Genomic DNA, 88,232 nt, shown 5'->3' with positions numbered 1-88,232 from the left:
CCAGCTGCGTCATCTAAGTACTACCAATTATTTCCTTATTTCAACCACCCTGTTTTCATCGCTCCGCTGGCTGCTTCATCTAAGTAATACCAATTAGTTCCTTCTTTCAACCAACCTGTTTTCATCGCTCCGCTGGCTGCTTCATCTAGGTAATACCAATTAGTTCCTTCTTTCAACCAACCTGTTTTCATCGCTCCGCCAGCTGCTTCATCTAAGTAATACCAATTAGTTCCTTCTTTCAACCAACCTGTTTTTTTACTACCATTTTCATAATAAAACCATTCACCATTTTCTAATTTCCATCCAGCTTGTTGAGTAGAATCTTGCGTTATGTTATTTGATGTTTCTGCTAAACTAGCAATCGGTTGGAAACCGAAGCCCAGAACCATAGCTAAAGAAAGTGCTGTAATTTGTTTTTTCATAAATTCATTCCTTTTTCCTAAATTTGACCATTGACTAAATCGTCATACTATGTATAAGTATAATTGTTTCTAAGATAAGAATAAGAGTAGTAACAAAAATGTAATAAAAATAAAACAGAATGAAATCCAGATGCAAACTTATTGCATACTGGACTTGCTTCTGTTTTATTCCTGCTATCTTCTACCTCTTTTACTAGCTTATAAAACAGGGTTTTTCTATTTATAATTTCTTACTCATCAATACCACCAACACAATAATCCCCACAAACATCGCCACTAAACATCCAATCAGTTTATAAAAACCTCTCTTTGTCAGCGTATTATCTTTCGTAATATCTTTGCGAACGAAGAAATACATGAATAGCATTAAAATAATACTTATACCAAACGCATAAAGAAATTGCATTTTTTCTCCTTCCTATATGTAAGACCTATAATTCATTATTTTCCACTTAATATCTTTTAGATAAAACAACAAACGAAATAAAAACCGTACTAATTGTTAAAGCAGCTAACATATTAAGTAATTCTCCAGCTGTCAATATAATGATTTCTAAATGTAACCCAATTGAAAAAATAATGAAATATATCAATAATGCAAAGAAAGAATAAAACATCCCTTTTTGACGGATTAACTTCATCCTTTCGTCTTTCTCTTTAAATTGTGGGTGAAGATAACTTAAACAAAAGCACATAATCATCATCGATGCTAATGTATAAGTCGGAGTTGGCGGCGCAGAATGTGTCATAATCCCTGCCAATACCATGAATCCACTCATAATTTAAAAAAACATTCCAATAATCAAAAAGTACTTCTGTGAATAATTCATTAATATTCCCCCTTCTCTATCATTCCCGTTCTTTCCCTTCATAAATAAATACATTCTCAATGGTTGTCTGAAATACTTTCGCAATTTCGAATGCTAAAGGAAGTGATGGATCATATTTTCCTTTTTCAATTGAAATAATCGTCTGTCTAGAAACACCAAGTTTTTCGGCTAACTTCTCTTGAGACAGTCCCAATTTTTTTCTGTATTCTACCATTTTGTTTTCCAAGGAAAATCCCCCCTCCTCCTTGAACAGAGTATAAATGTAAAGCAACCTTTACGTCAAGTATCCTTTACATTATTTACATAACTTTTCCAATTCTTCTTACTCCCGCCTTTTCTTTTTGATCACGACTATTGTCATAACTAAAATGGAATCCTATAGAGAGCGAACATCACGATATGTTCCATCCCTAACATATAGTTAACTTTATTTGTATAGATGGTTTTCATTATATTTATCCCTCTGTAATGAGAAAAATTAATATTGTTATCTGCACTTTATCTTTTTAAAATATTACATTTTTTCTCCTATACGAATGAAGCTGGCTACCCTTTTTAAGCTATTTTCTGCTATATTTGCAAAAACTAACGATTTATGAACCATTTTCAAATCATAATCATCACTTACAAGCAAATTTTTCTTTTTTCCTTTCAATATTTAACACTATTGAAATAAAGTTAACAATAAATTCATAATTTTTTATTTTTTATACTATATCCTGTTATATTGTTGTATAATATTCTTGAAAGCGCTTATTATTTTAATATACATAAATCAAACCATATTTTAACGAAACATTCTTACAATTCATTTTATATTTTCATATGGAAGATTTCGTTCCAAGTGCGGATGTACCAGATGAAATCACCTATTTTTTCCTTAAAATTACTTTATAACATGAAAGATTAACTTGGGTGATAAGTAATTGTGAATGTTTTTTTACAAAACGGATAAGTAATAATGTTTGGTATTATGTAAATTATCGTAATAACATAAGAGTAAAGATAACATTTACATTCATTACTGGTTGATCAATTATGAAAAGAGCAAAATGCATTCTTTCGCATTATGAAAGAAGGATTACATGCATTGGGAGGTTTAAACAAATGACGAGGAAGAATACAACGACAAACCCTTGGGCCAAATTCCATGGTCCGAACCTTGGCTATGTTATTGAACAGTATGATCGTTACGTGACAGGAGAAGGTTCTGTTGATCCGGAATTACAAGAGCTTTTTGAAACTTTTGGAGCTCCTCCATTCCAAGCAGATGTCGTAACAGGGGACAACATGGAAACAAATTTTTCTCCTCAAAACACAGGAAACATTGAAAAAATTCTTAAAGTCGTTCAACTTGTTGAGCATATCCGTTCATTCGGTCATACATCGGCTCATATTAATCCAATGGAAGAGCCTGCTGATGGACAATCTCTCATCGAGAAAGCAATGAATGAATTGAGCGATGCAGATTTGAAAGCGATTCCAGCTAAAACAGTATGGGCAGATGCACCAAATGATGTTCACACAGCTTTTGATGTAATTAATAGATTAAAAGATGTTTACACAAAATCTTTAGCCTATGAATTCTCGCATATACAAGATAGTGAAGAACGCACGTGGTTGCATCAAATGGTGGAATCAAATTCCCTGCGTCAACCATTAACAAATAAAAAACGAACTGCTCTCTTAAAACGCTTAACAGCTGTTGAAGGTTTCGAGCAATTTTTGCATAAAACATTCGTTGGCCAAAAACGTTTCTCCATCGAAGGCGTTGATATGCTTGTACCTGTACTAGATGAAATTATTTTAGAAGGTGCTAAAGGCGGCGTAAACGATGTCATGATTGGTATGGCTCACCGCGGTCGTCTAAGCGTACTCGCTCATGTATTAGAAAAACCATATAGTCACATGTTCGCAGAATTCAAACATGCAACTATTGAATCTGATAAATCACAAGATGTAATAAATAGTAGTGTCGGCTGGACTGGCGATGTGAAATACCATTTAGGTAGAGAACAAGTTGTCGGATCTGAAGAAGCTAGCACACGCGTTACATTAGCAAATAACCCAAGTCACCTTGAGTTTGTTAACCCAGTTGTTGAAGGTTATGCACGTGCTGCTCAAGAAGATCGTAAACAAGCTGGTTATCCTGAACAAGACGTTTCAAAATCATTCGTAATTTTAGTTCATGGTGATGCTGCATTCCCTGGGCAAGGTATTGTATCTGAAACATTGAACTTAAGCAGATTGAATGCATACCAAACTGGTGGAACAATTCATGTTATCGCGAATAACGCAATCGGCTTTACGACTGATAGCTATGATTCTCGTTCTACGAAATATTCAAGTGATCTTGCGAAAGGATTCGATATTCCAATCGTTCACGTGAATGCTGATGATCCTGAAGCTTGTCTTGCTGCTGCTAACCTTGCAATTCAATATCGTATGCTGTTCAAAAAAGACTTCTTAATCGATTTAATCGGTTACCGTCGTTACGGTCATAACGAAATGGATGATCCAGCAGTTACGCAACCACAAGTTTATAAAAAAATTAAAAACCATCCAACTGTAAGAGCTTTATATGCAAGCCAATTAGAAGCTGCAGGCGTTCTAAATGCAGATGAGGTTGAAACAATTACTCAGTTTATACAAGAAGAGTTAAAAGCTGAATATGCACAAGTACCACCAGCAGATACAAGTGACGTAGCAATTCACGTTAAAGTTCCAGACGTTGTTGCGAAAGGAATTCAGCCGATTGATACTGGTCTTCCACTTGAAACACTTCGCGCAATTAACGAAGGGCTTTTAACTTGGCCAGAAGGCTTTAACGTATATCCGAAAGTGAAGAAGATTCTTGAGCGCCGTAAAGATGCTCTTGAAGAGAACGGTAAAATTGAATGGGCACTTGCTGAATCTTTAGCATTCGCTTCTATTTTACAAGAAGGTACGCCAATTCGTTTAACTGGTCAAGACTCACAGCGTGGTACGTTCGCACACCGTCATATCGTACTGCATGATACAGAAACAAACGAAACATATTCACCATTACATCGCCTGCCGAATATACGCGCATCGTTCTCTGTTCATAACAGTCCGTTATCAGAAGCTGCTGTTGTCGGCTATGAATACGGTTATAATGTATTCGCTCCAGAAACTTTAGTTATGTGGGAAGCGCAATACGGTGATTTCTCAAATACTGCGCAAGCATTATTTGATCAATATGTTTCATCAGGAAGAGCAAAATGGGGACAAAAATCAGGTCTAGTTCTTCTTTTACCTCATGGTTATGAAGGTCAAGGACCAGAGCACTCTAGTGCACGTCCAGAGCGCTTCTTACAACTAGCTGCAGAAAATAACTGGACTGTTGCAAACTTAACAAGCGCGGCACAATACTTCCATATCTTGCGCCGTCAAGCATCAATCCTTGGTACAGAAGCTGTTCGTCCATTAGTAATCATGACACCAAAAAGCTTATTGCGTCACCCACTTACAGCTTCATCAGGTAGCCAGTTAAGTGAAGGACGTTTCCAACCTGCGTTAGAGCAAGAAAACCTTGGCATAAAACCAAACAAAGTAAAACGTCTTGTCTTAACAACTGGTAAAATGGCAATTGATTTAGCGGCAGAGATTGAATCCGGAAAACATGAGTACAATTTAGATGAAGTTCATATTGTTCGTATTGAGCAATTGTACCCATTCCCTGCTGAAAAAGTTCAATCTATTATGAAACGCTTTAAAAACTTAGAAGAAATTATTTGGGTACAAGAAGAACCAAGAAACATGGGTGCATGGCATTACATGGCTCCAATTCTGTTTGAACTTGCTGGCGATAAATTAAAAACAGGCTACATTGGACGCCCAGACCGTTCAAGTCCTTCAGGTGGCGATCCACATGCACACCGAGCAGAACAAGAACTTATCGTTGCACACGCATTAGATACAAAGTATAACTTTCGTCAAGATAAACAAGAAATAGAAGTTTATAGCAACTAAAAACGAAAGTGATTTGCTCTAGCTCATGCGGGCAGAGTTCCTTACACCCGAGAACGTAAAGAATTTCTGCCCAATCAAGCTGGAAACTTTGAGATTACCGAAGAAAAAAAAGACAAAACACACACCGTTAGGCAAATAAGGGGAGGACATTTAAAATGATCGAAATTAAAGTACCTGAGCTTGCAGAATCTATTTCAGAAGGAACTATCTCACAATGGCTTATCAATGTAGGCGACAAAGTTGAGAAAGGTGGCAGCGTTGTTGAGCTTGAAACGGATAAAGTCAATGTTGAAATCATTGCAGAAGATTCAGGTATTGTATCACAACTACTAGGAGAACCTGGAGATACAGTTGAAGTTGGCGACATCATTGCAATTTTAGATGCAAACGGCGCTGCAGTAAGTACACCTGCTCCAGCAGCAGCTCCAGAACAACCAAAACAAGAAGTTACTGAAGCACCAAAAGCTGAGGCTCCAAAAACAGCTTTACAAGGTCTTCCAAATACAGATCGCCCTATCGCATCACCTGCTGCTAGAAAAATGGCACGTGAATTAGGAATCGACTTAAATGAAGTACGCAGCACTGATCCACTTGGCCGTGTAAGACCACACGATGTACAAGCACATGCTGCTGCACCAAAAGCAGAGCCAAAACAAGAAAAAACAAGTCCAAAAACAGCTGCAAAAACTGAATTTGAAAAACCAGTTGAGCGCGTAAAAATGTCCCGCCGCCGTCAAACAATTGCAAAACGTCTTGTAGAAGTTCAGCAAACATCTGCAATGTTAACAACATTTAACGAAGTTGATATGACTGCAATCATGGAATTACGTAAAGAACGTAAAGATTCATTCGAGAAAAAACATGATGTTCGTCTTGGCTTTATGTCATTCTTCACAAAAGCAGTTGTTGCAGCGTTAAAACAATTCCCATTGTTAAATGCTGAAATCCAAGGTGACGAGCTTATCATTAAAAAATTCTATGATATCGGAATCGCTGTAGCAGCTCCAGATGGATTAGTTGTTCCAGTTGTACGCGATGCAAATCAATTGAACTTTGCTGAAATCGAAAGCGAAATTCGTGAACTAGGTAAAAAAGCACGCGATAACAAACTTACATTAAAAGAACTACAAGGTGGTACATTTACAATTACAAACGGTGGTGTGTTCGGCTCCCTTATGTCAACACCAATCTTAAACAGCCCACAAGTAGGTATTCTTGGAATGCATAAAATTCAAGTAAGACCAGTTGCAATCGATGCAGAACGTATGGAAAACCGTCCGATGATGTACATTGCTCTATCTTACGACCACCGCATCGTCGATGGTAAAGAAGCAGTTAGCTTCCTTGTTGCTGTTAAAGAAATGCTTGAAGATCCAAAATCATTATTATTAGAAGGTTGATAGACTTTCTAAATCATACTGGCTACATGAAAGAATCGATTGATTCTCTCATGTAGCTTTTTTTATATAAATTAAAAACCGGACATAAACCCTTTCTTTTTAGGGGGAAGAGAGCATCCAGCCATGCATAGAAGCGATCAGATCCCCTTCCTGCCCCATGTCAACAAATGAAAACAAGTAGCGCTCCCCTTTTCTTCTTCGTAGCAGCGACTTATATATTGAAAAATCAAAATGAGTTTATATATTACACGGATACGCTAAAATACTAATAATCTTTTAGAACTCATAAAGGACAACTCACAATACATACACTGATAACGTATGTCTAGAACAAATTTACTGATAAGGAGGAACACAATGAGTACTCTCACAGCTTCCACAAAGCTAAAAATGAACAAGGATACCTTTTTCCTCCCCGACTCAAACGGGGGTGTCTATTTTCGAAACAACTCCAGTTCATTCCGAATGCAAGGTAATGGTATCTATGAATGGATTGAAAAATTAATGCCTATGTTTAATGGAGAACATACTTTGGAAGAACTAACAAGCGGACTCCCCCTCCCTTATCAAAATAGAGTTTTTGAACTTGGAGAACTTTTGCACGAAAATGGTTTTGTACGTGATGTAAGTCAAGATTCCCCTCACCAGTTAGAGGATGCCTTACTTGAGAGATACGCATCGCAAATCGATTTTTTAGAGACTTCCTCTCATTCAGGTGCCTTGAAATTTCAAATGTATCGACAAGCGAAGGTCTTAGCAATTGGATCTGGCTCTATTTTCACTTCATTAGTTTATTCTTTACTTGAATCTGGTTTACCTGAGTTTCACTGTCTTATTACCGACTCTACCGCAACAAATCGCTCTCGATTAATTGAGATTGTACAAAAAGCCCATGATGCTGATCAAAATGTACTTGTTCAAGAAATAGATACAACGATAGATCGTTCCTTGCAGGAAATTTTTCAACATTTTGATTGGATTCTATATGTATCTCAAAATGGAAATATTGAAAAATTAAGAGCGATCCACGCGATTTGTAGAGAAGAAAAGAAAAACTTTCTTCCTGCTTTATGCTTGGAGCAAGTAGGCTTAGCTGGTCCTGTCATTACTACAGAATCTGAAGAATGCTGGGAATCTGCATGGCGACGCGTACATGAGACTGCCCTTCAAAAAGATCAACTATTAGAGCCTTTCTCTCCAATCGCTGGGGCTATGTTAGCAAACATTATCGTTTTTGAGTTATTCAAAAATATTACAGGCGCTTCAAATAGAGAGCAAAATAAACAATTCTTTTTACTAAATTTTGAAACGCTAGAAGGCAACTGGCACACTTTCATCAAACACCCACTTATAACAACCAAAAACTTTACAATAGAAACGATACAAGACATTGATGAAACTCTCAAAAGACATTCAAACCAAAGCCCTTCGAATGAACTTTTTCGCTTTTTTGACCAATTAACCTCAAACAAATCTGGAATTTTTCACATATGGGATGAACAAGACCTAAAACAATTACCGTTATCTCAGTGCTATGCTCAAGTTCCGAATCCATTATCAGAAGGACCTACTACGCTCCTGCCTACCATAATTTGCGGCGGATTGACTCATGATGAAGCACGCCGCGAAGCAGGTCTAACCGGAATTGAAACATATGTAACTCAAATGGTTCATTTCCTTATTCCTGAACAAGATGGATTCATTGGAATTGGGGCTGGGGAAACAATGTTAGAGGGAGTGTACCGTGCACTACAAAATCATTTAACACACACATTACAAACGAGGCAGTTGACCAAAACAGAAGAAATTACACAACTACAATTAACAGAGATTCACGACAAACACTGCCAATTTTATTTACGTGCACTCTCCACGATACATGGGGAACCAATGGTAGGAATTGGTGAAGAGGTGCTAGGTTTTCCTGTGGTTTGGATCGGTGTACACAACCAGTGGTACGGTAGTACTGACTTAAATATAACATTAGCACTAAGAAATGCATTACAACAAGCACTACTTCATGTCCAAAATCAAGAAGTTCCCTATAAATCCAATATATTATTGGACTCCTCTATCCTTTTACACAGTGCAGAATCGTTTAGGGTTGAAATACAAAAAGAAGAAGAAATGCCACAATTAGAATCCTTGCAATTAGCCTTACAAAATTTAAAAGAGCATAAACTTCATCCCTTCGTCCTCGACCTAGCAATTGAACCCTTTTTAAAAGAAGGATTAGGCGGTGTAGTTGGTGTGGTAATCAAAGAGGAGGTAGAATGATGAATCGAAAAATATTAATCATAGGAGATGGCATACTAGCAGACTATGTAAATCAACAATTATCCGCTCACTATCCAATTATTCATCAACATACATTTGAAGAAAAACTCCCAGAAAATATCTATCTTGCTCTCGTATTACACGATGGTTCTCCTCCCTCTATACATCATGAAGCTGAAGAAACATTTCGCTCCGCTAACATTCCATGGCTTCGGGGCTTTACTTCATTTGGTGAGGGTATCATTGGTCCTTATGTTAGACCCGATAAGGCAGGGTGCTCCCATTGTGCTGATGCACGGCGTTTCATAGCTGGCTTTGACCAAAAAGAAATGTGGGAGCTACAGCGGAAATATTCCTTAAAAACAGATGATGCCATACAGCGAGATGTATGTGCAACGCAAACTGGGTTACTACAAATGTGTCAGCTTATTCATGCTGAAACAGAGAAGATAGTAACAAAAGGGCATACCTCTTTAGCTGAAGAACTAATTTTACTTAACATGCAAACCTTTCAATGTTCACGTCATTCATTTCTTCCTGATCCTCTATGCCCAATGTGTAGCACATTACCTGATGACACTGCAACGGATGCCTACATTTCACTCCAGTCAAGTTTTAAAACTGGCAATGAAAGTTATCGTTGTCGTTCTATTGAAGATTTAAATACATTTTTGACTAAAGATTATTTAGATTATCGGACTGGACTTTTAAATGGAAAAATGCAGCATTCCTTATTACCATTTGCTGATGTTATTGTAAATATGCCGTTACTTTTAGGGAATGAAGGAGTTGCGGGCCGAACACATTCATTCAGGGCTAGTGAAGCAACTGCTATCTTAGAAGGATTAGAACGATACTGTGGAATGACCCCTCGCGGGAAACGGACAAATGTTCATGGTAGCTACCGAGAGTTAGAAGATACAGCCATCAATCCTCTCACAATCGGTGTACATACAGATGAACATTATAAAAAAACAGATTTCCCATTTAAACCGTTTGATCCTGATTATCCTCAAGACTGGGTATGGGGTTATTCTTTATCACAAAATCGTCCCATCTTAGTTCCGGAATCGATTGCATATTATAGCCTAGGACACAGGGACGCTTTTGTTTATGAAACTTCAAACGGCTGTGCAATTGGAGGCAGTTTAGAAGAAGCGATTTTCCATGGCATTTTAGAAATAGTCGAACGCGATGCTTTCTTGCTAACTTGGTATGCACAATTACCACTTCTCCGCCTTGATCTAGCTTCTGCGGACGACGTGGAACTACAATTGATGATTGAACGAATGCGCACGATTACAGGCTATGATTTACATGTTTTTGATGCAACGATGGAGCATGGTATTCCAAGTATATGGGCAATTGCAAAAAATACAAAACAAGATGGAATGAATCTCGTCTGTGCAGGTGGTGCCCACATGGAACCACTGCGAGCTGTTAAAAATGCTATCCATGAATTAGCAGGTATGTTACTTACAATGGATGAAAAATTTGAAGCAAGTAAACAAAAATACGAACAATGTTTACGTGATCCCTATCTTGTCACCCAAATGGATGATCATAGTATGGTATATGGTTTACCAGAAGCCGAAGAACGCCTTCAATTTTTATTGAATGACAATCGGTCTGTACAAACATTTCAACAAATGAATCAGTTAAGATCTATCGATAGGGATCTAACTTCGGACCTTCGCCATCTTTTAGATCGACTACATCACTCAGGTCTTGAAGTCATCGTCATTGACCAAACTGTTCCTCTCATACGAAAGAACGGATTATATTGTGTGAAAGTACTAATTCCTGGTATGTTGCCAATGACATTTGGACATCAACTTACTCGCACAACAGGACTACAAAGAGTACTTACCGTACCACTGGAACTTGGATATACCAATGAGCCACTTACATTTGAACAACTTAATCCACATCCTCATCCGTTTCCATAAGTCACAATAAGGAGGTAGATTGATGCAACTAGAAACATTTCTACACAATTTGCATTTTTCCATTGATGAAATCATGCCCCAAGACAAGGAAATTAACTGGGCTGATGCCCCCCTTCCCTATAAACTATACCGTAATCTACCTGTCATCCCTCTTTCTCTAGAGGTACCGCTAACATTGCGAGATCAAAATCTGTCTAAAGAACCCACTCTCGAGCAAATCGGACATTGTCTCTGGTATACATTTGGCCTAACTCAATTGTGCCAGCCTTCCCTCGGCTTAGAAGAACAAAATACAACAAATATATACCGAAGATTTATTCCTTCTGGAGGAGCTCTATATCCAAATGAATTATATTTGTATTTAAAAATGAATCATTGTCCACAGGGAATCTATCATTATGACGCAGCACATCATCGTCTCGTATTACTGCGTGAAGGAAATTTTGACTCTTATCTCACGGAGGCACTTGGAAATCGCTGCAATCTATCTGCTTGCTTCGGCACCGCCTTTGTATCAACAATGTTTTGGAAAAATTTCTTTAAATATAATAACTTTTCCTACCGTCTCCAAGGTCTAGATACTGGTGTCCTCATCGGCCAATTACTAGAAGTCTCTAAACAATTCGGCTATACATCTGGTGTATATTTTCAATTTCTTGATAGAGCCATTAATCATTTACTCGGACTATCGGAGCAAGAAGAAAGTGTGTATGCAGTTATCCCATTATCTAACCACCCTGCAGAAGAATGGTTTCATCCAAATAATACAGGCGCAAACGTTACTTCTTATGAACTCTCACAGCAGCTTCCCGTTTTAGAGCATGAACACTTTGTTCGCTCAAAGAACTTTACTGATCACCCTCTAATAACAACAATGAATGCAGCATCTATGCTAGATTCAACTGAACAATTTCGAACTGTGACAGAAGAGGCAACTGTTCCACATCACACACAAACTTTGACACTCCCCAGAGTAGAGCGATTATCATACGATTTCGCAACAGCTTGTCAAAAACGTTATTCACCTGATTTAGATTTTGTCTTAAGGAAAATAAGCGATACGCAACTAGCTACTTTACTTCAAGAAACAACTCTTTCCTTTCCTTATCAAAATGATTTAGACGGAACACATATAAAGACAAAATCACGTGTCTCACTATACGGATGCTTTTATAACGTAGACGGTTTGCCAAATGGTGCCTATTCCTACGACAGTAAGGCTCATACATTAGAAAAAATTCAATTAGGAGATCTCCGCTATCCTTTACAATCCGGTATGACAATGGACAATGTAAATCTCTTTCAAGTACCACTCTGTTTACATGTAATAGGAAATAAAGATTATTTAAAAAACGATTTAGGTTATAGAGGATATCGAATTCAACAAATGGAAGCTGGAATGCTCGTCCAAAAACTCGTCTTAGCAGCCTCAGCTATGGATATGGGAGGTCACCCGCTCTTAGGATTTGATGCAAACTTATGTGACAAACTGTATGAAACTGATACAAAAAGAAAAACGACCCTTATTCAAATTCCAGTTGGTCCCTATCGCCATCGCACTTGGTTAAAAGGATATTTGCATAGCTAAAAACACGCCCTGCGCTCAGTACACTGTGCTAGCAAAGGGCGTGTTTTTGAAGGGATTTTATATAAATCCATTTTGATTTTTCAACATGTAAATTGCTGCTACGAAGAACAAAAGGTACCTTACACTCGCTTTCTCCCTCTGTTTTCACTTGGCATAGGGCAGGAAAAGGATTTGACCGCTTCTATGCATGGTTGGATGCTCTCTCCTACCTAAAAAGAAGGGGTTTTGTCGTTTTTAATTTGGATTTATATAAGACCTGCTTTCACTACTAAATTACTTTAAAGATACTCTTAATCTGTCTTGCAAACAACCAATTCTTCGTTCCGCAGTTATCATTTAAACTATCTAGCATAATAGAATTCCCATTAGAGAACTTCAACTCTAATGTTGTATTTTTATCATTTGTTTTTAGGCTTATATCTGTAATATTCTCATACTTTAATTTTTCAACTTTAATATACTCTTCTTGCACCTGACCAATGACAACATGATCTTGGAAAAAGAAGAACACTTCCGCTTTTTTTCCAAAGCAAAATACATTTTTCGGGTAAATTAATGTAGCGTTATCAATCGCAATGCATAGTTCCTTTATTTCTTGGACAATTTCTCCAAAGTCCTCCTCATGTCTTGCGTTTGACTCTGCAATCCACTCTTCTACTGTTCTCATATTTATTGCCATTTCTTATCCTCCATCATCATTCATTACTAGCTTGTTTCTATCGTATTTTTATGTATGTAAAAAATAAATACTATATGAAAATATAATAGATACGTACTACATTTTTCAAGGACAAATATGATTTTATATATCTTTTTATAATTCTGTGTTTTCAAAATAAAAAAATAGCACTTCTATAAGAAGTACTATTCCGCTCGCCGCGCTGCTTGTTGAACTGGATCCCAAACACTGTTATATGGCGGTGCATAACTTAAATCGACATCTTCTAAATCATGAATGCTCATTTTATGAAAGAGCGCCATTGCAATAACATCGATTCGTTTATCCACGCCTTCTTCTCCGATCACTTGTCCGCCTAATAGTTGTTTTGTATCAGAACGATACACTAATTTCACATAAAGCGGCGTTGCATTTGGATAATAGCCAGCCATACTGGTTGCATCTACTTTCACCGTTTTATATGGTATTTTCAATCCGCTTGCTTCTTTTTCACTTAAACCCGTTCTCGCTAAAGTGAGTCCCATAAATTTAATAATGCTCGTACCGAGAGTGCCTTTAAATGCTCTTCGTTTATCAACCATATTCAATCCTGCAAGACGCCCTTGCTTATTTGCAGTTGTACCGATTGGAATATGATCATGCGTTTCTTTTATGATGTGATAATGCGTTGCACAATCTCCTGCTGCATAGATATCTTCCACATTCGTTTGCATATAAGCATTTACTTCTATAGCCCCTTTTTTGTTCGTGCGAATCGCTGTTCCGTTAACAAACTCTGTGTTTGGCTGCACGCCAACTGATACTAGAACGAGATCCGTTTTATACGTTCCTTTATCCGTTTCAACAAATTCAACTTTCTCTTTCCCCTTAAATGCTTTTACATTTTCATTTGTTAAAATTTCAATATTATATTTTGCTGCTTCTTCATGTATATATGCTGCCATATCGGCATCATATATTGTGCCAATATGTTCATTTCGCTCAATCATTCGCACCTTTTTCCCAAGCTCTACAAATGTTTCAGCCATTTCAAGACCAATTGCCCCGCCGCCAATAATGGTTACTTGCTCAACACTCTGTTCCTGTAACGTCTCCAATATTCTATGGGCATCCGGAATTGTTTTTAAAAGATGAACACCTTGCAGGTTGTTTCCTTCCCAGTCCGGCATAACAGGTCTAACTCCTGTCGCAATTAGTAAGCGATCATATTTATATTGAAATGCCTCGTTTTCACTTATATGTATACCATGCACAATTTTGTTTTCAGTATCAATTTTCGTTACTTCATGGTGTGTTTTCGCATCAATTCCATACTTATCACGAAATATGCTAATGTCTCGTGCAATTAATTTTTCAGTAGAAGTAATCACACCGCTAATAACGTACGGAAGTCCACACTGCGCATATGAATATATTTCACCTTTTTCTAACGTTACAACTTTTGCTTCTTTATCATTTCTAATAATTTGCATAGCCGCACTCATGCCAGCTGCATCTCCGCCAATGATTACATAGTTCACCAAATCACTCCTTTGTACAGTCTCTATCGTTTACATTCTCCAGATTCACTGTAAATAAATCCTTTTTTCTATAAGTAGCTTATACAAAGTATATGTTTTCTCCCTTTTGTTTATAAATGAAACCACTTCGTCCAAATATAATAACGCATACCTTTGTATATACATTTTGATTTTCCAACATATAAGTCGCGGCTATACATACAAAAAGAGCCTTGCACTCATTTTCTCCCTTTGTTTTCATATAGCATGGGGCTCAAAAAGGACCTGACCACTTCTATGCTTGGCCGGACGCTCTCTCCCTCCTAAAAAGAAAGGTTTTCTGTCAGTTTTTCAATTTATATTCATATATTTTTGATTTCCAACATACAGATCGCGGCTATACATACAAAAAGAGCCTTGCACTCATTTTCTCCCTTTGTTTTCACTTGGCATGAAGCTCAAAAAGGCTCTGACCGCTTCTTTGCTTGGCCGGATCCCCTCTCACACCTAAAAAGAATGGTTTTCTATCAGTTTTTCAATTTGTATTCATATATTTTTAAACATCCTTTGAACACTATAGGTAAAGTGTCGTGTCTCATAAACCTAATTATTAATATGCTATAACAATCGCAATGGAAAGTAGGTGAACAGAATCAATGTGCAGTAATTTTCTTATCTCTACTCCTGCTGAACCCAAAGTTGTCCAACCACTGGAACAAGAATTCAGTATTAGTGCAACACTTTACGGTGCACAGGCTTGGTCGGCTGATAGCGATACCTTTTTTCAAGAAATTTGGAAATCCACCCTGTTTGCATCCACCTCTCAGCCTGACGATGCTGTCTATCCACTTGGTATTCTAAAGATTATCAACCTCTCTTACGACACAATAACAGTTGTAACATCAAAAAAATTAAACAGTAGACTGGAGATTACAGTTCCACCGAACTCGGAAGCCATACTTTCTTCCAGTTCTTTAGCCGATGTCCAGGCTAGTACAACTGGCAGAGCAAGCAGAGTCAACTTTCTCTTTCATATCTTTTTCTCTCGCGAACCAGTTAGAACTTCCCTCATGCCATTACAAAAATAACAAAAAGGTAATCTTGCCTTTAAATTCTTCTATATTTTTCAACCGGAATAATGTAATCATTACCATGACACATAAAAGGATTTGTTACATGAAATGCAAACACATAAAGTGAAACTTTAATCAGTGGGGATTTTCTTCATCCCCCACTGATTATTAGCCCTCACCAATCGGGCTTTTACGGGCAGTTGGTCCCCACCTATCTTCCTCGTTTCTCTCTAAATCTTGAGGTGGGGGTCTTACTGCCCGTTAATGCGGGATAAATAAAAAAGGTACAACCATTATCGTTGATGTACCTTTCATTTCTACAACATAAAAAATAATAATGCCTACTCCTTTGACTTTATAAGCTCAGCATTATACGTCTCCACATCATTCAACTCTCCTGTATAATACGGATTTTCACGATACCACGACTGCTTTAAAAAGTATGATTGCATATCTTTCGTTTGAAAAACATGCCCATGCCGAGCATATATTTCATTTCTCGCGATCCGCAATTGTTCTTTTGTTAGGGACTGCAGCTCTACACTTGTTAACTTACGAATATGACTATCAGGAAAGAAAAATCCGTTATATACATATTTTGTTGTCACAGTTGATGGAGAAGAAGATGTTTCTTGTTTTTCAGGCTTCTTCTGAAACGAAAGTGTATAATATTGACTTGTCGATATATTTTCCACCTTTGTTTGTTCTTTTCCATTTGCACCTTCTTTTTCTAAATAAATAGAGACGCTTCCATCTGTAGCTACTGGTCCCCACTTAAATTCTTCCCCCACCAATGTCGTAATCGGTTTCTGGTTCGCATATAATGTTGCTCCCGCTACATTTGTTTGAATGGTAATGTAGTGACCTTTTAACGATAAGTCAACTGTTACATTATTTTGATTTTGTTTCATAAGTACAACCTTTTCTTCACGCGCTAGCTTCACATAATCATTTTTAAACTCTGATTGAAACGTTTGAATACCTGGGAAAAATGGTCCATATTGCTTTTCAAACATTTTATCAGTTGTCTTATCTAACTCTTTTTCATTTATTTTTAACAACGCATCTTTTTCATTCGTAAGGAGCGTTGCATAATAGGTTTTTGCTTTCAATTTATATCGATCAAATAGAAAGAGGTATTTTCCATCCTTCGTTAATACAAAATCTACTTTTTCTACATCATTTTGCTTCTTCTTTTGCTGTTGTATAGAAGCTTTTAAATCATTAACATAGGACGGATATTCTTTTATATACGAAAACAACGGTCTTACACTCTCTTTATCTACTACAAATTGTGGGTCATCTGTTGTAACAATATCAATGAATTTTTCCGTATCTCTGTCTTGTAAAATCGTAACCATTCTATCAATTTGTGCTTCTGCAGAATAATACTTTGTTCCATACAGGTATGCTTCGCCAAAACAAACAATAAAAAGAATGACAACCCCAATCCATATTTTCTTCCCCTTGCTTATTTCCTTTCGTATCTGTGGTTCCTTTTCGTTCCCTAATCGCTGGTGCTCATCTCTTCTAGCCCCACACTTTTGACAAAATTGCACGCCATTCTCTAACTGTGCACCGCACTTTACACAAACATTCATCCATTCATCCACCTTTTCATTAGAAGTTTGTTAAACCTCCAGTTAAGGTATCAAGTATTGTTTTTATATAGGACCAAAGCACAATCCAACTCGCAATGGAAATGAAAATATATGCGATAATAAGTGTATACACCGGATCTAATCCACCACGGTCTAACTTTAATATGGAAACAATTGTGCAAATCGTCATCCCTGTTACAGCGAACCCTAAAAATAGTGGAGATAGGAAGCCTAACAAAAAGCTAAATAACAATGCAAGAATAAGTATAGTGACAACCGGTGTTGAAATTGTTCCCCATACCCCTAATGCTTCTAAAAAAGAAAAAGATGATTTCATGAGCTTTCCACTTACAAAAATTATACCCCCAACAAATAGAAATAAAATTAATAAAAATAAAAAGACCTTAGCTGATTCCCCGAAAAAAGAAGGCTGTTCTTCAGGTACAAATCCGGCCCTACTTATAATTCCAGTTGCAATTGATGCCGTTGCACTCATCAGCCGGTAAAACATACAAGCAAAAAGGAAACAAATAAGAACAAGACTTGTAATCCCATTCCTTACTTCAATATGACCACTTTTCATAATTGCTGTTGGAGCTTTTAATGCATTCTTAAAAAACTGAAAGTAATCACTTGCAAATTGCTTCGCTTGCTCTACCTTTTCATTCGAACGGTTTGCCTGTACAGGTGCTGGTTGGGACAACTGCTGTTCTCCCTGTTCTGCATGATGCTCTACGGCTTGCTCCATAAGTGAATGTCCACAATTACCACAGAATTTCGCTTCACTTGCATGCTCAGTTTTACACTTTGGACACATCATCCTATCATCTCCCTCGCATGTATCTTCTAAGCCGTTACAGATTCAATATATGTACGAGGGGAGGAAACATGACTACAAGAAAAAGTTATATATTCTATAATTTCCCACTATCTATATTCTGATAATCTGCTAACAAAATGATATTATATAAAGTGACACTTTAATTAGTAGGGGGCTTACTACTCACATATAGTGGGATAAAACAAATAGATTGGACGAAAATTATGGAGCTAGTATACTCACTTTTTCATATATTCATTACGAGTTTGATACAATTATTTTCTTTAATCGGTATTATCATTTTGGTTGGTTTTTTACTAGGGTATTTAGAATCACTAACAAGGACATATTGGACGAGAGCTTTTGGTAGAAGAGGTTTCCTTTTATCAGCTTGGATTGGTGTTCCTATTCATGAATTGGGACATGCTATTATGTGTATCGTATTCCGTCACCAAATCGTATCGATTCAGCTATTCCCAACCAATACAAGTAACGGTTATTTAGGTTATGTAAGACACCAATATAATCAAAGAAGTATATATCAACGAATAGGGAATTTCTTCATCGGAATTGCTCCTATTTTTTCAGGAATGATTACATTAGTAATCTCTATGTATTATTTCGTACCACAGTCTTATTCCTTATTTATAAATGCTCTTAAAACAAATGCTCAAGCTGCTTCTATCAATATCGACACGCTGCAAAATATTTTCTTATCATCCATGCTTTTATTAAAAAGCCTTTTTACAGTTAGCAACTTATTTAATCCTTTGTTTTGGCTTTTTCTTTTCATCGCAATTTGTATCTCTACACATATTGCCTTGAGCAAACCAGATATAGAGGGCTCATTAGATGGAATCATCACTATGTTCATTCTCCTATTTCTGTTTAATAGCATAGCAAAGCTTTTTCATTATGATAGTAATCAGCTAATAGGAAATGTAGTGAAATACAATACGTACTTACTCGCTTTCTCTAGCATAGCCATACTATTTTCATGTATCGCTGTATTCATCAGCTTTATTTGCTCCAAAATTAAAACAGCTAGTTCGAAATGAACTAGCTGTTTTAATTAATTCTTCGTCTTATAATTGCAATGCTCCACAGGAACACGTGCATGCCCCTCTTCATTCGTACACCAAGACTGCGACTGAAACGCAAGAAAAATGCCAACCCATTGCTGCTTTTTCTCAAAATGGATGAATAGGCCACCATCTTGCCATGTGCCATCATCCCCTTGCCACTTCTCCACATTTCCTTGATTCATATGAATATCATGTATCCCATTACCAGGTTTAAAATGAAAATATCGATCAGGTGTATCATTTTCTGGACCCCATCGTTCTCCAAATGCATAAATAATTGCCTTTTCCTCTATCGCTCGTTTCATATAATGTTCTATTTTTTCATTTAAATCATTGTCAGCTCCCGATTTTTCTGGCGGCAAAGGAATCATCTGTTTTGATTCAAATAAATTTCCCCGCACATAATCTAAAGCCACCTTTGGTTCATTATTTTTCACTTCTGTAAAACCAAAAGGTAATGTCGGTAAAATCGTAATAGCTTCTGATTTAATATTTTCACTTGCAAAATATAATACTTCTGATGGATAGCTCTGCGATTTCACATTAATTGCAATCCGGTAATCTACTCCCGATTCATCTTGCAAATGAACTTGATAATGAGGTGTTTTCCCTTTTCCAATCATAGATTGTAGTGCGATACCTTTTAAAACGCCGTAGTTTTTTAAGGGCATGGGATCATCTCCTCTTCATGTAATAGAAACACTTGTTCTTTTATAAATTATCCACTAACAAACGAAAATCCTCCTAAAGCAGAAGATTTTATTGCCATACATACCAACCTGCAACTTCCACCACCACAATTAACACCGCTCCAAAAATCATAAGCGTTGTCTTTTTTAGTAGTTCATTCTCTCGAAACGGGATATTACATAGATAGGCCCCAAGCGTAATCCGTGACGGACAAGCAATTGTCGCTACGGATGATGCTGTATTTTGCAAAGTCGTAACATATTGCCACGGAAGTCCTACATTCTGCGCCGTTTGCATTTGTAGTTTAATAAACATCGCATTTGATCCTGCGTTACTTCCCGTTAAAAAACCACCAATTGCACCGATGAACGGGGTAACGAAGACAAATAACATTCCAAATGTTTGCCCTGCTGCGTCCGCTAACAATGTATGCATACCAGCTGCACCCATTAATTCTGAAATGGCAATAAACATTGTCGTTGTAATCGCAAACGGAATCCATTGTTTGATCGTTTGCGATAAAGATTGTTTTATAATAGTGGAAGGTATACGGAAGAACACGATGGTAAATAAACATGTAACCCCAAGCCAAAATCCAGGTGAATATAGTAACGCTAGTTTGTAAGAGTACGCTGGTAAATCAACGACAGCATAAGATTGCAGCATATTATGTAACGACGGAATGAGACGAGAAAGTAAAATACAAACTGTTAAAAATAAATAAGGGCTTATAATTTTCACGATAGAAACTTCTCGCTGCGTCGTGGCAGCATGCTCCGATAAAAACGCCTTCCCTTGCCTCGCTGTCATTTTAATGATAAGAAAACCAAATGTAATTGTTACGATGGAACTTAAAATCCCGGCTAATTCCACACTTACATATGCATTAGAAAGATAGATTGATATAGAAAATAAGAAAAAAAAACCGAACCCTTCCTTCCATTTTCCCTTCACCGCTTGCCAACCACCAACTACATACAAAGAAAGGTAAACAAAGTACGCAAAAAAAGGAATACTGAGTAATGCTGTACTAGATCCTAAGTTCACTAATGGCATGCTGATGAGCTGCGATCCAATAATCGTTCCCGTTGCCATCGCTCCCCAGGAACTCGCCAATAAACCGATAAACGATAATAAAACTGCTTGGAACGGTTTATAACCAAGCGAAAGAAAAATAGGAGCTGCCACCATAAAACCAATTCCAAACCCGCTCACTGATTCGATAAGTGGACAAATTCCAAAGCACATTAAGAGCATTTGTAATAATCGATCATGTGTAACTTGTTCGATAAAACGTGCAACTTGATCGATATACCCCATTTTGTTCATGAGGTGAAATAAAAGAATACCAAAAAACAGAACATACCCTACAATAAAACAAATTAACCCGCCCTTAATTGTTGCATGCATAACCTCTCCCATTTGCAGTCGAAACATTGGTGTTAGTAAAACGATTCCAGTACATACAACATAAGAAATCAGCGAGGCTTTCAGCGATGTTTGTTTAAAAATAAATAAACAAATGAAAATCATCATAATTGGAATAAGGGCTAACCATACAGCCATACCATCATCTCGTTTCTTATAAGATACAATTGTAACTATTATATAATAGATGTCAGAATATTCAATTCATTTTATACAGTTTTCCACTATTCTTTATCAAGTGAATTATTGAAAAAATGCTACACTACAAGAAAATTACGTTTTAAAAGGAGCGATAACGATGAACAAAGAACAATTTTGGCAGCTTATTTCAGAAATGAATACAAAAGACGAAACGAGTGAATGGCTAGTGGAACAATTAGCTACAAAGTCTGCGAGCGAAATTACAGACTTTGAAATTCATTTCCAAACCGCTCTCAAAGAATCTTATACATCTTCTCTATGGGCAGCTGCGTATATTATTTTTGGCGGATGTTCTGATGATTTATTTGATTATTTTAGAGGGTGGCTCATCGCATGTGGACAAGAAATGTTTGAAGCCGCTATGCAAAATCCTGAAAATCTAGCAAACTTAATTCCTGCTTATTATGAAGAGGAAGAAATTATTCCTGAATGTGAAGAAATACTATCTGTTGCCCTTGAAGCTTTTTCTTTACAAGAAACGGGAGATACAGAATGGGACGACAATATTTGGGATACATTTGATTCCTTATTACATGAAAAGGGACATGATTCATCTATGCCTGAAATTGAGTTCGATTGGGAAGAAGACGATGAAGAAGGATTAGCAAAACGTTTTCCAACACTTTGGGAACGTTTTGGTGAAAATCCTTTATTATATTAACTGAATAAATTCAAAATACTCGTATATGAAATGGTATAATTTACATAATGAATTCCATTTTATAAAGTGAAACTTTAATCAGTGGGGGTTTTTTGTCTAAAAAAAAAAGAAGATTTTCAAAGAGGCTGAGCATAAATCAAATTTTGACTTATCTCTCAGCCTTATACTGTCTTTATGCTTATTGTGCCACGGCCTGTTTGTTTTTTTTCATAGTTCTCATGGATTCGGCTACTTTAACCATCATGGAACATTCTACTCTCTTACGGAAGATGTCACAGCTAAAATCGTAGATTCCATTGATGGAGCCGGTTGCGTGCAGCGCGTTAGCAGGGCAACCGCCACTGCAGTAAAGTTTTGCCCAGCAGTCCTGACATTCTGGCTTCGAATAGCAGTTGCTCTCTTTAAATTGACATTGCATCTCTTGTTTTGTAATCCCATCCCAGATGTTTCCCATACTGTATTCTTTATCCCCGATGAACTGGTGGCAAGGAAAAATCTCGCCCCATGGTGTGACAGCGAAATATTCGGTTCCTGAGCCGCAGCCAGAAATTCTCTTTTGGATGCAAGGGCCTTCTGAGAGGTCAAGCATGTAATGGTAGAAAGTGAATCCATTACCTTCTTCCTCACGCTTTAGCATTTCCTTGGCGAGAATTTCGTACTGGTTATAAATATCTGGAAGGTCCTTTTCGGTGAGTGCATATGGTTCCCGTGGATTACAGATGACCGGTTCCATCGAGAGCTTGTCAAAACCAAGATCTGCGATATGAAAAATGTCATTGGTGAAGTCAACGTTGTTATGAGTATAGGTTCCACGCACATAGTATTCTTTATCTCCACGGCTTTTGACGAATTCTTGGAACTTCGGAACGATATAATCATAGCTCCCCTTTCCAGTTACCGTTTTACGAAGGTGATCGTGGACTTCTTTTCTTCCATCAAGACTCAATACGACATTGTACATTTCTTTATTCAAAAAATCAGTGATTTCATCGTTTAGTAACATGCCATTTGTAGTAAAGGTGAAGCGAAACGTTTTTTTGTACTCTTTTTCTTTACTTCTTGCGTAAGCGACAATCTGTTTTACAACTTTCCAGGCCATGAGCGGCTCTCCCCCGAAGAAATCGATGTCGAGGTTTCGGTGATGACCGGAGTTTTCCAATAGGTAATCGATAGCTCTTTTGCCAACCTCATAACTCATAATCGCTCTGCTTCCATTGTATTTTCCTTGGCTGGCGAAGCAGTATTCGCATGATAAGTTACATGTATGTGCAACATTGAGGCAGAGGGCCTTTACATAAGTTTGGCGGTTTCTTAAATCAATTGAGAGACTCTTATATTCATCCTCAGTAAAGAGTTCCCCATCATTTTTTAGCTCTTCGATATCTGCAATGGTTTCTCGAATGTCCTTCTCAGAGATATCGGAATCATATACGTATTTTTCTAGCATCATTGTTATGATTTCTTCTGCAGCAGTAGTCTCATAAAGCGCGATGATTTCATAAGCGAGGTCGTCGACAACATGTACTGATCCACTGTAGGTATCGAGTACGATGTTGTATCCGTTTAATTTATATTGATGAATCATATTTAATAATCAAACTCCTTTTATCTATAAAGTAAAACTTCCGTTAATGGGGCTTTTACTTCTTGTTCATGCGGGATAAAAATGGCCGCCCATCTGGGAAGCAGTTGGGCGGTACGTTTCTCATTTTCTATCTGTTCATTATGTTTTCACACTTTTGATTTGCAACTCCGCAAGATGTCTTGCAAGCTGATTGGCAAGATGTTTGACATGCACCACAACCACCATGTTTTACTGTATCTGTCAGTTTACGGGTACTTAGTGTTACGATTCTTTTCATGACGTATAACTCCTTTTAAAAATATTTTTAAGAAACAAACTCAATATTTGTGAATGTTTTTACATTTAAAACTACAATTTGTGAAATATTTCACATTAATTCCAGTAATAATTTTAACAACACCTTTGGTTTACGTCAATCATTCTTGATATTTTCATGTCAGTTGGGGAATCAACTGCCCGTAAAAGCCAATTCGCTCAGCTAATAATTAGTGGGAGATGAAGAATCCACCACTAATGTGCAAGGTCTTAATGGCTTGAAACTTGCTCATATAATATAGAGGCACCTTAACAGGTAGCCTCTTCTTCTTATTTCACTGCAGCAATCAGTTCACAAATTTCCTCTTCTTTTTCTGTTTCTAAAAGCTCAATTACCTTACTTCCCACAACCACTCCATCACATAACGTAATCATTTCCTCAATTTGCTCAGTCGTTGAGATTCCAAATCCAGCAACTACTGGAAGATGTACATGTGCTTTTACTTTTTCTAAGTAGCTATGAATTTCTCGCTTAAAGTCACGTCTAACCCCAGTGACCCCCGCTACCGTTACCGCATAAACAAACCCTTGTGACTCCCTCGTAATCTTTTCAATTCGTTCGATTGGACTCGTTACTGTTACAAGCGGAATAAGTGCGATATGCGCATCACGAAGGAGCGGTGCGATAATATCTTGTTCTTCATATGGCAAGTCTGGAACAATAATTCCATCTACACCAGCTTCAAGACAACTTCCGATAAAACGTTCTTTACCAAATGCTAAAATAGGATTCAAGTATGTCATAAGTACGAATGGAATATTTACTTCTTGTCTGACTTCCGCTAGTGCCTGAAAGATTCCTCCGAGCATTGTTCCACTATCTAATGCTCGTTTTCCTGCCCTTTGAATTGTAGGTCCATCTGCAACTGGATCTGAAAATGGGATGCCAATTTCAACGATGCTCGCTCCTGCTTCATCTAGAAAACGAATTTGCTCCTTTAACTTCTCTAGACCTCCATCTCCTCCCATTACATAAGGAATAAATGCTTTTTTTCCATTTTGAAACGCTGCTGTAATTCTTTCTACTCCCATTTTCTACACCTCTTCCATATAACGTTTTATACTTTCAACATCTTTATCACCGCGGCCCGATAAACAAATGACAAGTCCTTCATCTTGCTTCATTGTAGGCGCAAGTTTTAATGCATACGCCACTGCGTGTGAACTTTCTAATGCCGGGATAATTCCTTCTTTTTTCGTTAGTAACTGGAATGCCGCTAGCGCTTCGTCATCTGTAATTGAGTTGTAAGAGACACGGCCAATATCTTTTAGCAGACTATGTTCTGGCCCAACTCCAGGATAATCGAGCCCTGCTGAAATGGAGTGCGCCTCTTGAATTTGCCCTTCTTCATTTTGAAGGAGATACATCATCGAACCATGAAGGACGCCAACGCTTCCTTTTGTTAATGTTGCTGCGTGCTTTTCTGTATGAATCCCTTTGCCTGCTGCTTCTACGCCGTAAAGGGCAACTTCTTCATCATGTACAAACGGATAAAACATGCCCATCGCATTACTTCCACCGCCGATACAAGCAACAACTGCTTCTGGTAAATTCCCTTCTAGCGCTTCATATTGTCTCTTCGTTTCTTTCCCGATTATACTTTGGAAATCACGTACAATTTGCGGGAATGGATGCGGTCCAAGAACAGATCCCATAATATAGTGCGTATCATGTACATGTGCAACCCAGTAACGAAGCGCCTCGTTTACTGCATCTTTTAATGTTCCACTACCTGCTGCGACACTTTCCACTTTCGCTCCTAATAGTTCCATTCTGAAGACGTTTAACTTTTGACGTTTTACATCCTCTTCTCCCATAAAAATGACGCACTCTAAACCGAGTAAGGCGCATACCGTCGCCGTTGCAACCCCGTGCTGTCCAGCTCCTGTTTCAGCTACAACCTTTTTCTTACCCATTCTCACTGCAAGAAGCGCTTGCCCAATTGTATTGTTAATTTTATGAGATCCTGTATGATTTAAATCTTCACGCTTTAAATAAATCTTTGCCCCGCCGCAATACTTTGTCAGATTCTCAGCAAAATAAAGTGGTGTTTCTCTTCCAACATACGTTTGTAAATAATGCTCTAATTCTTGTTGAAATGCTTCATCTTGCATCGCTTCTTTATACGCTTCTTCTAATTCTAAAACAGATTGCATAAGTGTTTCTGGAACGTAACGTCCTCCGTATATACCGTAGTGACCTTTTTCATCTGGATATGCATATTGCATGTTTAACACTCCTTCGCTTTTCTAATAAATTGTTTTATTTTCTCGCTATCTTTCTTGCCATCCGTTTCTACTCCGCTGCTGACATCTACCATATACGGCTTTACAGTTTCAATCGCTTCTTTAATGTTTTCAATGTGTAATCCACCAGCTAAAATACACTTTTTACGAATTTCATTTGGCATATCATCTAGCAACTTCCATGAAAATATTTTGCCATTTCCACCATGAAACTTTTCTTTCGGGCTATCAAATAAGAGAAAATCAGCTTTATAATTTGTTGCTTGTTTTATATCTTCGCTCAAATGTACACCAATCGCTTTTATAGACGGAATATTCAATCTTCTGATATGATGATTTCCTTCATCCCCATGCAGTTGTACCTGTGTTAAACCACAATCATTTACAATTTTCTGAATGACCTCTACCGATTCATTTACAAAAACACCAACTTTCATTACATCAGCTGGAAGCTCATCAATAATCTGTTTTGCTCTTTCAGGTGTAATTTCCCTTTTGCTTTTCGCAAATACAAATCCAATAGCATCTGCGCCGTATTCACACGCTTTCTTTGCTGTTTCTACATCGGTAATGCCGCAAATCTTTACTTTCACGTTGTCACCTTCAGTGATTGAAAGAAGTCTCCTACAGAAGGTGCAGTCATCAGCGCTTCCCCTACAAGAATTCCTTTTGCACCTGCCCGCTTCACACGTACGATATCTTCTTCCGTATGAATACCACTCTCACTAATCCAAAGCATATTTTCTTCATTCAATCGTTTCCCTAGATTTTCTGTCGTACTCAAATCCACTTCAAATGTTTTCAAATTCCGATTGTTTATTCCAATCACATGAGGATTTAATGCTAGTGCTACCTCTAATTCTGTCTCATTGTGAACTTCTACAATTGCCTCTAATCCTACTTTTTGCACGTATGCATATAACTCTCGTAGTTTTTCTTCTGATAGTGCAGCAACGATAAGTAAAATGAGATCCGCTCCAGCTTCATATGCCCGATCAATTTGAATTGTATCGATAATAAAATCTTTACATAGAAGCGGAATATTACTATTTGCTCGTGCTGTTTCTAAATCGTGAAAAGATCCTTTAAAAAATTGATCGTCCGTTAAAACAGAAACAGCTCCGGCGCCACACTCTTCATACATTTTCACTTGTTTCGGTACATCTACATGTAAATTTATATCACCTTTAGATGGAGAAGCTCGCTTCACTTCAGCAATCACTGTAAATTTCTGCAATGCTTCTACAAGAGAGTGTGACTTCCGTTGTTTCTTCACCGGCGTATATGTTTTATACAACGCTTCTACCTCTTTTTTCTTCTGCTGAACAATCTTTTCTAAAATGGTTTCCATTTAATTCACCCTCTCTAATCTTTTATTACTTGCACTAATTAATAGATTCAATTTCGATAACGCTTTTCCAGAATCAATACTTTGAGCTGCAATATGAATGCCTTCTTCAATTGTCCCTGCTTTTCCATTTGCAAAAAGTGCAAGACCTGCATTGAGTAGAACCGTATCACGGTATACACTCTTTTTCCCCTCTAGTACTTGCAGTGTAATATTCGCATTTTCTTTTGCATTTCCACCTCGGATTTCTTCATTGCTCACACGAGAAAATCCATATTCTTCTGGAATAATACTCTCTTCTATAATTTTGTTATCCTTTAAAATCACTACATGATTTTCCCCTTGCAGAGATGCTTCATCTAAAAATCCGCTCCCATTTACAACAAGCGCTTGTTTTCTACCAAGCTTTTGCAATACCTCTGCTACCGGCATTAGCATATCTCGTTTGTATATACCAACAAACTGCGTTTCTAAATCAATCGGATTTGTAAGAGGACCAATTAGATTAAAAATGGTCGGTACATTTAGCTCTTTTCTTATTTTCATAATGCGTTTAAGTGCTGGATGCATCGCTGGTGCAAATAGAAATGCGATACCAACCTTTTCTAATAAGTAGTCAATTTCTCTTGGCGTACATGCAATATTGACACCAAGTTCTTCTAATAAATCCGCACTCCCTGTTTTACTAGAAACCGCGCGATTCCCATGTTTCGCCACCTTCACACCAGCCCCGGCAAGTACGAAAGCAGATGTTGTACTAATGTTGAATGTTTGTGCGCCATCTCCGCCCGTTCCGCAATTATCCATTGCTCCTTTTATATGACTTGCAAATGGTAATGCCTTTTCCCGAAGAGCACGAACGAGGCCATATATTTCATCGGCTGTTTCACCCTTTGCCTTTAACAATGCTAAAAAAGCAGCAATTTCACTTTCTAATATATCTTCACTTAAGAGCACAAGGCCTGCTTCATACATTTCCTGTTCCGTTAAATTCTGTCCTTCTACTAATTTTCGAAGATAACTGTTCATACTCGCTCCTCCTCTTTCACCCTGGATAAAAATGCACGTATTAATTTTCCGCCCTCTTCTGTCGCAATGGATTCTGGGTGAAACTGAAGTCCAAAGAGTGGATAATAATTATGTCGAACTGCCATGATTTCCCCATCATCCATCGCTGTCGCTAATACATCGAAACACTTTGGAATCGTCTGCTTCGCCGCCACGAGTGAATGATAACGCATCGCAGTTAACGGTTGCGCGACATATGAAAATATCGATGTGCCATTATGCTTTACACGTGATGTTTTCCCATGTTTTATATGCTCTGCCCTTACAATTTCACCGCCAAATGCAGAAACAATCGCTTGGTGCCCAAGGCAAATGCCAAGGATCGGAATTTGTTTATAAAAATGTTGAATCACCTGGGTGCAAATCCCTGCGTCCTCTGGTTTTCCGGGCCCTGGCGAAAGAATAATTGCTTTTGGTTTCATTTCTTCAAGTTCTTGAATCGTCACTTTATCATTTCGCAGTACAACAATCTCTTCCTCATATTCCCCTAACAATTGATACAAGTTATAAGTGAATGAATCATAGTTATCGATGAGTACAATCATTTCATTACCTCCAAAAGCGCCTTTGCTTTATTTAACGTCTCCTCATATTCAGCAATTGGATTTGAATCATAGACAATACCGGCTCCAGCCTGCACATATGCTTTTTGGTCCTTTACAACCATTGTGCGAATCGCAAGCGCCATATCAAGGTTTCCAGAAAAAGCTATATATCCTACCGCTCCGGCATATACATTTCTTTTTTCCGTTTCTAATCCATTTATAATTTTCATCGCTCTAATTTTCGGTGCCCCGGATACAGTGCCAGCCGGCAAACAATAAGCTAATGCGTCAAAACAATCCATTTGTTTTCGCAATGTTCCGTAAACTTCAGATACAATATGCATAACATGCGAGTATTTCTCTACTTTCATATACTTATCGAGCGCAACAGAACCAACTTCGCTCACTCGCCCGATATCATTTCGCCCTAAATCTACAAGCATCATATGTTCTGCACGCTCTTTCTCATTGGCTAAGAGCTCCTTCGCAATCTCTTCATCTTCCTGCTTTGTTTTTCCGCGTGGTCTTGTTCCTGCAATTGGATTTGTCATCACCTTTTCTTCTCGTACAGAAAGTAAACTTTCTGGCGAGGAACCAAGTACAACATAATTTTGAAAATCAATATAAAACATATACGGCGATGGATTTGCAATCCGAAGTTTTCGATATAATGCAAACGAATCGCCTATAAATTCACTTTGCAATCGCTGAGATAATACAACTTGAAAAATATCACCAGCTCGAATGTATTCTTTTGCCTTCTCCACCATTTCGCAAAACTTTTCTTCTGTTATAGAAGAAGTAAAGGATAAGGAAGGCTGCATTTCTGTCACTTGTTCTTCTTTTCCATGTAAGACATCTTGTTTATATACCTGCAATCTCTCATACACTTCTTCAAAAGAGTCTGTATCATCTTCTCTGTATACATATACAAACGATAATTTTTGACGTAAATGATCGTATACAATAAACTCGCGGTACAGTAATACATGAACTTCTGGAATATTTACCGAGTCAAACAGTTCTTCTCCAATATCTTCATATTGCCGAATCACATCATAACCAATATATCCAACTGCCCCACCGCAAAATGGAAATGGACTTTCTACCTCCGACGGCGCAAGGGTCTTTTGCAATACTTGTAATACATTTTCTTCTATTTGCTTAGTCCTACCATTTATCGTAATCTCTACTGCCGCGCCACTACTTTTGATTTCTCCGTATGGATCACATCCTAAATAAGAATAACGTCCCTTATCTTGATGAAGCTGCGAGCTTTCGAGTAAAAATTTTTTCTCACCTTTCATCTGGCGATATAAAGCAATTGGCGTTACACTATTTCCTTCTTCTTCATCAATTACCAAAAATGATTTTCCTTGTCTCTTTTGCATATTAAATTGTTCTTTCGTTATCATGTCTGTCACCTCACTATTGAAAATAAAAAAAGTCCTCTGCATATCGGAATATGCAGAGGACGATAAATTTACCGTGGTACCACCTCTTATTGGATGCAGAAGCATCCCTCTTTATTCAGGTACAAATATATACCTTATCCTTGTAACGGCGGAACCCGGGTTGCCTACTTATTTAGAATCTGTTCAGCATACCTCTCGTAAGCCCATTCCGCATATGGCACCGCACCGGGCTCCCACCTATCCCCGGCTCTCTGGAACGTCTCCAATATACGTACTCTTCTTACTTAAACGATTTAGTTTATTCAGTTCATTTATTTTTATACACAAAAAGGGAGTACTCATCCTATAGAAAGGACGGGTACTCCCGTGGTGCCACCTTAATTCGTTACAAATGTAACGCACTTTGCCGTATCCAAAATGAATACGTGTCTCTTGTATCGATGAGATCATGTCGCCAAATCCTACTTCTTTCGGTTCGGTTTGGAAGCTCCGAAGGCCATTCCATATTAATTCCATACTGATTCGCACCAACCATCAGCTCTCTGACATGTTCATAATACGTACTCTTCTTCATCAACGCTTGCATTTTTTAAGTTGAAATCATTATATGCCGTTCCTTTTTCATAAGTCAATACTTTTTAAAAATTTTTATTTATTTCTCAGCTCAATATTATATTGACAAAACAACCTATTTCTATGTAAATATAATAAATACCCTATTAAAATTAAGGTTTTTTGTCAGAAAATTATATATTTGAAAAATGAACTAATGTCAAAAAACGCTTACATTTCAGAAAATTCGTATTTGTATATGGATTTTCTGAAATAATCATGATAGATTATAATTATGCAAAGTTCATCAAAAGACATTACAAAAGGAAGGGGAACTACATGAGTACGCAGATGTTAATTTTAATTTCTATCTCTATCTACATGCTCGGGATGCTAGTCATTGGCTATTTTGCCTATAAACAAACATCCAACTTAACAGATTATATGCTTGGCGGGCGTACACTAGGCCCCGCAGTAACAGCATTAAGTGCGGGAGCAGCTGATATGAGCGGCTGGCTGTTAATGGGATTACCCGGTGCAATGTTTAGCGTTGGATTAAGTAGTAGCTGGATTGCGATTGGCCTAACACTTGGCGCATACGCAAACTGGATCTATGTCGCTCCTCGCTTACGTACCTACTCAGAAATTGCAAACAATTCTATTACTATTCCAGAATTTTTAGAGCATCGTTTCCATGATGCATCTCATATGCTACGTCTTGTTTCTGGACTTGTTATTATGATCTTTTTCACATTTTATGTAGCTTCAGGATTCGTCTCAGGTGCTGTATTATTCGAAAATTCATTTGGCTTAAATTATCATGTTGGACTACTTATTGTTGGAAGCGTTGTTGTAGCTTACACATTATTTGGTGGCTTCTTAGCTGTAAGTTGGACAGACTTCGTTCAAGGAATCATCATGGTAGTTGCTCTTATCCTTGTTCCGATCGTAACAATTATGAATGTAAACGGCCTTGGACCAGCATTTGATACAATTAAATCTATTGACCCAGCGTTATTAGATATTTTTAAAGGAACATCCGTATTAGGTATTATTTCATTATTTGCCTGGGGTCTTGGTTATGCTGGACAACCTCATATTATCGTGCGCTTTATGGCCATCTCTTCTGTCAAAGAAATCAAAAGCGCACGCCGAATCGGTATGAGCTGGATGATTTTCTCTGTAGTAGGAGCTATGTTTACTGGTCTTATCGGTATCGCTTACTATTCAAAAGCGGGATTAAAGCTCTCTGACCCAGAAACAATTTTCGTTGAACTAGGTAACATTTTATTCCATCCACTCATTACTGGATTTTTATTAGCAGCTATTTTAGCGGCTATTATGAGTACAATCTCTTCTCAGCTTCTTGTTACATCAAGTGCAGTAACGGAAGATATATATCGAACATTCTTTAAACGTTCTGCATCTGATCGTGAGCTTGTATTTGTTGGTCGTATGGCCGTTCTTGTTATCGCACTTATTGGTTGTGGATTAGCATTTAAACAAAACGACACAATCCTAGCGCTTGTTGGCTATGCTTGGGCTGGATTTGGTTCTTCATTTGGTCCTGTCGTTTTACTAAGCTTATACTGGAAACGTATGACAAAATGGGGCGCGTTAGCTGGAATGATCGCTGGTGCTGCAACTGTTATCACGTGGACACAATTTAAGTTTTTAAAAGATTTCCTATATGAAATGATTCCAGGGTTCACAGCAAGCTTACTTGCAATTATCATCATTAGTTTATTAACAAAACCTTCAAAAGAAGTTGAAAAGCAGTTCGAGGAATTTGAGAAAACTGCATAATATTTTTTAAAAAAGGAACCTCCGCTTTCATCATAAAAGCGGAGGTTCCTTTTTTTATTCATTGTTCGACAATTCTCTCCTTGAAATTAACAATTTCTTTATATTTCGTTAAATCTACCATAACACTACTTCGTTATAGTATGAGTATCAACACTTATACAGAAAGGAGACTTTAGAATAATGGCATCACTACAACACCAAAATTCAAAAAAACTATCACTTATTACAAATTCTTCTTGTCCAAACATACAGTCAAAACCTCAAATTTCACTCGCTCCTTCTGTTGTATCTGTAATTGGTGTGCATATACAAAAAAATAAATTAAAAATAAAAGTAGGGAAAAGCACTGAATTATCTGCTTCTGTTCTCCCAGTTCAAGCAACAAATCAAGGGCTTATATGGACAAATATGAATCCTGACGTCATAACAGTCCATGCAGATGATGACAAAGCAATCATAACTGGAAGAAACCCTGGACGAGCTGTCATGATTGTAACAACTGCTGAAGGGAAATTTCGAGATTTATGTGTTGTTCATGTTCAGCCTTTTATGACAAATCCGAAATAAACGTCCCCACTTTATTAAAGTGGAGACGTTCACTTTTCTTTAGCCTTGTGACTTAAAATAATCATGCGCCTTCCGTGCTAACATTTTACGTTCCTCTGGCTTTTGGAGATACTCTAGAACTGTCTCCGCAATCTTTTCATGAGGGACAAAAACAATTCCCGGCCACTCTACTTCATCTTCAGGGCTACTAGATTCAGAAATAATAAATTTATGATTCGCGACAGCGTGAGAAACTCTCGGCGTTTCAAGAATACCCGTTAAATAGTAGCGTATATTTAAAATAATTTTTGCTCTCGCTATAAGTTCATTTCTGAGAATTCCCCATACATTGCTTTTAAAAATAATATTCAAATCTGGTGCAAGCCTTTTTAACTGATCAAAAACTGCTTGACGGCGCTCATTCATAGTACCGATAAATAATACATCAATGTCTTCAGAGATAGGCTTTATAAAAGTATCTGTTTTAATCTTTAAAGTAGGAGCATAATTCATTTTGACACGTTTCACTTCTTTTCCTAATTCTTTCTTTTTCAGCCAAGCAATATTTTGAGGATTGTAATCCCATACTGTTCTATTCTTTAATATATTACGATAAACTACATTATCATAAGGACATCCATCATATAGCTGCTCTAAATTATAAATAATCGCATCTTCTGGAATCTCAACAGGAGTATGGACATATGAATGTGCTCCAAAAACTATTGTATTATTCGCGTTTGTTAATAGTGTTTCTGATATAACTACCGTTTTCCCCTGCTGTTCTAATTTCCATTTTAAAGCTCTGGCAACATCAATAAAACTTCCATATGTATATGGCCATATGTAAAGGCAATAGTCATAATAACTGTTGAAATACGCTTCAAATGCTTTCACATTATTTTGGTAAAGAACTACTTCAGGATGCTCAGCCAGAAGTTTATCGGCATATTTTTTCCCAATCTTATACAATCCCGCATAGTACGCTGATATACATTTTTTCAGCTCAACAGCCTCTCTTTGACTCGGTGAGAGATCCATTTCAAGAAGGAGACTTGCAGTCAAAAAGGCTTGTAGATGATCTCGATCATAGTAATATTCCAATGCAGGTAATAGCTCATTGGGTGTATTACCATGTACTGAGGCTCCTAGTTCAACAGCCCATCTCATTAATTCCATTTTCTTTCCACTCTCCCTTCTGAGAACAAATTACATAAATTTTACATAAAAGACAAATATGATTCTTTTACTATTTATGAAAATTCTGTTTTAGTTATTCGGCTTTTCATGCAATTAATATAAGTATCCACTTCACATCCCATATAGCCAGTAAATATTAAGTTTTAATATCAAAATATAAAGTGAAACTTTAATCAGTGGGAAGTCTTCATCCCCCGCCTCTCTACCTCGTTTTCCCCTGTATCTTGAGGGAATAAAAATAAGAGTGGCCCTTGAGACCACTCTTATCAATCGTTCATTATATGATTTTCTATTTCAATTTGCGGATGGATGCTTTTTAACAAAGAAACAAATTTCCGCTTATCTTTCGGTGAGACAAGGGCTGTTTCAAATTGAGAACCATAAAGTATTTCAAGTCTATCAAAAGACAGTGCCGGAGCTGCTAGTGGATTTTTTGTTTTTGAAATTTTTCTTATCTCTTTAATTGAAATTCTTTTTTTCATCGGTCCATACCGAATGATGATTTGTGCGTCTTCTACTCTGTAACCTGTTGTAAACCAGCTCCAAATAAGAAGAATTGCAAAAGGAATGGTGAAAAATAGAAGAAAATAATCCCTGCCTGCCAGAAAAGGCGCAAAACAAGCAGCGACTACCGCTAAATAAATCGGATATAACCATGCATCTTTTTTGGATGGAAAGTACATATAAAGCCACCTCCATACCCATTATATACCAATTTATACTAGAAAACTTTCGAGACTATATACATCCATTTTGATTTTTCAACACATAAATCGAGACAGCTACCACTGCATAGATAATTACTATACACCACTGTGCAACTTACCAAGCCTCGGTAAACTCTGAAAGGGTTATACTTTTCTGGTCGAATCCAGAACCTCTAAATAGTGCTGATTGTACATAATGCCTAGGATGTTTCCAAAGGGATCGACTACGGAAGCAGTGATGAACCCCTCGCCGCGCTCTGTGGGTGCCTCGTACTCTTTCGCTCCCATAGACAGCAGCCTTTTGAAGGTTGCTGTTACATCGTCGACGTGCCAGTACACTAGAGCACCGGCTGGGCCGTTCACTGAACCATCGGGCGCGTAGCGGCTATCGATCAGGCCCAGCTCGTGCTGGTAGTCACCAAGGCGAAACTCGGCATATCCTGGACGTTCGAAGTATGGTTCGATGCCCAATAGCTCGGCGTACCACTTCTTTGCCGCCGCTAAATCATCCGTCCAAAAACTGACTGTGGTAAGTCCTCGTAATGTCTGTGCGTCGCTCATAATTGATTTCCTCCTTAGTGTTGAATAGTACGTCCCGATGCTAAACTAAATAACATCTTTTTGAATTAACTTCGATTTACTTACGAATAATCCTTTCTCTTATTCAAAAAAATGGCCCTTTAACGGAATCACATGACTAACGATTTTATTTGTACTCAACAAAAAGGAGATTCCCACTCGTTTTCTCTCTTTGAGTCCACTCGGCATGGGGCTAAAAAAGGCTCTGACCGCTTCTATCCATCGGTGGATCTCTTCCAACTAAAAAGAAAGGGGTTTATTTCGGTTTTTCAAATTGTATTTATATTAAAAAAGCTGCTAGGGTTTCTCCTAGCAGCTTACTAACTATCTATAACTACACTACAGCTCTTGCGTAACTGCTGCACTGTGTAATGGTTCCTTCTGCACACGTTTTTGCTGCTGCAACAAGAAAATAAATACACCGAACAATACGAGAATACTTCCGATAATTTGCATCATATTTAACTTCTCACCAAGTAAGAAAAACGCAAGTACCGATGCTCCAACAGGCTCTCCTAAAATACTCATTGAAATCGTTGTGGCATTCACATAATTTAATAGCCAGTTATTAATCATATGTGAAGCGGTTGGTACAATCGCAAGCAAACTGAAAATCCACCAGTCCCACGTAGAATATCCTGTAAACGGCACACTCATGATTACGTTATAAATAGCGATAAATATTCCCGCAAATGCAAACACGGTAAAGCTATAAATCCAGTGTGAAACTTTTTTTACCGTTGTTTGCCCAATGAATAAATAACCAACAACTGCAATTACACTTAAAAAGGATAAAATATCCCCGAATATCGCTTCTCTGCTTAACCCTAAATCTCCCCATCCAATGCACATTACACCAAGGATAGCAATCCCCATTGTGGCAATGGCTGAATACGTGGTTCTTTCTTTAAACAGAAAAAAACCTCCAGCTAATGATACGATTGGCTGAAGCGCTAAAATGATAGTCGAACTAGCAACAGTTGTAAACTTTAAAGATGCAAACCATAAAAGGAAATGCAGTGCTAAAAAGAATCCTGATCCTATTAAAAAACACCAATCTCGCGTTTGAATTCTGCGAAATTCTTCGCGTTTTTGCCAAACAATCGGAAGCATAAAGATAACAATAATCCATAACCGATACATGCTTAAAATTGAAAATGGTGCTGAGGACATCTTAACGAAAACAGCTGCAAATGAAATAGCTATAATGGAAATTGCTAATGGTAGTGCAATTGATTTTTCTTGTTTCAAAGTTGTTTTACCCCTCTCTCTTTAAAAATCCCCACTTCATTATATATAAACCCAATTTAATCTTTCAACATATAAATCATTGCTACGAAAAACAGAAGGTGACCTGCACTTACTTTCTCTCTTTATTTTCCCTTCGCATGGGGCAGGAAAAGGATTTGACCGCTTCTATCCATGGCGGATTCTCTCTTCCACCTAAAGATTAGGTTTTATATCGATTTTTCTTTTATCATATAAATACTAATTTTTTAGATTCTTCTTACCATTATGGTAAAATAGAAAATGAGAAGCACAGTAGTAGATGCATCCTTACATCTTCACTACCTGCGCTACCCTCACAGGGCAACTACAGCATATTTTTATTTAGGGGGATCATATATGAATCAAGCAACAGGGAGAATAGAAGAACTTTCATTTTATAGTACATCACTTCAAGAAGAGATTACACTTCTCGTCTATTTACCAGCTAATTACACGCCGCTGCACAAACACACCGTTGTAATTGCACAGGACGGGAGAGATTATTTTCAGCTTGGTAAAGCGCACCGCGTAATTGAACGTCTTCGTGAAAATGAAGAAATTGACCGAACAATTATTGTCGGTATTCCATATAAAAATGTTCACGATCGTAAAGAAAAATACTTTCCAAACGATGTAAAAAACAGCGCATATATTCGTTTCCTTGCCCACGAACTCGTTCCGTATATCGATGAAAATTATCCAACATACCAAATGGGCAAGGGTCGTGTATTAATCGGGGATTCTCTAGGCGGTACAGTGTCCTTTATGACAGCACTTATGTATCCGCATACATTTGGAAAAGTTGTTATGCAATCACCATTTGTTGATGAAACAGTGCTTAGTCTTGCAAAAGATTTTACAGAACCACACGCATTGGAAATTTATCATGTAATTGGGACGGAAGAAACCGCTGTAAAAAGAACGGATGGACAAGTTTCTGATTTTGTAGAGCCAAATCGCGAGCTGCATGCATTACTTACAGAAAGAAACTTCATCACACATTACGAAGAATTCGAAGGAAATCATACATGGAAATATTGGCAAAATGATTTACCAAAAGCATTTTCTTATATTCTATCAATGAAATAATAGGAAGCAGCGTTCAGAATTATTTGATATAATAGAAAAAGAGATTTATTTTCTCGAAATCTAACTAGACTTACAAAGGGAGGAATATACAGATGAAACTAGGCATTGTGATTTTTCCATCAAAAATGATTCAAGATAAAGCAAACGGATTGCGTAAGCGTTACGATCCGCATTATGCATTGGTTCCACCACATATCACATTAAAAACACCCTTTGAGGCACCAGATGAACAATTAGAAGCGATTGTACAAGAACTACATGCAATTGCAAACAAAACAAATCCGTTTACCCTTCATGTTGGAAAGGTAAGCTCATTTGCACCTGTTAATAATGTTATTTATTTCAAAGTAGAAAAAACACCTGAACTTACATTGTTAAATGAAGAAATGCATAAAGGATTCTTCACACAAGAGCGTGAATATGCATTCGTACCACATTTAACAATTGGACAAAATTTATCAGATGCAGAGCATGCTGATGTATTAGGTCGCTTACGTATGAAAGACTTTTATTACGAGCAACCAATCGACCGCTTCCACCTTCTATATCAATTAGAAAATGAAACATGGACAGTATATGAAACATTCCATATTGGAAAGGAGAACAACTAATTTGCAAGCACAAATCGTACAAACAGACGAACAGCTAAGAGATGCATTCTCTGTACGTAAACAAGTCTTTGTTGAAGAACAACATGTGTCTGCCGAAGAAGAATACGATGAATTTGAAGAAACTTCTAAACACATCGTTATATATGATGAGGATATTCCAGTTGGGGCAGGTCGCTTTCGCATCGTTGATCGCATCGGGAAAATAGAACGGATATGCGTCCTCTCTTCTCATCGTAAAAAAGGAATCGGAAAAATCATTATGGACGCGCTCGAAGCATATGCGAAGGAAGAGTCGCTACCAAAATTGAAACTCCATGCCCAAACACAGGCTGAATCCTTTTATAAGAAACTCGGATATCAAACTGACTCTGATGTGTTTATAGAAGCTGATATACCACATGTTGTTATGATAAAAGAATTATGATTTTCTAAACAGGAGGTAACCCCCTCCTGTTTTTTACATTGCTATTTTCTTTTTCTTCCGCTAAAGTTAAAAGTTGATGCTATAGTTTTGAAGGTGAATATATGACTCAAGAAAAGTTTTCACAAAAATCATTAACACACGCTGACGTTCCGCAAGCAACATATCATATTCCAAAAACCTCTTCCCATTTAATTATGGAAAAGGATGCGGATGCTGCTTATTTCCGTGCTTTGGAACAGCAAGGCGTCCATTTAAATGAAAAACAATTAGAAGCAGTCAGAACGACAGAAGGTCCCGTTCTTACATTAGCTGGAGCTGGGAGCGGGAAAACATCTGTTTTAACAACTCGCGTTGGCTATTTAATTAATGTAAAAAATGTTCATCCACGCAACATTTTACTGCTTACGTTTACACAAAAAGCTGCTGAAGAAATTCGAAGCCGTGTAGCAAACTTACCTGGTATGAACCATGCTGCAAGCCGCTATGTTGTCGCAGGTACATTCCATTCCGTCTTTTTAAAATTACTTCGCAGTCAAGGATACAACCAGCAGATCTTAGCAAATGAAAAACATAAACAAATTATGATAAAAAAAATCTTAAAAGAATTGCGCTTAAAAGACGATTATGACGCTGAAACGATGCTCGCAATGATTTCACTCGAAAAAAACAAATTAAATCGTCCAAAAGATGTCCAAGCAAAAACACCCGTTGAACAAGAATTTCGTGAAGTGTATGAACGTTATGAAGATGTAAAACAAAGATATGGATATATAGACTTTGACGATATCTTACTAGAAACATTCTATATGCTTGAAAATAACGCACCTTTATTAACACAATTACAAAATAGATTCCATTACATTGAAGTCGATGAATTTCAAGATACGTCGTATGCGCAATATGAGATTGTAAAACTGTTAGCTTCGCCGCGAAATAATTTATTTATCGCGGGAGATGACGATCAAGCGATATATGGCTGGCGTGGTGCAAGCCATCAAATTATCTTATCCTTTCCAAAAGAATTTGATGATACAACCATTATTGCGTTAAATACAAATTATCGTTCTAATCCTTTTATCGTGGGGCTTGGAAACGAAGTGATTAAACTCAATCAAGAACGCTTTAAAAAAGAATTATATTCCGTTCATGAAGAAGGTATACAGCCATTTTATGCGCGTCCTGCAACTACTCTTGATGAAGCAAATCAAATCCTGCAACTCATTCAAGATAAAGTAGCGAGTGGCGAACGAGAATACAAAGACTTCTGTTTGCTGTATCGTACACATTCTGTCAGCCGTTCTTTACTTGACCAGCTTACAATTCATAAAGTTCCGTTTATTAAACACGGTGCAAGCCAATCGTTCTATGAGCATTCTTTAATTAAGCCCGTACTCGATCAGCTACGTCTCGCATATGAACCGTTTCAAATCGAATCGCTCTCAAGCATATTGCCGACGATGTATATCGGCCGTGATGAATGCATCTCATTTATTGAACGTGAACAATGGAAATACGGCGAAGGAAGATTCCCTTCCCTCCTGCATTTTCTATTGCTGAACCCGAGTTTAAAACCATTCCAAGTCAAAAAAATAAACGAACGAATTGACTTCATTAAATTCATTAAAGAATTAGAACCAAAGAAAGCACTAAAAGAAATTATTAAAGGTAAAGGTAAATACTTAGAGTACTTACAAAGTAATGACCGTTCTTCCTTTACGATGCATAAAGACATCCAAGAAGAAATGCTTGAAGAACTTATGGAATCAGCAACTCGTTTTACTGATATTCCTGCTTACTTAGAATTTATTAGTGCAGCTATTCAAAGCCAAAAAGAAATGGAAGCATTAAAAACAATGCAACAAAAAGATGCCGTATCTCTTATGTCCATTCACAATGCAAAAGGACTGGAATTCCCGTGTGTCTTTTTACTCGGAGCAAGCGATGGCATACTGCCTCATTCGTCTTCTTTAAAAGATGCAAATGACCGCGTAACTGACACATCTGAAGCGTTAGAAGAAGAGAGACGGCTTATGTACGTCGCCATCACGCGTGCAAAAGAAGAACTTTATATTTCCTCCCCACAATTTTTTAGAGGAAAAAAATTAGATGTATCGAGATTTTTATATATTGCCCGGAAAGACTTACCAAAAAATCCAACACCTTAACATGTGGTGCTGGATTTTTTCATATCTTTCTCAAGTAATATCTGCTTATTGTCCAACACAATTTATAAAAATCTCCTAGACCTCACCTTTGTCTCCCGTAATATCAACTCTTCTCGACTCATATTCTAATAGTAAAAACTTGAGGATAGGGAAGTGAACAATATGACCTGTAATTCTAGCGACGAGCATGATACATACTTTGATGAAAGTTGTGTATGTAATATCGTCAAATTCATATATGAATTACAAGAATGTGCATCCACTGCTTATTTATCACAATATAATGCTCCATTCCTCCGTCCGCAATATACAGCAAAAGCAGCAAACACACGTCCATTTATTTTATTCACAAAATCAGGAGACCCATTTGAAGCATATGTTCCTTCTGCAAATAAAAATTGCCACTCTCCTATTTTCCGTGTAGAAAGTGTAGATGAAAATTGCTGCGCTGTACTTCGGGCATTAATCGTTATTATAGGTAAAGAACCTGACAAGAGCCCAAATCCCGTCTGTACTTACTTAACGATCCCGCATGCTAAATTACGTGCAACCTCTTCTTGTGTCACGGTTGATTTGCATTACTTTTGTGGTATTCAATGTTTACGTGATGCATTTGTTACAAACTGCTGAATATATAACAGCATAGTATAACCTTTTAACATATAATTTTTCTTGTCCATTAACTTCCCGATTCTTCACCATAGTATCTCAATATGTCCGCAAAATTAACCCTTCGCTATATGCCCTGCTTTAAAGGTATATAACTCTCCGATGCAATATAGCTTCATTGTCTTATTACAAAAATTCCTTTTCATATATTTTCATACAAAACAAAAACACTCACGATAACATGAGTGTTTTTTCAACCTTGATTTTGTTGATTAGAAATGTTCTTTTTCTTACCACAATTACAACCCTTTTTCTTTACGAAGCCTTGTTGCTGTAATTGCTGCGCTTGCTGTTGTTGCTGCGCTTGTTCTTCCTGTAACTGTTGTTGCATTTGCTGCCACTGTTGCATATCATATGGATTTGGTTGCAGGTTATCTTCCATAACAAACATCTCCTCTGCTGTGCAATTCTATCTATTCACTATATGAACAGCCTTTCCTTTCTGTTCACCTATTTTTATGTTATTAAAGTCCGCTTTTCCAACCAATCATCAGTTAAAAATCTCTATTCTTCAACAAATCTCCCAATTATCGTTTCAATAATAGCTGCTGCCCCTGCGAGTGCCAACAACGCTAATACAGGTTCTGCAACTTTAGGAATCCAATGATAAAAGAGAAGTAAAAATGCACTAATCCATACACCTGTACACCAATAACAACTTAACAATTCACCAATCCATTTTTGAATTCCAGTCCCCTTCACTTTCATATATGTAGAGATGGTTCCATCGTGTTCTTGAATTTGTACTTCTTCAATAAAAGGAGAGCGTATAAAGCTGGTAATTTTATCGTATACAATGAGACGCGTAAACCGAAACACAGCTAACGAAAAAATAAAGAATAAAAACCAACTATTGAAGAACATTCTTCTCATCTCCTTATTTCCATTTACCGAAACATAAAGCATATCGCAAGCGGAAGATTTTACTCTCCTTTAAATGAGGACAAATAAAGGCTTATCCTTGAAAAAAAAACATCCTATGAACCGTAACCGATTTGCTCCTATTTCAATACTCTAATAGTGTAAATGAAAACTAAATATAAGGAGTGAAATTCATGAGTTGTAAAGATGAAAGACATGATCATCACCACCACCGCTCAAACTGCGTATGTGACGTGGTAAAATTTATCGATGAATTACAAGATTGTGCTTCTTCCGCTTGCCCGACAGGCTGTGACGCTCCATTTTTAGGAGCAAATCAAGGTGCTAAATTCGCAAACACTCGCCCTTTTTTGTTATATACTACAGAAGGGGAACTTTTTTCTTCAGTATTCTTCCTAGAAAATGATCCTACAACACCAAATGATGATATCTGTGCACGTTCTCCTATTTTCCGCGTAGAGAGTGTAGATGATTGCTGTGCCGTATTACGGATATTAGTTCCACCTACACTTACACGAGAAACGTCCCAAACACCTGAGGATATTGTTTGTGCGTTTTTAAAACAAACAATACCACAATTAATCTCTACAAATTTATCCATCACAGTTGATTTAAATTGTTTCTGTGCTATTCAATGTTTACGTGATGTAAATGTTCCAGGCGTATAATCGCTTGATTAGAACAATTTGTAAAACTAAAAAACTATGAGGTGGTAGGTATTACTACCACCTTTTCTATATCCCCATAATTTGAATCGATACAATCTCTTCAAACTTCACATGAAATGTTTCAAATGTTTGTGGTGAATTAATAGATACATAACCATCTTGGTAATTGGTAATAAATCCTACGTATATATCCTTCTCTGCTATGACACGGCATTTTACATTTGGAATGTAATGCGGTCTATGCATAAAAAAATATATTTTCTCTTCATTGTTCATATCTTTAAACGATTTTCTCGTCAAATCCTTAAAAAAAACTTGAGATTTCCCATCCTTTTTTTCTTCCGCTTCCTCATCTATCACTTCTGTTGATTTTTCAGCTTCTTCTAGTCCCTCTGCCACATTTGTTACTTCTTCCACTTCTGCTACTTCTTCCACTTCTTCCACTTCTTCCACTTCTTCCATTTCTGCTACTTCTTCCACTTCTGCTACTTCTTCCACTTCTGCTACTTCCGCTAACTCAATACTTTCTGCAATATCTGAGCTTACTTGTTGATCTACCTCTTCATCCGATGTAACAGTTTCTTCTTGAATCAACTGTTCTACTTCGTCTTCTTTCACAACATTTTGCACGTTCTCCTTTTGTTCAGAAACGCTGTGATTCAATTTAATAATAAACGTTTGTTGTATACTTAACTTACCTTTCTCCAAATTAGGTTCCGCCGTATAAAGAAGCGGCTGGTTTTTTATCTCCTCAGTTTGCTTTTTAGTCAAGGTTCTCCCTCCTGTCAACAACACTTCTCTTCAAAGTATATTCCCAAAAGTGAAGAACTTGCTTTTAAATTTATAAACAATACGGAATCTACATCATTTTACATAAAGATATTTTAAGCTAAGTTTTGATAAAAAAAAGCGCCCTATTTTTAGAGCTACCCAGTACCATTATTTTCCACCTTTCATACAATATATACAAGTTAGACATTTTAAATTATTTTTATCAAAAAGATTAGGAGGAATTAATTTGAATAGGTTTAATAAACATAACTGCATACCGCTTAATTGTTTATTTCCTTTACCTGAACCCGGACCGACTGGACCGACTGGGCCGGCTGGGACTGGCGCTGGGCCTACTGGGCCGACTGGACCGACTGGGCCGACTGGACCGACTGGACCGACTGGACCGACTGGACCGACTGGACCGACTGGACCGACTGGGCCTACTGGGCCTACTGGTGGTGGTGGTGGTACTATAGTTGCATTTTCATCTGGACTGACGCCAGCTAACATGACTGTTATTGGCCCTGGGTTAATTGGTATTCCGAGTTTCATTGGATTTGGAACTGCTACTCCTGGCGCGGTCGCATTAGGTGCTAATATAAACTTGGCGGGCTTAGCCAATGAAGCATTTACCGTACCTCGTGTTGGAATTCTTGATTCAATATTTGCCAACTACACCGCGACAGGGTTTAATGTGCCTACTACTGCAACCGTTCGAGCACAATTATATATCAATCTCGCTGTCAACAATAACACCAACGTATTTACTCCATTCGGGCCTTTGGTGACATTAGCTCCAGCCATCGTAGGAATTGTAGGTTTCTTAAATGCTGATGGTAATGCAACGGGAATAAATTTACAGGTGAATCCAGGAGATCGTTTGCTAATGGTCTTTTCTTTATTAGGCGGTACTGGTTCTGTTGCTTCTCTTCTTACAGGCAACGCAAGTGCTGGCATTTCAATTCTTTAATTTAATCATCTCACCAAAAAAATCAAAAGACATCGTTACACCTTTTCGACAAAAGAGGGAGATTCTAATCCAGTAAAGATTGAACTATTGACTTAGCGGGTAGGTATGAAAAAAGAGATGTCTTTTTAGATAGCAAGAATTCGATATTCAATCGGATTCTTGCTTTTTTCTTTATTTTCTCTCTTATCGCTGTCTATGACTATGATCAGAACAATCAAGAGGCTACAAAGATTCCAAGATTCCTAAAGTGCATGTGTAATTCTTGTGAAACAATCAAATTTAGTCACCTCACAAGAAAACAAAGTAATTTAGGACTATTTCGGATTAAGACATGATTTTTTTTAAAGCGCCCCTATTTCGTAGAGAGTACCCAGTACCATTATCTTCTATTATTCATACAATGTATGGATGTTTATATTTTCATTAAATTTCATACAAAAGATTAGGAGGAATTAATTTGGATAGGTTTAATCAACATAATTGCATACCACTTAATTGTTTATTCCCTTTACCTCAACCCGGACCGACCGGACCAGCTGGGCCGACGGGGCCGACTGGACCTGCCGGAACAGGTAATACTGGGCCGACTGGACCAACCGGGCCGACGGGGCCGACCGGACCAACTGGACCGACTGGACAAGGATGTTGTCCATGTAACAACCTGCTCGACAACCCTGGATTTGATGATGCACCGACAGGGGGGGCAGATCCGGTTCCAGGTTGGAATCAGTCACCGACAGGTGCCCTTGTAGTCGGTCAGCCAAACGCTCACAGTGGCATTTTACTTTCACCAACCGGTGGCACGCCACCCACTGAGCCATTACTCCGTATCCAAGCCGTGCAGATTCAACCAGGCGCATTTATTAGCCAGACGGTCCCTGTTAACCCAGGGTGTTGCTATACGCTTTCCTTTGCCGCAGATATAAGGGATGGTGGCATACTCGTAGCCTCTGTATCTTTCCCAGCCCTTGGTCAGGATTGTCCTCCTACTATTGCGGAAATTATTGCAGATGATATCCCACACATTGTACCATCTTCACCTGCACCTCAATCTGGCTTCCAGCATTTCACTCTTGTTATATGTGTGCCTACTGGCATTCCTGTTGTAGACACAGCTTGCGTCACTTTCCAAAACGCTGCTACACCAGCCTCACTAGGAGGATCGGCCTTTGTTGACAATATCGTATTTCAACCTACTGGCGGACCTTGTGATTCATGTACGCAGAATTTCTAATTTTGACGAAGTGGCAGCTCCCTAGTGGAGCTGCCATTTACAGGCTGTGGAGAAAGTCTTCCCCACAGCCTGTTTCGTGTTTGAATACTTTTTCATCTGTCATTATGAAATCTCTATTATATATTCTCTCAGCGCTTCCTCCCATTGCCTCATAGGAGCAAAACCATTCAATTCTAGGCACAGATGCTGTAAAACCGAATAGCGTGGTCTTTCTGCTTTCACTCCATATTCTTCTGTTTTTACAGGGATGACTTTAACATCCGCTCCCATTTCCTGAAAAATACGAGTAGCAAACTCAAACCAAGAACATTCCCCCCGATTTGACACGTGGTAGGTTCCATACTGATTCGTTTGTATCATTTCGCCGGTTTTACATACTAGATCTTTTGTATAAGTAGGACACCCAATTTGATCACACACAACGCGTAGCTCCTTTTTTGTCTGAGCCAACGTCTGCATTGTCCGCACAAAATTTGGACCTTCCCTGCCATACAGCCATGATGTTCTCATAATAAAGTACCGACTGTGAAAATTTTTTACTGCTTCTTCCCCCGCTAGCTTGGAAGCACCATATACATTAAGAGGATTTGTTTGATCAAATTCGTGATAATCACGCGCTTGCATTCCATCAAATACATAATCCGTACTAAAATAAACAAGTTTCGCTCCTATTACTTCCGAAGCTACCGCTATGTTCCTTGTCCCCAATGCATTTATAGCATATGCTTCTTTCCAATTTTCTTCAGCAGCATCTACTTTTGTATACGCAGCGCAGTGAAGGACAAGATCTGGTTTTAGGTTTTTCATGATAGGATTAAGTGACGTAGCATCTGTAACATCTAATTCTTTTCTTGTAAAACTATAGAGTGTATCCCCTTTTTCTGTAAAATAAGCAATAAATTCTTTACCAAGCTGACCTCCTGCTCCTGTAACAAGTACTTTCACTTTATCTCACCTACTCTTTAATGGCTTCCACCATTGTTCATTCTTCCTATACCATTCTATTGTATCCTCTAAGCCTTTTGTAAAGGAGTATACCGGTTTCCATCCCAGTTCTCTCTGTAACTTAGACGAATCGATTGCGTACCGCCAGTCATGACCAAGGCGGTCTGGAACGAAGGATATCATATTCTTTGATTTTCCTAGCTTTTCTAAAATCATTTCCACAATCTCTATGTTTCTCTTTTCATTATTACCTCCAACATTGTATATTTCTCCGTCCCTTCCATTATGCAGAACTAAATCAATTGCCGTACAATGATCGAATACATGAAGCCAATCCCGCACGTTTTGTCCCCTCCCATATACAGGAAGTTCCTTATCTTCCATTGCATTTGTAATCATAAGCGGAATGAGTTTCTCTGGATATTGATATGGACCGTAATTGTTAGAGCAGCGTGTAACAATTACAGGAAGTTTGTACGTTTCGAAATAAGAAAGCGCAATTAAATCCGAGCTGGCTTTACTAGCAGAATAAGGGCTATTTGGTGAGACAGGAGTCTCTTCTGTAAAATAACCAGTTTCCCCTAGAGATCCGTACACTTCATCTGTTGAAATGTGAAGGAATCGCTGAATACCAAAAGTTTTAGCAGCTTCCAATAATACAGCTGTTCCTACTATGTTTGTCGTATAAAATTGCATAGGACCCTGTATACTTCTGTCTACGTGCGATTCCGCTGCAAAGTGCACAATACTATCAATTTTGTAATCTTGCATTACAGCTTGAATTTTCTCAGCATCTCTTATATCTCCTTGTATAAAGGTATAATTACTAAGAGGTTCTATATCCTTGATACTAGATAAATTGCCAGCGTATGTTAACAAATCATAATTAATAACATGGCAATCAGGATACTTCTTGAGAAAATAACGGACAAAGTTACTACCGATAAATCCTGCTCCTCCTGTGACTAGTACATTCATGTCAATGTCTCCTTAAATTGAAAGTAATGAGTTGTTTCTGTAAATTTAGGCAACATGCCATCTTTTTCTGATAAAATTGGGTTACTAACGGGCCATGAAATAGCAAATTCTTCATCATCCCATGCTATCCCACTATCACATGACGCGTCGTAAAATTCATCTACTTTATAATGTACAATTGTGTGAGGAACGAGTGTACAAAAACCATGTGCAAATCCCTTTGGTACAAGTAACAGTCGATGATTATCACCCGTTAGCAAAAATGATTGCCATTTCTTATAGGTTGGGGATCCCTTCCTCAAATCCACAATAACATCGAAAATCGCACCTTGTATAACCTGTACGAGCTTTGTTTGAGCTCTTGGTTCTAGCTGAAAATGCAGCCCTCTTATCACACCCGCTTCCTTTGAATACGATGTATTGTCCTGTACAAATTTGTGGTGAATACCGAGATGCCTCAGCACCTTTTCATTATAACTTTCCTTAAAATACCCGCGCGCATCATGAAACACACTCGGCTCAATGAACTTAACATCAGAAAGAGATGCAGGAATCGTCTTCAACTCTTCCCTCCCCCTCCATTAAACTCATCACCAAAATCTACATGTTGCGCTAATGTATTCGCTTTATACAGTGAAGGGTGCGTTCCGGCATCCGTCCACCATCCTTTCAGCGTATCGTAGGTAAGTACTCCTCTTGCCAAATACTCATTATTAATATCTGTTACTTCCAATTCTCCTCGATCAGAGGGTTTTAACTGACTGATCATCGAAAACACACTGTTATCGTACATATAAATTCCGATTACAGCATAGTTGCTCTTTGGAGAAGCCGGTTTTTCTTCAATGCATACAATCTTACCATCTTGAATATGAGGAACCCCAAAACGACGCGGGTCATCTACTTCTTTTAATAAAATTCTGGCTCCTGCCCCTTGCTTTCTGTAATTTTCTACATACGGTTTCAAGCTGTCAGAAAAAACATTATCACCTAAAACGACAATCATCTTCCCATTTCCCACAAACGTTTCGCATAACCCAAGTGCTTCAGCAATTCCTCCCGCTTTCTCTTGTACACGATATGTGAAGGCCACCCCAAAATCAGCTCCACTGCCAAGAAAACTGACTACATCACCCATATGTTCTTTCCCGGTAATGACAATAATATCTGTAATCCCGCATTCCCGAAGCTTATATACCGAGTGATAAATCATTGGATAGCGACCGACGGGAAGCAAATGTTTATTTGTGACCTTTGTAATCGGGTACAATCGAGATCCAGTTCCACCGGCAAGGATAATCCCTTTCATTTTATCCCTCCCCCTTCAAACCATTTGTATTTTTGGTTCATACACTACACCCTTCAATTTTCATACATTATCAATTTAACCTTGTAAACTCTCTGCATACCCTATATATGTGCATAATGCTTTTCTATATTCCTCTTTATCTAATTCCTTGCTTTAAAGTTGATTACTTTCTGTTAAGGGACTACTAAACAACAAGAGCTTATACACTCTCCTGTTTACCATCTGAAATATTGACACACTTACACTTAAGCTCTTGCTATCTATGGTTTTATAAAAAAGGCATATACTCTTGTATAAATACCTTTCTATACGCTTCATATGAAAGCGCATCAAAGTCATCCCCGCAATAATGTATACACCATGATTCTAATTGACTTGCTACCCCTACTTTATATCCTTTCTTAATAAACTCTAAACACTGCGAAATATCATAAAAGTGGTAGCCCGTAAACAAGTCTTCCCGCCAAGGTAAATCATATTGTGTAACCATTAACAGACCATCTACCGCTTGCACGGGCACATAAGGTATACGATGCTCGTACTGATCAAACGTAAGAGTGCGAAAAGCTCCTCTTCTCTCCTCAATAACTTTCCCAACCATCTCTTTTCCCTCCCACCATACCCCACTCTCAGGAATCTTTTTACATCCAATCATTCCAAACATACCTAATGAAGAGTCATTTTGAAATAAAGATAATACGTTAAATAAAAAATAGGGGGAAATAATGAATGTATCTTGATGTAGATAAATTTTATACTTGGCATCATGTAGCATTGCTTGATTATATCCTTGTGTCATACTCTTAGAATTACGAACCGCTAAGAATTCTATCGTATACGCTTCTGGAACGTACAAACATTGTATATGCCTCTTACATTTTTCATATAGTTGATCATCATTTATACAAGTAACAAATAAAAATGTATTTTCACTCATTATCCCAATTCACTCTCCTTAAATTTACTGTTTAAGAGCCAGTTGAAAATATAATTTGCAACTTTAAACAGCTTCATTACTTTTCATCACTGTTTAAAGTTGCATGTAATTTTGAAAGTAAACAGAGTGTAACAGCTACATTATTATTTAGAAACAGTATTTTTTATTCTCCTCAACCACTTCAACACCTTGATTACTGTGAAATTAGATTTGACTATTGTTCTAGCCATCATTTAGCTTCATTTGATAAACAATTATTTAATTTCGTCTTTTATATAAAGAAAAATACTCGCTACACACTGCTTTTTACGCTCTAACTTATCCTACGTCAGAATAACCATATGGATCTCCAAATGCCTTTAAACAACTCCTATCTTTTATTTTCCTTACACATTATATTTACTACCTACATATATATGTCTTTCGTACAAGCGATCTAGTTGAAAGCGTAAAATAAAGAAAGTTTTTTCATCACCATGGTATGTAAAAAAATAACTATCTACTAAGTTTTAGAATACCTATCATAGGAAAAGGGCTTTCTCATCAGATATAAGAAAGCCCCAGTAATTAAATATATTCTACTTTACATTTCATAATTTCGCTGTAATATTTCTTTGTTTTCTAAGACAGTTTTAAAAATTTCACTATGTCCCTTTGGAAATAGAACTCCTAATCCAAATGAATGTCTAAATTCAATAGAAGGATATTGAGTTTTTAAAGTATTCCACAATTTATAAACCCCAAATTCCCTATCCATCACAGCAATATCATGAAATAAAACAATACCCTTATCCGCTACTTTAGGTAACCACGTTTGAAAATCATGTGAAACTGCTTCATAAGAATGACACCCATCAATATGAAGAATATCAACTGTTTCATTTTGAAACATTTCTAAAGCCTCATCAAATGTATTCTGAACTAAGGTCGCTATATTAGGATAGAATTTATTGACTACTCCTTTAACTGTTTGATAAACATCTTCTCCATAAGAACCGCAATGTTGATCACCTTTCCAAGTGTCAACTGCAAAACATTTAGTTGATAAATTTCCGTCTTTCACAGCTTGACAGAAGCTATAAAACGAAGCTCCATAGTGTGTACCTAATTCAACAATTTTTTTAGGCTTCATAAATCTTACTAAATCATATCCAAAATTCAGATGTCCAGCCCATGCTGACATGCTTATCACAGTAGGATTATAATTATTTATTTCACTTAAAACATTATTATTTTTTTTCCATTCATGATGTATTAAGTCCGGATAATTTTTAAGAAATATTTGTCTTTCTTTTTCAAATCCCTCATAACTGATAATACCGCAATCATGTATGCACCACGGTGTATCTTGCTTAGGAACTCCTATATCATAACCATGATTAATAAATTCAAAACATTGAGAGACATCATAGAAATGCCACCCTTGAAATAAATCTTCTCTCCAAGAAAGATCATATTGTGTAGCCATAATTAATCCATCAATGACTTTTACCTTTTCATATTCATTTTCTACATTATACCTTCCTGTTAAAGATAATTGCCCTTTCCCTGATGGAGTATGATACACCACTCCATAAGGTTGACTGCTTTCCCACCATACTCCTTTTGGTACTGTTTTTGAACCAATTACTCCTATCATTCCTAACTTAGCATTTCGATCAAACAGTTCAATTATGTTGGATATGAATTTTTTATTAATAATGGAAACATCTTGATGTATATAGACTTTATATTTAGCATCGCTTTTTTTCATTCCTTGATTATAGCCGGACGTCATACTTTGAGCTCCTTCGATGGTCACAATTTCTATTTCATAACCCTCAGGTATTTCTAATTGTTTGATATGTTTTAAAGCTATACTGTATTCAATAGAATCGTTAACACAAGATATGAAACATATTTTCTTATCATTCATTTAATCATCACCTTAACAAATTAAATTTATTTTATCCTCTGGACAATTAAACATGAAATTCATAAATCCATACATTGAGTAATGAAATACAAAATAGATTATAAAATACTCACCGACTTTAACCCTACAACCTATATACTAGCTGTATTTCGAGTTCCAGCTTCTCTCTTGCTAAAACCCTAACCTCAGTTTATATAACACCTCCCTTTTTTGTTAATGAAAAAGGGAGGATTAGGAAACTTAACGATAACAACAATCATTTTATTTATACATGCTTCTTTTGTATCAAAAGAGGTATGATTATAAAAGATTGTTAATTATACTCTCCTAATCTATTTCTAAAAAATATAGTTTTCACGGATATGATACAACATATTTTATTTTTAATATACCTTTCATCTTACCTTGTATAAAAACCCATTAGGGTGAAAAGTTACAAAGAACTTATGTTTACTCCCATCTATAACAAACTGATTATTTTCCTTTAAAAATTCTGTTAGTGCTTCCATTGGCCCTGGTCCCCAATTTGGTAATACAGGATGACCATTTATGTTCGTATCTTCTACAACTAAATAGCTTCCTGTAGTAACTACCTCACTATATAATTTTAATTCATTCAGTACATGAGTTTTGCTGTGATCGGAGTCCAAAATTACCATAACCACATCTTCCGGATTAATCATGCTTTGTACTTTTCCCATAGCTTCAGAGGATGTTGAAGATGCTCGTAAATACGTTAATCGTGGGTGAGTAGGAAGGTTTGACTGAGGTGCTATATCAATAGAAAGAACTTGCCCTTTTTGGATTAAATCCAGCATCGATGAAAAAAACAGCGCGCTGCCTCCATCATATGTCCCACATTCAATAATAAGATCAGGCTTAATTTGATAAATTATTTCCTGATATAAAAATAAATCTAAAGGACATTTGTGAATTGGAACACCTAACCATTTGGTGCTTTTTGACCATACTAAGCTATCATAGTAATATTTATGGAACTCTTGAATAAAATCCTTCATATAAAACACCCCCTTTTAAATTTCCATTTATTTCATAAAATTACGTGACACCAAACATAATATGTTTAAAAAGAAAAATTATGAATTCATTCATTCCAGAAAGCAAAGTAACTAAGTTCAGAAAGATGCTATATAATAACACATAAGGTATAGTTCCATGCAACTTATGAAGATCTTGGCGCTGTAAAAAAATACAGATGTTCTTCGTTGTAAAGTATGCTACCTTTTCATTTCTGGGTAATTGTACCTAACATCATTTCCTCTAGGGCATTATCTTTTCTTCTAACACCCATATTCTTCATAACGTAATACAAACGGCCTATAAACATTAGAAATTATGGGTCATCTTGTTCCTTATAAAGACCTCATATTGTAATTGTCGAACTGGTGCCGTTTAAACAAGGCACGTTGGACAAAGTGACTCGCATTGTACCCGATACAGTGTAAACGAATATGATAGTCAATGACGGACATGGATTCCCAAAACTCACCAATCAACACCATAGATTAATAGATGTTTCCCACGCCCTTTCGTATGTTATTAATCGTATTTACATTAAATATGATAAAATTTAGTATACGCTTCTATGATAATTTTCAATTTTATTCTTTATGGAAAAAAGAAATCGTCTCCCTTAATCCTTGAAGCAATGAACATTTCGGTTGCCAATTCAAATATTTTTTAGCTTTATCATTTGATAAATAACTATGAATAATGTCCCCCGGTCTTTCCTCTTTGTATATTCTTTTATCTTCTATTTTCATTAAATTGCAAATTGTATCTAGCAGTTCATTAACTGAAATTTGTTGATTCGAACTAATATTACATATTTGATTGTCAGCATTTCTAAATGCCAAGAAGTTAGCATGTGCTACATCTTTAACAAAGATAAAATCTCGTGTCTGATTTCCGTCACCATATACAATTGGACTATCATTCTTAAATAAACGATCCATAAAAATGGAAATGACACCAGCTTCTCCATCTGTATTCTGCCTTGCACCATAAACATTGGAGTATCTGAGAATTGTATATTTTAAACCATAAAGCTTTGCAAATAATTGAATATATGCTTCACTGGTCAATTTTGATAAACCGTAAAATGATACAGGATTAAGATCATGGTTCTCATCAATAGGTAAGTATTGGGGATTACCGTATACAGCAGCAGTTGATGCGTAAATAATTTTTTTTACATTGTACTTTATACAAGCTTGAAGAATATTAACAGTAGCCATGACATTTTCACTGCAATCGTAAAATGGCTGTTTTACAGATTCCTGTACAGATACTTGTGCTGCTTGATGTATTACAAAATCAGGTTTTTCAACCATGAAAATTTTATCGATATTTGGATCCCTTATATCAAAATGATAGAAAGCAACTTTTGATGGAATATTATACTTATGCCCAGTAACTAAATTATCAACAACCACTGTATCTATATTGTTTTCCAATAAGAATTCAACAATATGTGAACCAATAAAGCCAGCTCCACCTGTGACTAAAGCTTTCAAATATTTGTCCTCCCTAAAAATTATATTCCCTCAAATATAAGACAACTAAAAACGTTTGATGTTCCGATTAATAGAATAATCATTTCCATAACATCAATGTTGTTACAATTTATGTTACCTATATACATTTTGATACAGTAAGCCTTATAACTCTTTAACGTCAGCTTAAAGAGAATCACAAAATTAAAGCCTACTGCATATGATAAATCTAGCGCATGCCTAATATGGTTTCCGCACATAAAGTAAAACAAAATACTTATATGCTTTACTATTGTAATTTATTACGTATATGAAGTTGCACATACCCAATAGCGCCACCATTAGATTGCAAGGCGAATGATTAAAATGAGGAGAATTTGTAAAACTGAGAGTTACTAGCAATACTTTAGAGAACTTATAACTCTTTATTAGCATTTGTTCAAAGTATATAAAATCAGATGTTGTTGAACGAATAAAACCTTTTGAACAAAATAGGGGGGGAAAATAGTGGCTAAAAACAAATCAAAAACAACAAAACACATAAAATCGCAAAAGAAAATATGTCTTTGTATGATTGTAAAAAATGAATCAAAAATTATAGAAAGATGTTTAAATCCGACTAAATCTATCATTGATTTTGTTTCTATTTGTGATACGGGTTCGACTGATGGAACACCTGAAATTATTGAAAACTGGTGCAGAGAAAATAACATACCTGGTACTGTGCACCATGAACCTTTTAAAAATTTTGGATATAATCGAAGCTTAGCTGTATCTTTGGCGCAAAAAACTTATCCAGAGGCAGATTATTTGCTGTTACTCGATGCTGATATGGTCTTAGAAGTTAAGCCACATTTTGATAAATGTAAGTTAGATAAGGACCATTATTTGACTATGCAATATGATCCTCAAATAAAATATTGGCTTTCTCGTCTACTTAAGGCATCTTTGCCATGGCGATCCGTTGGAGTTACACATGAATATTGGGATATAGATCGTTCTAAATTAAAGGCTGTTCAAGTTACTTACTTTGATACAGTTGAAAAACTTGATAGTCTAATTATCAATGACCAAGGAGACGGTGGGAGTAAGAGTGATAAATTTGAACGAGATAAACGGTTGCTATTAGAAGGAATTCATGATGAAGCAACCCCGCCCGATTTAAAAATCAGATACATGTTTTACTTAGCACAAACATTATCCATTCTCAATGAATTAGATGAAGCAATCAAATGGTATAAAAAAAGAGTTGAAGCGGGCGGATGGGCGGAAGAAGTATTTTATGCCCTCTTACGAATAGGTCTCTGTTATGAACGTTTGGCAAATACGGCTTCTTTCCAACGTGAACAATTAATTACAGAGTCAGAAAAAAACAAATCAAAAGTTGATCAATCTACAATAGATACCTTCATCCATCAGGAAGAACAATTTTTTGCTCTTGCTACTACTTATCTTCAGAATGCTTGGGAGTACAGACCCTGTAGAGCGGAACCTTTGTCCCACCTTGCAAGAATGTATCGACTGAAAGCTAAAAATAATTTAAGCTTGATGTATGCATTACAAGGAAAAGAAATTCCATTCCCAAAAGAAGATATTCTTTTTGTAGATTACCACGTCTACGACTACCTTTTTGATCATGAAATTTCCATATGTGCGTATTATATCGAAAATAAACGTAATTTAGGTCGCGCTGCTCAGAAACGTCTCCAATCTAAAATCAAACAATTACCACCACATATAGCGGAGGTTGTTGAAAATAACTCGAAATTTTATTAGTTCATATAAGAAATAAAAAACACCTTTTATACCCCATTTCATTGGGTGTAGAAGGTGTTTTTTCATCATTTTATATTTTATATTTAATTACCTAAAATATGATACCCAAAATCCCCATGAATGTTCTCACCAGTAACACGACTTGCTAAGTTACTAAATAAGAATAAAGCTGGATTACCAACTTCCTCTTGTGTTACGTTACGGCGAAATGGTGCGCGCTCTTCGATTTGTTTTAAGATGCTGTTGAAATCACCAATCCTTTTTACTGATAACGTACGGATTTCTCTTACTGCCACAGGGGACACACGAATATTATGTATGCTATCCTAAGTCGTTCGCTAAATACCTTTTACTTGTGTCTAGCGAGTCTTGAATCACCCAAATATTGTTTAATGACATGTAATGTTTCTTTATTAGACTTGTCATCCATCATACAAAGTTCCCATTCATTTAAAGATTGAATACGTACACTTTCCATTGCTTTACCTACTAATACAGACTTGTTTAACAAGTAAAAATGATTACAACCTTTGAATTCAAAACCAATCCTGTATATAGTAAGTTGATTCATATAGAATTCATCAATATATATAATCTCTCAATTGGACTTTTACTCTTTAGTAGTGTATGAAGCTTTCCCGAAAACATATAGCCACTAGCAGGGCATGTTAAAGACATACTCCCTCGCTTTTTAATTATCTGCATTAGGTAATATAAACTACAAGCATAAATTTGAATTGGTATAAGAGGGTGTATTCACTAGGATGTTCTCTGCACAAAAATATACCTATAAACATATAGTATAAGTGTTATTAAATATTAACTTAATGAATAAGAAGGAGGGAACATTTTCCCATGGCATGTAACAGTAGTATCTGCCACCTGCTGTTGTTCTCCGGCATATTGCCAGGAACTATTATAACAGTTGTAGGTAAGTCCGGTTTTGTTTATGGACCAGCCAAGTTTATAAGCCTTAATATAGGAAATTGCATAGTTACATTGGAAGAGCAAGATTTACCATCTCCAGGTTTTACGAATACTATTCTAATTAGCTGTGACGATATTGAGAGCATCATAACAACAGGTGATTAGAAAATGACCACTACAATTGTTGATGTATAGTGAAGCTATTGTATATCTCTTCCGATTAACTCGGTATTTACAATTATTTAGATCAGAGTATGAAAGCTGAGCTAAGCAATAATGGCTATGAATGGACTTACTTTCATCCATCGGAGCCGATAGAAAAGCTACAATCTATTGTTGCCACGTTTTAACCACAGCTAGCCCTTATAATATTAGGAGACCGTGTTAGGTTCCAGTAGCTTTTTTAAACTTTTTGCTGTTTATATAAATAACGCCCTTCATATAAAACGCCTTCTTATTTAAGAATCGTGCCCGATTGCGGAATTCATAAATCTTACAGCAATATAGCTTTTCAATAAAATGTAACCAAAAACACCTTCCCCTATTTACATTGCATAAAAAAAATCCATTTTGAAAAAATTGATCAAAATGGATTTTTTTATATAAATCTTTATATGGATTTTATAGAAATAACACTGTGTTACCTACTTTTTCATATTACTTCATGACAAGTTCTTGCATTTTCTTCACTTTATTTTAAAATCCCGTTCCCTCTTTTATTGATAACCACTGAATTTCCTATAATACTCAAATGAACATTATACTGCTCCCAGTCATACCTTTTCATGCGCTATGCTAGTGAATATATCCTTAAAAATAAACGTTTTAATTTATGAAAGTACTATTTTCACGAAACTCTATCTATTTGCATATAATAGTATATATGTTATCAAATATTAACAAAGGAGGAAGATTTATTTATGTTTCTATGGATATGTAAAAGTAGCATCTGCCGTCAATTCTCCAACATACCACTTGGAACGATTATAACAGTTGTAGGTAAATCAGGTTTTGTTTATGGACCAGCCAAATTAACAAACTTTAATAAAAAAACTGGTATCGTTACATTAGAAGAAGAGGCTCTACCATCTCCAAACGTTACAAATGTTATACAAATTAATTGTAAGCGTGTTGAAAGCATCATAACAGCAAAAGATTAAAAATGATGAATACAATTGGTGATATGTAATGAAGTTATTGTATATTTCTTCTGGTTATCTTGGTATTTATGATTATTTAGATCAAAGTATGAAAACTGCGCTTAGTGATAACGGATATAAATGGACCTGCTTTCATCCATCAGAGCCAATAGAAAATATAAGGTCAATTGTTACCACGTTTCAGCCACAAGTAGTCCTAACAATATTAGGAGACAATCTCTCTATACAAGCTATCCAGTATTTTAAAGAGAATGGTATTCAATTGGCTTGTTGGATGACTGAAGACCCTTATTATTTTGATAAGACTTATCAAATCATTGATAGGTTCGACTATATCTTTACCATCGATACTGGAGCTTTAAAACAGTACCAACTCGTTCATCAGAATGCCCGCTATTTACCGTTAGGTACGAATCATTCCATTTTTAAACCGCGCTCAGTAGAGCATGTATATAAAAGTGACTTGCTTCTTGTAGGATATCCATATCAGACAAGAGTAAACCTTATTCATTTCCTTCTAAAGAATACAAATTATGCCCTAACACTAATTGGAAAAGGATGGCGTAATAGACTACAAAAGGTTTGGAGAAACAACGCAAGGGTTATGATTGAAGATACATGGATGAATCCAGAAAAGGTTTCTTATTTTTATAACGGAGCTAGCATTGTATTAAACCCTCATCGAAGTAACAATTTCTTATATAATCAGAATACGTCCAAGGTTATGAACGAAAGCATTAATAATCGAACGTTTGATATTGCAGCATGTGGAGCTTTTCAATTAATAGAGGAAAAGCCTAATCTTCGTTCTTTCTTTACTGAAGAAGAAATGATATCTTATCAGGATTATGAAGATTGCCTATGTAAAGTGATTACCTATATGAATGATAAAAAAAAGAAGGAGATTATTGCTCAAAAAGCTCAAAAAATAGTTATAGGACAGCATACATTTTGCCAAAGAATAAAAGAAATGGTGAAGATTATTCAATCATAAAAATCATGTTCTACAACGAATATAACTCATCAAAAAAAATAATATCCTAATATCCGTTCATTACACTCTAAACAATCTGTGTTTAAATCAAAACTTATTGGGGACAAATCTTACTTTCCACATTATAAAAAAGAAAAATCATCGGTCATATTATCGATGATTTTTCTTTTTATAAAGCATTTCATTAACCTATCTTTCTCGGGATATATAAACGAAAAGATTTCAAACATATAAAAAATGTACCAAAAAACTTAGATACAACCTTCACATTCTTTTAACTTACAAACTGAATGATAAATCATTGAATAACGTCCAACAGGTAGCACATGTTTATTGGTCACTCTAGTGATAGGATATAATCTCGATCCTGTACCTCCAGCTAAAATAATCCCTTTCATAAAATTGCTCCCTTCTTCTCTAACAATCTAAAACGTACCCCGATGTTTTAAGTAAAAATAGAGTAATATTCATATTTCCAAAGTATCTAAAGGTCATCTCCCGTATCCCTCATCAAAACCCCCATTGTACTAATAAAATTCCTTTGCAGTATTAATACAATTCTTTAGGGCTCATTAAATTAACAATCGTAAATTTCTTTCTAACAACGGTTTCAAAACTAAATGCTATGATTGATTTATTATAAAAAAACACGCTTTAGAAACTTTGATTCTTCATTCTATGAAATAATAAAAACCCTTGTTACCAAGGGTTTTTATCTAACTAAGGAAGTTACGTTAAGCCTCATAGAAAAAAGGACTCAACTGTTATTAGATATTATTTCAAATAAATCAGGAGCTAATGTTCGAACACTCACTTCATTTTTATTCATTTCTATTAAATCCAATTTTTCAAAGAAACTTTTTATTTCTTCCTCTGAAGTCAACGTATGATCCCCTTTTATTGTAGAGAGCGCTCTTACTGAAGATTCCTCAATGGAACTTTCACCCGTGAAACTGATTGTATCTAATAAACGGATAATATTTTGATAAGCATAATTTTCTACATCCATGGACCCATAATAATTTTTTGATAGACTCTTTTTTTCTTCACCTATTTCTCCTTTAGATAAACAGAAGTCGACTAAGTTGAATACTTCACTACTATTCACTGATTTATAGGTAACTGCATTAGGTAAATATTTTTTCTCTTTTTCATAATTAATTGGCATATAAGCAATGACTGGTTTATCAAGTAACAAAGCTTCAATGCCTGTCGTACAACGATTGTGTATCACGAGTTTTGAGGCCAAAATCCACATAACCACATTACCATCATGGGCAACAAACACATTTTTATAATCCGACAATTCTTTTCGATAACTATCTACATTTTCATGAATATGAGGACGAACAACAATATTGAGATTCGGATATTTCTCACTTAATTCTTTAATTAATTGGATAAAATGTTCGTATACCTTCTTTATATAATGTTCGTTAGGATTGAACCCTCTTATAAAGTGATTATATTGCGTAAATCTTGTATTTACTAAAATAAAGTCTCCAAACCGCTGTTCAATCATTTTCACTTCATCATTATATAACCCCCGGAACTTTTTCTTGAGTAAATCGAACCGTGGATGACCAGTTAAATGAAATTTTTCCTTAAATTTAGGAAAAGTATTTGTAACTATTTCTTTATGAGCATCTCCCCAGCAATATACATGCTCAAGTATTTTAACATACGTATCATCTTTTCCAAGACGACTATAATTATTACTATTAAGGAATAATCCTTCTTCTTCATCCAATTCAACAATAGAATAGCCTAGTTTGTATGCACGAGTCATATATTCTTTCCTTGCATCACCATAAGGAGTTCCCTTTGAACAAATGATGCCCTTAGGTAATAACTCCAAGTGAGAGAGAATAGGCGTATGCGTTCCCAGAATAATTCGATAATTTTCTTTAATTGCATAATAGGTTAAGAGTAATTTTGCGTCTAATTCCCTTGTTTTTGATTCGATTGGTAAGTAGAGAAACTTTTGTGACATAACCATCACCCCTTCTTATTTTTTCAATCGAAAATAACCTTGTCTTCAGTATCATTTATTATATTCTTTCTTATAAAAGATAGCACAAAGACAATAATGGCATTTATTACATAAAAAATCCCTATTTTCACTACAAATCTATTAGATATGTGGACCTTATCCTAAAATTCATTTCCTTCCCGCAAATCTCTTAATTTCTTTACTTTTTCGTGGATTTGTTCTCTATTTTTTAATAATTTTTTTAATAAATTTAATATTTCATTACTATTCATGTTGTCAAGAATCCATCCACACTGATATTTTTCTACTCGTTCAGCAGGGGCGCCTAGATTAAATGTAATAATGGGGTACCCCGATAACATTGCTTCACTTGTTGTATAGGAATATGTTTCAGGGCAAATGGACGGATTAATAACCAATGCTATTTCATTTTGAGCTAATATATCAGATAAATTATCCACTTGATATCTTCCTGTGACTTCAAACTTTCCTTCAGCACTTTTGTGAGGATTAAAATGAATATTTGTTATACCAATCACCTTTATATTTATTGGTAAATTTTCTTTAACAATTAAATCCTTTAGCTCATATATAATACTTGATCCTTTCGGATAATCAATGGCTCCCATAAAAGCAATATTTAAAACTTTTTTATTTAAAAACTCCTCCTTAAAGGAGTATGATATTTTTGGATTAATAACATGCTCTCTTACTTCTATCTCAATATCTTTATAATATTTTAGAATAATATCTTTCGTGTTATAACTAGGGGTAATTACCTTTTTCGCACCCATTAAAAAAGAATGAAACGCTTCTCTCCAACCTTCAATATGAATAGCTTCTTTCGGAAATATTTTCGCAATACATCCCTGACAGATATCTACATTTGTTTCAGCATTACAATACTTCTTTTGATGATTTATTAAATTATAACTTGGGCAAACACAATAAAAATCATGAATATAAAAATAATAATCCACAAGTGAGTGTTTTATTAAACGAAACATTTTTTCAAGGGGATACTTAAATAAATGATTAATAAAAATCAAATCAATGTTTAGAGCACTTAATAATTTTTTAAAGTTCATTTCAGTTAGTTTACTTATTTTAAGATTATAATTTATTGGTTCGGAATGATTATGATCAGTTAAAATCACATAATCTGTCCCAGGTGTTAACGTGTATATTCTCTCATCATCTTCTAATGTTTTTATATAGTTAGTTTGATAGATTGAGGCACCGCCACCTAAGCCATGATCGATAAATAATCTGCCCTTTCTATAAGAGTATTTATCGGCAACCATTATACTTTTCATGAATTCTCTTATATTTTTTATTGGATCCAGCCTTATAAAGTCTTGTATGATTTTATTATAATCTGGGTATCGGTTAAGTAGTTTTTTTAAATTACTTGACATTAGCTCTTGTTTACTTCCATCTATTTGATTAAAACTTACACCATGTTTATGATAAACAAACACATTTGGAATCAATATATTTTGATATCCTTTATGACATGCTCCCATACACCAATCATTTTCCTCGCCATACCCCTTGCCAAAAACCTCATCATCAAAGATTCCGATATCATGAATAATATTTCTATTTAATGCCATACAGAAGCCTACACCTGTTGGGATTACTATCCCTTTGTTAATGACATATTTTGAAAAATAAGCATCGACTTCATTTGCAGTCATATTGTAGGGCAATTCATTATCTTGAACAAAATTAGGATAGGAACAAATCGTAGCACTATTTGAGAAAGGAGTAACGGATGAAATTTTATCATTTACTAAAATAGGGTTGATTAAGCGCCGAAAACAATGAGGTGGAATTTCTGTATCGCTATTTAATAAGATGGGGTGATTCGTTGTTAAAAGTAAGCCTTTATTAATACTTTGTACATATCCTAAGTTTTTATCATTGTGTATAACCACTAATTTTTTTAAGCTTTGAGGTAATTTGTTAGATTTCAAGCTTTCCAAAAAACGATATATCCGTTGATCTGTACTAGCATCATTAATCAAAAATAAATTACAACGAATGTCTATATTATTGTATATACTTTCTATACATCTCTTTGTAAATTCGTAGCCATTATATATTGGTATAATCACATCCACTTCAGTATCTTCAAGTAATTCATTATTATATTCAATATAATTTGATTCATTTAATGTTTCTAAACTAAATTGATTAAGAATAGAATCATTTAAAAAAGATGGTTTATCAGCTTCCTCGTTTGTATTCGAAATAGATTGGATATATGTTGGCTTTTCGTAGTTCCAATTTAAAATCAATCCTTGTTCGTCACCATTTAAACATTTATCCATATGGAGCTTAATCTCTTTTTCGTTTTTTGAATAACCCCAAATCCTCAAACTATTCATTTTTCCTTCAAAATATCCGTATGCTCCACATCCTCCAATACTTCCTGAGGCAAAGACATTAGTCTTAGTACTTTTTAATCCTCTTTTTACAAAACTTCCATTCACATATAAATTTGGAGTTTTATTTTCATAAACAATAGCTATATGAGTCCAATCGTCTATTTTTATTTCATATGTGAGTAGAGGAGGTAAATAATTGTGACTGTGTTCATATACCGTTATACCATTCGTTCCAACCGATACTCCGGCACCCGATTCATCTTTTCGTTCAATTACAGGATGCCCTGGACCAATAATATATCTTTGACCAAAAATTCCATGTTTTCCTTGATCCGATTCCTCATTTAATTGAATTTCCTTTTGAGGCTTTATCCAAAATTCATAGGTGAAATCATTTTTAATATTTCTAAACAAGTCCTTGGTCATTACTATTTCTTGCCCTTTAAAATTTAAAAACCCTTGAAACACATTGTTCACCCTCGCTTATATAATTCAAAAAACCAAAAAATAACTATTAAAATTAAAAGATATATATTTTTTTATTAATTAATTGCGCCATTCAACATCTATTTCAAAGTTCTTTGAATTACGTGTTTTTATTACTGAAGATACATTTCTATTATTTAAGTTTTTTAATCAACTAGTTGTACACGATCGATGTTTTTATTAATTACTAATTAGTGGTATAAACTATGCGATCGAACAATAGAAAGCAGATTTAGGCTTTTACTTTTACTATGCTATGTTTTGTTTGTCTTTTTGTATAGTTACATAGTCTAGCTTGAAAAAAGATGGTGCATTATCTCTATATTAAATACATAATCCCTCTCTGAGCCTGAACAGCATATGAACATGTAACACTTTTTGATTAGCAAACCTGAAGATACCTCTTATATCTAAAAACGAAGATTTTGATCTCTAGCCTCTCAATAATATAAAAAACTATTTAACATATTTATCATTTCCTGAACCAAGAAATAAATCACAAAACAGTTAAAAGTAGACTTCAATCTAGGCTTATTCACCATTTCGGGAAAATTATAAGGAAATGTAGAGATGATACCCAAACGTTTTCCCGAAATATTCATAGTAATAGATAGTGAAACTGGATTCAATAAAAAAGGCTGTGAAAAAAATGGATTTAACAGGAAAAACAATTTTAGTTACAGGTGGAACAGGCTCTTTCGGAAAGAGATTTATAAAAAAAGCCCTAGAACTTGGTGTAAACAAGATTATTGTTTTTAGTCGTGATGAATTGAAACAATACGAAATGGCTCAAGAGTATACAGATTCGCGTATTCGTTTTTTTATTGGGGATGTACGTGATAAAGCTCGTTTATACCGTGCTTTTGCTGGGGTGGATATTGTAGTTCATGCAGCTGCTTTGAAGCATGTCGGTGCATGTGAGTACAATCCGTTTGAAGCAATTAAAACAAATATCTATGGCGCTCAGAATGTAATTGAAGCTGCTATGGATTGTGGTGTGAAACGTGTCATTGCTTTGAGCACAGATAAAGCTGCCTCTCCAATTAACTTATACGGTGCAACGAAATTAGCATCAGATAAACTTTTTGTTGCAGCAAATGCTTATGCAGGGAAAAAGGACACCAGATTTGCAGTGGTACGATACGGAAATGTAGTAGGTAGCAGAGGCAGTGTAGTACCATTTTTTAAAAGCATAAAAAAAACCGGAAAAATCCCTATAACGGATGAACGTATGACACGATTTTGGATAACACTTGATCAGGGAGTACAATTTGTTCTTGATAACCTTCAGCGAATGAAGGGCGGGGAAATTTTTGTCCCTAAAATCCCCAGCATGAAAGTAACAGACTTGGCAAAAGTAATTGCACCTAAATGTAAAATTGAGTTTATAGGCATCCGTCCAGGAGAGAAGCTTCATGAGGCTATGATAACTGAAGATGATGCCCGTCATACTTTAGAATTTGAAGATTATTATATCATTCAACCAGAATTTAATTGGTGGGATAAAGCGTATATAAGTGAAGGCAAACCGCTTCCAGCAGGTTTTAGTTATACAAGCGACAAAAATGAACATTGGTTAACAAAAGAAGAGTTAAAACGGTTAATTAGTGAATAAGATAAAAAAACAGTCTAAATAAGTCAAAACAACATATAAGGGAGTATTAAGGATCATGAAGTATTGTTTAGCAATTCATGGAGGAAAACCCGTACGGAATCATTATTTGCCATACGGCAAGCAATCCATTGATGAAGATGATATTCAAGCCGTAATCAACGTTTTAAAAAGTGATTTTATTACAACCGGTCCAACAATAAAACAATTTGAAAATCAAGTGGCAGCATATGTAGGTGCGAAATACGCCGTAGCATTTTCAAGTGGAACAGCCGCCCTACATGGCGCCTGTTTTGCAGCGGGGATATCCAATGATGATGAAGTCATCACGACATCAATGACGTTCGCTGCCAGTTCTAACTGTGTCCTTTATCAAGGTGGAGTTCCGGTATTTACGGATATAAAATCCGACACTTACAATATTGATCCTAATTTAATAAAAGATAAGATTACAAATAAAACAAAGGCAATTATACCTGTACATTTTACTGGACAGCCAGTTGAACTTGAAAAAATTTCAAAAATTGCCCAAGAATATAACCTAACAGTAATCGAAGATGCAGCTCATGCATTAGGCTCTACTTACAAAAAGAAAAAAATTGGTTCAATTAGTGATATGACCATGTTCAGTTTTCACCCCGTCAAACATATTACAACAGGCGAGGGCGGAATCATTACAACAAATAATGAAGACTACTATCAAAAACTTCTTCAGTTTAGAACCCATGGAATCACCCGTAACCCTAATAACCTAACTGAAAATCATGGGCCTTGGTATTATGAAATGCAATTTCTTGGCTATAATTATCGGATGACAGATATTCAAGCTGCTCTTGGATTATCACAACTACAAAAATTAGATTCTTTTATTGCTAAAAGAAAACAATATGTATCAATGTATAATATGGCACTAAAAGATTTACCTGAAGTTATTCTTCCAAAACAATTAGATCATGTTGATTCAAGTTGGCATTTGTATATCATTCAGTTAAATTTACCAATGCTAAAAGTTGATCGAAAAGAAATCTTTCAAGCGTTACAGCAAGAAAATATTGGTGTCAATGTTCACTACATTCCAATTCATTTACAACCCTACTATCAAAAATTAGGTTATCAAAAAGGAATTTGTCCTAATGCTGAAAAATTATATGAAAGTATCATTACTCTACCATTATTTTCAGAAATGAGTGAACAAGACGCTAATGATGTCATTCAAGCAGTTAAAAAGGTAATCAATTTCTATAAAAAATAAGTGAATAAAAAGGTGATGAAATGAAAGTTGCCGCTATTATTCAAGCTCGAATGGGCTCAACTAGACTTCCCGGGAAGATAATGAAGAAAGTTCTTGATAAAACACTATTAGAATATCAAATTGAACGAGTAAAAAGAGCAAAAACAATTAACCAAATTATTGTAGCGACTACTACAAATCAAAATGATAATCCAATCATTGAGCTTTGCGAACAACTTTCTGTTCCTTATTATCGTGGATCAGCAGATGATGTATTATCACGTTATTATGAAGCTGCAACACAATTTTCTGTAGATGTTGTAGTTCGATTAACTTCAGATTGTCCCGTTATTGATCCTGATATTATTGATAAGATAGTTAATTGCTATTTAGAACATCAAAATAAATATGATTATGTATCTAACACATTAATCCGCACTTATCCAAGAGGTTTAGATACAGAGGTTATGCCCTACCGAATTTTAAAACAAACATATGAAGAAGCAAATCAGCCATCCTATCGCGAGCATGTGACTGCATATATATATAACACCCCTAAAACGTTTAAACTGTTCAATGTCCAGAATCACTTAGATGAAAGTAAACACCGCTGGACTGTAGATACGAAAGAAGACTTTATCTTTATAAAAAAAATTATTACCAAACTATATCCAGTTAATCCCCAATTTTCTTTCATTGATATTTTAAATTTATTAAAACAAGAACCAGACCTGTTTTATATTAATAGCCATATAGAACAAAAAAAATTAGGGATATAGTTTACATGAACATACTCATTCGTGTTGACGCTTCTATAGAGATTGGAACAGGGCATGTTATGCGATGTTTAACCTTAGCAGAAGAGTTAAAAAATCAAGGACATCAGATTTCCTTTATATCTAGGGAATTGGACGGTCATATGTGTAACTTTATAAAATCTCAGGGACACACAGTATATATGTTACCCAAAATGAAGTTAGTAAGAAATAATTGTAATACTACACATGCTCAATGGCTTCAAACCAGCTGGGAAGTTGATGCTCAACAAACAATAGAAATGATACGTAAAAGTATTCGCTTTGCTGATTGGCTCATTGTAGATCATTATGCTTTAGATAAAAAGTGGGAAGAAAAGTTAAAGGAGTTCGCCCACTATATAATGGTTATAGATGATTTAGCAGATAGGTTACATATATGTGATCTACTGCTAGATCAAAATTATTATGCAAACATAGATCAAAGATACGAAGAATTAATCCCTATAAATTGTATAAAATTATTAGGCCCCAAATATGCATTGCTAAGATCCGAATTTTTAAAAGCACGAAAAAATGTAAGAAAAAGAACAAATCCCCTTAAAACAATACTCATATTTTTTGGTGGAAGTGATCCCACTAATGAAACTTCCAAAGTAATCAAAGCTCTAGAAGCAATAGAATATACGCAGCTTCTTATTCATGTAGTTATCGGTCGATCAAATCCTCAAAAAGATTTCATCCAAAATTTATGCAAAAAGCATCCAAATATGGTCTTTCATCATAATATTGATTATATGTCTAGATTAATGAATGAAGCGGATTTAGCCATATGTGCTGGAGGTTCAACCACTTGGGAAAGATATTGTTTAGGATTACCCGCACTATTAATCTCAGTAGCGCATAATCAAGTTGAAATATGTAAAACAGTAGGAGATTTAGGGATGGATTTTTACATTGGAAAATCAGAAGAAATTTACGAGAAGGATATTTGTAATGCCCTTGAGATTGTTAGGAGCGGAAACTTTGATTTAGAGGGATCTTCTAGAAAAGCATTGGAGATTGTAGACGCTTTTGGAAAAATACGTGTAGTATCAAAAATTTTACAATATTAAATGTTAAGGAAGATATTATGAACATTCTATTATTAGGATCTAAATGTAATAATTTGTACAGTTTTCTTAAATCATCTGGAAATAGTGTTGTTTTCTATGAAAATAGAATAGACATTCACTCACCTATTCTTATTAATATTGACTTTATCGTCAGCTATGGATACAGATATATGATTCCTCCTTCTATTATTGAGAAATTTAATAACAAAATTATTAATTTGCATATCTCTTATCTTCCTTGGAATAAGGGTGCTGATCCAAATTTATGGAGTTTCCTTGAAGATACACCTAAAGGGGTTACAATTCATTATGTGAATAACGGGTTAGATACGGGAGATATTATCACTCAATCGGAAGTTCCCTACAAAGAAAATGATACATTAAAAACCTCCTACGATAGACTATGCCAAGAAATAGAACGACTTTTCATTGAAAATTGGAAATTCATTTATTCTGGAAAAGTTATGAGGAAACCACAACCTTCTGGCGGTAGTTATCATAGATTAAAAGATAAAAAAATATATTTGCATTTACTTACTAATGGATGGAATACGTCAGTAAAAGATATAATCGGTAAAGCAAAAATGAATGGTTAAAAAGGAGAAGATAAAATGAATGAAATTGAAATTAATGGAAGGAAAATCAGTCGCAACCACCAACCATTTATCATTGCTGAAATGTCCGGAAACCATAACCAGTCATTAGAACGTGCATTGCAAATAGTTGAAGCTGCAGCAAGAGCTGGCGCACATGCTCTAAAAATTCAAACTTACACAGCCTATACTATGACACTTGATATAGATAACAAGGATTTTAAAATAGAAGATACAAACAGCTTATGGAAAGGAAACACACTTTATAAACTATACCAACAAGCTTACACACCATGGGAATGGCACAAACCACTCTTTGATAAATGTACAGAATTAGGTATCATCCCATTCAGCACCCCATTTGATGAAACAGCAGTTGATTTTCTAGAATCTCTCAATGTCCCTTGTTATAAAATTGCTTCTTTTGAAAATATTGATATTCCTTTAATCCGCAAAGCTGCCTCTACCGGAAAACCTCTTATCATCTCAACAGGTATGGCTACAATTTCAGAATTAGATGAGACTGTCACCGCTGCTAGATCAGCGGGCTGTAAAGATCTTATTTTATTGAAATGTACAAGTACTTACCCTGCTTCTCCAGAAAACACTAATATTCATACAATCCCCCATATGAGAGAATTATTTCAATGTGAAGTAGGTTTATCAGATCACACATTAGGGGTGGGAGCTGCAATCGCAAGTGTTGCAATGGGTGCAACTGTAATCGAAAAGCATTTCACTTTATCTAGAGCTGATGGAGGAGTAGACTCGGCGTTTTCAATGGAAGCAGATGAACTAAATTCTCTTGTTATTGAAACAGAAAGGGCATGGAAGTCACTAGGGAAGATTTATTACGGACCGACTGATATGGAAAAAAGCTCATTAAAGTTTCGACGTTCTCTATATGTGGCACAAGATATGAAAGCTGGGGATCTTTTAACAACAGAAAATATAAAAGCTATTCGACCTGGTTATGGTTTAGCACCAAAATACCTCCCTATTTTACTAGGAAAAAAAGTGAAAAAAGATGTTGCTAAGGGGACACCTGTAGGTTGGGATTTGATTTAACGAAAAGCCTCTTAAAAACATAAAGTAAACTTCCTATCTCTGTAAATCAAATTCTCGCATAAATTTCATCGTTCTTTTTTACCTATGAAATATTTCCTGTGGGGGCTATTGTTATTTCCTGTAAAACAGCCCCCTTCACTTAATATGATTAAAAAAAGCATCTAAAAACATCTTTATCAACAATAGCACGATTTAATGCGACTCTTCTACATACACAATTATCATTTTTGAATTCGAGTTACAAAACACGATAATATCTTAATGCATCTTTTGAAAAGATTAGAAAATCCCTTTATTTTGACAGACTACTGATAGATTACCCGCTTTTTCTAAAATCTCACTGCGATTTACTAAGAGCTTTTGTAACAATTGTAAGACACTCCTACCACTCACTTCTTTCAAAATCCATCCCCCGTTATATTTTTTGATTAGCTCCGCTGGCGCTCCCATATCAAATGCAATGACAGGATACCCTGAAAACATAGCCTCATTAGTTGTATAAGAAAATGTCTCTGGACATATCGAAGAAGTTATAACGATAGCTATTTTATGTGTTGCCAAAAGATTAGAAAATTCCCTATTATCGTATGGTCCTGTTACAACAAAATGTCCGCTTGGACTGACAAATCTTCTTTTGTGCCTATCTGTTAACCCAATTACTTTTATACAAAAAGGTAGCTTCCTCCTTTCAATTTCCATTTTAAGTTTATATAAAATGTGTGATCCTTTATTTTTGTATATATTTCCCACGAAGGCAACATTAAGCTGTTTTTCATTTGCAAATTCAGAGGTATATGTATAGTAGATATTAGGAGATAAAGGATGTTCCTGTACATCTATAATAATGTCAGGAAAATGTTTTTTTATAATTTCTTTTGCACTGTTGCTTGGAGCGATTACCTTCTGGGCATTTGATAAAAAAAACTCGAAATTTTTTCTCCAAGCTTGAATATCTGTTTCTCTCCCTCCATCCAAACATGCCTTACATATATTCACATCTGTTTCATTATTGCAGTAAGGGCCATTTCTTTTAATCAAGTTAACTAGAGGACATACACAAAAAAAATCGTGTATAAAATAAATATACTCAATCCCAGAATATTGAATAAGGTTTATAAACTTAAATATAGGGAATTTAATGAGATGATTGATATAAATTAGTTCAATATCCATTGACTTGAGTAACGATCGAAAACTCGTTTCATCATAATTATGAAACTCTAAATCATAGTACAGGGTGTGTTCCTGATTCATATCTTCTATACAAAACATTCCAGCTCTAAACGTCATCTTATAAATTCTATACTTATGCCGATTCTGTTCAATATACATATTTTGATAATGTTCCACTCCTCCACCTATAGGATTCATCACAAATAAAACGCCTTTCTTTTTTGGAGCACCAGCACTCTTCGACACCGCTCTCCCTCCTTGATTTAAATTTTTCATATTATCATTTCAACTCGTTTTCTTCAATAATTTATAAATATATATTTTCGCAAACAAAAATATTCCACCATTTATTTTCACATAAAATAATAAGACAAGATTATGCCTTTCGTTTCAAGTAACCGCTACAATAAGATGAATGATTACTAAAGTTTATTTCCGTCATCTTGAGAAAATCACCTACATCCGGTTCGGTTTACTTAGACATTTTATATTTTTCATACGTATATACAATTATCAAATTTAAGTAATCCTTTTTATTACTTCCTCAACACTTGCTCTCCCATCTGAAGCATAATAGAAAAACGCTATCCTTTTTGCATATTTTTGCAAAAAGGATAGCGTTTTTTCTTTATGTTATATGGATATAAGCTTATCTTAGTTTGATGAACATGTGTGGTGCTTTTCCACCTAAAATATTACATCTAATTTCAACTCTAATTCTTCATTACCCTAAAATATGATACCCAGAATCCACATGAATGTTCTCACCAGTCACACCGCTTGCTAAGTCACTGAATAAGAATAACGCTGTGTTACCAACTTCCTCTTGTGTTACGTTACGACGAAGTGGTGCGCGTTCTTCGATTTGTTTTAAGATGCTGTTAAAGTCGCCAACACCTTTTGCTGATAACGTACGGATTGGTCCTGCTGATACAGAGTTTACGCGAATGTTGTGCTGACCTAAGTCGTTTGCTAAGTATCTTACACTTGCGTCTAGTGATGCTTTTGCAACGCCCATTACATTGTAGTTTGCTACAACGCGCTCTCCGCCAAGGTATGTTAATGTAACGATGCTACCGCCTTCTGTCATTAATGGCTTCGCTGCTCTTGCTACAGCTGTTAATGAGAATGAGCTAATGTTTTGTGCAAGTAAAAAGCCGTCGCGAGATGTATCAACGAACTCACCTTTTAAGTCATCACGATTTGCGAATGCGATGCAGTGTGCTAATCCGTGAACAACTCCAACTTCTTCTTTAATAGACTGGAAGCAACGCGCGATATCTTCATCGTTTGTTACATCACATGGTAACACAAGTGATTTTTGTCCTTCTAATGATTCTGCTAGATCACGTACGTTTTTTTCTAGACGCTCACCTGCATATGTGAAAATTAAGTTTGCTCCTGCCTCGTGTAGTGAACGAGCGATACCCCAAGCGATGCTTCGTTGGTTCGCAACTCCCATTATGATAATGTTTTTTCCTTTTAAGTTGAGAAGATTCATTTATTTATCCCCCTAAATTTATTAAATAACATCAGTTATTAGTACCTGGTAATATATTTATATCATATCACAAATTCAAAATAAGGCAAAACAAAATTATTAGTATGACTGGTTCTTTACTTCTCTTTTGCTCTTTCACTTTCCTGCTACTACGAAAGCTCAATCTTTATTTCCTCTATTTAAAAGTACTTGCTGGATAAATCACGGCTATGAAGAATAAAAGGGAACCGCTCTCACTCCCTTTGTTTTAAACTTGGCACGGGGCGAAAATAGGCCCTGACCGCTTCTATGTATAGCCAGATCCTCTCTCCCATCTAAAAAAGAAAGGTTTTATCTCAGTTTCTCAATTTATATCTATATAATCTAACATCTCACACTCAAAATCCAAACAACATATTTGCAAACCATCCAAAATCCGCTAATATGGTAATAGCGTCTTTTTTTGTATTACGCAAAGAGCAATAGAAAGGACTACGTACGTTGAAAGATAAGAATTCTCAATATCGAATAGATTACATATTAATCCTGATTGTACTCGTAATCGGGGCTGTGAGTTGTTTTGCTATCGCAAGTGCACAACCATCTTTACCACCGGCTTTACAACAGGTAAACTTTGTTGCGAAACAAATTCAATGGTATGTCATTGGGGCCATCGCAATTTTTGCGATTATGGTTATTGATTTTGACCGATATAAACAAATCGCTTGGTACTTGTATGGATTTGCGATGATTTTACTTATTGGACTTGAATTAAAAGTTCCTGGAGCTGTAACAATTAAAGGGGCTACTGCTTGGTACAGTGTTCCAGGCCTTGGTAATTTCCAGCCTTCCGAGATTATGAAGTTATTTTTAATCATTGTCGTTGGCCGCATTATCGTCAATCATAATGAAAAGTATCCGTTTCGGACGCCGCGTGAGGATCTCATTTTACTCGGCAAAATATTTGGCGCAAGTTTACCACCACTACTTTTAATTGCGAAAGAACCAGACTTAGGAAATACAATGGTTATTTCAGCGATGCTCGCCGCGATGATTTTAGTTTCAGGTATACGCTGGCGCTTTATTTTCGGTTTAGCTACACTTGTTATAGCAGCTGGTTCTGCGTTAACGTACACTTACTTTGCGCATACAGCATTCTTTAAAGAACATATTTTAAAAGAATATCAATTAGATCGTTTCTACGGCTGGTTAGCACCTTATGAATATGAAACGCAAGGATATCAGTTAAGGCAAGCTGTTTTAGCAACCGGATCAGGTGAACTGCACGGAAAGGGCTGGGAGAATGGGCAAGTATACTTCCCAGAACCGCATACCGATTTTATTTTCACAAACATTGCTGAGCAATTTGGATTTTTAGGAGCAAGTGTTGTTATTTCACTTTTCTTCCTCCTTATTTATCGAATGATTCATATCGCTTTAGAAAGTAATGATCCATTCGGTAGCTATTTATGTGCAGGAACGATTGGAATGTTTACATTCCAGGTATTCCAAAATATTGGGATGACAATTGGACTACTTCCAATTACGGGGATTACTCTTCCTCTTATGAGTTATGGCGGTAGTTCCTTACTGACATATATGATTGCGATTGGCTTTGTACTGAACGTACGATCGCGAACAAAAACGTTTATGTTTGATTAGACCATATCCAGTGGGTATGGTTTTTTCTATATCCAATTTAGGTATACTAAGAAAAAACTGAGATGGAGGTTATAAAATGCAGTATGATATTATCGGAGATATACACGGCTGTTTAGAAGAGTTTCAAACGTTAACAGAGCAGCTCGGTTATAACTGGGATAGCGGTCTTCCTATCCATCCAGAGAAGAGACAACTTGCTTTTGTCGGAGATATTACTGACCGTGGTCCAGCATCCCTAAAAATGATTGAAATTGTATGGGAGCTTGTAATAAATAAAAAAGAAGCTTATTACGCTCCGGGAAATCATTGTAATAAGTTGTACCGATTTTTCATCGGACGTAACGTAACAATCGCACACGGATTAGAAACAACCGTCGCTGAATATGAAGCCCTTCAAACTCGCGAACAAAAAATAGTACAGAAAAAATTTATCGATCTTTACGAACAGTCACCTCTCTATCATGTGCGTGATAACAAAAAACTCATCGTCTGTCACGCTGGTATTCGCCAAGATTATATCGGAAGAAGTGATAAGAAAGTCCAAACTTTCGTATTATATGGGGACATTACTGGAGAAAAACATCCTGATGGTTCACCTGTCCGCCGTGATTGGGCGAAGCATTATGAAGGAGAAGCTTGGATTGTGTATGGTCACACTCCTGTGGCAGAACCTCGTTTTGTCAATCATACGGTAAATATTGATACAGGAGCTGTTTTTGGCGGGAAACTAACAGGGCTGCGCTATCCAGAGATGGAGACGATTTCAGTTCCTTCTTCGATGCCGTTTGTGCCTGAGAAATTTCGTCCAATTACATAACTAAAATATAAAGCTGCCCTCATGTGAAGGCAGCTTATTTTAATAATTCTTTCATATCTTCTGGCACATCCGCATGAAATTTTATCTGTTTTTCTAAAATAGGATGATAGAAGGTTAAACTCGTACTATGGAGCGCTTGTCGTTTCATCTGCGACTTACTTCCCCCATACAAGTCATCCCCTAATAGCGGATGGCCTAAATATGCCATATGTACACGAATTTGATGTGTTCTTCCTGTTTCTAACTGCAGTGAGACTCTTGTTTTATCAGGAAATCTCTCTATCACCTGAAAATGCGTAACTGCTTTTTGACCGTCTTCACATACCATTCGTTCAATAATGCTATCGCCTTTTCTTCCAATTGGCGCATCAATCGTTCCCGACTCTTCTAGCAATTCTCCATGAACAATGGCTTCATATGCTCGTTTCACTTGTTTTTGCTGATGCTGTTTTGATAAAAGATGGTGAATGAAACGGTTTTTCGCAATCAGCATAAGTCCTGACGTATCACGGTCCAGTCTCGTTACAATATGCACCGTACTTGCAAGATTCTGCCTGTCATAATGATAAAGAAGCGCATTCGCAACACTTCCTGCCGGATGTTCCCTTGACGGAATGGTTGACATGTATGGTTCTTTATTGATTACCAGTACGGATTCATCCTCATACATGACAGTCAACGGAATATTTTCAGCCAGCATTCCTTCACTTCTCTCCTCAACCGGAAAAAACACTTGCAATTCTTCCTCGGCCTGTAATACGTGCCGAACCGTCGCATGCTTACCGTCAACTTCAATTGCCCCACCTTGAAACTTTATATCTGTCAAAGCAGCTTTAGAAATCCCTTTCGTTTTTAGAAATTCCCGAATGAGCATTCCCTTCTCTGCTTCTGTCATACACCATTTTAATGTAAATCTTCTCAAATACATAAACCCTCTCTATTCATCCGCAACAAACGAATCTCGAACACGTTTCCAAAATGGGAATGGGCGAAAACGAACGAATCTCACCTTCTCGTTTGCAACGCGGTATTGAATTGACTTTACGTCTTGATGAACCATCGTTAAATGATCGACCGTAATTTGTAAATTCATTCCTGCCGATGGCTTTAAAACACATGTATGGTGCTTCGGTAAAACAAGCGGTGAACCGACTGTACGGAACACACGGTTATTAATCGAAGCCATTTCCGCAATTTGTATCGCTTCAATCGAAGGATGAATGATTGCTCCGCCTAGCGCTTTATTATAGGCTGTACTTCCAGAAGGAGTAGAAATACAAAGACCGTCCCCGCGGAACGTTTCAAAATATTCTCCGCGAATTTCCACCTCTGTTACTAATGTTCCTTCTGCGCTTTTTACTGTCGCTTCATTCATTGCTAAATACTGCGATTCCTTACTTCCATTCACATAGCGAATAATGACTTCTAAAAGCGGATATTCCACCACTTGAAACGGTGTTTTCGCAATTGCAATCACAAGTTTTTCTACTTCTGTTGGCAACCAATCTGCATAGAACCCTAAATGTCCCGTATGTACACCAACAAAAGCTGTCTCATCTAATCGATTATAGTAACGATGAAACGCGTATAAGAGCGTCCCATCCCCCCCAACAGAAATTACAATATCGGGTTCCGCCTCATCCATTGTAAACCCAAAATCTTGCAAGTAATCTGTCATTGTACTTGCAAGTGCGTTTGATGATTGATCTCCCTTTGACATAATTGCAAATTTCATCGCCTAACACCCTTTAGTTTATGATTCGGATTCTTTCGCTTCTTGTTTGCGCGAAAAAACCTTTTGTGCTTCTTGAATTTCAAGACGAATCGAAGACATTTCTTCATCTAATAAAAATGCTGCTTCTGCCGCACGCTGAAGGCGCACTTTAATATCTTCTGGAAAACGCCCACTATATTTGTAATTTAAAGAATGCTCAATTGTTGCCCAAAAATTCATTGCTAATGTTCGAATTTGAATTTCAACTAATACTTTTTTCTCTCCACAAATCGTTTGAACAGGATAACTAATTACAACGTGATACGAACGATAACCACTTTCTTTCTTTTGCGTCACATAATCTCGTTCTTCCACAATTTCAAAGTCATTTCGTTTTCGAAGATATTCGACAACAGGCTTAATCTCATCAACAAATTGACACATCATCCGAAGACCAGCGATGTCCTGCATTTCTTCTCCGAGTCGGTCAAGCGGTACATTTCTCTTTTCCGCCTTATCAATAATACTTGCAACCGACTTTACCCGACCTGTTACAAACTCGATCGGAGAGTGTTCTGTTAACATTGTAAACTGAGAACGCATTCCTTTTAATTTCACTTTTAGCTCTGCCACCGCTTGGTGGTACGGCGCTAAAAATTCTTCCCAATTACGATTCATTTCAACCACCACCAAAGTCAATCCATTTGCTTATAGAAATATCTTTTCTACAGTCGTTACAAGTTCTTCTCCGTAATTTGCATTACCTTCAATATTTTCAATTAAATATTCCACTTCTTCTTTCAATTGTGCTAATTCAATTTCAGTATTATTTACACGAACAAACATTGCTTTATCATTCTTCATTGCACTGTGCATTGCTTCCCAACATGTATGCGGAATACTCACATAAATGAACGCTGATTCGTTTTCTAAAATATATAAAAATGATAAATGATCTGAGTCTACAAGTACGTGATTACGCGCCTTTAACTCCTCCACTTGTATTTCAATATTTTCCGCACAAAAAATAAGAGCATTCTCTCTTTCTTCTACGCTCTTAACTTGGATTTTATTTTGCATGCTCTAACTCCTCCATATCAACTTCCTGTCTTACTTCACACTATTATTGTATCATAACATAGACGCAAACAAATAAAACATTGAACCAAATTTGCGAAAAAGCGATAATGTCTAAAGAATTACTCTTAAGAAGGAGCTTATACAATGACACAAGAAATTGAAATTGAATTTAAAAATATGGTCACAGAAGAAGAATTTCAAGCATTATGCGATGTGTTTTCTATCGAATCATTTACAAAACAAGTGAATCATTATTTTGAAACACCTCATTTTTCTTTAAAAGCAGCAGGCTCTGCTCTTCGTATTCGTCATAAAGACGGAGCTTATACATTAACTTTAAAACAACCAGCTGAAATTGGGTTACTGGAAACTCATCAACCTTTAACAGCACGAGAAGCACAACTAATGATGGAAACAAATGGGCTCATTCCAGGCCCTGTAGCAGATCAACTACATGCCCTGCAAATCCCTGTTTCTACTTTAGCTTATATGGGAAGCTTAACAACAGAACGAGCAGAAACTACATTTAAGGGCGGCACACTTGTATTTGATCATAGTTTCTATTACAATCACGATGATTATGAACTTGAATATGAAGTACAAGATGAAGCAGCGGGCAAAGCTGATTTCCTCAATTTATTGAACAAATACCATATACCTGTTCGCCATACAAAAAATAAAGTGCAACGCTTTTTTCTTGCCAAACAAAACAAAGCACGCTAAAGTGAAACTTCCATTAGTAGAAGTTTTTTCTCACTGATGGAAAGCCCTCACCAATCGGGCTCTTACGGTCAGTCCTTCCCTCTTTGTTTTTTCTTCTTTGAAAAGGAAGGTTACTGATTGTGAGTAGCTGGGTAAAATGAAGCTTCCATCAGTAGGTGCTTTTCCTACTAATGGTTCACCTTTACCAATGTTGCACTTATATTTAGCTTTATCTTAAGGAAAAAATGGGCAAAGGATTACACAAGAGCTGTTTAGTTGCTCTTCGTGACAATCCATTGCTACAATAGATATACATTTGATGGAAAAAGGAGTTTATACAGGATGAACAAGCAACCGATGACACCATTTGAAGCAATTAGCGGTGAACAAGGCATTGCAGCATTAGTCGATACGTTTTATTCCTATGTCAGTAAACACCCTGACTTATCTCCCATCTTCCCAGACGATTTGACAGAAACAGCCAGGAAGCAGAAGCAATTTCTAACGCAGTATTTAGGTGGGCCGAATTTGTATACAGAGGAACATGGTCACCCTATGCTAAGAGCACGCCATCTCCCTTTTGAGATTACACCAAAGCGCGCGAAAGCCTGGTTAGCATGTATGGAGCAAGCAATGGAAGATACAGGAGTACAAGGGCAGATTCGAGAATTTGTTTTTGAACGTTTAGCATTAACTGCGCAGCATATGGTCAACACTCCAAACGAAACAGGTGAAGCGTAATGGATAAACAGGAAGCAAAGCATATGCGCATTCCTTCTCTTTCCAAATGCGAACATAAATCTGTGGAAGCCTATTTGTTTATTGATCCACTTTGCAAAGATTGCTGGGAAATCGAACCAGTCATCATTAAATTATGGCTCGAATACGGAAAATATTTTTCGATTCGGCACATATTAACCGGCAAAGTGGAAGGGGCAATCGCCTCCCCACACAAATGGAATAAACCTGCTAATATTCGATTTGTGTGGGAAAAGACAACAAGTTTGCACGGCTTTTCATGCGATGGAAAAGTACATATGCAAGACGCCTCATCTACACCGTATTTAGTTTCTATGGCAATTAAAGCAGCTGAGTTGCAAGGTCGAAAAGCAGGTTCGAAATTTTTACGGAAACTTCAAGAATACATTTTTCTTGAAAATATATCAAAACCAGATTTGCAATCACTACTTGCATGCGCACAGCAAAGCGGCATTGATGTAGAGGAATTTAAAAAAGATTTGCATTCGATTAGTGCAAAAAAAGCATTTCAGTGCGATTTAAAGTTCACAAACGAAATGCACATTACCGAAATCCCTTCTCTCGTATTCTTTCATGCAAATTCAGATGAAGAGGGCATTAAAATTGCAGGAATTTATTCGTATGATGTGTACGTACAACTCTTAAAAGAAATTGTAAAATGTGACATTGAGCCAGCACCTTTACCACCACTGGAATTCTTATTAGAAATGGTCCAATTTATGTCATCAAAAGAAATTGCATTTATTTATAACTGCTCAGAGCAAGAAATAGAACGAGAACTAAAAAAATTGTCATTAAAAAGAAAAGTACGAATGATTGAAGTGAAATGCGAACGTTATTGGAAATGGATTGCAAAAGAAAAAGACCTGGTGTAAACACCAGGTCTTTTTCTTTACGGCTTATAAAAATATTAAAGGGGATGGGAGAAATTTTCACGTTCAAACAAAGGGGTATATGTTTGTATGTGAATTCGTTCACGCTTATTATATTACAAGATTCGACGTCAGATGACAAGCCTTTTTGTCGAATTTCACACTTTTGTCACATTCTAAACGTTTTCATTACTGAATAAGCTATGAAAAGAAGCTTTTTAGGAGGGATTTTATGAAAAAAACACATATCTTCTTTCTACTATTTGGCATTTGTATTTCTTTTTTTCTGTACATTCTTTCACTATTACAAGCATTTCCAAAGATGATTGCCTTGCCACTTTTGTTTGCAGTCATTGTTATTGGCCTCTCTTATTTCAATCATAGAAAGCGATTCAAAGGTTTTTAAAAAGAAAGAAGGCGAGAAATTCCACTCTCGCCTTCCCTCTTTCGCTATTATTTACCTTCAAATAATAGCGCTTCTAATTCATTTAACTTTTCTTCAAATACTTGTAATGCCTCTTTAACAGGCTCTGGTGATGCCATATCTACTCCTGCTTTTTTCAATACTTCAATTGGATAGTCGGAGCTTCCAGCTTTTAAGAATTCGTTAATATAACGTTCTACTGCTGGTTGTCCTTCTTCTAAAATTTGCTTTGATAAGGCTGTTGCCGCACTAAATCCTGTTGCATATTGATAAACATAATAGTTGTAATAGAAGTGCGGAATACGAGACCACTCTAAACCAATTTCTTTATCGATGACTAAAGCATCGCCAAAGTATCTTTTATTTAAATCATAGTAAATCTCTGTTAACATATCTGGCGTTACTGCATGGCCTTCTTGTACCTTTTTATGAATGATATGTTCAAATTCAGCAAACATCGTTTGACGAAATACAGTTCCGCGGAATCCTTCTAAATAATGATTTAATAAATATAAACGTTCTTTCTTATCTTCTGTCGTTTTTAATAAGTAATCATTTAAAATTGCTTCGTTACAAGTTGATGCAACTTCCGCAACGAATATGGAATAGTCACCATATACATGTGGCTGTGTTTTTCTTGTATAGTAGCTATGCACAGAATGACCAAACTCATGTGCAAGTGTAAATAAATTATTTACATTATCATGCCAGTTCATTAAAATATACGGATTTGTTCCATATGCACCAGATGAATACGCACCGCTTCGTTTTCCTTTGTTTTCATATACATCTACCCAGCGATTTTCATATGCTTCTTTCAAAATCTCAACATACTCATCACCAAGGACGTTTAAAGATTTCAACAGAATCTCTTGTGCCTCTTCATATTTCACATTCATTTTCACTTCTGGTACAAGTGGTGTATATAAATCGTACATATGCAGTTCATCAAGGCCTAGTGCACGTTTACGAATATCAATATAACGGTGCAATAAATGTAAGTTATCATTTACTGTCTCGACAAGTTGGTCATATACTGTTTCAGGTATGTTATTATTGCTTAACGCAGCTTGGCGTGCAGAATCGTATTTACGAACGCGCGCGTTGAAATTATTACGTTTCACTGCACCACTAAGTGTGCTTGCAAATGTATTTTTATATTTCCCATACGTTTCAAAAACAGCATGGAATGCATCATGACGAACACGACGATCATCGCTTTCTAAAAATTGAATATAACGGCCATGTGTTACTTCTACTTCTTCACCATTTTCATCTTTAATAGATGGGAATTTTAAATCCGCATTATTAAGCATACCAAATGTATTACTTGATGCACTCATAACTTCAGATGCTTCTGCTAACAATGCTTCTTCCGCCTCTGACAGTACATGCGGACGCTGACGTGTAATTTCTTCTAACGCATGTTCATACACACTTAATTCTTTATTTTCTTGTAAGAACGACTGTAATTGTTCTTCTGAAATTGTTAAAATTTCAGGAACGATATACGCCATGCTGCTGGACGCTTGAGAATATAAGTTTGTTGCTCGATCATTTAGCGCTTGATAAGCAGAATTTGTTGTATCTTGATCGTAACGCATATGAGCATATGTATATAATTTTCCTAATCTCATTGAGACTTCATCTTCATATTGTAAAGCTTCTAATAATGAATCAGCAGAATCACCAAGTTTCCCCTTAAATTCAGTTAACTTTGGTAGTAATTCTTTTACTGCTTGAAATTCTTTTTCCCATTCTTCATCAGTTTGGAAAATATCCTCCAAGCGCCATGTATTTACTTCTTCAATTTCACTACGTTCCGGCAGTGTTTTTGTTGTTTTTGGATCAGACATAAAATAAACCCTCCTTATTAATCTCTACATACTACAATTCGATTCTTCTTATGTAATTCCTTCAGGATACCCCTTTATTATATCCGCTTTTCCTTTTCCCATGTTGTACTTTGTTTCAAACAAAGATAGTGCATGTGACAAACAAAGCGCATCATATTCCTTTATTTCTCCCTCTGTTTTTGGCATTGCAAATTGTCTCGTTTTTCGATACTTATGCACATCCACTTTTTCAATCATTCCTACTTTACATAAAAACGTTACATACTCTATGATTGCCAATTGCCATACATTTTGCGAAAAATACGGTAACGCGCGCCTTTGAATACTACGCTTTTTATTTACATAGTAAAAAACAGCATGTAATGAAAAATATTCTCCAATTTTAAATTTGCCAATAAAGTCTATACAAAGAAAAGCCTGCCATACAAAAGGATGTGTTTGAAATGCAAATGCAGATGGAAGAGGAACACCAATTTCAGATGGAAAACAAGAGGGAGACAGGTGATATTGATATAGAAGATGTAAAAGTAATTTATGACTATAATTCCATATTGGAAGGACATTCGTTCGAAAGTAGGTCTTTTTATTCTGCCATTCCCGCTCCAATCGTTCTTTCGTAATTGGTGCTTGGCAAAAGAGTTTCTCAAAAGTAACGGTACGTACCGGGAAATACATGATCTGTGAAAAATAAACCTTTGCAGAAAACGGAGTAAGAAGTTCGCATTTCAGAAATGATTTTTTATTTGGACAAAAAAAGAGAAGTGAAGGCTGAGGATAAGATTGTATGCAGAGAAAATGAAACGAGGATAATGAGATCCAATAAGCAGAGTGCCTTTTCAGTTGATTTCCACCTAATATCCAAATGATTTGTATCCCTATTTCCCAATAGGAACGCGTTCGTTTTAATAACTGCTCAGTGGATAAAGAGGCACATTGATATTCAATTGCAATCCGTCTTCCTTTCATTTCAATAAACAGATCGGGTCTTTGGCGAATCTCTGGGAGGTAATGTTCGATTTTTACATGAAATCCTTGCGACTTGAGCCATCTATATAACTGTTCCTTCCCGCGCATATGATAAGCGGATTCAGGCTCAGATGAAACGAGGCACTGATTTAATTTTTTATGAGCAAAATGCCATCTCTTTTGCTTCCCTAACTTGAGCTGCACCTCTCGCCTGCAAATCGGGCAAAAAAAGCGTTCCTTCTTTCGCATTGCAAGTAGCTCCTTTTCATTGCGGCTTTCAAGAAGGTGAACTTTCCCTCCATTTTCTCTCCTTGCAACAAACATAATACCACATCCTTTCTATACCGCTTTGTATTCTACAATTTATTACAAATTCCTTTTTAGACAAAAAGAGGACGTCCTTGTAAGAACATCCTCCTCATAATAAAGGTGATAATAAACGATATGCCGATTCTACAATTCGCCTATGAAGGCGGCGTTTATGAAAATGATCCACATGAATTTCACTGGATTCTTGCAAATCCTCTTCAAAATCCTTAACAAGCTTTCGAATACTATCCGTATCATATAAAAAGGCATTCACCTCAAAGTTTAAATGAAAGCTTCTCATATCCATATTCGCTGTCCCAATTGATGCTAAATCAGAATCGACAATGACAATTTTACTGTGAAGGAAACCTTTTTCATATTCGTATACCTTTACCCCTGCATCTAATAACTCCGGAAAATAAGACCTTGATGCATAAAACACCGTTCGTTTATCCGGTTTACTCGGCATTAATAAACGGACATCAATGCCCGCAAGAGCTGCTACTTTTAATGCAGATAAAATATCATCATCTGGAATAAAATAAGGTGTAGCAATCCATATAGACTTCCTTGCCGAAGCGATCATCGCAAAATAAAGATGCTTAATTGTCTCCCATTTATTATCCGGCCCACCTGCGACAAGTTGGACACCGCCCCAATGATCTCCATCCACTGCTTCCGCCTGTAAATATTCAGGTGCTAATACTGCTTCCCCTGTCATATAAAACCAGTCTTGTACGAATATGAGCTGCAGGCTTTGAACGGCCTCACCTCGTAAATACAAATGCGTATCTCGCCAAAATCCAAAATATTTATTTTTCCCTAAATACTCATCACCAATATTCAGTCCGCCCACAAAACCTTCATTCCCATCAATGACAACAATTTTTCGATGATTTCGATAATTAATTTTATCGTTCAAAATCGGAAAACGCACTGGAAAGAAAGGAATCATCTCGACACCTGCATCGTTTAATTCATCAATATAAGCATTTGACAGCTTAAAACTTCCAACCGCATCATATAAAAAACGGACGGTAACACCTTCCTGCGCCTTCTGAATTAAAATGTCTTTAATTTGTGTACCAAGCTTGTCATCACGTACAATATAATATTCCATATGGATATGATGCTTCGCTTTTTGCAATCCTGCTAAAATCGCTTGAAACGTTTCATCCCCATTCGTTAACACTTTTGTTTCTGTCTGAAATGAAATATTTAACGCACCAAGCCGATCCGCTAAATGAAATAGCAGTTCTTGATGTTTATGATTCTGTAAAATGCGTTCTTGATAATCTTCATGTCCTTTGTACTGTAAGAAAGCTTGTTCATCCAAAAGAGCCTTCTTTTGAAACATTCGTTTTCTGCGGAAGTTTTGTCCAAACAATAAATACGCAAAGAAACCAAATACAGGAAAAATACCGAGTACAATTAACCATGTCAATGTTTTAGATGGATGCCGATTTTCCAAGAAAATAACACAGCCAATTAAAAATGCAGAAATAGTAAATACAATACTTATAATTCCTAAAAACGAAATATCTTTTATGCCTATAACATCCGAATAAAATGCTACATCAATAAACATCCGTAACGAAACAAACACTGCGAATAAACCTAGAAAAAAGAAAAGTAACTTTAATGTATTTTTCATTCCTACCCCCCTTACTTACATAGCTTTTCTACTCTTATCATACCCATCATATAAAAAGCCGATTTCATAATATTGAAATCGGCCTACGTTTTAGGAGGAAAATGACTGCGAATCGTCTCAAGTGCGCGTTCTTTAACAACCTGTTTACCGTACTCACTTACACGGTGAACCGTTAAAGTAGACTCTTCCCCATATTCTAAAATAATACTTAAAATACGGTCAATTTCTTCTTCATCGTGTAGCACTTCATCAAATTCAACATATACATAATAGCGGTCTTCAAACGAATACAATTCATCTTTTATATCTTCAAATATAAGACGATGACTTAACGAAATAACGTCTTCAAAATCATCAAATTTAATTAAAAAGCCAAATGTTCCATCTTCGTTAAAGTTTGTTCCCGCTTCCATCTCTTCCTCTAACTCTTGTTGAAATAACGATTCAATCCGCTCATCTAGAGGAATATCAATGATTTTATCTAGACCTATTGGTAATTCTAATTTTTGTCCATCTTTTGAAAGCTGCGCTTTCGTTACAAGTACTTCAATGCCTTTATCCATCGCCTGTACTTGGATCCATAGTGGCCCATCAATAAAGAAATCATCATGATCGCGAGCTTCATCCATCATTTCCCAAAACAATTGTTCGCTTCGTTCACGATTGTACCAAATCTCTTCTCGATTAAACCCTCTATCTTCTATATCAACGTACGTAATAAAAAACTTCATCGTATGATCGTTAATTCTTTCAATGTCCAAAATCCAACTCTCCCTTCCTATTCGGAATTGTTATGAAGGGATTCCCCACTCATATGACAAATCAATAGATTCTTGTACTTTCATTTTATGATAAGATTCTCCAGAATGGAAATAAAATCGTTTCATTTTAGAAAAACAGTCATTCGCCTAGATTATTCTATGCTAATACATCATACTTCCTTCCTCTTATATATTCCATTATATACACTTGTGATATAAATTCCCTCATTCCTTCTTATTGAACTACCCCCACCTCCCTCTACAAGAGCTTGAGGTGGGGGATTCTCCTGTCTCTGCCCTCACAAAAACAGTTCCTCTCGTTCAACAAAGAGGATACAACAATATAGAGTTCAGTAGTATCTGTATGTAAGACGACCCATTCTATCTTCCGACGAAAGGCAAACAAAATAGGTACAACTACTTTGTTCTTATATCG

Annotated in this window: 80 protein-coding genes, 3 pseudogenes and 2 other annotated features; of the genes and pseudogenes, 33 read left to right on the top strand and 50 right to left on the bottom strand. The window is 36.2% G+C overall.

Features of this window, described 5'->3' with window-relative positions:
• Nucleotides 1-35: 35 nt before the first annotated feature.
• The 4 genes from JDS96_RS12910 to JDS96_RS12895 form a co-directional block, all read right to left on the bottom strand.
• Nucleotides 36-422 (bottom strand): hypothetical protein, encoded by a 387-nt coding sequence (locus JDS96_RS12910; protein WP_274605950.1) that lies wholly within the window; start codon nucleotides 420-422, stop codon nucleotides 36-38.
• 220 nt (nucleotides 423-642) lie between these two features.
• Nucleotides 643-828 carry a DUF3976 domain-containing protein gene (locus tag JDS96_RS12905; protein ID WP_018764077.1) on the bottom strand — a complete coding sequence of 62 codons (186 nt, stop codon included), beginning with the start codon at nucleotides 826-828 and terminating at the stop codon, nucleotides 643-645.
• Nucleotides 829-874: 46 nt separating this feature from the next.
• Nucleotides 875-1,201, bottom strand: a complete 327-nt coding sequence (locus JDS96_RS12900; protein WP_242479901.1) for a permease — start codon at nucleotides 1,199-1,201, stop codon at nucleotides 875-877.
• Nucleotides 1,202-1,271: 70 nt separating this feature from the next.
• A complete protein-coding gene (locus JDS96_RS12895) occupies nucleotides 1,272-1,478 on the bottom strand; it encodes a helix-turn-helix transcriptional regulator (RefSeq protein ID WP_199667067.1) in 207 nt (68 codons plus the stop codon).
• A gap of 881 nt (nucleotides 1,479-2,359) precedes the next feature.
• Here JDS96_RS12895 and JDS96_RS12890 point away from each other — a divergent pair.
• The 5 genes from JDS96_RS12890 to JDS96_RS12870 all read left to right on the top strand — a co-directional run bounded on the left by JDS96_RS12890 (nucleotide 2,360) and on the right by JDS96_RS12870 (nucleotide 12,459).
• Nucleotides 2,360-5,245 (top strand): 2-oxoglutarate dehydrogenase E1 component, encoded by a 2,886-nt coding sequence (locus tag JDS96_RS12890; protein WP_199667066.1) that lies wholly within the window; start codon nucleotides 2,360-2,362, stop codon nucleotides 5,243-5,245.
• A 155-nt stretch (nucleotides 5,246-5,400) separates the two neighbouring features.
• Nucleotides 5,401-6,645 (top strand): 2-oxoglutarate dehydrogenase complex dihydrolipoyllysine-residue succinyltransferase, encoded by a 1,245-nt coding sequence (gene odhB / locus JDS96_RS12885; protein ID WP_199667065.1) that lies wholly within the window; start codon nucleotides 5,401-5,403, stop codon nucleotides 6,643-6,645.
• A gap of 357 nt (nucleotides 6,646-7,002) precedes the next feature.
• Entirely contained in the window at nucleotides 7,003-8,922 is a 1,920-nt protein-coding gene (locus JDS96_RS12880) for a putative thiazole-containing bacteriocin maturation protein (protein ID WP_199667064.1), read from the top strand.
• The gene (locus JDS96_RS12875) at nucleotides 8,922-10,871 is read left to right on the top strand and encodes a TOMM precursor leader peptide-binding protein (RefSeq protein WP_199667063.1); all 1,950 of its coding nucleotides are present in this window, start codon (nucleotides 8,922-8,924) and stop codon (nucleotides 10,869-10,871) included. Before JDS96_RS12880 ends, JDS96_RS12875 begins: the two co-directional genes overlap by 1 nt.
• Nucleotides 10,872-10,893: 22 nt before the next feature.
• Nucleotides 10,894-12,459 carry a SagB family peptide dehydrogenase gene (locus JDS96_RS12870; RefSeq protein WP_199667062.1) on the top strand — a complete coding sequence of 522 codons (1,566 nt, stop codon included), beginning with the start codon at nucleotides 10,894-10,896 and terminating at the stop codon, nucleotides 12,457-12,459.
• Nucleotides 12,460-12,727: 268 nt separating this feature from the next.
• On the opposite strand, the gene JDS96_RS12865 is transcribed toward JDS96_RS12870, so the two are convergent.
• On the bottom strand, nucleotides 12,728-13,138 hold the full coding sequence (locus tag JDS96_RS12865) for a DUF3908 family protein (RefSeq protein WP_003203224.1): 411 nt from the start codon (nucleotides 13,136-13,138) through the stop codon (nucleotides 12,728-12,730).
• A gap of 185 nt (nucleotides 13,139-13,323) precedes the next feature.
• On the bottom strand, nucleotides 13,324-14,658 hold the full coding sequence (locus tag JDS96_RS12860) for an FAD-dependent oxidoreductase (protein WP_199667061.1): 1,335 nt from the start codon (nucleotides 14,656-14,658) through the stop codon (nucleotides 13,324-13,326).
• Between the two features lie 635 nt (nucleotides 14,659-15,293).
• Here JDS96_RS12860 and JDS96_RS12855 point away from each other — a divergent pair.
• On the top strand, nucleotides 15,294-15,725 hold the full coding sequence (locus JDS96_RS12855) for a hypothetical protein (protein WP_199667060.1): 432 nt from the start codon (nucleotides 15,294-15,296) through the stop codon (nucleotides 15,723-15,725).
• Nucleotides 15,726-16,051: 326 nt separating this feature from the next.
• On the opposite strand, the gene JDS96_RS12850 is transcribed toward JDS96_RS12855, so the two are convergent.
• Nucleotides 16,052-17,311, bottom strand: coding sequence for a TcaA 3rd/4th domain-containing protein (locus tag JDS96_RS12850; RefSeq protein ID WP_199667059.1), 1,260 nt, complete (start codon nucleotides 17,309-17,311; stop codon nucleotides 16,052-16,054).
• Nucleotides 17,312-17,330: 19 nt separating this feature from the next.
• Entirely contained in the window at nucleotides 17,331-18,131 is an 801-nt protein-coding gene (locus JDS96_RS12845; protein WP_199667058.1) for a zinc ribbon domain-containing protein, read from the bottom strand.
• Between the two features lie 224 nt (nucleotides 18,132-18,355).
• Between JDS96_RS12845 and JDS96_RS12840 the strand changes: the two genes are divergently transcribed.
• Entirely contained in the window at nucleotides 18,356-19,189 is an 834-nt protein-coding gene (locus tag JDS96_RS12840) for a hypothetical protein (RefSeq protein ID WP_199667057.1), read from the top strand.
• A gap of 14 nt (nucleotides 19,190-19,203) precedes the next feature.
• Here JDS96_RS12840 and JDS96_RS12835 read toward each other — a convergent pair whose 3' ends face one another.
• Nucleotides 19,204-19,887, bottom strand: a complete 684-nt coding sequence (locus JDS96_RS12835) for a DUF2278 family protein (RefSeq protein WP_199667056.1) — start codon at nucleotides 19,885-19,887, stop codon at nucleotides 19,204-19,206.
• A gap of 88 nt (nucleotides 19,888-19,975) precedes the next feature.
• Nucleotides 19,976-21,472, bottom strand: a complete 1,497-nt coding sequence (locus JDS96_RS12830; protein WP_199667055.1) for an L-lactate permease — start codon at nucleotides 21,470-21,472, stop codon at nucleotides 19,976-19,978.
• A 160-nt stretch (nucleotides 21,473-21,632) separates the two neighbouring features.
• Here JDS96_RS12830 and JDS96_RS12825 point away from each other — a divergent pair, with 160 nt between their 5' ends.
• The gene (locus JDS96_RS12825; RefSeq protein WP_199667054.1) at nucleotides 21,633-22,196 is read left to right on the top strand and encodes a DUF4240 domain-containing protein; all 564 of its coding nucleotides are present in this window, start codon (nucleotides 21,633-21,635) and stop codon (nucleotides 22,194-22,196) included.
• Between the two features lie 178 nt (nucleotides 22,197-22,374).
• Here the strand turns inward: JDS96_RS12825 and scfB are convergent, their stop codons facing one another.
• The 9 genes from scfB to trpE form a co-directional block, all read right to left on the bottom strand.
• Nucleotides 22,375-23,781 (bottom strand): thioether cross-link-forming SCIFF peptide maturase, encoded by a 1,407-nt coding sequence (gene scfB / locus JDS96_RS12820; protein WP_033798130.1) that lies wholly within the window; start codon nucleotides 23,779-23,781, stop codon nucleotides 22,375-22,377.
• A gap of 127 nt (nucleotides 23,782-23,908) precedes the next feature.
• A complete protein-coding gene (gene scfA, locus JDS96_RS12815; protein ID WP_016113838.1) occupies nucleotides 23,909-24,058 on the bottom strand; it encodes a six-cysteine ranthipeptide SCIFF in 150 nt (49 codons plus the stop codon).
• 308 nt (nucleotides 24,059-24,366) lie between these two features.
• A complete protein-coding gene (gene trpA / locus JDS96_RS12810) occupies nucleotides 24,367-25,128 on the bottom strand; it encodes a tryptophan synthase subunit alpha (RefSeq protein WP_199667053.1) in 762 nt (253 codons plus the stop codon).
• Between the two features lie 3 nt (nucleotides 25,129-25,131).
• Nucleotides 25,132-26,325 carry a tryptophan synthase subunit beta gene (trpB, locus tag JDS96_RS12805; RefSeq protein WP_199667052.1) on the bottom strand — a complete coding sequence of 398 codons (1,194 nt, stop codon included), beginning with the start codon at nucleotides 26,323-26,325 and terminating at the stop codon, nucleotides 25,132-25,134.
• Nucleotides 26,326-26,327: 2 nt separating this feature from the next.
• Entirely contained in the window at nucleotides 26,328-26,936 is a 609-nt protein-coding gene (locus tag JDS96_RS32080; RefSeq protein ID WP_199667051.1) for a phosphoribosylanthranilate isomerase, read from the bottom strand.
• On the bottom strand, nucleotides 26,933-27,694 hold the full coding sequence (trpC, locus tag JDS96_RS32075) for an indole-3-glycerol phosphate synthase TrpC (protein WP_098158640.1): 762 nt from the start codon (nucleotides 27,692-27,694) through the stop codon (nucleotides 26,933-26,935). The genes JDS96_RS32080 and trpC overlap by 4 nt, the downstream gene beginning before the upstream one ends.
• Nucleotides 27,695-28,720 (bottom strand): anthranilate phosphoribosyltransferase, encoded by a 1,026-nt coding sequence (gene trpD, locus JDS96_RS12790; RefSeq protein ID WP_199667050.1) that lies wholly within the window; start codon nucleotides 28,718-28,720, stop codon nucleotides 27,695-27,697. It abuts the gene before it with no gap.
• Nucleotides 28,717-29,304, bottom strand: coding sequence for an aminodeoxychorismate/anthranilate synthase component II (locus tag JDS96_RS12785; protein WP_199667049.1), 588 nt, complete (start codon nucleotides 29,302-29,304; stop codon nucleotides 28,717-28,719). The genes trpD and JDS96_RS12785 overlap by 4 nt, the downstream gene beginning before the upstream one ends.
• Nucleotides 29,301-30,719: an anthranilate synthase component I gene (gene trpE / locus JDS96_RS12780; RefSeq protein WP_199667048.1), complete on the bottom strand. Its 1,419-nt coding sequence runs from the start codon at nucleotides 30,717-30,719 to the stop codon at nucleotides 29,301-29,303. The genes JDS96_RS12785 and trpE overlap by 4 nt, the downstream gene beginning before the upstream one ends.
• A 52-nt stretch (nucleotides 30,720-30,771) precedes the next feature.
• Nucleotides 30,772-31,017: a binding site (T-box leader), on the bottom strand.
• Between the two features lie 49 nt (nucleotides 31,018-31,066).
• Nucleotides 31,067-31,305, bottom strand: a binding site (T-box leader).
• A 305-nt stretch (nucleotides 31,306-31,610) separates the two neighbouring features.
• Here trpE and putP point away from each other — a divergent pair.
• Both putP and JDS96_RS12770 read left to right on the top strand, forming a co-directional pair.
• On the top strand, nucleotides 31,611-33,077 hold the full coding sequence (gene putP, locus JDS96_RS12775) for a sodium/proline symporter PutP (protein WP_199667047.1): 1,467 nt from the start codon (nucleotides 31,611-31,613) through the stop codon (nucleotides 33,075-33,077).
• A 177-nt stretch (nucleotides 33,078-33,254) separates the two neighbouring features.
• Entirely contained in the window at nucleotides 33,255-33,644 is a 390-nt protein-coding gene (locus tag JDS96_RS12770) for an Ig-like domain-containing protein (RefSeq protein ID WP_199667069.1), read from the top strand.
• A 39-nt stretch (nucleotides 33,645-33,683) separates the two neighbouring features.
• On the opposite strand, the gene JDS96_RS12765 is transcribed toward JDS96_RS12770, so the two are convergent.
• The 4 genes from JDS96_RS12765 to JDS96_RS12750 form a co-directional block, all read right to left on the bottom strand.
• Nucleotides 33,684-34,802: a CgeB family protein gene (locus tag JDS96_RS12765; protein ID WP_199667046.1), complete on the bottom strand. Its 1,119-nt coding sequence runs from the start codon at nucleotides 34,800-34,802 to the stop codon at nucleotides 33,684-33,686.
• Between the two features lie 287 nt (nucleotides 34,803-35,089).
• Nucleotides 35,090-35,506 (bottom strand): PH domain-containing protein, encoded by a 417-nt coding sequence (locus JDS96_RS12760; RefSeq protein ID WP_199667045.1) that lies wholly within the window; start codon nucleotides 35,504-35,506, stop codon nucleotides 35,090-35,092.
• A gap of 168 nt (nucleotides 35,507-35,674) precedes the next feature.
• Nucleotides 35,675-36,091, bottom strand: coding sequence for a VOC family protein (locus JDS96_RS12755; RefSeq protein WP_097794799.1), 417 nt, complete (start codon nucleotides 36,089-36,091; stop codon nucleotides 35,675-35,677).
• 357 nt (nucleotides 36,092-36,448) lie between these two features.
• A complete protein-coding gene (locus JDS96_RS12750; RefSeq protein WP_199667044.1) occupies nucleotides 36,449-37,360 on the bottom strand; it encodes a DMT family transporter in 912 nt (303 codons plus the stop codon).
• Between the two features lie 375 nt (nucleotides 37,361-37,735).
• On the opposite strand from JDS96_RS12750, the gene JDS96_RS12745 reads away from it, so the two are divergent.
• From JDS96_RS12745 to JDS96_RS12725, 5 genes are all read left to right on the top strand, one after another.
• Nucleotides 37,736-38,467 carry an alpha/beta hydrolase gene (locus JDS96_RS12745; protein WP_006093975.1) on the top strand — a complete coding sequence of 244 codons (732 nt, stop codon included), beginning with the start codon at nucleotides 37,736-37,738 and terminating at the stop codon, nucleotides 38,465-38,467.
• 92 nt (nucleotides 38,468-38,559) lie between these two features.
• Nucleotides 38,560-39,078 carry a YjcG family protein gene (locus JDS96_RS12740; RefSeq protein WP_003195963.1) on the top strand — a complete coding sequence of 173 codons (519 nt, stop codon included), beginning with the start codon at nucleotides 38,560-38,562 and terminating at the stop codon, nucleotides 39,076-39,078.
• Between the two features lies 1 nt (nucleotide 39,079).
• The gene (locus JDS96_RS12735; RefSeq protein ID WP_199667043.1) at nucleotides 39,080-39,502 is read left to right on the top strand and encodes a GNAT family N-acetyltransferase; all 423 of its coding nucleotides are present in this window, start codon (nucleotides 39,080-39,082) and stop codon (nucleotides 39,500-39,502) included.
• Between the two features lie 101 nt (nucleotides 39,503-39,603).
• Nucleotides 39,604-41,667 (top strand): ATP-dependent helicase, encoded by a 2,064-nt coding sequence (locus tag JDS96_RS12730; protein WP_199667042.1) that lies wholly within the window; start codon nucleotides 39,604-39,606, stop codon nucleotides 41,665-41,667.
• Between the two features lie 162 nt (nucleotides 41,668-41,829).
• Nucleotides 41,830-42,297: a CotY/CotZ family spore coat protein gene (locus JDS96_RS12725; RefSeq protein ID WP_018764045.1), complete on the top strand. Its 468-nt coding sequence runs from the start codon at nucleotides 41,830-41,832 to the stop codon at nucleotides 42,295-42,297.
• 232 nt (nucleotides 42,298-42,529) lie between these two features.
• Here JDS96_RS12725 and JDS96_RS12720 read toward each other — a convergent pair whose 3' ends face one another.
• On the bottom strand, nucleotides 42,530-42,727 hold the full coding sequence (locus JDS96_RS12720; RefSeq protein WP_003195959.1) for a hypothetical protein: 198 nt from the start codon (nucleotides 42,725-42,727) through the stop codon (nucleotides 42,530-42,532).
• A gap of 113 nt (nucleotides 42,728-42,840) precedes the next feature.
• Nucleotides 42,841-43,200 (bottom strand): DUF1360 domain-containing protein, encoded by a 360-nt coding sequence (locus tag JDS96_RS12715; protein ID WP_098187859.1) that lies wholly within the window; start codon nucleotides 43,198-43,200, stop codon nucleotides 42,841-42,843.
• A 191-nt stretch (nucleotides 43,201-43,391) separates the two neighbouring features.
• On the opposite strand from JDS96_RS12715, the gene JDS96_RS12710 reads away from it, so the two are divergent.
• Entirely contained in the window at nucleotides 43,392-43,886 is a 495-nt protein-coding gene (locus tag JDS96_RS12710) for a CotY/CotZ family spore coat protein (protein WP_003195957.1), read from the top strand.
• A gap of 66 nt (nucleotides 43,887-43,952) precedes the next feature.
• Here JDS96_RS12710 and JDS96_RS12705 read toward each other — a convergent pair whose 3' ends face one another.
• Nucleotides 43,953-44,657 carry a CotO family spore coat protein gene (locus JDS96_RS12705; RefSeq protein ID WP_199667041.1) on the bottom strand — a complete coding sequence of 235 codons (705 nt, stop codon included), beginning with the start codon at nucleotides 44,655-44,657 and terminating at the stop codon, nucleotides 43,953-43,955.
• Between the two features lie 247 nt (nucleotides 44,658-44,904).
• On the opposite strand from JDS96_RS12705, the gene JDS96_RS12700 reads away from it, so the two are divergent.
• Both JDS96_RS12700 and JDS96_RS12695 read left to right on the top strand, forming a co-directional pair.
• Complete coding sequence (locus JDS96_RS12700) at nucleotides 44,905-45,630, top strand: exosporium glycoprotein BclB-related protein (protein WP_199667040.1); 726 nt, start codon at nucleotides 44,905-44,907, stop codon at nucleotides 45,628-45,630.
• A 457-nt stretch (nucleotides 45,631-46,087) separates the two neighbouring features.
• Nucleotides 46,088-46,864, top strand: coding sequence for a carbohydrate binding domain-containing protein (locus tag JDS96_RS12695; protein WP_199667039.1), 777 nt, complete (start codon nucleotides 46,088-46,090; stop codon nucleotides 46,862-46,864).
• A gap of 102 nt (nucleotides 46,865-46,966) precedes the next feature.
• Here JDS96_RS12695 and rfbD read toward each other — a convergent pair whose 3' ends face one another.
• The 9 genes and pseudogenes from rfbD to JDS96_RS12655 form a co-directional block, all read right to left on the bottom strand.
• Complete coding sequence (gene rfbD, locus JDS96_RS12690) at nucleotides 46,967-47,809, bottom strand: dTDP-4-dehydrorhamnose reductase (RefSeq protein WP_199667038.1); 843 nt, start codon at nucleotides 47,807-47,809, stop codon at nucleotides 46,967-46,969.
• A 6-nt stretch (nucleotides 47,810-47,815) separates the two neighbouring features.
• Nucleotides 47,816-48,787 carry a dTDP-glucose 4,6-dehydratase gene (rfbB, locus tag JDS96_RS12685; RefSeq protein ID WP_018764038.1) on the bottom strand — a complete coding sequence of 324 codons (972 nt, stop codon included), beginning with the start codon at nucleotides 48,785-48,787 and terminating at the stop codon, nucleotides 47,816-47,818.
• Nucleotides 48,784-49,350 (bottom strand): dTDP-4-dehydrorhamnose 3,5-epimerase, encoded by a 567-nt coding sequence (rfbC, locus tag JDS96_RS12680; RefSeq protein WP_018764037.1) that lies wholly within the window; start codon nucleotides 49,348-49,350, stop codon nucleotides 48,784-48,786. The genes rfbB and rfbC overlap by 4 nt, the downstream gene beginning before the upstream one ends.
• The gene (locus JDS96_RS12675) at nucleotides 49,347-50,096 is read right to left on the bottom strand and encodes a sugar phosphate nucleotidyltransferase (protein WP_003203906.1); all 750 of its coding nucleotides are present in this window, start codon (nucleotides 50,094-50,096) and stop codon (nucleotides 49,347-49,349) included. Before JDS96_RS12675 ends, rfbC begins: the two co-directional genes overlap by 4 nt.
• Before the next feature lie 268 nt (nucleotides 50,097-50,364).
• Complete coding sequence (locus JDS96_RS12670; protein WP_018764036.1) at nucleotides 50,365-51,033, bottom strand: glycosyltransferase family protein; 669 nt, start codon at nucleotides 51,031-51,033, stop codon at nucleotides 50,365-50,367.
• Between the two features lie 583 nt (nucleotides 51,034-51,616).
• Nucleotides 51,617-52,288, bottom strand: coding sequence for a class I SAM-dependent methyltransferase (locus JDS96_RS32070; RefSeq protein ID WP_051107050.1), 672 nt, complete (start codon nucleotides 52,286-52,288; stop codon nucleotides 51,617-51,619).
• A gap of 21 nt (nucleotides 52,289-52,309) precedes the next feature.
• A pseudogene (locus tag JDS96_RS32065) lies at nucleotides 52,310-52,948 on the bottom strand (glycosyltransferase family protein); the annotation flags it as partial.
• 395 nt (nucleotides 52,949-53,343) lie between these two features.
• Nucleotides 53,344-53,967, bottom strand: coding sequence for a CmcI family methyltransferase (locus JDS96_RS12660; protein WP_018764034.1), 624 nt, complete (start codon nucleotides 53,965-53,967; stop codon nucleotides 53,344-53,346).
• 603 nt (nucleotides 53,968-54,570) lie between these two features.
• Complete coding sequence (locus JDS96_RS12655) at nucleotides 54,571-55,485, bottom strand: NAD-dependent epimerase/dehydratase family protein (protein WP_199667037.1); 915 nt, start codon at nucleotides 55,483-55,485, stop codon at nucleotides 54,571-54,573.
• Between the two features lie 549 nt (nucleotides 55,486-56,034).
• Here JDS96_RS12655 and JDS96_RS12650 point away from each other — a divergent pair.
• Nucleotides 56,035-57,240, top strand: coding sequence for a glycosyltransferase (locus JDS96_RS12650; protein WP_199667068.1), 1,206 nt, complete (start codon nucleotides 56,035-56,037; stop codon nucleotides 57,238-57,240).
• A gap of 83 nt (nucleotides 57,241-57,323) precedes the next feature.
• Here JDS96_RS12650 and JDS96_RS12645 read toward each other — a convergent pair.
• Together JDS96_RS12645 and JDS96_RS12640 are read right to left on the bottom strand one after the other, a co-directional pair.
• A pseudogene (locus tag JDS96_RS12645) lies at nucleotides 57,324-57,630 on the bottom strand (SDR family oxidoreductase); the annotation flags it as partial.
• The gene (locus JDS96_RS12640; protein ID WP_018764031.1) at nucleotides 57,590-57,811 is read right to left on the bottom strand and encodes a glycosyltransferase family protein; all 222 of its coding nucleotides are present in this window, start codon (nucleotides 57,809-57,811) and stop codon (nucleotides 57,590-57,592) included. The pseudogene JDS96_RS12645 and the gene JDS96_RS12640, both read right to left, overlap by 41 nt.
• A gap of 1,276 nt (nucleotides 57,812-59,087) precedes the next feature.
• Between JDS96_RS12640 and JDS96_RS12635 the strand changes: the two genes are divergently transcribed.
• Nucleotides 59,088-59,327 carry a CGEA protein gene (locus JDS96_RS12635; RefSeq protein ID WP_097794816.1) on the top strand — a complete coding sequence of 80 codons (240 nt, stop codon included), beginning with the start codon at nucleotides 59,088-59,090 and terminating at the stop codon, nucleotides 59,325-59,327.
• Between the two features lie 28 nt (nucleotides 59,328-59,355).
• The gene (locus tag JDS96_RS12630; protein ID WP_199667035.1) at nucleotides 59,356-60,321 is read left to right on the top strand and encodes a CgeB family protein; all 966 of its coding nucleotides are present in this window, start codon (nucleotides 59,356-59,358) and stop codon (nucleotides 60,319-60,321) included.
• A 263-nt stretch (nucleotides 60,322-60,584) separates the two neighbouring features.
• Here JDS96_RS12630 and JDS96_RS12625 read toward each other — a convergent pair.
• From JDS96_RS12625 to JDS96_RS12615, 3 genes and pseudogenes are all read right to left on the bottom strand, one after another.
• Nucleotides 60,585-60,719: pseudogene (locus JDS96_RS12625) on the bottom strand (sugar phosphate nucleotidyltransferase); the annotation flags it as partial.
• Between the two features lie 359 nt (nucleotides 60,720-61,078).
• Nucleotides 61,079-62,314 (bottom strand): surface carbohydrate biosynthesis protein, encoded by a 1,236-nt coding sequence (locus tag JDS96_RS12620; protein ID WP_242479900.1) that lies wholly within the window; start codon nucleotides 62,312-62,314, stop codon nucleotides 61,079-61,081.
• 161 nt (nucleotides 62,315-62,475) lie between these two features.
• Nucleotides 62,476-65,175: a glycosyltransferase gene (locus JDS96_RS12615; RefSeq protein WP_307838181.1), complete on the bottom strand. Its 2,700-nt coding sequence runs from the start codon at nucleotides 65,173-65,175 to the stop codon at nucleotides 62,476-62,478.
• Nucleotides 65,176-65,842: 667 nt separating this feature from the next.
• Here JDS96_RS12615 and pseB point away from each other — a divergent pair.
• Genes pseB through pseI form a run of 6 tightly spaced genes read left to right on the top strand, consistent with a single transcriptional unit; the run spans nucleotide 65,843 to nucleotide 71,567 of the window.
• Nucleotides 65,843-66,808 carry a UDP-N-acetylglucosamine 4,6-dehydratase (inverting) gene (gene pseB, locus JDS96_RS12610; RefSeq protein WP_018781145.1) on the top strand — a complete coding sequence of 322 codons (966 nt, stop codon included), beginning with the start codon at nucleotides 65,843-65,845 and terminating at the stop codon, nucleotides 66,806-66,808.
• A 55-nt stretch (nucleotides 66,809-66,863) separates the two neighbouring features.
• On the top strand, nucleotides 66,864-68,057 hold the full coding sequence (pseC, locus tag JDS96_RS12605; RefSeq protein WP_206777076.1) for a UDP-4-amino-4,6-dideoxy-N-acetyl-beta-L-altrosamine transaminase: 1,194 nt from the start codon (nucleotides 66,864-66,866) through the stop codon (nucleotides 68,055-68,057).
• A 20-nt stretch (nucleotides 68,058-68,077) separates the two neighbouring features.
• On the top strand, nucleotides 68,078-68,815 hold the full coding sequence (locus JDS96_RS12600) for a cytidylyltransferase domain-containing protein (RefSeq protein ID WP_003195950.1): 738 nt from the start codon (nucleotides 68,078-68,080) through the stop codon (nucleotides 68,813-68,815).
• Nucleotides 68,816-68,820: 5 nt separating this feature from the next.
• On the top strand, nucleotides 68,821-69,906 hold the full coding sequence (gene pseG / locus JDS96_RS12595; protein ID WP_199667032.1) for a UDP-2,4-diacetamido-2,4,6-trideoxy-beta-L-altropyranose hydrolase: 1,086 nt from the start codon (nucleotides 68,821-68,823) through the stop codon (nucleotides 69,904-69,906).
• Nucleotides 69,907-69,923: 17 nt separating this feature from the next.
• Complete coding sequence (locus tag JDS96_RS12590) at nucleotides 69,924-70,502, top strand: formyl transferase (protein WP_003195948.1); 579 nt, start codon at nucleotides 69,924-69,926, stop codon at nucleotides 70,500-70,502.
• A 15-nt stretch (nucleotides 70,503-70,517) separates the two neighbouring features.
• Nucleotides 70,518-71,567 (top strand): pseudaminic acid synthase, encoded by a 1,050-nt coding sequence (gene pseI / locus JDS96_RS12585; RefSeq protein ID WP_199667031.1) that lies wholly within the window; start codon nucleotides 70,518-70,520, stop codon nucleotides 71,565-71,567.
• A gap of 279 nt (nucleotides 71,568-71,846) precedes the next feature.
• On the opposite strand, the gene JDS96_RS12580 is transcribed toward pseI, so the two are convergent.
• Nucleotides 71,847-72,986 (bottom strand): glycosyltransferase, encoded by a 1,140-nt coding sequence (locus tag JDS96_RS12580; protein ID WP_307838180.1) that lies wholly within the window; start codon nucleotides 72,984-72,986, stop codon nucleotides 71,847-71,849.
• Nucleotides 72,987-73,464: 478 nt separating this feature from the next.
• Nucleotides 73,465-74,241, bottom strand: coding sequence for an enoyl-ACP reductase FabI (gene fabI, locus JDS96_RS12575; RefSeq protein ID WP_199667029.1), 777 nt, complete (start codon nucleotides 74,239-74,241; stop codon nucleotides 73,465-73,467).
• A gap of 480 nt (nucleotides 74,242-74,721) precedes the next feature.
• Here fabI and JDS96_RS12570 point away from each other — a divergent pair, with 480 nt between their 5' ends.
• Nucleotides 74,722-75,882 carry an FtsW/RodA/SpoVE family cell cycle protein gene (locus tag JDS96_RS12570; RefSeq protein WP_098205916.1) on the top strand — a complete coding sequence of 387 codons (1,161 nt, stop codon included), beginning with the start codon at nucleotides 74,722-74,724 and terminating at the stop codon, nucleotides 75,880-75,882.
• Between the two features lie 76 nt (nucleotides 75,883-75,958).
• Nucleotides 75,959-76,699, top strand: coding sequence for a bis(5'-nucleosyl)-tetraphosphatase PrpE (gene prpE, locus JDS96_RS12565; protein ID WP_199667028.1), 741 nt, complete (start codon nucleotides 75,959-75,961; stop codon nucleotides 76,697-76,699).
• A gap of 34 nt (nucleotides 76,700-76,733) precedes the next feature.
• Here prpE and JDS96_RS12560 read toward each other — a convergent pair whose 3' ends face one another.
• Genes JDS96_RS12560 through JDS96_RS12545 form a run of 4 tightly spaced genes read right to left on the bottom strand, consistent with a single transcriptional unit; the run spans nucleotide 76,734 to nucleotide 79,493 of the window.
• The gene (locus JDS96_RS12560; protein WP_199667027.1) at nucleotides 76,734-77,621 is read right to left on the bottom strand and encodes an RluA family pseudouridine synthase; all 888 of its coding nucleotides are present in this window, start codon (nucleotides 77,619-77,621) and stop codon (nucleotides 76,734-76,736) included.
• Between the two features lie 15 nt (nucleotides 77,622-77,636).
• Nucleotides 77,637-78,434 carry an NAD kinase gene (locus JDS96_RS12555; protein WP_199667026.1) on the bottom strand — a complete coding sequence of 266 codons (798 nt, stop codon included), beginning with the start codon at nucleotides 78,432-78,434 and terminating at the stop codon, nucleotides 77,637-77,639.
• Between the two features lie 18 nt (nucleotides 78,435-78,452).
• Complete coding sequence (gene yjbM, locus JDS96_RS12550) at nucleotides 78,453-79,091, bottom strand: GTP diphosphokinase (RefSeq protein ID WP_016113795.1); 639 nt, start codon at nucleotides 79,089-79,091, stop codon at nucleotides 78,453-78,455.
• A 30-nt stretch (nucleotides 79,092-79,121) separates the two neighbouring features.
• Nucleotides 79,122-79,493, bottom strand: a complete 372-nt coding sequence (locus JDS96_RS12545; protein WP_199667025.1) for a UPF0738 family protein — start codon at nucleotides 79,491-79,493, stop codon at nucleotides 79,122-79,124.
• Between the two features lie 144 nt (nucleotides 79,494-79,637).
• On the opposite strand from JDS96_RS12545, the gene JDS96_RS12540 reads away from it, so the two are divergent.
• The 4 genes from JDS96_RS12540 (at nucleotide 79,638) to JDS96_RS12525 (ending at nucleotide 82,232) form a co-directional block, all read left to right on the top strand.
• Nucleotides 79,638-80,216, top strand: coding sequence for a CYTH domain-containing protein (locus tag JDS96_RS12540; protein ID WP_006093952.1), 579 nt, complete (start codon nucleotides 79,638-79,640; stop codon nucleotides 80,214-80,216).
• 321 nt (nucleotides 80,217-80,537) lie between these two features.
• Complete coding sequence (locus tag JDS96_RS12535) at nucleotides 80,538-80,936, top strand: globin domain-containing protein (RefSeq protein ID WP_199667024.1); 399 nt, start codon at nucleotides 80,538-80,540, stop codon at nucleotides 80,934-80,936.
• The gene (locus JDS96_RS12530; RefSeq protein ID WP_006093953.1) at nucleotides 80,936-81,829 is read left to right on the top strand and encodes a ClpXP adapter SpxH family protein; all 894 of its coding nucleotides are present in this window, start codon (nucleotides 80,936-80,938) and stop codon (nucleotides 81,827-81,829) included. The genes JDS96_RS12535 and JDS96_RS12530 overlap by 1 nt, the downstream gene beginning before the upstream one ends.
• Nucleotides 81,830-82,058: 229 nt before the next feature.
• Nucleotides 82,059-82,232: a hypothetical protein gene (locus JDS96_RS12525; RefSeq protein WP_006093954.1), complete on the top strand. Its 174-nt coding sequence runs from the start codon at nucleotides 82,059-82,061 to the stop codon at nucleotides 82,230-82,232.
• A 47-nt stretch (nucleotides 82,233-82,279) separates the two neighbouring features.
• Here the strand turns inward: JDS96_RS12525 and pepF are convergent, their stop codons facing one another.
• From pepF to mecA, 4 genes are all read right to left on the bottom strand, one after another.
• Nucleotides 82,280-84,106, bottom strand: coding sequence for an oligoendopeptidase F (pepF, locus tag JDS96_RS12520; protein WP_199667023.1), 1,827 nt, complete (start codon nucleotides 84,104-84,106; stop codon nucleotides 82,280-82,282).
• A 48-nt stretch (nucleotides 84,107-84,154) separates the two neighbouring features.
• Complete coding sequence (locus tag JDS96_RS12515; protein ID WP_199667022.1) at nucleotides 84,155-85,396, bottom strand: competence protein CoiA; 1,242 nt, start codon at nucleotides 85,394-85,396, stop codon at nucleotides 84,155-84,157.
• Between the two features lie 94 nt (nucleotides 85,397-85,490).
• On the bottom strand, nucleotides 85,491-87,035 hold the full coding sequence (gene cls / locus JDS96_RS12510; RefSeq protein ID WP_003195932.1) for a cardiolipin synthase: 1,545 nt from the start codon (nucleotides 87,033-87,035) through the stop codon (nucleotides 85,491-85,493).
• 83 nt (nucleotides 87,036-87,118) lie between these two features.
• On the bottom strand, nucleotides 87,119-87,796 hold the full coding sequence (gene mecA, locus JDS96_RS12505) for an adaptor protein MecA (protein WP_199667021.1): 678 nt from the start codon (nucleotides 87,794-87,796) through the stop codon (nucleotides 87,119-87,121).
• Nucleotides 87,797-88,232: the final 436 nt, after the last annotated feature.

The organism is Bacillus cereus group sp. N21, from assembly GCF_016483395.1.
In the GTDB taxonomy this organism is placed as follows: Bacteria; Bacillota; Bacilli; order Bacillales; family Bacillaceae_G; genus Bacillus_A; species Bacillus_A pseudomycoides.
The sequence above is the reverse complement of the archived record's forward strand: the minus strand, read 5'-3'. Positions and strand labels throughout refer to the sequence as shown.

Bases quoted from the DNA above. Each gene is read 5' to 3' on its own strand.
- JDS96_RS12910 (WP_274605950.1), bottom strand. From the start codon at position 422: ATGAAAAAACAAATTACAGCACTTTCTTTAGCTATGGTTCTGGGCTTC.
- JDS96_RS12905 (WP_018764077.1), bottom strand. From the start codon at position 828: ATGCAATTTCTTTATGCGTTTGGTATAAGTATTATTTTAATGCTATTC.
- JDS96_RS12900 (WP_242479901.1), bottom strand. From the start codon at position 1,201: ATGAGTGGATTCATGGTATTGGCAGGGATTATGACACATTCTGCGCCG.
- JDS96_RS12890 (WP_199667066.1), top strand. From the start codon at position 2,360: ATGACGAGGAAGAATACAACGACAAACCCTTGGGCCAAATTCCATGGT.
- odhB (WP_199667065.1), top strand. From the start codon at position 5,401: ATGATCGAAATTAAAGTACCTGAGCTTGCAGAATCTATTTCAGAAGGA.
- JDS96_RS12880 (WP_199667064.1), top strand. From the start codon at position 7,003: ATGAGTACTCTCACAGCTTCCACAAAGCTAAAAATGAACAAGGATACC.
- JDS96_RS12875 (WP_199667063.1), top strand. From the start codon at position 8,922: ATGAATCGAAAAATATTAATCATAGGAGATGGCATACTAGCAGACTAT.
- JDS96_RS12870 (WP_199667062.1), top strand. From the start codon at position 10,894: ATGCAACTAGAAACATTTCTACACAATTTGCATTTTTCCATTGATGAA.
- JDS96_RS12865 (WP_003203224.1), bottom strand. From the start codon at position 13,138: ATGGCAATAAATATGAGAACAGTAGAAGAGTGGATTGCAGAGTCAAAC.
- JDS96_RS12855 (WP_199667060.1), top strand. From the start codon at position 15,294: ATGTGCAGTAATTTTCTTATCTCTACTCCTGCTGAACCCAAAGTTGTC.
- JDS96_RS12850 (WP_199667059.1), bottom strand. From the start codon at position 17,311: ATGAATGTTTGTGTAAAGTGCGGTGCACAGTTAGAGAATGGCGTGCAA.
- JDS96_RS12845 (WP_199667058.1), bottom strand. From the start codon at position 18,131: ATGATGTGTCCAAAGTGTAAAACTGAGCATGCAAGTGAAGCGAAATTC.
- JDS96_RS12840 (WP_199667057.1), top strand. From the start codon at position 18,356: ATGGAGCTAGTATACTCACTTTTTCATATATTCATTACGAGTTTGATA.
- JDS96_RS12835 (WP_199667056.1), bottom strand. From the start codon at position 19,887: ATGCCCTTAAAAAACTACGGCGTTTTAAAAGGTATCGCACTACAATCT.
- JDS96_RS12830 (WP_199667055.1), bottom strand. From the start codon at position 21,472: ATGGCTGTATGGTTAGCCCTTATTCCAATTATGATGATTTTCATTTGT.
- JDS96_RS12825 (WP_199667054.1), top strand. From the start codon at position 21,633: ATGAACAAAGAACAATTTTGGCAGCTTATTTCAGAAATGAATACAAAA.
- scfB (WP_033798130.1), bottom strand. From the start codon at position 23,781: ATGATTCATCAATATAAATTAAACGGATACAACATCGTACTCGATACC.
- scfA (WP_016113838.1), bottom strand. From the start codon at position 24,058: ATGAAAAGAATCGTAACACTAAGTACCCGTAAACTGACAGATACAGTA.
- trpA (WP_199667053.1), bottom strand. From the start codon at position 25,128: ATGGGAGTAGAAAGAATTACAGCAGCGTTTCAAAATGGAAAAAAAGCA.
- trpB (WP_199667052.1), bottom strand. From the start codon at position 26,325: ATGCAATATGCATATCCAGATGAAAAAGGTCACTACGGTATATACGGA.
- trpC (WP_098158640.1), bottom strand. From the start codon at position 27,694: ATGGAAACCATTTTAGAAAAGATTGTTCAGCAGAAGAAAAAAGAGGTA.
- trpD (WP_199667050.1), bottom strand. From the start codon at position 28,720: ATGAACAGTTATCTTCGAAAATTAGTAGAAGGACAGAATTTAACGGAA.
- JDS96_RS12785 (WP_199667049.1), bottom strand. From the start codon at position 29,304: ATGATTGTACTCATCGATAACTATGATTCATTCACTTATAACTTGTAT.
- trpE (WP_199667048.1), bottom strand. From the start codon at position 30,719: ATGATAACGAAAGAACAATTTAATATGCAAAAGAGACAAGGAAAATCA.
- putP (WP_199667047.1), top strand. From the start codon at position 31,611: ATGAGTACGCAGATGTTAATTTTAATTTCTATCTCTATCTACATGCTC.
- JDS96_RS12765 (WP_199667046.1), bottom strand. From the start codon at position 34,802: ATGGAATTAATGAGATGGGCTGTTGAACTAGGAGCCTCAGTACATGGT.
- JDS96_RS12760 (WP_199667045.1), bottom strand. From the start codon at position 35,506: ATGTACTTTCCATCCAAAAAAGATGCATGGTTATATCCGATTTATTTA.
- JDS96_RS12755 (WP_097794799.1), bottom strand. From the start codon at position 36,091: ATGAGCGACGCACAGACATTACGAGGACTTACCACAGTCAGTTTTTGG.
- JDS96_RS12745 (WP_006093975.1), top strand. From the start codon at position 37,736: ATGAATCAAGCAACAGGGAGAATAGAAGAACTTTCATTTTATAGTACA.
- JDS96_RS12740 (WP_003195963.1), top strand. From the start codon at position 38,560: ATGAAACTAGGCATTGTGATTTTTCCATCAAAAATGATTCAAGATAAA.
- JDS96_RS12730 (WP_199667042.1), top strand. From the start codon at position 39,604: ATGACTCAAGAAAAGTTTTCACAAAAATCATTAACACACGCTGACGTT.
- JDS96_RS12725 (WP_018764045.1), top strand. From the start codon at position 41,830: ATGACCTGTAATTCTAGCGACGAGCATGATACATACTTTGATGAAAGT.
- JDS96_RS12720 (WP_003195959.1), bottom strand. From the start codon at position 42,727: ATGTTTGTTATGGAAGATAACCTGCAACCAAATCCATATGATATGCAA.
- JDS96_RS12715 (WP_098187859.1), bottom strand. From the start codon at position 43,200: ATGTTCTTCAATAGTTGGTTTTTATTCTTTATTTTTTCGTTAGCTGTG.
- JDS96_RS12710 (WP_003195957.1), top strand. From the start codon at position 43,392: ATGAGTTGTAAAGATGAAAGACATGATCATCACCACCACCGCTCAAAC.
- rfbB (WP_018764038.1), bottom strand. From the start codon at position 48,787: ATGAATGTACTAGTCACAGGAGGAGCAGGATTTATCGGTAGTAACTTT.
- JDS96_RS12675 (WP_003203906.1), bottom strand. From the start codon at position 50,096: ATGAAAGGGATTATCCTTGCCGGTGGAACTGGATCTCGATTGTACCCG.
- JDS96_RS12670 (WP_018764036.1), bottom strand. From the start codon at position 51,033: ATGAGTGAAAATACATTTTTATTTGTTACTTGTATAAATGATGATCAA.
- JDS96_RS12660 (WP_018764034.1), bottom strand. From the start codon at position 53,967: ATGAAGGATTTTATTCAAGAGTTCCATAAATATTACTATGATAGCTTA.
- JDS96_RS12650 (WP_199667068.1), top strand. From the start codon at position 56,035: ATGATTGTAAAAAATGAATCAAAAATTATAGAAAGATGTTTAAATCCG.
- JDS96_RS12640 (WP_018764031.1), bottom strand. From the start codon at position 57,811: ATGAATCAACTTACTATATACAGGATTGGTTTTGAATTCAAAGGTTGT.
- JDS96_RS12635 (WP_097794816.1), top strand. From the start codon at position 59,088: ATGTTTCTATGGATATGTAAAAGTAGCATCTGCCGTCAATTCTCCAAC.
- JDS96_RS12630 (WP_199667035.1), top strand. From the start codon at position 59,356: ATGAAGTTATTGTATATTTCTTCTGGTTATCTTGGTATTTATGATTAT.
- JDS96_RS12620 (WP_242479900.1), bottom strand. From the start codon at position 62,314: ATGTCACAAAAGTTTCTCTACTTACCAATCGAATCAAAAACAAGGGAA.
- pseB (WP_018781145.1), top strand. From the start codon at position 65,843: ATGGATTTAACAGGAAAAACAATTTTAGTTACAGGTGGAACAGGCTCT.
- pseC (WP_206777076.1), top strand. From the start codon at position 66,864: ATGAAGTATTGTTTAGCAATTCATGGAGGAAAACCCGTACGGAATCAT.
- JDS96_RS12600 (WP_003195950.1), top strand. From the start codon at position 68,078: ATGAAAGTTGCCGCTATTATTCAAGCTCGAATGGGCTCAACTAGACTT.
- pseG (WP_199667032.1), top strand. From the start codon at position 68,821: ATGAACATACTCATTCGTGTTGACGCTTCTATAGAGATTGGAACAGGG.
- JDS96_RS12590 (WP_003195948.1), top strand. From the start codon at position 69,924: ATGAACATTCTATTATTAGGATCTAAATGTAATAATTTGTACAGTTTT.
- pseI (WP_199667031.1), top strand. From the start codon at position 70,518: ATGAATGAAATTGAAATTAATGGAAGGAAAATCAGTCGCAACCACCAA.
- fabI (WP_199667029.1), bottom strand. From the start codon at position 74,241: ATGAATCTTCTCAACTTAAAAGGAAAAAACATTATCATAATGGGAGTT.
- prpE (WP_199667028.1), top strand. From the start codon at position 75,959: ATGCAGTATGATATTATCGGAGATATACACGGCTGTTTAGAAGAGTTT.
- JDS96_RS12555 (WP_199667026.1), bottom strand. From the start codon at position 78,434: ATGAAATTTGCAATTATGTCAAAGGGAGATCAATCATCAAACGCACTT.
- yjbM (WP_016113795.1), bottom strand. From the start codon at position 79,091: ATGAATCGTAATTGGGAAGAATTTTTAGCGCCGTACCACCAAGCGGTG.
- JDS96_RS12545 (WP_199667025.1), bottom strand. From the start codon at position 79,493: ATGCAAAATAAAATCCAAGTTAAGAGCGTAGAAGAAAGAGAGAATGCT.
- JDS96_RS12540 (WP_006093952.1), top strand. From the start codon at position 79,638: ATGACACAAGAAATTGAAATTGAATTTAAAAATATGGTCACAGAAGAA.
- JDS96_RS12535 (WP_199667024.1), top strand. From the start codon at position 80,538: ATGAACAAGCAACCGATGACACCATTTGAAGCAATTAGCGGTGAACAA.
- JDS96_RS12530 (WP_006093953.1), top strand. From the start codon at position 80,936: ATGGATAAACAGGAAGCAAAGCATATGCGCATTCCTTCTCTTTCCAAA.
- JDS96_RS12525 (WP_006093954.1), top strand. From the start codon at position 82,059: ATGAAAAAAACACATATCTTCTTTCTACTATTTGGCATTTGTATTTCT.
- pepF (WP_199667023.1), bottom strand. From the start codon at position 84,106: ATGTCTGATCCAAAAACAACAAAAACACTGCCGGAACGTAGTGAAATT.
- JDS96_RS12515 (WP_199667022.1), bottom strand. From the start codon at position 85,396: ATGTTTGTTGCAAGGAGAGAAAATGGAGGGAAAGTTCACCTTCTTGAA.
- cls (WP_003195932.1), bottom strand. From the start codon at position 87,035: ATGAAAAATACATTAAAGTTACTTTTCTTTTTTCTAGGTTTATTCGCA.